125 protein-coding genes, 1 pseudogene and 1 riboswitch (2 of these 127 cut by a window edge) are annotated in these 113623 nt (G+C 45.8%); of the genes and pseudogenes, 92 read left to right on the top strand and 34 right to left on the bottom strand.

What is annotated here, in order from left to right:
* The 11 genes from MHI44_RS07375 to liaR form a co-directional block, all read left to right on the top strand.
* Window positions 1-663: the 3' portion of an ABC transporter substrate-binding protein gene (locus MHI44_RS07375; RefSeq protein WP_339203236.1), read on the top strand. 282 nt of this gene lie to the left of the window's left edge; the window shows 663 of its 945 coding nt (coding positions 283-945); its start codon lies beyond the left edge, outside the window; its stop codon occupies window positions 661-663.
* The gene (locus MHI44_RS07370) at window positions 626-1687 is read left to right on the top strand and encodes an iron ABC transporter permease (protein ID WP_339203234.1); all 1062 of its coding nucleotides are present in this window, start codon (window positions 626-628) and stop codon (window positions 1685-1687) included. Before MHI44_RS07375 ends, MHI44_RS07370 begins: the two co-directional genes overlap by 38 nt.
* Entirely contained in the window at window positions 1687-3015 is a 1329-nt protein-coding gene (locus MHI44_RS07365) for an ATP-binding cassette domain-containing protein (protein ID WP_339203526.1), read from the top strand. The genes MHI44_RS07370 and MHI44_RS07365 overlap by 1 nt, the downstream gene beginning before the upstream one ends.
* A gap of 22 nt (window positions 3016-3037) precedes the next feature.
* Window positions 3038-3619: a cob(I)yrinic acid a,c-diamide adenosyltransferase gene (locus MHI44_RS07360; RefSeq protein WP_339203232.1), complete on the top strand. Its 582-nt coding sequence runs from the start codon at window positions 3038-3040 to the stop codon at window positions 3617-3619.
* A gap of 175 nt (window positions 3620-3794) precedes the next feature.
* Window positions 3795-5063, top strand: a complete 1269-nt coding sequence (locus MHI44_RS07355) for an MFS transporter (protein WP_003228502.1) — start codon at window positions 3795-3797, stop codon at window positions 5061-5063.
* 160 nt (window positions 5064-5223) lie between these two features.
* Window positions 5224-5604, top strand: coding sequence for a cell envelope stress-induced membrane anchor protein LiaI (liaI, locus tag MHI44_RS07350; protein WP_003243447.1), 381 nt, complete (start codon window positions 5224-5226; stop codon window positions 5602-5604).
* A 26-nt stretch (window positions 5605-5630) separates the two neighbouring features.
* Window positions 5631-6308: a PspA/IM30 family protein gene (locus tag MHI44_RS07345; protein WP_015714684.1), complete on the top strand. Its 678-nt coding sequence runs from the start codon at window positions 5631-5633 to the stop codon at window positions 6306-6308.
* Between the two features lie 100 nt (window positions 6309-6408).
* Window positions 6409-7281 (top strand): DUF4097 domain-containing protein, encoded by an 873-nt coding sequence (locus tag MHI44_RS07340; RefSeq protein WP_339203230.1) that lies wholly within the window; start codon window positions 6409-6411, stop codon window positions 7279-7281.
* 33 nt (window positions 7282-7314) lie between these two features.
* Window positions 7315-8040 carry a LiaRS two-component regulatory system accessory protein LiaF gene (liaF, locus tag MHI44_RS07335; RefSeq protein WP_014480832.1) on the top strand — a complete coding sequence of 242 codons (726 nt, stop codon included), beginning with the start codon at window positions 7315-7317 and terminating at the stop codon, window positions 8038-8040.
* The gene (liaS, locus tag MHI44_RS07330) at window positions 8037-9119 is read left to right on the top strand and encodes a two-component system sensor histidine kinase LiaS (RefSeq protein WP_014480831.1); all 1083 of its coding nucleotides are present in this window, start codon (window positions 8037-8039) and stop codon (window positions 9117-9119) included. Before liaF ends, liaS begins: the two co-directional genes overlap by 4 nt.
* Entirely contained in the window at window positions 9097-9732 is a 636-nt protein-coding gene (liaR, locus tag MHI44_RS07325) for a two-component system response regulator LiaR (protein WP_015384608.1), read from the top strand. Before liaS ends, liaR begins: the two co-directional genes overlap by 23 nt.
* 7 nt (window positions 9733-9739) lie before the next feature.
* Here the strand turns inward: liaR and gerAC are convergent, their stop codons facing one another.
* The 3 genes from gerAC to gerAA are packed head-to-tail and all read right to left on the bottom strand — an operon-like array spanning window position 9740 to window position 13372.
* Window positions 9740-10861, bottom strand: coding sequence for a spore germination receptor protein GerAC (gerAC, locus tag MHI44_RS07320; protein WP_029318426.1), 1122 nt, complete (start codon window positions 10859-10861; stop codon window positions 9740-9742).
* Window positions 10858-11955, bottom strand: a complete 1098-nt coding sequence (gene gerAB / locus MHI44_RS07315; protein ID WP_029318427.1) for a spore germination receptor protein GerAB — start codon at window positions 11953-11955, stop codon at window positions 10858-10860. Before gerAB ends, gerAC begins: the two co-directional genes overlap by 4 nt.
* Window positions 11924-13372 carry a spore germination receptor protein GerAA gene (gene gerAA, locus MHI44_RS07310; protein WP_014477941.1) on the bottom strand — a complete coding sequence of 483 codons (1449 nt, stop codon included), beginning with the start codon at window positions 13370-13372 and terminating at the stop codon, window positions 11924-11926. Before gerAA ends, gerAB begins: the two co-directional genes overlap by 32 nt.
* A gap of 117 nt (window positions 13373-13489) precedes the next feature.
* Here gerAA and MHI44_RS07305 point away from each other — a divergent pair, with 117 nt between their 5' ends.
* Both MHI44_RS07305 and fumC read left to right on the top strand, forming a co-directional pair.
* Complete coding sequence (locus tag MHI44_RS07305; RefSeq protein WP_003244599.1) at window positions 13490-13675, top strand: YvzF family protein; 186 nt, start codon at window positions 13490-13492, stop codon at window positions 13673-13675.
* Window positions 13676-13741: 66 nt separating this feature from the next.
* On the top strand, window positions 13742-15130 hold the full coding sequence (gene fumC, locus MHI44_RS07300; RefSeq protein WP_003228523.1) for a class II fumarate hydratase: 1389 nt from the start codon (window positions 13742-13744) through the stop codon (window positions 15128-15130).
* 39 nt (window positions 15131-15169) lie between these two features.
* Here fumC and MHI44_RS07295 read toward each other — a convergent pair whose 3' ends face one another.
* On the bottom strand, window positions 15170-16045 hold the full coding sequence (locus tag MHI44_RS07295) for a TetR/AcrR family transcriptional regulator (protein ID WP_003243192.1): 876 nt from the start codon (window positions 16043-16045) through the stop codon (window positions 15170-15172).
* 167 nt (window positions 16046-16212) lie between these two features.
* Here MHI44_RS07295 and spxO point away from each other — a divergent pair, with 167 nt between their 5' ends.
* The gene (gene spxO / locus MHI44_RS07290; protein ID WP_003221681.1) at window positions 16213-16377 is read left to right on the top strand and encodes an anti-adapter protein SpxO; all 165 of its coding nucleotides are present in this window, start codon (window positions 16213-16215) and stop codon (window positions 16375-16377) included.
* A 27-nt stretch (window positions 16378-16404) separates the two neighbouring features.
* Here the strand turns inward: spxO and cssS are convergent, their stop codons facing one another.
* Together cssS and cssR are read right to left on the bottom strand one after the other, a co-directional pair.
* A complete protein-coding gene (gene cssS, locus MHI44_RS07285; protein WP_003228527.1) occupies window positions 16405-17760 on the bottom strand; it encodes a secretion stress-responsive two-component system sensor histidine kinase CssS in 1356 nt (451 codons plus the stop codon).
* Window positions 17757-18434 carry a secretion stress-responsive two-component system response regulator CssR gene (gene cssR, locus MHI44_RS07280; protein WP_003228529.1) on the bottom strand — a complete coding sequence of 226 codons (678 nt, stop codon included), beginning with the start codon at window positions 18432-18434 and terminating at the stop codon, window positions 17757-17759. The genes cssS and cssR overlap by 4 nt, the downstream gene beginning before the upstream one ends.
* Before the next feature lie 277 nt (window positions 18435-18711).
* Here cssR and htrB point away from each other — a divergent pair, with 277 nt between their 5' ends.
* Entirely contained in the window at window positions 18712-20088 is a 1377-nt protein-coding gene (gene htrB / locus MHI44_RS07275) for a serine protease Do-like protein HtrB (protein WP_124072731.1), read from the top strand.
* Between the two features lie 43 nt (window positions 20089-20131).
* Here htrB and mrgA read toward each other — a convergent pair whose 3' ends face one another.
* Window positions 20132-20593, bottom strand: a complete 462-nt coding sequence (mrgA, locus tag MHI44_RS07270; protein ID WP_339203226.1) for a metalloregulation DNA-binding stress protein MgrA — start codon at window positions 20591-20593, stop codon at window positions 20132-20134.
* Between the two features lie 89 nt (window positions 20594-20682).
* Entirely contained in the window at window positions 20683-21525 is an 843-nt protein-coding gene (locus tag MHI44_RS07265) for an oxidoreductase (RefSeq protein ID WP_339203224.1), read from the bottom strand.
* A 134-nt stretch (window positions 21526-21659) separates the two neighbouring features.
* On the opposite strand from MHI44_RS07265, the gene MHI44_RS07260 reads away from it, so the two are divergent.
* From MHI44_RS07260 to MHI44_RS07245, 4 genes are all read left to right on the top strand, one after another.
* Window positions 21660-23456, top strand: coding sequence for a M3 family oligoendopeptidase (locus MHI44_RS07260; RefSeq protein WP_213385631.1), 1797 nt, complete (start codon window positions 21660-21662; stop codon window positions 23454-23456).
* 109 nt (window positions 23457-23565) lie between these two features.
* The gene (locus tag MHI44_RS07255) at window positions 23566-24003 is read left to right on the top strand and encodes a YusW family protein (RefSeq protein WP_213379895.1); all 438 of its coding nucleotides are present in this window, start codon (window positions 23566-23568) and stop codon (window positions 24001-24003) included.
* A gap of 216 nt (window positions 24004-24219) precedes the next feature.
* Entirely contained in the window at window positions 24220-25047 is an 828-nt protein-coding gene (locus MHI44_RS07250) for an ABC transporter ATP-binding protein (RefSeq protein WP_010886609.1), read from the top strand.
* A 24-nt stretch (window positions 25048-25071) separates the two neighbouring features.
* Window positions 25072-25359: a YusU family protein gene (locus MHI44_RS07245; RefSeq protein WP_021480568.1), complete on the top strand. Its 288-nt coding sequence runs from the start codon at window positions 25072-25074 to the stop codon at window positions 25357-25359.
* A gap of 19 nt (window positions 25360-25378) precedes the next feature.
* Here MHI44_RS07245 and MHI44_RS07240 read toward each other — a convergent pair whose 3' ends face one another.
* Window positions 25379-26266 (bottom strand): LysR family transcriptional regulator, encoded by an 888-nt coding sequence (locus MHI44_RS07240; protein WP_015714676.1) that lies wholly within the window; start codon window positions 26264-26266, stop codon window positions 25379-25381.
* A gap of 133 nt (window positions 26267-26399) precedes the next feature.
* Here MHI44_RS07240 and MHI44_RS07235 point away from each other — a divergent pair, with 133 nt between their 5' ends.
* On the top strand, window positions 26400-27140 hold the full coding sequence (locus MHI44_RS07235) for an SDR family NAD(P)-dependent oxidoreductase (protein ID WP_213379897.1): 741 nt from the start codon (window positions 26400-26402) through the stop codon (window positions 27138-27140).
* Window positions 27141-27158: 18 nt separating this feature from the next.
* Window positions 27159-27542 (top strand): tautomerase family protein, encoded by a 384-nt coding sequence (locus MHI44_RS07230; protein ID WP_015483672.1) that lies wholly within the window; start codon window positions 27159-27161, stop codon window positions 27540-27542.
* 35 nt (window positions 27543-27577) lie between these two features.
* Here the strand turns inward: MHI44_RS07230 and mdtP are convergent, their stop codons facing one another.
* The 4 genes from mdtP to MHI44_RS07210 all read right to left on the bottom strand — a co-directional run bounded on the left by mdtP (window position 27578) and on the right by MHI44_RS07210 (window position 30416).
* Window positions 27578-29203, bottom strand: a complete 1626-nt coding sequence (gene mdtP, locus MHI44_RS07225) for a multidrug efflux MFS transporter MdtP (RefSeq protein ID WP_014480801.1) — start codon at window positions 29201-29203, stop codon at window positions 27578-27580.
* The gene (gene mdtR / locus MHI44_RS07220) at window positions 29200-29667 is read right to left on the bottom strand and encodes a MarR family transcriptional regulator MdtR (protein ID WP_015251263.1); all 468 of its coding nucleotides are present in this window, start codon (window positions 29665-29667) and stop codon (window positions 29200-29202) included. The genes mdtP and mdtR overlap by 4 nt, the downstream gene beginning before the upstream one ends.
* A 158-nt stretch (window positions 29668-29825) precedes the next feature.
* Window positions 29826-30158, bottom strand: coding sequence for a spore coat protein (locus tag MHI44_RS07215; RefSeq protein WP_003228564.1), 333 nt, complete (start codon window positions 30156-30158; stop codon window positions 29826-29828).
* A 12-nt stretch (window positions 30159-30170) separates the two neighbouring features.
* Window positions 30171-30416 (bottom strand): hypothetical protein, encoded by a 246-nt coding sequence (locus tag MHI44_RS07210; protein WP_003228567.1) that lies wholly within the window; start codon window positions 30414-30416, stop codon window positions 30171-30173.
* A 94-nt stretch (window positions 30417-30510) separates the two neighbouring features.
* Here MHI44_RS07210 and MHI44_RS07205 point away from each other — a divergent pair, with 94 nt between their 5' ends.
* Window positions 30511-31419, top strand: a complete 909-nt coding sequence (locus MHI44_RS07205; protein WP_042974694.1) for a proline dehydrogenase — start codon at window positions 30511-30513, stop codon at window positions 31417-31419.
* Between the two features lie 24 nt (window positions 31420-31443).
* Here MHI44_RS07205 and MHI44_RS07200 read toward each other — a convergent pair whose 3' ends face one another.
* On the bottom strand, window positions 31444-31590 hold the full coding sequence (locus MHI44_RS07200) for a YuzL family protein (protein ID WP_003240817.1): 147 nt from the start codon (window positions 31588-31590) through the stop codon (window positions 31444-31446).
* A 174-nt stretch (window positions 31591-31764) separates the two neighbouring features.
* On the opposite strand from MHI44_RS07200, the gene MHI44_RS07195 reads away from it, so the two are divergent.
* The 21 genes from MHI44_RS07195 to glxB all read left to right on the top strand — a co-directional run bounded on the left by MHI44_RS07195 (window position 31765) and on the right by glxB (window position 49608).
* A complete protein-coding gene (locus MHI44_RS07195) occupies window positions 31765-34134 on the top strand; it encodes a 3-hydroxyacyl-CoA dehydrogenase NAD-binding domain-containing protein (RefSeq protein WP_339203216.1) in 2370 nt (789 codons plus the stop codon).
* 10 nt (window positions 34135-34144) lie between these two features.
* Window positions 34145-35320 (top strand): acetyl-CoA C-acyltransferase, encoded by a 1176-nt coding sequence (locus MHI44_RS07190; RefSeq protein ID WP_003228574.1) that lies wholly within the window; start codon window positions 34145-34147, stop codon window positions 35318-35320.
* Window positions 35321-35334: 14 nt separating this feature from the next.
* Window positions 35335-37119, top strand: coding sequence for an acyl-CoA dehydrogenase FadE (fadE, locus tag MHI44_RS07185; protein WP_003244094.1), 1785 nt, complete (start codon window positions 35335-35337; stop codon window positions 37117-37119).
* Window positions 37120-37229: 110 nt separating this feature from the next.
* The gene (locus MHI44_RS07180) at window positions 37230-37586 is read left to right on the top strand and encodes an arsenate reductase family protein (protein WP_339203214.1); all 357 of its coding nucleotides are present in this window, start codon (window positions 37230-37232) and stop codon (window positions 37584-37586) included.
* Between the two features lie 66 nt (window positions 37587-37652).
* Window positions 37653-38036 (top strand): glycine cleavage system protein GcvH, encoded by a 384-nt coding sequence (gene gcvH / locus MHI44_RS07175; RefSeq protein ID WP_003222781.1) that lies wholly within the window; start codon window positions 37653-37655, stop codon window positions 38034-38036.
* A gap of 55 nt (window positions 38037-38091) precedes the next feature.
* Window positions 38092-38328 (top strand): YusG family protein, encoded by a 237-nt coding sequence (locus tag MHI44_RS07170; RefSeq protein WP_003228581.1) that lies wholly within the window; start codon window positions 38092-38094, stop codon window positions 38326-38328.
* Window positions 38329-38405: 77 nt separating this feature from the next.
* Window positions 38406-38768, top strand: coding sequence for a toprim domain-containing protein (locus MHI44_RS07165; protein ID WP_015483668.1), 363 nt, complete (start codon window positions 38406-38408; stop codon window positions 38766-38768).
* 1 nt (window position 38769) lies between these two features.
* The gene (locus tag MHI44_RS07160; RefSeq protein WP_003228585.1) at window positions 38770-39090 is read left to right on the top strand and encodes a thioredoxin family protein; all 321 of its coding nucleotides are present in this window, start codon (window positions 38770-38772) and stop codon (window positions 39088-39090) included.
* A 106-nt stretch (window positions 39091-39196) separates the two neighbouring features.
* Complete coding sequence (locus tag MHI44_RS07155; RefSeq protein ID WP_003228587.1) at window positions 39197-39541, top strand: SCP2 sterol-binding domain-containing protein; 345 nt, start codon at window positions 39197-39199, stop codon at window positions 39539-39541.
* Between the two features lie 114 nt (window positions 39542-39655).
* Window positions 39656-39762: riboswitch (SAM riboswitch) on the top strand.
* Window positions 39763-39867: 105 nt separating this feature from the next.
* Window positions 39868-40893, top strand: a complete 1026-nt coding sequence (gene metN / locus MHI44_RS07150) for a methionine ABC transporter ATP-binding protein MetN (RefSeq protein WP_003242531.1) — start codon at window positions 39868-39870, stop codon at window positions 40891-40893.
* Window positions 40886-41554 carry a methionine ABC transporter permease MetP gene (gene metP / locus MHI44_RS07145; protein ID WP_003228593.1) on the top strand — a complete coding sequence of 223 codons (669 nt, stop codon included), beginning with the start codon at window positions 40886-40888 and terminating at the stop codon, window positions 41552-41554. The genes metN and metP overlap by 8 nt, the downstream gene beginning before the upstream one ends.
* A gap of 13 nt (window positions 41555-41567) precedes the next feature.
* Entirely contained in the window at window positions 41568-42392 is an 825-nt protein-coding gene (metQ, locus tag MHI44_RS07140; protein WP_021480560.1) for a methionine ABC transporter substrate-binding lipoprotein MetQ, read from the top strand.
* 84 nt (window positions 42393-42476) lie between these two features.
* On the top strand, window positions 42477-42854 hold the full coding sequence (locus tag MHI44_RS07135; protein WP_014477920.1) for a carboxymuconolactone decarboxylase family protein: 378 nt from the start codon (window positions 42477-42479) through the stop codon (window positions 42852-42854).
* A gap of 193 nt (window positions 42855-43047) precedes the next feature.
* Window positions 43048-43185, top strand: a complete 138-nt coding sequence (locus tag MHI44_RS07130; protein WP_003228600.1) for a hypothetical protein — start codon at window positions 43048-43050, stop codon at window positions 43183-43185.
* Between the two features lie 193 nt (window positions 43186-43378).
* Window positions 43379-44164 (top strand): Fe-S cluster assembly ATPase SufC, encoded by a 786-nt coding sequence (gene sufC / locus MHI44_RS07125; RefSeq protein ID WP_014477918.1) that lies wholly within the window; start codon window positions 43379-43381, stop codon window positions 44162-44164.
* A gap of 17 nt (window positions 44165-44181) precedes the next feature.
* A complete protein-coding gene (gene sufD, locus MHI44_RS07120) occupies window positions 44182-45495 on the top strand; it encodes a Fe-S cluster assembly protein SufD (RefSeq protein WP_003228602.1) in 1314 nt (437 codons plus the stop codon).
* Window positions 45495-46715, top strand: a complete 1221-nt coding sequence (sufS, locus tag MHI44_RS07115) for a cysteine desulfurase SufS (protein WP_015714668.1) — start codon at window positions 45495-45497, stop codon at window positions 46713-46715. The genes sufD and sufS overlap by 1 nt, the downstream gene beginning before the upstream one ends.
* Window positions 46705-47148, top strand: coding sequence for a Fe-S cluster assembly sulfur transfer protein SufU (gene sufU / locus MHI44_RS07110; RefSeq protein ID WP_003222809.1), 444 nt, complete (start codon window positions 46705-46707; stop codon window positions 47146-47148). Before sufS ends, sufU begins: the two co-directional genes overlap by 11 nt.
* 20 nt (window positions 47149-47168) lie before the next feature.
* On the top strand, window positions 47169-48566 hold the full coding sequence (sufB, locus tag MHI44_RS07105; RefSeq protein ID WP_003228608.1) for a Fe-S cluster assembly protein SufB: 1398 nt from the start codon (window positions 47169-47171) through the stop codon (window positions 48564-48566).
* Between the two features lie 269 nt (window positions 48567-48835).
* Entirely contained in the window at window positions 48836-49114 is a 279-nt protein-coding gene (locus MHI44_RS07100; protein ID WP_015251274.1) for a metalloregulator ArsR/SmtB family transcription factor, read from the top strand.
* A gap of 110 nt (window positions 49115-49224) precedes the next feature.
* Window positions 49225-49608, top strand: coding sequence for a methylglyoxalase (gene glxB / locus MHI44_RS07095; protein ID WP_029725903.1), 384 nt, complete (start codon window positions 49225-49227; stop codon window positions 49606-49608).
* A gap of 64 nt (window positions 49609-49672) precedes the next feature.
* Here glxB and MHI44_RS07090 read toward each other — a convergent pair whose 3' ends face one another.
* Both MHI44_RS07090 and sspG read right to left on the bottom strand, forming a co-directional pair.
* A complete protein-coding gene (locus MHI44_RS07090; RefSeq protein ID WP_003243521.1) occupies window positions 49673-49948 on the bottom strand; it encodes a hypothetical protein in 276 nt (91 codons plus the stop codon).
* A complete protein-coding gene (gene sspG / locus MHI44_RS07085; RefSeq protein ID WP_003228613.1) occupies window positions 49948-50094 on the bottom strand; it encodes an acid-soluble spore protein SspG in 147 nt (48 codons plus the stop codon). Before sspG ends, MHI44_RS07090 begins: the two co-directional genes overlap by 1 nt.
* Window positions 50095-50252: 158 nt before the next feature.
* On the opposite strand from sspG, the gene MHI44_RS07080 reads away from it, so the two are divergent.
* The 7 genes from MHI44_RS07080 to frlD all read left to right on the top strand — a co-directional run bounded on the left by MHI44_RS07080 (window position 50253) and on the right by frlD (window position 57109).
* The gene (locus MHI44_RS07080) at window positions 50253-51371 is read left to right on the top strand and encodes an FAD-binding oxidoreductase (RefSeq protein WP_116315892.1); all 1119 of its coding nucleotides are present in this window, start codon (window positions 50253-50255) and stop codon (window positions 51369-51371) included.
* A 102-nt stretch (window positions 51372-51473) separates the two neighbouring features.
* The gene (locus MHI44_RS07075; RefSeq protein ID WP_003228617.1) at window positions 51474-51848 is read left to right on the top strand and encodes a nucleotide excision repair endonuclease; all 375 of its coding nucleotides are present in this window, start codon (window positions 51474-51476) and stop codon (window positions 51846-51848) included.
* A 215-nt stretch (window positions 51849-52063) separates the two neighbouring features.
* On the top strand, window positions 52064-53050 hold the full coding sequence (gene frlB, locus MHI44_RS07070) for a fructosamine deglycase FrlB (RefSeq protein ID WP_029318445.1): 987 nt from the start codon (window positions 52064-52066) through the stop codon (window positions 53048-53050).
* Between the two features lie 80 nt (window positions 53051-53130).
* Complete coding sequence (locus MHI44_RS07065) at window positions 53131-54399, top strand: ABC transporter substrate-binding protein (RefSeq protein ID WP_339203210.1); 1269 nt, start codon at window positions 53131-53133, stop codon at window positions 54397-54399.
* A 57-nt stretch (window positions 54400-54456) separates the two neighbouring features.
* Window positions 54457-55335 (top strand): sugar ABC transporter permease, encoded by an 879-nt coding sequence (locus MHI44_RS07060; protein WP_014477910.1) that lies wholly within the window; start codon window positions 54457-54459, stop codon window positions 55333-55335.
* Between the two features lie 3 nt (window positions 55336-55338).
* Window positions 55339-56241: a carbohydrate ABC transporter permease gene (locus MHI44_RS07055; protein ID WP_014477909.1), complete on the top strand. Its 903-nt coding sequence runs from the start codon at window positions 55339-55341 to the stop codon at window positions 56239-56241.
* A gap of 13 nt (window positions 56242-56254) precedes the next feature.
* Complete coding sequence (frlD, locus tag MHI44_RS07050; protein WP_003228626.1) at window positions 56255-57109, top strand: fructosamine kinase FrlD; 855 nt, start codon at window positions 56255-56257, stop codon at window positions 57107-57109.
* A 24-nt stretch (window positions 57110-57133) separates the two neighbouring features.
* Here frlD and frlR read toward each other — a convergent pair whose 3' ends face one another.
* Window positions 57134-57862 carry a transcriptional regulator FrlR gene (gene frlR / locus MHI44_RS07045; protein WP_015251281.1) on the bottom strand — a complete coding sequence of 243 codons (729 nt, stop codon included), beginning with the start codon at window positions 57860-57862 and terminating at the stop codon, window positions 57134-57136.
* Between the two features lie 181 nt (window positions 57863-58043).
* On the opposite strand from frlR, the gene ugpC reads away from it, so the two are divergent.
* Entirely contained in the window at window positions 58044-59147 is a 1104-nt protein-coding gene (ugpC, locus tag MHI44_RS07040; protein WP_116315894.1) for a sn-glycerol-3-phosphate ABC transporter ATP-binding protein UgpC, read from the top strand.
* A gap of 33 nt (window positions 59148-59180) precedes the next feature.
* Here ugpC and MHI44_RS07035 read toward each other — a convergent pair whose 3' ends face one another.
* Both MHI44_RS07035 and MHI44_RS07030 read right to left on the bottom strand, forming a co-directional pair.
* Window positions 59181-60047 (bottom strand): endonuclease I family protein, encoded by an 867-nt coding sequence (locus MHI44_RS07035; RefSeq protein ID WP_014480775.1) that lies wholly within the window; start codon window positions 60045-60047, stop codon window positions 59181-59183.
* Window positions 60048-60128: 81 nt separating this feature from the next.
* Window positions 60129-60248, bottom strand: a pseudogene (locus MHI44_RS07030) (hypothetical protein); the annotation flags it as partial.
* A 244-nt stretch (window positions 60249-60492) separates the two neighbouring features.
* Between MHI44_RS07030 and allC the strand changes: the two are divergent.
* From allC to pucE, 7 genes are all read left to right on the top strand, one after another.
* Complete coding sequence (gene allC, locus MHI44_RS07025) at window positions 60493-61731, top strand: allantoate deiminase (RefSeq protein ID WP_339203206.1); 1239 nt, start codon at window positions 60493-60495, stop codon at window positions 61729-61731.
* 16 nt (window positions 61732-61747) lie between these two features.
* Window positions 61748-62998, top strand: a complete 1251-nt coding sequence (gene pucG, locus MHI44_RS07020; protein ID WP_339203204.1) for a (S)-ureidoglycine--glyoxylate transaminase — start codon at window positions 61748-61750, stop codon at window positions 62996-62998.
* Between the two features lie 226 nt (window positions 62999-63224).
* A complete protein-coding gene (locus MHI44_RS07015; RefSeq protein ID WP_339203202.1) occupies window positions 63225-64217 on the top strand; it encodes an XdhC family protein in 993 nt (330 codons plus the stop codon).
* On the top strand, window positions 64214-64831 hold the full coding sequence (gene pucB, locus MHI44_RS07010; RefSeq protein WP_069322880.1) for a xanthine dehydrogenase accessory protein PucB: 618 nt from the start codon (window positions 64214-64216) through the stop codon (window positions 64829-64831). Before MHI44_RS07015 ends, pucB begins: the two co-directional genes overlap by 4 nt.
* Window positions 64828-65661, top strand: coding sequence for a xanthine dehydrogenase subunit C (pucC, locus tag MHI44_RS07005; protein ID WP_339203200.1), 834 nt, complete (start codon window positions 64828-64830; stop codon window positions 65659-65661). The genes pucB and pucC overlap by 4 nt, the downstream gene beginning before the upstream one ends.
* A complete protein-coding gene (pucD, locus tag MHI44_RS07000) occupies window positions 65662-67899 on the top strand; it encodes a xanthine dehydrogenase subunit D (RefSeq protein ID WP_339203198.1) in 2238 nt (745 codons plus the stop codon).
* On the top strand, window positions 67890-68411 hold the full coding sequence (gene pucE / locus MHI44_RS06995; RefSeq protein WP_014480766.1) for a xanthine dehydrogenase subunit E: 522 nt from the start codon (window positions 67890-67892) through the stop codon (window positions 68409-68411). Before pucD ends, pucE begins: the two co-directional genes overlap by 10 nt.
* A gap of 205 nt (window positions 68412-68616) precedes the next feature.
* Here the strand turns inward: pucE and yuzJ are convergent, their stop codons facing one another.
* The 6 genes from yuzJ to pucR form a co-directional block, all read right to left on the bottom strand.
* Window positions 68617-68748 (bottom strand): YhzE/YjcZ family sporulation protein YuzJ, encoded by a 132-nt coding sequence (gene yuzJ / locus MHI44_RS06990; protein WP_009968115.1) that lies wholly within the window; start codon window positions 68746-68748, stop codon window positions 68617-68619.
* 423 nt (window positions 68749-69171) lie between these two features.
* Complete coding sequence (gene uraH / locus MHI44_RS06985; protein ID WP_046160817.1) at window positions 69172-69516, bottom strand: hydroxyisourate hydrolase; 345 nt, start codon at window positions 69514-69516, stop codon at window positions 69172-69174.
* A complete protein-coding gene (gene pucL / locus MHI44_RS06980; protein WP_339203195.1) occupies window positions 69516-71000 on the bottom strand; it encodes a factor-independent urate hydroxylase in 1485 nt (494 codons plus the stop codon). Before pucL ends, uraH begins: the two co-directional genes overlap by 1 nt.
* 12 nt (window positions 71001-71012) lie before the next feature.
* On the bottom strand, window positions 71013-72305 hold the full coding sequence (gene pucK / locus MHI44_RS06975) for a uric acid permease PucK (protein ID WP_339203193.1): 1293 nt from the start codon (window positions 72303-72305) through the stop codon (window positions 71013-71015).
* A gap of 5 nt (window positions 72306-72310) precedes the next feature.
* Complete coding sequence (pucJ, locus tag MHI44_RS06970) at window positions 72311-73660, bottom strand: uric acid permease PucJ (RefSeq protein ID WP_192858460.1); 1350 nt, start codon at window positions 73658-73660, stop codon at window positions 72311-72313.
* A 144-nt stretch (window positions 73661-73804) separates the two neighbouring features.
* Window positions 73805-75400, bottom strand: a complete 1596-nt coding sequence (gene pucR, locus MHI44_RS06965; RefSeq protein ID WP_014477890.1) for a purine catabolism transcriptional regulator PucR — start codon at window positions 75398-75400, stop codon at window positions 73805-73807.
* 174 nt (window positions 75401-75574) lie between these two features.
* On the opposite strand from pucR, the gene MHI44_RS06960 reads away from it, so the two are divergent.
* The 7 genes from MHI44_RS06960 (at window position 75575) to yunB (ending at window position 81699) form a co-directional block, all read left to right on the top strand.
* Complete coding sequence (locus MHI44_RS06960) at window positions 75575-76915, top strand: allantoinase (protein WP_038429567.1); 1341 nt, start codon at window positions 75575-75577, stop codon at window positions 76913-76915.
* A gap of 96 nt (window positions 76916-77011) precedes the next feature.
* Window positions 77012-77359: a hypothetical protein gene (locus MHI44_RS06955; protein ID WP_339203190.1), complete on the top strand. Its 348-nt coding sequence runs from the start codon at window positions 77012-77014 to the stop codon at window positions 77357-77359.
* Window positions 77360-77396: 37 nt separating this feature from the next.
* The gene (locus MHI44_RS06950; protein WP_003243895.1) at window positions 77397-78245 is read left to right on the top strand and encodes a DUF72 domain-containing protein; all 849 of its coding nucleotides are present in this window, start codon (window positions 77397-77399) and stop codon (window positions 78243-78245) included.
* Window positions 78246-78262: 17 nt separating this feature from the next.
* Window positions 78263-79084, top strand: a complete 822-nt coding sequence (locus tag MHI44_RS06945) for a sulfite exporter TauE/SafE family protein (protein ID WP_003228670.1) — start codon at window positions 78263-78265, stop codon at window positions 79082-79084.
* Window positions 79085-79103: 19 nt separating this feature from the next.
* Entirely contained in the window at window positions 79104-80492 is a 1389-nt protein-coding gene (locus tag MHI44_RS06940; RefSeq protein WP_339203188.1) for a bifunctional UDP-sugar hydrolase/5'-nucleotidase, read from the top strand.
* Window positions 80493-80556: 64 nt separating this feature from the next.
* The gene (locus tag MHI44_RS06935; protein ID WP_015251300.1) at window positions 80557-80862 is read left to right on the top strand and encodes a YunC family protein; all 306 of its coding nucleotides are present in this window, start codon (window positions 80557-80559) and stop codon (window positions 80860-80862) included.
* 72 nt (window positions 80863-80934) lie between these two features.
* Window positions 80935-81699 carry a sporulation protein YunB gene (gene yunB, locus MHI44_RS06930; RefSeq protein WP_024573524.1) on the top strand — a complete coding sequence of 255 codons (765 nt, stop codon included), beginning with the start codon at window positions 80935-80937 and terminating at the stop codon, window positions 81697-81699.
* Window positions 81700-81726: 27 nt separating this feature from the next.
* Here yunB and lytH read toward each other — a convergent pair whose 3' ends face one another.
* Window positions 81727-82707, bottom strand: a complete 981-nt coding sequence (lytH, locus tag MHI44_RS06925; protein ID WP_339203186.1) for an L-Ala--D-Glu endopeptidase — start codon at window positions 82705-82707, stop codon at window positions 81727-81729.
* 234 nt (window positions 82708-82941) lie between these two features.
* Between lytH and lipA the strand changes: the two genes are divergently transcribed.
* The gene (gene lipA, locus MHI44_RS06920; RefSeq protein ID WP_003222888.1) at window positions 82942-83838 is read left to right on the top strand and encodes a lipoyl synthase; all 897 of its coding nucleotides are present in this window, start codon (window positions 82942-82944) and stop codon (window positions 83836-83838) included.
* Between the two features lie 15 nt (window positions 83839-83853).
* Here lipA and MHI44_RS06915 read toward each other — a convergent pair whose 3' ends face one another.
* Entirely contained in the window at window positions 83854-84486 is a 633-nt protein-coding gene (locus MHI44_RS06915; protein WP_015251302.1) for a YhcN/YlaJ family sporulation lipoprotein, read from the bottom strand.
* A 113-nt stretch (window positions 84487-84599) separates the two neighbouring features.
* On the opposite strand from MHI44_RS06915, the gene MHI44_RS06910 reads away from it, so the two are divergent.
* Genes MHI44_RS06910 through nucF form a run of 3 tightly spaced genes read left to right on the top strand, consistent with a single transcriptional unit; the run spans window position 84600 to window position 86132 of the window.
* On the top strand, window positions 84600-84875 hold the full coding sequence (locus tag MHI44_RS06910; RefSeq protein WP_003228682.1) for a YutD family protein: 276 nt from the start codon (window positions 84600-84602) through the stop codon (window positions 84873-84875).
* Between the two features lie 23 nt (window positions 84876-84898).
* Window positions 84899-85333 carry a DUF86 domain-containing protein gene (locus MHI44_RS06905; protein WP_003228684.1) on the top strand — a complete coding sequence of 145 codons (435 nt, stop codon included), beginning with the start codon at window positions 84899-84901 and terminating at the stop codon, window positions 85331-85333.
* Window positions 85334-85361: 28 nt separating this feature from the next.
* A complete protein-coding gene (gene nucF, locus MHI44_RS06900) occupies window positions 85362-86132 on the top strand; it encodes a 5' nucleotidase NucF (protein WP_003243196.1) in 771 nt (256 codons plus the stop codon).
* Between the two features lie 26 nt (window positions 86133-86158).
* Here nucF and MHI44_RS06895 read toward each other — a convergent pair whose 3' ends face one another.
* Window positions 86159-86659 carry a phosphatidylglycerophosphatase A gene (locus tag MHI44_RS06895; RefSeq protein WP_003243814.1) on the bottom strand — a complete coding sequence of 167 codons (501 nt, stop codon included), beginning with the start codon at window positions 86657-86659 and terminating at the stop codon, window positions 86159-86161.
* 152 nt (window positions 86660-86811) lie between these two features.
* Here MHI44_RS06895 and cotNH point away from each other — a divergent pair, with 152 nt between their 5' ends.
* The 5 genes from cotNH (at window position 86812) to MHI44_RS06870 (ending at window position 93397) form a co-directional block, all read left to right on the top strand.
* Window positions 86812-87831 carry a spore coat-associated protein CotNH gene (cotNH, locus tag MHI44_RS06890; protein ID WP_014480751.1) on the top strand — a complete coding sequence of 340 codons (1020 nt, stop codon included), beginning with the start codon at window positions 86812-86814 and terminating at the stop codon, window positions 87829-87831.
* Window positions 87832-88031: 200 nt separating this feature from the next.
* Window positions 88032-89333, top strand: coding sequence for a homoserine dehydrogenase (locus tag MHI44_RS06885; protein ID WP_003228694.1), 1302 nt, complete (start codon window positions 88032-88034; stop codon window positions 89331-89333).
* Window positions 89333-90391, top strand: coding sequence for a threonine synthase (gene thrC, locus MHI44_RS06880; RefSeq protein ID WP_003228697.1), 1059 nt, complete (start codon window positions 89333-89335; stop codon window positions 90389-90391). The genes MHI44_RS06885 and thrC overlap by 1 nt, the downstream gene beginning before the upstream one ends.
* Entirely contained in the window at window positions 90388-91317 is a 930-nt protein-coding gene (thrB, locus tag MHI44_RS06875; protein ID WP_003228699.1) for a homoserine kinase, read from the top strand. The genes thrC and thrB overlap by 4 nt, the downstream gene beginning before the upstream one ends.
* A gap of 106 nt (window positions 91318-91423) precedes the next feature.
* Window positions 91424-93397 carry a S9 family peptidase gene (locus MHI44_RS06870; RefSeq protein WP_181217412.1) on the top strand — a complete coding sequence of 658 codons (1974 nt, stop codon included), beginning with the start codon at window positions 91424-91426 and terminating at the stop codon, window positions 93395-93397.
* 41 nt (window positions 93398-93438) lie between these two features.
* Here the strand turns inward: MHI44_RS06870 and MHI44_RS06865 are convergent, their stop codons facing one another.
* The gene (locus tag MHI44_RS06865) at window positions 93439-93774 is read right to left on the bottom strand and encodes a NifU family protein (RefSeq protein WP_010886606.1); all 336 of its coding nucleotides are present in this window, start codon (window positions 93772-93774) and stop codon (window positions 93439-93441) included.
* Window positions 93775-93873: 99 nt separating this feature from the next.
* On the opposite strand from MHI44_RS06865, the gene MHI44_RS06860 reads away from it, so the two are divergent.
* Window positions 93874-94200 carry a YuzD family protein gene (locus MHI44_RS06860; RefSeq protein ID WP_003242597.1) on the top strand — a complete coding sequence of 109 codons (327 nt, stop codon included), beginning with the start codon at window positions 93874-93876 and terminating at the stop codon, window positions 94198-94200.
* A 25-nt stretch (window positions 94201-94225) separates the two neighbouring features.
* On the opposite strand, the gene MHI44_RS06855 is transcribed toward MHI44_RS06860, so the two are convergent.
* Window positions 94226-95293: an NAD(P)/FAD-dependent oxidoreductase gene (locus tag MHI44_RS06855; protein WP_003228707.1), complete on the bottom strand. Its 1068-nt coding sequence runs from the start codon at window positions 95291-95293 to the stop codon at window positions 94226-94228.
* A gap of 262 nt (window positions 95294-95555) precedes the next feature.
* Between MHI44_RS06855 and MHI44_RS06850 the strand changes: the two genes are divergently transcribed.
* The 6 genes from MHI44_RS06850 (at window position 95556) to paiB (ending at window position 100066) form a co-directional block, all read left to right on the top strand.
* Complete coding sequence (locus MHI44_RS06850; RefSeq protein WP_003222913.1) at window positions 95556-95792, top strand: YuzB family protein; 237 nt, start codon at window positions 95556-95558, stop codon at window positions 95790-95792.
* 136 nt (window positions 95793-95928) lie between these two features.
* Window positions 95929-97143 (top strand): NupC/NupG family nucleoside CNT transporter, encoded by a 1215-nt coding sequence (locus MHI44_RS06845; RefSeq protein ID WP_192857952.1) that lies wholly within the window; start codon window positions 95929-95931, stop codon window positions 97141-97143.
* Window positions 97144-97265: 122 nt separating this feature from the next.
* Window positions 97266-98120: a diaminopimelate epimerase gene (gene dapF, locus MHI44_RS06840; protein WP_003243745.1), complete on the top strand. Its 855-nt coding sequence runs from the start codon at window positions 97266-97268 to the stop codon at window positions 98118-98120.
* Between the two features lie 78 nt (window positions 98121-98198).
* Entirely contained in the window at window positions 98199-98561 is a 363-nt protein-coding gene (locus MHI44_RS06835) for an iron-sulfur cluster assembly accessory protein (protein ID WP_003244166.1), read from the top strand.
* Window positions 98562-98900: 339 nt separating this feature from the next.
* Window positions 98901-99419: a spermidine/spermine N(1)-acetyltransferase gene (gene paiA, locus MHI44_RS06830; protein ID WP_192857951.1), complete on the top strand. Its 519-nt coding sequence runs from the start codon at window positions 98901-98903 to the stop codon at window positions 99417-99419.
* Window positions 99420-99442: 23 nt separating this feature from the next.
* Window positions 99443-100066, top strand: coding sequence for a protease synthase/sporulation negative transcriptional regulator PaiB (gene paiB, locus MHI44_RS06825; RefSeq protein WP_014480733.1), 624 nt, complete (start codon window positions 99443-99445; stop codon window positions 100064-100066).
* 73 nt (window positions 100067-100139) lie between these two features.
* Here the strand turns inward: paiB and guaC are convergent, their stop codons facing one another.
* Window positions 100140-101120: a GMP reductase gene (gene guaC, locus MHI44_RS06820; RefSeq protein WP_029725886.1), complete on the bottom strand. Its 981-nt coding sequence runs from the start codon at window positions 101118-101120 to the stop codon at window positions 100140-100142.
* A 278-nt stretch (window positions 101121-101398) separates the two neighbouring features.
* Between guaC and MHI44_RS06815 the strand changes: the two genes are divergently transcribed.
* Window positions 101399-101539 carry a hypothetical protein gene (locus tag MHI44_RS06815; RefSeq protein WP_003228723.1) on the top strand — a complete coding sequence of 47 codons (141 nt, stop codon included), beginning with the start codon at window positions 101399-101401 and terminating at the stop codon, window positions 101537-101539.
* A gap of 38 nt (window positions 101540-101577) precedes the next feature.
* On the opposite strand, the gene yumC is transcribed toward MHI44_RS06815, so the two are convergent.
* Window positions 101578-102576 carry a ferredoxin--NADP reductase 2 gene (yumC, locus tag MHI44_RS06810; protein ID WP_003228725.1) on the bottom strand — a complete coding sequence of 333 codons (999 nt, stop codon included), beginning with the start codon at window positions 102574-102576 and terminating at the stop codon, window positions 101578-101580.
* Window positions 102577-102907: 331 nt separating this feature from the next.
* Between yumC and MHI44_RS06805 the strand changes: the two genes are divergently transcribed.
* From MHI44_RS06805 to spsC, 4 genes are all read left to right on the top strand, one after another.
* Entirely contained in the window at window positions 102908-104128 is a 1221-nt protein-coding gene (locus MHI44_RS06805) for an NAD(P)/FAD-dependent oxidoreductase (RefSeq protein ID WP_033881474.1), read from the top strand.
* Between the two features lie 172 nt (window positions 104129-104300).
* Window positions 104301-104444: a YuiA family protein gene (locus MHI44_RS06800; RefSeq protein WP_003243733.1), complete on the top strand. Its 144-nt coding sequence runs from the start codon at window positions 104301-104303 to the stop codon at window positions 104442-104444.
* Window positions 104445-104497: 53 nt separating this feature from the next.
* Window positions 104498-104818: a YuiB family protein gene (locus MHI44_RS06795; protein WP_003228728.1), complete on the top strand. Its 321-nt coding sequence runs from the start codon at window positions 104498-104500 to the stop codon at window positions 104816-104818.
* A gap of 103 nt (window positions 104819-104921) precedes the next feature.
* Window positions 104922-105578 (top strand): stationary phase survival protein SpsC, encoded by a 657-nt coding sequence (gene spsC, locus MHI44_RS06790; protein WP_072175151.1) that lies wholly within the window; start codon window positions 104922-104924, stop codon window positions 105576-105578.
* Window positions 105579-105607: 29 nt separating this feature from the next.
* Here the strand turns inward: spsC and MHI44_RS06785 are convergent, their stop codons facing one another.
* The gene (locus MHI44_RS06785) at window positions 105608-106084 is read right to left on the bottom strand and encodes a divergent PAP2 family protein (RefSeq protein WP_003228732.1); all 477 of its coding nucleotides are present in this window, start codon (window positions 106082-106084) and stop codon (window positions 105608-105610) included.
* 157 nt (window positions 106085-106241) lie between these two features.
* On the opposite strand from MHI44_RS06785, the gene MHI44_RS06780 reads away from it, so the two are divergent.
* Entirely contained in the window at window positions 106242-107744 is a 1503-nt protein-coding gene (locus MHI44_RS06780) for a leucyl aminopeptidase (RefSeq protein ID WP_015251314.1), read from the top strand.
* A 146-nt stretch (window positions 107745-107890) separates the two neighbouring features.
* Window positions 107891-109219 (top strand): Na+/H+ antiporter family protein, encoded by a 1329-nt coding sequence (locus tag MHI44_RS06775; RefSeq protein ID WP_003228736.1) that lies wholly within the window; start codon window positions 107891-107893, stop codon window positions 109217-109219.
* Between the two features lie 68 nt (window positions 109220-109287).
* Here the strand turns inward: MHI44_RS06775 and MHI44_RS06770 are convergent, their stop codons facing one another.
* The gene (locus MHI44_RS06770; protein WP_339203180.1) at window positions 109288-109890 is read right to left on the bottom strand and encodes a biotin transporter BioY; all 603 of its coding nucleotides are present in this window, start codon (window positions 109888-109890) and stop codon (window positions 109288-109290) included.
* 100 nt (window positions 109891-109990) lie between these two features.
* Between MHI44_RS06770 and MHI44_RS06765 the strand changes: the two genes are divergently transcribed.
* From MHI44_RS06765 to dhbC, 4 genes are all read left to right on the top strand, one after another.
* Window positions 109991-110587 (top strand): sulfite oxidase-like oxidoreductase, encoded by a 597-nt coding sequence (locus MHI44_RS06765; RefSeq protein WP_003228739.1) that lies wholly within the window; start codon window positions 109991-109993, stop codon window positions 110585-110587.
* A gap of 213 nt (window positions 110588-110800) precedes the next feature.
* Entirely contained in the window at window positions 110801-111670 is an 870-nt protein-coding gene (besA, locus tag MHI44_RS06760; RefSeq protein WP_339203178.1) for a ferri-bacillibactin esterase BesA, read from the top strand.
* A 193-nt stretch (window positions 111671-111863) separates the two neighbouring features.
* Window positions 111864-112649 (top strand): 2,3-dihydro-2,3-dihydroxybenzoate dehydrogenase, encoded by a 786-nt coding sequence (locus MHI44_RS06755; protein WP_160244670.1) that lies wholly within the window; start codon window positions 111864-111866, stop codon window positions 112647-112649.
* A gap of 25 nt (window positions 112650-112674) precedes the next feature.
* Window positions 112675-113623, top strand: partial view of an isochorismate synthase DhbC gene (gene dhbC, locus MHI44_RS06750; RefSeq protein WP_049140556.1) — the 5' portion only. 248 nt of this gene lie beyond the right edge of the window; the window shows 949 of its 1197 coding nt (coding positions 1-949); its start codon is at window positions 112675-112677; its stop codon lies off the right edge, out of view.

Genomic DNA, 113623 nt, shown 5'->3' with positions numbered 1-113623 from the left:
AAGGTTGAGAAAGTCGGAGATATGAATGTAAACGTTGAAAAAGTCATTTCTTTAAAACCAGATCTCGTTCTGGCCCATGAGTCTTCCATGTCAGCATCAGCAGATGCCATCAAACAGCTGAAGGACGCGGGCATTACAGTGCTGACTGTCAATGATGCACAATCATTCTCCGAGGTGTACAAATCAATCGAAATGATCGGAGAAGCTGGCGGGGCGGAGAAAAAAGCTGATCAGCTCGTGAAACGCATGAAATCAGATCTAAAGGATATTCAAGAAAAAGCGAAAACCATTTCAAAAGACGAGGAGAAAAGCGTATTTATCGAGGTTTCTCCTGATCCTGACATTTATACAACCGGAAAAGATACATTTATGAATGAAATGCTGAATGTCATCCATGCTAAAAACGCAACTGCGGATCAGACAGGATGGGTGCAAATGACAGACGAGGCGATCGTAAAACTCAATCCTGATGCAATTGTTACAACGGACGGTGTGAAAGCGAAAGCTGTGGAAAAACGCGATGGCTGGAGCGAAATCAATGCTGTGAAACATCATCGTGTATATGATGTGGACCCTGATCTTGTGACACGTTCCGGTCCCCGTCTGATCGAAGGGGTCGAAGAACTTGCGGAAAGCATTTACCCGGATACGTTTAAGGAATAATCGTTATGCCGCATATATCATTGGTTTCTCATTTTTAGCCGTGAGCATCATCTTAGGAATTTCTTGCGGCAGCCTGCATATTCCTATTCCCGCTGTTTTTCGTGTCTTTTGGCATCAAGGTTTCGGGGGCTCTATCGGTTCTGATGATCCGATGTACACTAATATTATGATGAATATCAGACTGCCGAGAGTTGTGCTGGCCGCCCTTGTGGGGGCGGCTCTTTCTATTGCAGGGGCCGCTTTTCAAGGATTATTGAAAAATCCACTTGCTGATCCCTATACGCTAGGTGTGTCATCCGGTGCTTCAGTCGGAGCTGTTGTGACTCTGTTCTTAGGTCTGCACCTTCCTGTCATCGGAGAGTTTACACTCCCGGTTGTGAGTGTTGCCGCGGCACTTGCCACGATGGCGGCGGTCCTTTTCTTCAGCCGCCTCGTTCATGCTTCGATGTCTGTTTCCACCCTCATTTTGACCGGTGTCATCACTAACTCTTTTTTGGGCGCATTTATTTCTCTTATCATCGCTTTGACAGGAGACAACCTGCTTCCGATTGTGCATTGGCTGCTTGGCAGCGTCTCAATGAGGGGCTGGAGCTATGTTATTTTGTTTCTCCCGTTTTTTCTTTTGGGAACCATTTTATTGATTTTAAACGGTAGGGAATTGAACGTGATGACATATGGAGAAGATAAAGCAAAGCTTCTTGGAGTCAGCGTTCAGCAGAGGAAGATGATGATTCTAATAGCCGGATCTCTTTTGACGGGAAGCGCTGTGGCAGTATCGGGTACGATTAGCTTTGTCGGCCTTGTGATTCCGCATATCACAAGGCTTTTGTGGGGAACGGACCATCGGCATTTACTGCCGCTGTCCGCCTTGCTCGGGGCAGGATTTCTCGTTTTAGCCGATCTGCTTTCCAGAACGATCATTGAGCCGATTGAACTGCCGATCGGGATCATTACGTCCTTGGCGGGAGCGCCTGTGTTCGCTCTTATTTTAATTCGGCAGCACCGCGGGAGGAGAAGCTTATGATGAAGGCAGAAGGGCTGTCGGGAGGATACGGTGACAGCCGCCTAATCAACAATGTCAGCTTAACAGTGGAGAAGGGAGAATTTCTCGGAATTCTTGGCCCTAATGGAAGCGGAAAAACCACGCTTTTGCACTTGCTGACAGGCACGCTGCCGGCCAAGGAAGGCAGCGTTTATCTGGCCGGAAAACTGCTGGCGGACTATAAACCGAAGGAACTGGCGCAAATCATGGCCGTCCTGCCGCAAAAAACGGATCAAGCCTTCACCTTTACCGTCGAAGAAACTGTAGCCTTTGGCAGATATCCATTCCAAACGGGGCTGTTCAGACAGCAGACTGAAAAGGATGAAGCCATTGTACAGGAAGCAATGGAGCAAACAGGAGTGGCCGATTTTGCGCAAAAGCCGATTCGCGAACTAAGCGGAGGGGAACAGCAGCGGGTGTATTTGGCACAAGCTTTGGCGCAGCAGCCGCGTATTTTATTTTTGGACGAGCCGACTAATTTTCTCGATCTGGCTTATCAAAAAGACCTGCTTGATCTGATCAAACGCCTGACGAGAGAAAGCGGATTGGCAACTGTCAGTGTTTTTCATGATCTGAACACCGCAAGCCTGTACTGTGATGAGCTCATGTTTATGAAAAACGGTACCGCCGGGCCTAAGCAAAAACCGGAATATGCTGTTACAGAACAAAGCATAAAGGCGGTGTACGATACAGATGTCACCGCCTTGGCTCATCAAAGCTCACCTAAACCGATGATTGTGATTCAGCCTGAAAAAGATAGCGCGAAGCGGCAGTCTATCCTATTTGAAGCATTGCTCCAAGCGGGGCGTGATAACATTCTTCTGCAAACGGAAATCCCGCTTCGAACATTGTCCTCGACGCCTATCGGTGCAGGGTTTTCGTGGAGCAGGACGCTGATCCATAAACGGCTGCCAGATCAGCCAGATCCGATAGAAGGACTTACGGCCTGTCTTTCAGAAAGCGGTTTTCAACTGCAGGAGACGTGTGCGATGGCTTCTTCAGAAAGACTTGACCGTTTCGTGTATCGAACGTATGAAGACAGAGAGTTATCCGTTTTCATATGCGTTCAGACCGGCTTTTCGATTTGGATTTTGATAAACGGCTATGCGGCAGATCAATTCTTCATCAAAGCTCTTATGGCTGCCGAAGCAGAACGGACGAAAGTGCTGGGAGACGGAGGAGGCACAGGTGATATTCTCATCGCCGCGACTCAAACTCAGCAATCCGAAAACATAGAACAGCGGCTGAATCAATTGATAAAGAAAGGGACAGCTGAATGTGTAAAAGAGGCTGCTGAGTTGTTTGAATAAGTCTGTAAAGGAGATTCAGGGTATGAAACTATATACAAAAACAGGCGATAAGGGACAAACGGGCTTAGTCGGGGGCAGAACGGACAAGGACAGCCTACGCGTCGAAAGCTACGGCACGATTGACGAGCTTAACAGCTTTATCGGGCTTACTTTGGCAGAGCTTTCCGGGCAGCCCGGCTTTGAAGATCTGACAGCCGAGCTGCTGACCATCCAGCATGAGCTGTTTGACTGCGGAGGCGATCTGGCAATCGTCACAGAAAGAAAAGACTACAAACTAACGGAAGAATCTGTTTCCTTTTTAGAAACGCGCATTGATGCCTATACAGCAGAAGCGCCGGAACTGAAGAAATTTATTCTTCCAGGCGGATCAAAGGGTGCTTCGCTTCTCCATATCGCCCGCACCATTACAAGGCGGGCAGAACGAAGAGTGGTGGCGCTGATGAAATCGGAGGAGATTCATGAAACAGTGCTGCGTTATCTCAATCGTCTGTCCGATTATTTCTTTGCCGCCGCACGGGTTGTGAATGCAAGAAGCGGTATTGGCGATGTAGAATATGAAAGAAGTGCCATTGTGTTTCGGGACCGAGACAGCAGTGAATCATAAAAAGTGAAAACGAAAGCCGGCGTGTTCAAATACATGCCGGCTTTTTTGTTTTTCACTCTGTCAATTTCCCATTTTACGACAAAAAATGAACCTTATGAATTATTGACTGAAAAATGGAAAAATGAGATATTGTAATAAATAGATGTAAAAAATAGGCAGTGGGGGGCTCTGATGGATGGTGAATTTAATTGAAAGTGATAGCATCTGGAAGAGAAATTTCAATTATCTGTTTTTCTCAAGAATAGTCAAGATATCCGGCGATATGTTCGCATTTAATTCAATATTATGGTTTTTAATTTATGACGGCAAAGGTGCGATCGGCACTGCTTTATTGATTGCTGTCACGTTTTTGCCGGAAGCCGTTCTGGCGCCTGTGACGGGGCCTTTTATGAAACAGACCACGCTGAAATTTTGGATGTACTTTTCAGATCTGACAAGGGCGGCGATTGTTTTGATTATCCCTCTATGTCATTTTGCGGGCTTCTCTCCGCTGTGGTTTGTCATGACGCTTATGATTGTGCATTCAGCTACTGGAGCTGCCTACAATCCCGCCTCTATCGCTTTGATTCCTCAAATCGTCAATGAACAGGGCATTCAAAAAGCAAACGCTGTGCTTCAATCCTCCGCTCAAATTGTCCGGCTTGGGGCTGTCACATTATGCGGCGCTTTTCTTACATTTATCAGTCCTTCTTATACCATGCTTATCGCACTTGTGCTCTATTTGGTGTCAGGTTTTCTCGTTCTTTTTATTAAGTACACTGCGGTTGAATCTCAATCAGAGTCTGCGGTTGTTACACAGAGAGGCACATATATCGGAAGACTGAAACGCGGCTTTAGGCTCGTCAGAAAACACCAGATTTTATATCCGCTCGCCATTTACTGTATCTTTATGAATTTCGCGGCTGCCCCATGGGAAGCGCTCTCTGCCGTATACGTTGCGGAAGATTTAAACGGCCAGCCGATCGTATACTCGCTTTTAAAGGCCACCACCGCCGCGGGCGCGTTTTTATTAGGGTTTGTGCTGGCGAAAGTCAAGGTAAACAGGTACGGCTTGTTATTCGTCACTGCCGGCATTATTGAAGGATTTGCTTTCTTTATTACCGGGATGAATACCTTTTTGCCGCTCGTCTTTTTCGCTGCTTTTACCTTTGGTGCCGCAGTCAGTGCTGTTAATGTTCCTGAGTACACGATTATCCAGACGTCTGTGGATAGTGAGGATCAGCCGCAGGTTTACGCCGTTATACATATGATCTCAAATATTTCGATCCCTGCCGGAGCTGTCATTTGCGGGTATGCCGCTAATGCTTTCGGCTCAGGAACAGTGATTGCTGCCGGCGGGATTGTCGAAATTATTGCGGGTATCGGAATCTTGCTGTTTACAAAACTGGCCAAAGCAGAAAGGTCCGACCTGATTAAAGAAAGGGAAGCAAGTGTTCATCTGTAAAGGGTTTTAAAACGCCATGCCTCGTGCATGGCGTTTTTTGTGCCGATGGGTCCGGTGCCAGATACGACTCCGGTCTTATATAAAAATCAATCTCTGATTCGTTTTGCATATCTTCCAACTTGTATAAGATGAAGACAAGGAAAACGAAAGGAGGATCTGCATGAAGATCAACAAGAAAACAATAGGCGGATTCTTATTAATTGTATTTGGGATCTCTGTCTTTTTTGGAGGAGGAAGCTTCGGCTTTATCATCCCGCTCGCCATCGGGAGCTTGATGACATACGCAGGAATCAAAAGGTTTGCCGCGGGAAAAACCATCACGGGAATCATCGTGGGCGGTATCGGAGCCATTATGCTCATCTGCTCACTTCCGTTTGTCGTCGGAATCGCATTGGCGGCCGCTATGGTGTATTACGGCTGGAAGCTGATGAAAAACGGATCAGCTGATAACGGTGTATCATCTTTTGATCCTGAACCGGCTTCTGCTGCCTACCAATCTCACTTTGATGACGAATGGGAAGAATTTTTGAAGAAAAAATAATATCAATATATTAGGAGGAATTAGGTATGGTATTAAAAAGAATCAGAGACATGTTTGTTGCGTCAGTTCATGAAGGACTTGATAAAATGGAGAATCCAAAGGTGATGCTGAATCAATATGTACGCGATATGGAAAGCGACATCGCAAAAGCAAAGCAAACAATTGTGAAACAGCACACGATTGCCTATCAATTTAAGAAAAAATATGAAGAAGCCGCTGAAGTGGCTGGCAAACGGAAAAATCAGGCACAGCTCGCATTTGACGCAGGTGAAGAAGAACTGGCGAAAAAGGCGCTGACTGAAATGAAGTATTTAGAAGGAAAGGCGGCTGAGCATAAAGCTTCCTATGAACAGGCAAACAGTCAGCTGGCCGATCTGAAAGAGCAGCTGGCTGCACTTGAAACAAAGCTTCAGGACGTAAAGGATAAAAAACAGGCGCTGATTGCGCGGGCAAATGCGGCGAAAGCTAAAGAGCATATGAATACGACATTTGACAAAATTGACAGTGAAAGCGCGTATCGTGAATTTTTGCGTATTGAAAATCGTATTGAAGAAATGGAAATCCGCGCGAATTATTCAAAGTCAGCGGAAGCCGGCGCAGAACTTACACGTAAAGAATTTGCAGACGATGTGGAAGCAGAGATTGAAAAAATGCGGACACTTTCACTGCAAAAATCAGACCAGACACAAGCGGCAAATGAATAAGCGGAACGGGGAAGGATTTGCGGTCAAGTCCTTCCCTTCCGCACGTATCAATTCGCAAGCTTTTCCTTTATAATAGAATGAATGAGAAGGATGAAACCGAATGAAAAAAATGCTTGGCAAACTGTTGATCACTGCCGGTATTCTGGTTTTTTTCGCTGTTGTCGTAAAAGATGTGTTTGCTGCAGGCCTGGGTTTCATAAATGGCACAGAAGCCGATTCAGCCAGCGCATCGCCGCGGGACATTGACAGCATGGTCATTGAGTCGGATAGCAAGGATGTCCGGATTATAGCGGAAGAACGAAGTGACATATCGGCAGGCATTTCAGGAGACTCAGGAAAGTTATTTGTTACTGAAAACAAAAGAAAACTGGAGCTGACCGTAAAGGAAAAAGAATTTCAATTTTTGAATGGGTTTAACCGTTCAACTCTTATCGTCAGGCTTCCGTATGATTATAAAGGTGATCTGGCAGTACGAACCTCAAGCGGTGACGTGTCTGTGGCCGGGAATGACCATCTTGCGCTTTCCGGGCTGAACGCAGTATCTGCGAGCGGAAATACGAGCGTGACGGACGTCCGCCTTCAAGACCTGAAAGTGAAGGCATCATCGGGGGATGTTTCCATTTCAAATACCGTCTCCAAAACAGCCGGCATTGATTTAGCTTCAGGGGACGCAAATCTGGTTCATGTATCAGGCTCTCTTGATGTGAAAATGACTTCAGGAGATTTTAATGCTGTATTGAAAAAGGTAACCGGTCCCGTATCTGTCACGCTGACAAGCGGTGATGCTAATTTAAGCCTTCCCCAAAACGGCAGCTTTGCAGTCAATGCTTTATCAGCAAGCGGTGACGTCAGTTTGCCGTATTCATTTGCTGACAAAGCACATAAAGAACAGCATCACATCACAGGCACGCAAGGAAGCGGCCGGCATCCAATCGACATCAAAACGGACAGCGGGGATCTAACGATACGGTAGCACCAGGCAGAAGAAAGGAGGCGGACACCAGGAATGACAAAAAAACAGCTTCTCGGATTGATCATTGCTTTATTCGGCATCAGTATGTTTTTGCAAATTATCGGAATAGGCGATCTGCTGTTTTGGCCGCTCTTTTTTCTGATTGCCGGCTATTTCCTTAAAAAATATTCCCGTGATTGGCTTGGCTCCGTCATGTATATCTTTGCCGCGTTTCTATTTTTGAAAAACCTCTTCAGCATCACCTTTAATTTATTCGGCTATGCGTTTGCTGCATTTCTGATTTACGCCGGCTACAGGCTTATCAAAGGGAAGCCGATATTTGAACCGAATGAGAAACAGGTCAATCTCAATAAAAAAGAACATCATGATCCGCCAAAAGATGTAAAACATCCCGACATGCGCAGCTTTTTTATCGGTGAGCTGCAAATGATGAAGCAGCCGTTTGACCTGAATGATTTAAATGTCTCTGGTTTTATCGGTGATATCAAAATCGATTTATCTAAAGCGATGATTCCCGAGGGAGAAAGTACAATCGTCATTAGCGGAGTCATTGGTAACGTTGATATTTATGTACCATCGGACCTTGAAGTGGCTGTCAGCTCAGCTGTTTTTATAGGTGACATCAATCTGATCGGCTCGAAGAAAAGCGGATTAAGCACGAAGGTATATGCCGCGTCAACCGATTTCAGCGAGTCAAAGCGCCGTGTCAAAGTGTCCGTTTCCTTATTTATCGGTGATGTGGATGTGAAGTACGTATGAGAAAAAAAATGCTTGCCAGCCTCCAATGGCGCGCCATCCGCATGACAACGGGAATCAGCCTGCTCCTTTTTGCCTGCCTGATTTCCTTTATGATGTTTTACTATCGGCTCGATCCGCTTGTTTTGCTGTCATCAAGCTGGTTCGGAATTCCGTTTATCCTGATTTTGCTTCTAATCAGCGTGACCGTCGGTTTCGCCTCAGGGTATATGTACGGCAACCGGTTGAAGACAAGGATTGATACATTAATTGAATCCATTTTAACCTTTGAAAACGGCAATTTCGCTTATCGGATACCTCCGCTCGGTGATGATGAAATCGGCCTGGCCGCCGATCAGCTGAACGAAATGGCGAAGCGCGTGGAGCTTCAAGTCGCATCCCTGCAGAAACTTTCCAATGAACGTGCGGAATGGCAGGCGCAAATGAAGAAGTCGGTTATCTCAGAAGAACGCCAGCGATTGGCTAGAGATCTTCATGATGCGGTCAGCCAGCAGCTCTTTGCCATATCGATGATGACATCAGCCGTGCTGGAACATGTCAAGGATGCTGATGACAAAACAGTCAAGCGGATCAGGATGGTCGAGCATATGGCAGGCGAAGCCCAAAATGAGATGAGGGCGCTGCTGCTCCATTTACGGCCTGTTACCCTTGAAGGAAAAGGGCTGAAGGAGGGCCTTACGGAGCTTTTGGACGAGTTCCGAAAAAAGCAGCCGATTGATATTGAGTGGGATATACAGGACACAGCGATATCCAAGGGTGTTGAAGACCACTTGTTCAGAATCGTGCAGGAGGCCCTTTCAAACGTATTTAGACATTCAAAAGCGTCAAAAGTAACCGTGATTCTGGGCATAAAGAACAGCCAGCTCCGTCTGAAGGTGATTGATAATGGAAAAGGCTTCAAAATGGACCAGGTGAAAGCATCCTCATACGGATTGAATTCTATGAAAGAACGTGCAAGTGAAATCGGCGGGGTCGCCGAAGTGATTTCAGTAGAAGGAAAAGGCACCCAAATCGAAGTGAAGGTCCCGATTTTCCCGGAAGAAAAAGGAGAGAACGAACGTGATTCGAGTATTATTGATTGATGATCATGAAATGGTCAGAATGGGGCTCGCGGCTTTTTTGGAGGCGCAGCCCGATATTGAAGTCATCGGCGAAGCATCGGACGGCAGCGAAGGTGTTCGGCTTGCTGCGGAACTGTCGCCTGATGTCATTTTAATGGACCTTGTCATGGAGGGCATGGATGGCATTGAAGCTACAAAGCAAATTTGCCGGGAGCTTTCCGACCCGAAAATTATTGTGCTCACTAGCTTCATTGATGATGACAAAGTGTACCCGGTTATTGAAGCTGGCGCGCTCAGCTATCTGTTGAAAACCTCAAAAGCGGCAGAAATCGCCGATGCCATCCGCGCCGCAAGCAAGGGAGAGCCGAAGCTGGAGTCAAAAGTGGCGGGAAAAGTATTATCCAGGCTGCGCCACTCAGGTGAAAACGCGCTCCCTCATGAATCGCTTACGAAACGGGAGCTCGAAATACTCTGCCTGATCGCAGAAGGAAAGACAAACAAAGAAATAGGCGAGGAACTGTTTATTACGATTAAAACAGTCAAAACACATATTACGAATATTTTATCAAAGCTGGATGTCAGTGACCGGACGCAGGCGGCGGTGTACGCACACCGAAATCATCTCGTGAATTAGGCGGCTGTTATTTGTTTGCGCCTTTCGTTCCGAAGTCTCTGACAATCACATTGACCCGGTAGTCTATTTCCGCATTGCTGAAATAATCATCATCCCATTTTCTTGAGATCTTTTTCCACTTTTGAGGATAATGAATTCTGACTTGGTTTCCCAATCCGGTCACATCCGCTTTGATCTCTTTCTGCAGCTTCTCTGTAATAAATGTCGTTACTGTTTTGTGTACTTGTTTTTCGACTGTCTTTTCAATGCTTTTAATATATGAATCCTTAAACGAATCTTCACTAGGATTCCAGTCCTCAGATAGACGACCTTCAATAGTGCGGGTGACGGTGAATTTGAACTTTCCGTCCTTATAGGCCGTCTTGATCTTCCGATTGCTTGAATATACTTCATAAGAAAAGAGATGGCCATCGCGCTTCAAGTCAATGACGCCTCCCTCGACAGTGCCTGAAAATAAGTTGATATTTTGAACCTCAATCGGGGTGAGATCGCCGTGCCATAATTTATTTTTTATGATAGAGGCTCCGTTTATCGCGAGCTTTCCGTTTTCCTTACCGACATGAGGGATGAGGAATGAATCGTCAGAGGTTAAGTGTTCTGAGATCTCCCCCAATGTAACTGGCTCCATCATTCTGATCGTCACCTTATTATTCTCTGTCAGATCATATATCACGTTGGATGCGGGTTCGCCTTCATCATTCATTTTAAATATATCCTTAGTTCGGCAGTTGGTGATAAAGACGTAGGAACTCCTCCTTGTTCCGTTGTCTCTGACAAACTGGTTAATGATCGCGTCCATTCCAATTTGATCCGCAATCACGCTTTTGGAAAGCAGAATGAGACGCAAATGCTGTGAAAACGTAGGATTATGCTTTAATGCAGAGGTTCTCATCATTTGATGGACAGTTTCACCCTTTGTGATAGAAAGCTGTGTCGGATCAGATGAAGAGCCCTCCTTGGCGCTGATTTTTTTCGGCACGAGAATTTGCTGTGTCAGCTCTAAATTTTCATCGTCAGGCTTGTCTAGCCCTACTCCGATCACTAAGCTTAATTCCTCGATATTCTCACTGTCCCAGCATCCGGACAGCAATAGGGTGCATATAAACATACATAAAATCCGGATTTTCATTTTGCTGTAATCCTCCTCTTGAGAGCTACAATGAAAAAGAGAATGAACGGAAGCAGAAACAGGGAGACAAAAATATAGCCAAGATAATCGCTATACATCATGACTTGATTGGCGTCATCCGGCCAGAGAGAAAAATAAAAGACCGTTATGCCGATAATCACCATGCTTGTTTTAGTCGATAATCCAAATGTCTTCTTTAGCCCGTTAGCGGCAAAGTATCCGTAAATGACAAATGTGGTGAAAAACTGGATGATCCAGACCACCAGTAAAAACGATTCAAACCGTTCAATAAATATGCCTTTAAGCTCGAAGGACTGAAAGAGAGAAATAGTCGGCCAAATCAGCGTTTTTACCTCGGGAGCGGTCAAAGCTCCGACAACAATAATATACGTAAGGATATATAAGATAATCGGAATCAGAAATCCTAAAGACGCATATCTGAACGTGTATTTCTTTTTCTTCATATGTTCAGGAAGAAACAGCATCACTTCCATTCCTAAAAAAGAGATGGAAACGACGGTAAGGGAGTTTGCAATGGGTCCAAGGCCTTCGCCTAAAACAGGACGCAAATTATTGATATCAAAAATTTTAAAACTGATCCCGAACACAATCAGCAAAATAATAATGGTTACCGTTAAATAAAAGGGAAACAGCCGCGACACATCACTTAAGCCCCCAACGATTAAATAAATACCGCAGCAAATAAACGTCAAAATAATGACTTGAATTGGGGTTCTCTCCAACAGGAAAAACTTCACCATTTCAGCCATTGCCCGGGTCTCGAAGCTGGCTACGCCGAGGAAATAGCCGCAGATCAAAAGGCCGATGATGCTGCCGATCCATTTCCCAAGCCCTTCCTTCAAATATTCAAAGAGTGAAGGGTATTGATGTTTTTTCTGAATGAGCGTGTTTAAATAAATGAAGAAAATAAAAATGAAACCTTCTAATATCAGCGTGATCCAGCCGTCAGGCGTATTAGCCTTAGTGGTCAGCGCTCGCGGCAATGTTAAAAGTCCGGCCCCAAGCATTGTATTTGCAACAATAGAAATACCTTGAAAGGTATTAAGTTTCAGTGGAGTCTGTTTTTGGCTCATTTGGATTATTCGCCTCTTTTGGTTTGTTTTTAATTGGGAGACGGATAATGGAGTCATCCGTATTTTTCAGGCTAAAGAATCCGTTTGGCGAAAAATACGGAGACCCAAAGCTCGTTTGTCTCGTTAAGTGCGTATAAACGACAAGCATAAATAAAATAATGCCGTACAGCCCTAAAATAGCGGCGGAAAACATCGAAATAAAACGCAGCACCCGGAAAGACAGACCCATTCCGTATTGAGGAACGGTAAAGGATGCCAGGGCAATGACACTGACGACAATGACCATAATCGAACTGACGAGATTCGCTTCTACAGCAGCCTGTCCGATGACTACGCCCCCAACGAGGCCGATCGTCTGTCCGAGCGGATTGGGGAGTCGCAGTCCGGCTTCCCTTAGCAGCTCGATGGTGACTTCCATCAGCAGGGCTTCAAATATCGGAGGGAACGGCACGTTTTCCCTGTTCGCCGAAATCGTGACGGCGAGTGCGGTCGGCAGCAGCCCCTGATGGAAGGAAACGAGTGCAATATAAATCGATGACAAAAACAAGGTGATGAAGATAGACGCAAAGCGCAGCGACCGGATAAGAGATGCTGAAATCCAGCGTTCATAGTAGTCATCCGGGGATTGCATCAGGATGCCGAGAGAAACCGGCACCAGCAGCACAAATGGTGAACTGTCGACCAAAATTGCCACACGGCCGTTAAACAGGGCTGAAGATACTTTGTCAGGTCTTTCCGTATTTTGAATCTGCGGAAATGGTGAATATTTATTATCTTCAATGAGCTCCTCGAGCGTTCCGCTGTCCTGGATATCTTCCAGCTGGATATTTTTAAGCCGCGCCTTCACTTCTTTTATGACGGACTTTTTTGCTTTGCCCTCAATGTACATAATGGCTGCGGGCTTCAGCTTGTTTTCGCCGATCATGATTTTTTTGGTGATCAATTTCGGATGAGAGGTTCTTTGTCTGATCAGAGCGAGATTTGTATCAATATCCTCTACAAACGCAACTTTTGGGCCGCGTACCACTTTTTCAGTTGTCGGCTCTGTCAGGCTTCTTGTTTTTTTCTTTCCTGTGGTCAGAATATAGGCTTTATCCAATCCGTTGATAAACACAGCACAATTGCCGTTGAGAATCGATTCAATCGTTTTTTTTGCGGTTTCAATAGGTCTTGCGTCAAGCTGGTCAAGGCGTTTTTTGACCTGGTCAAGCGTTAAGGTCTCCTCATCTTTAATTAAAGTTTTAATGGCTTCTGACACCTTATTCTCATCAGTCAGTTCACTGAAATAGAGATAGTAAAAAACCAGTCCGTTCGCAAGCATTTTTTTGTTTTTCACCAGATCATCGTTTTCTTTTAATTTTGGCAGCACCAATGCTAAATTATCGTGTATATATTCCTTAAACTCTGTTTGTTCCAATGAGGTCACCTCTTATCCAAAACCTTAGTAGAGGTTATCTTTTCCTGTTAAAAAAATGATATACTGTGTTAGAGTATTTCATGGAGTAAGTTTTTTTATGAAAGCGGAGGAGACGAAGTGGCACAGGTAAGGCTAGCTGGAAAACAAGAAGAAATTGAACAGCTCATTAGATCATTTGAACAGCATTATGATGTCTCTTATACATCAAAGGAGTACGGCAGGACGAATCCAAAATACAAATATTCAAAGGATTCCCGCGTATATCTTGAATTAAAATTAAAATCTGCCAAGATCGAAAAATAAAAAGGATTTTTTGTGTCATTGGCGAATTATGATCTATTGAAGCAACCGTTATGGAGGGATACATAAATGGAATACAGAATTGAACGAGACACCATGGGAGAAGTAAAAGTTCCTGCTGATAAATTTTGGGGCGCCCAAACACAGCGAAGCAAGGAGAACTTTAAGATCGGTTCTGAAAAAATGCCGATGCGTGTTGTGAAGGCGTTTGCAATTTTAAAACGAAGCACTGCTCTAGCTAATAAACGCCTTGGCAATCTTGATGCTGAAAAAGCAGAAGCGATTGCAGCAGTTTGTGATGATGTGCTCAAAGGCAAGTACGATGACAACTTCCCGCTTGTCGTATGGCAGACCGGAAGCGGCACACAAAGCAATATGAACATGAACGAAGTGGTAGCCAACCGTGCGACTGCTTTATTAAAAGAGAAGAACTCTGATCAAACGATTCATCCAAATGATGACGTGAACCGAAGCCAAAGCTCAAACGACACATTCCCGACTGCGATGCATGTTGCCGCTGTTTTGGCTGTTTACGAGCAGCTTGTGCCGGCGCTTGATCAGCTTCGCAATACACTGGATGAAAAAGCAAAAGCATACAATGATATTGTCAAAATCGGACGCACGCATCTTCAGGATGCTACGCCACTGACCCTCGGACAGGAAATCAGCGGATGGGTTCACATGCTGGACCGTTCGAAGGAAATGATTTTGGAAGCGACAGATAAAATGCGTGCGCTTGCAATTGGTGGAACGGCTGTCGGAACGGGTATCAACGCCCACCCAGAGTTTGGAGAGCTTGTCTCAGAAGAGATCACTAAGCTGACCGGCCAAACGTTCAGCAGCTCGCCGAATAAATTCCACGCGCTGACAAGCCATGACGAAATTACTTATGCGCATGGCGCATTAAAAGCGCTTGCTGCTGACTTAATGAAAATCGCGAACGATGTCAGATGGCTCGCAAGCGGACCCCGCTGCGGCATCGGGGAGATCGTCATTCCTGAAAATGAGCCGGGAAGCTCCATTATGCCTGGTAAAGTCAACCCGACACAAAGCGAAGCGTTAACAATGATCGCAGCGCAAATCATGGGGAACGATGCGACAATCGGCTTTGCGGCGAGTCAGGGGAACTTTGAACTGAACGTGTTTAAGCCTGTTATTATTTACAACTTCCTGCAATCTGTGCAGCTGCTCAGTGACGGCATGAATTCATTCCATGATAAATGTGCTGTCGGTATTGAGCCTAATAAAGAAACCATTCAGGAAAACCTGTCAAATTCATTAATGCTTGTTACGGCGCTGAACCCGCATATCGGTTATGAAAACGCGGCGAAAATCGCCAAGCTTGCCCATAAAGAGGGATTGACGCTCAAAGAAGCAGCTTTGAAGCTTGAATTGCTGACAGAGGAGCAATTTAACGAAATGGTTAAGCCGGAAGACATGGTAAAACCAAAGGCGTAATAGAAAGAAAGAACGGCTGCTTTTTAAGCAGCCGTTCTTCTAAATATGTTGCTGTTTTAATAAATATTTAAGCTGTTCCGCATCTTTGGCGAGAGCTTCAGACTCCGTCAGATTATGAATCATTCCTTTTATGATCGCCAGCTTCGGTGTTTTTTTCTTCATTTCTGCTTCAAGTATGTCCAAGCTCTCCGATAATTCAAGAGAGGAGTTTGTGTTTAAGCTGTTAATTTTGTCACGTAGGCTTTTCACAATTGATTCAGTCAGCGGGTCAGGCCGTCCGTGCGTAAGAGGCCCGAATAAAGAGCTCGCCTCTTCCAATGTGATGAAAGGCTTATCGTTTCGTTCAGACATGCCTTTTACCATATCATCAATTCGATTCATAATGATATCAGCTAATTGAGACGGCTTCACAGTGTACCCGAGCAAAATCATGCATTCCAGGTAAATCTGGCTGATGCCCTCTATTAAAAAACAAAGCTCAGCAGTGTAGGGTTCCGCTTTTTTTCCATAGATGTTCAGCAGGCTGTCGATATGAAATTGAAGTGAGGACTGGCGGATTTTTTTTGCGCATTGCTCCACTTCTTCTGTGTAAGGCAGAGAACCCTCCTTCAACTGCATGCTGATAAAATCTTTGTGTTCAAGAATGTTTTCATAGAGGACGGTCAGCTGTTTACGGTAAGCCGTTCTGGGGCTGTCGCCCTTCGTTTTAATATTTAAAATTCGGGTAAACGTTTTATCATAATAGTAGTTCAGCATAGAGAGAAGAAGCGCTTCTTTCGAAGGAAAATAAATATAAAAAGCGCCTTTAGATATTTTGCATTCTTTTGCGATTTCCTGGACTGATGTTGAGTTGTATCCTTTTTGGGCAAATAGTTTTAAGGCTGTTTCAATAATCAGTTTTTCTTTTTCCTTCAATGGTTCCACCCTTTCGGAGCCCGGAGGCCTGCTAGGATATGACCATATAGTCACACCGTCTGTTATAAAATTAACCTTATTGTAACTTGTTTTTTTATCATGTATTATTTATATTATAAATTGAGATGACCGAATGGTCAAAGCTCAAGCGAAAGGGTGAATCTAGAATGAGAGAATTGGACGAAATGATCAGCCGCTTGCGAAACAGAGGAATCAAAGTGGAGAAAGTCAAATATCCGAAGCAGACCTTGTCAGAGAAAAAATGGGTTCATCAATGCAAACAGCCGCTCAAAACAAATTACAGAGATTTTAACGGCTATTCTTTCACATAAAAAAATAGACTGCAAAACATCTACAGTCTATTTTGGTACTGCTATGCGGTATGTTACACCCGTTTTGTCATTTTCAATTGAGATAGATGCCTTATGAAGAGTTAAAATTCGTTTTACGATGCTTAGACCAATGCCGAATTCGCCTTTCTTCCCTTTATTAAAAGGCTCATAGAGGCTGGAGAGCATCTCATCTTCAATATGCGGACCGTCATTTTTAATGGTGATCACGATATTTCGATCATCTTGTTTCATGCTGATTTCTATTTTTGTCTCAGCATAGCGGATTTGATTTTCCAAAATGTTTTCGAGGAGTTTGTTCCATTGCTCCGGATCGCCCGGCATCAAAATATCCTCTTCTACATCAATTTCCCACGATAGTTCTTTCCGCGCCCACTTCAATCGTTCGATGACTTCTTCTGTCACTTCCACAATACTGAACATGTCGTGCTGCACTTTTTGCTTCGCTAAATAATCCAGCTTCGTTAAATATAATAAATCCTTTATTTTTTTCTCCAGCTTAAGAGCTTCGCATTCAATAACATCTACAGTGTTTTCAAGGTCTCCTTTGGGAAAAATCCCGTCTTTAATTGATTGTGTATAGCCTCTGATGACCATGACCGGCGTTTTTAAATCATGAGAGATATTTTGCAATAGAGTTCTTTCTGTTTCATCCTTTTGCACAAGCTTTTGGCGCATCTCTTCGATGGTATGGCCCAATTTGCCGATTTCATCTTTCCGGTCCACTTTTACTGGGTCATCCCAATCCTGTTCAGAAATCCGTTTGACGTGTTTTTCAAATGATACAAGAGGCCTTGATAAATACTTTGCAAGCCAAATAGCCGGAATCCAGCTTAATAAAATGACGACAGCTATAATAAACAGAAGCTGTTTGAACAAGGTATAGGCCAAATCGTCCCGATAAGAATCAAGCGCGTAAGAGAGCATCATCGCTGATTGTCCATTGACGGAAAGTCCCTTTTTAATGACAAAAAACACTTTCTCTCCATTGACGTCGGCGCTGTAACGTTTCTTTTTAGCTTCCTGCTTATCAGCCAGCTTGTACACCTTGTGGATAAATGAAGATGACAGAATGCTTAAATCCTTGTCTGAAGAAGCCTCTTCATTTTCAGGAAGGAGCACGTGCTGGACGGAGCGGACAGTTGTCGGCGCCGTCGCTTCCTCGCTGTAATAGCGCCTTTCAATCGAACCTGGCAGGCGGTACTCTGTCAGAACATGCTGCTCATTTTCAATCGTCGTATACGTTTCATTAGTGAAAAAATCTCGCAGCGTGTTTGAAAATAACACAAGCAGTAAAATCGATATCGCTAACAGGATGCCGGATATGACAACCCATATCTGAAACGCGAGCGGCTTGTTTTTCATGATGACATCATCCTGTAGCCGAAACCGTAAATCGTCTCCACCTTCAATTCAGGCATCTTTCTGCGCAGTCTCCGGACGAGATCATCAACGACCCGGTCTGTTCCGAAGTAGTCATGTCCCCACACTTTTAGGAGGATATCCTCACGAGAGTATGGATGCCCTTTATGATGGATAAATAATAGCAGCAGATCAAATTCCTTTGACGTCAAATTGATGATATTCCCGTTTTCGTCATAGACCTCGCGGGCGTCTTCAGCGACCCGATACGAGGAGACGGCAATTTCATTTTTTTGGACAGGAGGAGCTTCCTTATATACGAGCTGCAGCAGCTTTTGCACACGGATAATCAGCTCCCGCGGCAGAAACGGCTTTGAAATGTAGTCATTGCTGCCAAGCTCTAAGCCAAGCACTCTGTCAATATCCGCATCACGGGCGGAAATAAAAATGACCGGCACGTCAGGATCTTTCGCCTTGATTTCTTTTATTAATGTATAGCCGTCGGTATCCGGCAGCATGATATCGAGAATCCATAGGTGGGGAGACGGTGTCATTTTCTTTCTGGCGTCTTCACCTTTCGTAAAAGATGTAATGTTCCAGCCCTCATTCTCTAAATACTTCGTCAGCAGTTCATTCAGGTTATCCTCATCTTCAACTAGATAAATGGTGTATGACAAGGCTCTTCACATCCTTTCAACGTCATTATAAACTAGTTTTAACATACGGCAGGCAATTTTCATAATTTCACATATTCTTTTCATTTTTATCCCACAATGTTTGTTTATGATATGTATAAGGGAAGAAAGGAAGAGAAAAAGAGCGAGGAAGATGTAGGATGATCAAACATATTCTATTTTGGTGCTTTGCTTTTCTCCTCATTATTGGGACAATTGAACTTGTACATGCGATGAATATGTAACGATAAATGAATAACCGTTAAAGGAGTGTAAGAACATGGATTATCGACGTGATGGCCAAAACGATCAACATCAAACTGAACCTTCACATACAGAACAGCAGAATACAGAAAACCAGAAGCTGATTGGACATTCTGAACAAGAATTGCTTGACGCGCCTGTGTCATATGAAGCGGGACGGCAGGAAACGGCTTCTGCACTAGAAATGGAAAAGCAAGAAACGGCTGTGAAAAAAGAAAAGAAACGGAGAGCCGCATGGCTGAGCCCGATTTTAGGCGGTATTATCGGCGGGGGCCTCATGCTTGGCATCGCGCCTTATCTGCCGTCAGACCAAAATCAGGCGACCGAATCCGCTTCCGCAAATAAACAGGTGCAGTCTGATAATTTTACAACGGCGCCGATAACGAACGCATCAAACATCGCTGATATGGTAGAGGATTTAGAGCCTACGATTGTCGGAATCTCAAATATCCAAACCTCTCAAAATAACACATTCGGCACGGGAGGAGGCTCCAGCTCAGAAAGTGAAAGCGGAACCGGGTCAGGTGTTATTTTCAAAAAAGACAGCGATAAAGCGTATATCATTACAAACAACCATGTCGTTGAAGGCGCGAACAAGCTGACTGTTACGCTATACAACGGAGAAACGGAAACTGCCAAGCTTGTCGGCAGCGATACCATTACTGATTTGGCAGTTTTGGAAATCAGCGGCAAGAATGTAAAAAAAGTGGCGAGCTTTGGTGACTCTTCACAGCTGCGCACTGGCGAAAAGGTAATCGCTATCGGTAACCCGCTCGGACAGCAGTTTTCCGGTACAGTGACACAAGGTATCATTAGCGGACTGAACCGGACAATTGATGTGGATACAACACAGGGGACGGTGGAAATGAACGTGCTGCAAACCGATGCAGCGATCAATCCGGGGAACAGCGGAGGCCCATTAATCAATGCAAGCGGCCAGGTCATCGGCATCAACAGCTTGAAGGTGAGCGAAAGCGGCGTGGAATCACTTGGATTTGCGATCCCAAGCAATGATGTCGAGCCGATTGTTGACCAGCTGCTGCAAAACGGGAAGGTGGACCGTCCGTTTTTAGGCGTGCAGATGATTGACATGTCACAAGTTCCTGAAACCTATCAGGAAAATACGCTCGGCCTGTTTGGAGATCAATTGGGCAAAGGTGTTTATGTAAAAGAAGTTCAAGCAAATTCGCCGGCAGAAAAAGCAGGTATTAAATCTGAGGATGTCATTGTCAAACTAAACGGTAAAGACGTGGAAAGCAGTGCGGATATCCGTCAGATCCTTTACAAAGACTTAAAAGTCGGAGATAAAACAACAATCCAAGTGCTGCGAAAGGGAAAAACGAAAACGTTGAACGCAACACTGACCAAGCAGACAGAAAGCAGTTCAAGCTAAGAAAAAACAAAAAGCTGAACCCGATTAAGGTTCAGCTTTTTTGTTACCCTAAATAAGAGGAAAGCATCCACACTTGTTTTTCAACTTCTTCAATTAATCCGACAAACAAGTCCGCTGTCGCATTGTCTTGATTTTCTTCAGCCAGGCCGATCACGAATTTAGATTCGCTGCTGATTTGTTTGTAGTCGTTTACCAATGCTTGTACCATTTCTGATGCTGATGCTTCGTTTCCGCCGTCTGTGATAGATGCATGCTCAGTGTATTCTTTCACTGTGGCAACAGGCTGTCCGCCAATCGCCAGCAGGCGCTCAGCGATGGTATCCACTGTTTCAGCCGCATGGTCATAAAGTTCTTCAAATTTCTCGTGCAATGTAAAGAAATGAGGCCCTTTCACATACCAATGGAAACGGTGGAGCTTAGAGTATAAAAGAAACCAGTTTGATAATTGTGTGTTCATTGAATTCTCAACTAATGTTTGATTTGTTTTTGCGTTTTCAGTTTTCATAAGATAACGTCCTCCTTGTGATCTGTTGACTTAATTATATCATATACTAAATAAAAATCAATACTAAATTATAATAATTATAATTTAGATCAGCTGTATAGCTTTTTCTTCAGGATAGACTCCCACGCAGACCAAGGAAAAAACGATCGGAACAGCAGGGTGAGCTTGATGCCCTTTCCGATCGGGTATCGCAATTTCTTGATATGCTGTTTTGTTGCCAATTGATAAATGAGGTCGGCAACCTCTTGGGGATCTCCGCTTTCTTCTCCGTTTTTTTCAACGTAGGAAAGGATCTTTTTATAGTATTGATGATAGGCTGAATCGTCAGCAGGCACCGACATAAAATTTGATAATGACGTTGTCCAGATCGATGTCTTATATGAGCCCGGCTCGATCAAAGCGGTTTCGATACCGAACGGAAGCAGCTCGATACGCAGGCTTTCAGAAAAACCTTCCAATGCATGCTTGGAAGAAACATATGGCGACAGCGCTGGGAATCCGGTCAGTCCGCTGATGCTGCTCACGTTTATAATCTTTGCGCCACCATGCTTTCTTATGTAAGGCAGAACGGTTTTTGTCACATGGATCACACCGAAGACATTCGTTTCAAATTGTTGTCTGAAATGTTCCATCGGCACATCCTCGACAAAACCTCCATAAGCCGTTCCGGCGTTGTTAACGAGTAAGTCGATCGGGGCGTAAGCACTAACGGCTTTTCCGAATGAGACTATAGATTGTTCATCGGTGACATCGAGAGCTGTAATGAGAATGGAATCAGACACATTGTGTGCTGCAGCCAATTCCCGAAGCTGTTCCGCTTTTTCAGGCTGTCTTGATGTGGCTATCACGAAAAATGATCGGGCAAGCTTTACAGCTGCCAGCAGACCGAAGCCGCTGGACGCTCCTGTTACGATGGCTATTTTTTTATTCATCCTATACCTCCTATTAAACTGCTATAGCTATTGTACAATCCTGAACAGGAAATGACGTCTGAAAAAAGAAATTTTTATACAACAATTCAGAATTGTTCTATAATAGAACGAAAGAAGGAAAGGGGTTTTGTGATATGGCGCTGCAAGGGGTAGGCCAAAGATGGGATCTTGATTCATTTTTTAAGGGCGGGAGCCAATCGGAAGAATTCAAAGGATATATTGAGAAGCTGTCACAAAGTCTGCGTGCATTTCAAGACAGGACTGATGCGTTTCAGGTGCCTGAATCGCCTGAAGAGGCTGAAGGGCTGACCGCGTTGCTTGATTTATTCGAACAGACATCCGTCAAACTTCAGCAGGCCGGCGCTTTTGTTGCCTGCCTCCAGGCCCAGAATATCAATGATCAAAAGGCTATAGAGCATCAGGCACTCATGAACCGGCTTTCCGCAGATTTTCAATCGTCGCTCGTTACATTAGATCATAAACTAATGGACATTGATCAAGACGTGTGGAATGAATTGTTAACAAAACCGGGATTGCGCGATGTTTCTTACATATTAAATGAAAGAAGACAGAGGGTTGCCGAAAAGCTTAGCCCCGGTAAAGAAAAACTGATCGGGAATCTTGCCGTGGACGGATATCACGCTTGGAGTGACTTATACAATATGGTTGTCGGGAAAATGACGATCCCGTATGAGGAAAACGGTGAAAACAAGCAATTGTCTGTCGGTCAGGCGGAGAATATGATGGACCATCAAGACCGTACTGTCAGAAAAACAGTATATGAACGTTTCCGCCAAGCTTGGGAGAGCAAGCAAGATATTTTCAGCAGCACGCTGAATCATTTGGCGGGATTCCGGCTTGAAACCTATAAAGCGCGCGGCTGGGAGAATGTCCTGAAGGAACCGCTGCAAATTAACAGGATGAAAAAAGAAACACTTGATACGATGTGGCAGGTCATCACTGAAAACAAGCAGCCGTTCGTTCAGTTTTTGAACCGGAAAGCATCCATGCTCGGCCTTGAAAAGCTTAGCTGGTACGATGTTGAGGCGCCGATCGGTTCTAACGGAAAGGCCTATTCGTATGATGAAGCCGCAAATATCATTACCAGCCAGTTTTCAACGTTTGGCAAAAAGCTGTCCTCATTCACTGAAAAAGCGTTTCGGGACGGCTGGATTGAGGCGGAAGACAGGAGTGGAAAAAGAGTCGGCGGCTTTTGCACCAGTTTTCCTGACAGCGGGGAATCCCGGATTTTCATGACATTTTCGGGCAGCGCCTCAAATGTCTCTACTCTTGCGCATGAACTCGGGCACGCGTTCCATCAGGAAGCAATGCTCGACGTCAGGCCGTTAAACCGCTCCTATGCCATGAATGTTGCAGAAACAGCTTCAACGTTTGCAGAGATGATAGTCGCGGACGCGACTGTCCAGCAGGCCGAGACGAGGGAAGAAAAGCTTGTTCTTCTGGAGGATAAAGTGCAAAGAAGTGTTGCGTTCTTCATGAACATTCACGCAAGATTTCTATTTGAAACGAGATTCTACGAGGAACGAAAGCGGGGAGTGGTACCGGCCAGCCGCTTGAATGAGCTGATGGAAGAGGCGCAAAGAGAGGCATACTGCAATGCGTTAGAAGAATATCATCCGCTTTTTTGGGCATCAAAGCTTCATTTTCACATCACGAGGGTGCCGTTTTACAATTTCCCTTATACATTCGGCTACCTGTTTTCTCTTGGCATTTACGCGCTGGCGCTTGAAGAAAAAAATGCATTCGAAGAGAAGTATATGGCGCTATTGCGCGATACGGCTTCTATGACAGTGGAGGATTTGGCGATGAAGCATTTGGGCGCTGACATCACAAAGCGCGATTTCTGGGAGAATGCCATCAAGCTGGCTGTGCGTGACGCCGAAACCTTTTTACAAATGACCGAATCTTAAAGAAAAAGCCGTGGCGTTAAATGCCCCGGCTTTTTCAATTCTTCTCTGAATGAGGATTTCATTCTCTGGATATACCTAAAATAAATGGAATCCTACAGGGGGGAAACATATGCATTTGATCAGAGCAGCCGGGGCTGTATGTCTCGCAGTGGTTCTGATTGCGGGCTGCCGTTTCAATGAAGACCAGCAGCAGGCAGAAGGAGAAAATACAGCCGTCACCCAGCTGAAGTCCGTTCCCTACAGTAATTTTTCGCTTCGTGTGAGCTACGGGGATGGTGAGCATAACCGTTATGAAGGAATCTATACAAAGAACGGGACTCAGGAAAAAGCGGAAATACAGGATAAGCTCTCCGGTGTCGATCAGGAGGGAGAAGAAGCACTGGATGAGATGAAAATGATTTTGAGCGAGCTTTCCGTGACAGACCAAATGGCTGAAACAGAAGTGATACACAGTGTGCTGGCAGCATTTAATCTGGACAGTCATTATGATCATATCGATTTAAAATTGAAACTGAAGGACGGCTCCATCAGAGAAATCAAGAAGTAATCTTGTGATAAAAAACCCATAAACGTCAATTATGTCCATAAAACTAATTGAAAATGATTTTCAAAGTCAGTGTTTTCTGCTACAATGAGGGATATATGACCATATCAAATGGCTGAATATCGGAATCACTTGCATTGATGACAATTGACTTAAAAGCATGTATATAGAAAACGTGCAATACATAGTGCTGCTAAAAGCCAGCAAAAAGGAGCGGTTATGGGTATGAGTGCAATTTCTACAGAAACGCTGAGCTTAGGATACGGGGATGCCGTTATTATTGATGAGTTGAATTTAACAATTCCCAAAGGTGAAATTACCGTATTTATTGGCAGCAATGGCTGCGGAAAATCGACACTTTTACGTTCATTAGCGCGCCTGATGAAGCCGAGAGGCGGTTCAGTGCTGCTGGAAGGAAGAGCCATTGCCAAGCTTCCGACGAAGGAAGTCGCAAAAGAGCTCGCAATCCTGCCCCAAGGTCCTTCGGCTCCAGAGGGGCTGACGGTGCATCAGCTGGTGAAGCAAGGAAGATATCCTTACCAAAACTGGCTGAAGCAGTGGTCAAAAGAGGATGAGGAAGCAGTTGAGAGAGCGCTTAAAGCAACAAAGCTTGAGGACATGGCTGACCGTGCCGTTGATTCTTTGTCAGGCGGACAGCGCCAGCGGGCTTGGATTGCGATGACGCTTGCCCAGGAAACGGATATCATCCTTCTTGACGAGCCGACGACGTATTTAGACATGACGCATCAAATTGAAATTCTTGATTTGCTGTTTGAGCTGAATGAAAAGGAAGACCGGACGATTGTTATGGTTCTCCATGACTTAAACTTGGCGTGCCGCTATGCGCATCATCTTGTGGCCATAAAAGATAAACGGATTTATGCAGAAGGCCGTCCGGAAGAGGTCATCACTTGTGATCTTGTGCAAAATGTGTTTTCTATGAACTGTCAGGTTACACAGGACCCGCTCTTCGGAACGCCTCTTTGCATTCCTCATGGCAGGGGCAGATGCATTGTCCAGGAAGCGGCTTTCACATCACATGGATAAATAACGCAGCGAAGGAGCTTTCAATTGAGAAAGCTCCTTGCTGTTTTTTCGAAAGGAAGATGGCAAATGGAACAAAAACTTCAGGAGCAGCTGGATGGATTGCTGGAGAAGTATACTGAGCTTCTGCTTGGTGAGACAAACGATGAGCTAAAAGAAGAAGTGAAGCAATGGATTTTGTACACGCATATAGCCAAGAGCATGCCACCGCTCGCTAAGCATTGGAATGCGACATACCCCGACGCAAAGCAGGGCATTAAAGAGATCATTCAGCATATTAAGGAATTAAATGAAGCGCATCGAAACAAACAATAGCCAAAAAGCAGTCTGTACATTATAGCAGACTGCTTTTTTGTGATTCAGCCGTTTTATCTGGCGTAAAGGAATCCATAAAGGTTCTCAGCGCGCTGCTGATAAACGAATCTTTTCGAACAATAAACTCTGTTTTCATCTGGCTGAGCGCTTCAGGCAGCGGGTACAATCGAATTGATCCTTCTGCTTCATGTTTCTGCACAACCGTTCTTGGCAGCAACGAGATGCCAAGACCTGCTGTAACCCCGCCGATAATTGCTTCAAGCGTCCCAAATTCCATAATGACCGGCTGTGTGACACCGACGGAGCGCAGCCATTTTTCAAGTGTTTCTCGATACGAACAGCCTGTGCTGTAAACGAGAATCGGCTTTGTGATGGCTTCCTCAACATCGGGCACGGAGGCAGCCGAAACAACTACTGGTTCTTCCTCAAACGCAGGATAGGATTCGAGCTCAGGATGATGGCATTCGCATCCGATAAACGCGCCATCCAATTCATAACGAAGAACTTTATCAAGGAGAAATTGCGTATGTCCTGTTGTTAAAGATAGCTGGACGTTTGGATGTTCTTCATAATAAGATGCCAGGAGCTTTGGAAGCCTTACCGCGGCGGTTGTCTGAGTGGAGCCGATCATAAGCGGCCCGCTTGGTTCTGCGGAGGATGAGAGCGCTTTAGACGCTTCATCAAGCAGGCCGATAATTTTATTTGCGTAGTCCAGCAGCAATTTTCCGCTTGCAGAAAGTGTCATGCCCCGATTATGGCGCAAAAACAGTGTGGTACCCAGCTCAGCTTCCAATTGCTGAATTCTGGCCGTGACATTCGATTGTACATAGCCAAGCTGCAGGGCTGCTTTCGTAATGGTTCCTTCACGAGCTACCATTTGAAACACACGTAAATCTCCGCTTTCCATTTTGAACTCCTCCGTTCGTTTGCTATCAATCTAAGTGATATCTAGTATCTTTAACAATCATTATACGTAACATCAAAGCTGGATTACAATGGAATCAGAAATATACTTTAGTCAACAGCAAGGAGTGGCGGCAATGAATGTCTTGAACAAAATAGCTCTCGTAACGGGGGGCGGCACAGGAATCGGAAAAGCAGCCAGTATGGAATTGGCAAAGCGCGGGGCGATTGTGGCGGTGAATTATTCACGCTCGCAATCAGAAGCGGAGGAAACAGTGGAAAAGATTCGAAAAGCTGGCGGGCAAGCCTTCGCCATCCAAGCAGATGTATCCAAAAACAGCGACGTGCAGGATATGGTTCAAACAATCGTGAAAACATACGGCCCGATTGATGTTTTAGTCAACAATGCCAGCATTACACGGCATATTCTAATGGATAATCTTGAGGCTGCGACAGAAGACATATGGGATGAGCTGTATGCCGTCAATGTGAAAGGGATGTTTTTTTGCGCGAGAGCAGTGGTTCCGTTCATGAAGAAAAGCAAGGCCGGGGCGATCGTAAACGTCGGCAGCATCGCAGGGATAACTGGTGTCGGCTCATCTATGCCTTACGCAGTATCAAAATCAGCGGTGCACGGTTTAACGAAATCATTGGCCCACGCCTTAGCGCCTGAAATCAGAGTGAGCGGTGTAGCACCAGGAGCTGTGGCAACGAGATGGTGGGCCGGACGGGAAGAAAAAATGAAAAGCATGATCGGCTCTTTGCCGCTGCAGTGTATTGCTGAACCAGATGATGTTGCCAAATTGATTTGTTCACTAATTGAACAGGAATCACTCACAGGCCAAATTATCACAATTGACAGCGGACAGACGCTGTAAAGAAAGGGATGCGGGGAGATGCCATTTGTACAGATTCATTTACGGTCGGGAAGAAGCGAAGCGTGGCTTCAAAAACTGAGCAGGACTATCCACCAATCGATGATTGAAGAAATCAATGTGCCGGAAGATGACTATTTCCAAGTCATCAGACAATATGAAAAAAGCGAATTTTTTTATGATCCATTTTATCTCCAAGTCGAGCGTACTGATGAACTGATATACATTCATTTTACACTGAAACAGTCAAGAACAACTGAACAGAAAAAAGCACTTTACCGCTCAATCGCGAGCCGGATTCATTCCGAGCTTGGTGTAAGAAAAGAAGATGTGTTTATCATGCTGGCCGGAAATCAGGCTGAGGATTGGTCTTTCGGAAATGGAAGAGCCCAGATGATTGAATAAAAAACCCCGCGGATTGATACCCGCGGGGTGCTCTATTAATGGGAAGGTGATTCAACGGCTTTTGCCGCCTTCTCTTTTTCTTGTTGGTCTTCCGTTTTCTTATTTGATAGCTTGATAGGTTTTAAGAACAAGGTGAATACGGCTCCGACTGCGATAAAGATCAGGCCCGTATAAAACACGCTGTGGAGCGAATCCATCAACGATGTTTTTAAAATCGGCACAATATGGGATGAGAAAGCCGCAGGGATTTGTTTGACCGCGTCCGGACTGAACAGTGATTGCAGCAGCCCTTGCGGATTTGTATCAATCATACCCTTTAGCTGGGCGGCAAACGAGCTTGCCTGTGCCGGAAGAGAGTCTAAATATGGAACCAATTTATCTGTTAATAGATTTCCTGATCTCGCATTCATTACGGCTCCCAGCATGGTAATGCCGAATGTTCCGCCGATAGAACGGAAGAATTGGCTGGATGAAGTGACAACTCCCAGCTCCTCCTTCGAAAAGCTTTCCTGTAAAGCCAATGTCAGAATCGGCATAACAAGACCCATTCCCAGACCAATAATCGCCATAAAAGATGTAGCGACAAGCTTACTCGTGTCGAGATCCAAGGTCGTTAACAGCAGGAATCCGCCGGCCATAACCAGCATGCCTGCAATGATTTGCGGTTTAATCCCGATTTTATAAACAAGCTGTCCGCCGATGATACTTGTAATAATCATAGAAATCATCATCGGTGTCATAATTGTACCCGATTCAGACGCACTTACACCGACAATTCCCTGCATAAAGAAAGGAACAAACGTAATGGCGCCAAACATACCGATACTCATAAAGAAGCCGATCAAGTTTAGAAATGTAAATGTTCTGTTTTTAAATAAATACATTGGCAGGATTGGCTCTTTTGCTTTTGATTCTACGATGATAAAGCTGACAATGCCGATCAGTGCGAGAGCGAACAACCCAAGAATCTGCCATGAATCCCATGCATAATCTTTTCCGCCAAAGCTTAAGGCGAGCAGGAGGCTGACCACACCGACAATCATTGTGAAAATACCAGCGATATCGAAGTTGATCGGACCAGTCTGCTGGCGTCCCTGTAATCCTCTGGCAATAAAAATAACCGCAATAATTCCGACTGGCAGGTTAATATAGAAAACCCATTTCCAGTTTAACGAGTCTACAATCCAGCCGCCGATTTGCGGCCCAATCACTGAAGCCAGCCCGTAAATTGCGCCAAAGACACCTTGGAATTTAGCACGCTGTTTTCCTGTGAACAAGTCACCGATGACAATCATCGCCATCGGCATCATGATGCCTCCGCCGATGCCCTGCAGTCCACGGAAGATAATCAATTCCGTCATGTTGTTGGCCATTCCGCACAAAGCAGAAGCGGCCATAAAAATAATCAAACCTGATACATAGACAATGCGGCGTCCCAATAAATCAGCCAGTTTACCGGCAATTGGAACAATGGTTGTTGATGTTAACAAATATGCAGTTGTCAGCCAGGTCATCATGCTCAAACCGCCCAGATCACCGACAATTTTCGGCATGGCCGTTCCGACAATGGTACCGTCAAGGGCTGAAAAAAACATGGCAATAATTAAGCCTGTTATTAATAACGTTCGTTTTGATTGTTTGCCTTCTTTACTCATTTTCATCCGTTTCCTCTTTTCATGTTTTGCTTTTCATCCGTTTCTGCTGCTTGTGCGAGCTTTGCTGTAATATGCGCCGCCTGCAGCATCTCCTCCTCCGTCAAAAAGGAAAGATAGCGCGCCATAATGGCCTTTCTGCCTGCCAAAACCTCCTCGAACTTTCTGTCTCCTTCGTCAGTAAGACTGAGATCAATCACTCGCCTGTCTTTTGTGTTGTGTGTTCTGGCGATAAGATTTTTTTGTTCAAGGCGATCTGCCATCAGCGTCACCGCGCTTGGCTTCACCTCCATACGCTCGGCAATTTCAGAAACTTTGAGGCTGCCGTGTTTCTTTAGGCTGGCCAGCACAAACAGCTGCGCTGGGGTGACACCTTGTTTCTCCATGCTTTCCAGCATTTCAGGCTGTATCTTTTGAAAGAGCGCCTGAAGCGATAATTGAATATCGGACATTAACTGATCCGCACTCTTCATATTCATTTCCCCTCTGTTACATACACTGTATATATATTTAAATGACAAAATAGTTAATGCTTATTAAATATAAATAAGCGTAAATGAAAAGTCAACTGATTTTACACAAAAAAAGGATAGATGCCCGAAAGAACATCGTATCCTTTTTACTAATGTTGTTATTGCTGATAAGGAGACTGCTGCTGAATGGTCTGCTGGAATTTTTGATAGGACTGCTGCAGCTTTTGTGAATCCTCCGCTTCAACAGAATACCATCCATATTGGAACATGAGATCATATAGTTTTCTTTGCGCTTTTTGTGACTCATCAAAAATGGATTGAATATCCTGATAAAGAGACTCGTGGCTGAATTCGTGCAAGGCAGTGCAATAAGCTGTTGTCATGTATTTTTCGGTTGTCAGCAATTCGTTGACGAAATCTCTGTCATTCATTTCCGATGTTGTCGGTACAGGTGTCTGCGGGTTGCTGATTTTTTGATTTTGCTGATTCATTCTGGCGCCTCCTTATTGGATGTAGCCGGACTGCTGCTGGCCTGGCTGCAGGTGCTTTAATATTCTTTGATAGTGATCATGATGCATGTGTCCGACGCGGTCGAGTTCTTGCTTTAACGTTTGATCCTGGCACTGCTGCGCCATGAAATGCGCTTTTTTCATCGCGAGCAAATTCCAGTTCAGCATGTCATTGAGATACAAATGATCCTTTGTCGAAATAACGGAAGGCGGCATTTGAGATTGCTGCTGATTATCCATTGTGATCCTCCTTTGGTTTCTGTTCATTTTATAGTTTCCTTCAGACTGGGAGTTATATACAGGTGTTTTGAAGATGACGGCGGGAGGGAGTCGGATGTTGAGACATGTGTTTTTATTCTTATCTCAAAATAAAACACTTACCAAGTTCGCAAAAGCATACGGAACGCGGCTTGGAGCACGAAGGTTTGTCGCAGGGGATACGATTGAATCGGCGGTTAAGACCGTCAAAAGGCTAAACAGATCCGGTTTGTGTGCAACAATTGATTATTTAGGCGAGTATGCAGCTTCGGAAAAAGAAGCAAACCAAGTCGCAGAGGAATGCAAGAAAGCCATTCAAGCCATTGCCGAACATCAATTGAATTCAGAGCTTTCACTTAAGCTGACCTCAATCGGGCTCGATCTTTCAGAAGAACTTGCTCTTACTCATTTGCGCGCCATTCTTTCCGTTGCGAAGCAATATGATGTTGCTGTGACCATTGATATGGAAGACTATTCTCATTATGAACAGACACTTTCTATTTACAGGCAATGCAAACAGGAATTTGAGAAGCTCGGCACGGTCATTCAGGCGTATTTGTACCGGGCGGCAGAAGATATCAGAAAGATGCGGGACTTAAAGCCGAATCTCAGACTTGTAAAAGGCGCTTATAAAGAATCTGCGGCTGTAGCGTTTCCCGACAAAAGAGGCACGGACCTTCATTTTCAGAGCTTAATAAAGCTGCAGTTGTTAAGCGGGAACTACACGGCTGTCGCCACACATGACGATGACATCATTGAATTTACGAAACAGCTCGTCGCCGAACATCAAATCCCCGCGTCGCAATTTGAGTTTCAAATGCTATACGGCATCAGGCCGGAGCGTCAAAAGGAACTCGCCAAGGAAGGCTACAGAATGCGTGTGTATGTCCCATATGGAACGGACTGGTTCAGCTACTTTATGAGAAGAATTGCCGAACGGCCTGCCAATGCAGCGTTTGTGTTAAAAGGAATTTTGAAAAAGTGAAAGCAGCCGCGGGAAGCAGCTGCATTATGATTGTTCCATGTTATGTTTTTTATACTGCTGATTTTGACTTGTCCGTTTTCCGCCACCGTAATGCTGAGTCGGACCGGCATCTCCCTTTACGCTCGCCGCGCTGACTGCCGCTGAAGACGGATTTTTTTTCTCTCGTACCATTCCCTTCACCTCCAGGCTTAAGTTGCCCGACTTTTATAGGCTTCATACAAAAAAATAACAAATTAGCTATTGAAGTCGAACCGGAAATCTTTTAAGATGAAAGAAGAAACGGGTTTCATTTTTTTTAGCCAAAAAATGAATGACTATTCATTCAATGTTCAAGGAGGATATCTCATGCACAAACACATTCGGAAGGCAGCCGTTTTAGGATCGGGGGTAATGGGTTCCGGGATAGCGGCGCATTTGGCTAACATCGGAATTCCTGTCCTGCTGCTAGATATTGTGCCGAACGATTTGACAAAGGAAGAGGAAAAAAAGGGGCTGACGAAGGACAGTCCGGAGGTGCGCAGCAGGCTGAGCCGGCAGGCGATGAAAAAACTGCTGAAACAAAAGCCCGCTCCCCTCACATCAGCGAAAAATACCTCCTATATTACACCTGGCAATCTGGAGGATGATGCAGAAAAACTGAAAGAAGCAGATTGGATTATTGAGGTCGTTGTCGAAAACCTTGAAGTCAAAAAGAAAATTTTCGCTCTTGTGGATGAACATCGAAAGACTGGAAGCATCGTCTCAAGCAACACATCCGGCATATCAGTGCAGGAAATGGCTGAAGGCCGGTCGGATGATTTTAAAGCCCATTTTCTCGGAACGCATTTTTTTAATCCCGCACGCTATTTAAAGCTGCTGGAGATCATTCCGATTAAGGAAACGGATCCTGATATTTTAAAGTTTATGACAGCTTTCGGAGAAAATGTCCTCGGGAAAGGCGTTGTTACAGCAAAGGACACACCGAACTTTATCGCAAACCGCATCGGGACTTACGGGCTTCTCGTGACAGTCCAAGAAATGCTGAAAGGCGGCTATCAGGTCGGGGAGGTTGATTCGATCACAGGACCGCTGATCGGCAGGCCGAAAAGCGCTACCTTTAGAACGCTTGATGTGGTCGGTCTCGATACATTCGCCCACGTTGCCCGAAATGTGTATGACAAAGCTGATGGCGATGAAAAAGAAGTGTTTCGCCTTCCAAGCTTCATGAACGATATGCTGGAAAAAGGGTGGATCGGAAGTAAGGCCGGCCAAGGCTTTTATAAAAAAGAAGGAAAAACGATTTATGAGCTTGACCCAGTGACGCTTACTTACGGCGAGCGGACAAAAATGAAAACACCGGCACTTGAAGCGGCAAAACAGGCAAAAGGGACAAAAGCCAAAATGAAAGCGCTTATTTATTCGGATGACAGAGCCGGCCGATTGCTGTGGAATATCACATCTCAAACCCTGCTTTACTCAGCCGAGCTGCTTGGCGAGATTGCCGATGATATTCATGCGATTGACCAAGCCATGAAGTGGGGATTCGGCTGGGAACTGGGACCTTTTGAGATGTGGGACGCCATCGGCCTCAAGCAGTCAGCGGAAAAGCTTGAGCAGCTTGGAGCAGATATGCCTGGCTGGATAAAAGAGATGCTGGACAAAGGAAATGAAACCTTCTACATCAAAGAGAACGGAACGGTATTTTATTATGACCGCGGCGAATACAGAGCCGTGAAAGAAAACAAAAAACGAATTCATTTACAAGCACTTAAAGAAACAAAAGGCGTGATTGCGAAAAACAGCGGAGCAAGCTTAATTGACCTTGGAGATGATGTGGCCCTTCTTGAATTTCATTCGAAAAGCAATGCGATCGGCCTTGATATCATTCAAATGATCCACAAAGGATTAGAGGAAACAGAACGGAATTACAAGGGGCTTGTCATCGGCAATCAAGGGAAAAATTTCTGCGTCGGCGCGAATCTCGCCATGATCTTAATGGAAGTCCAAGATGACAACTTTTTGGAAGTTGATTTTGTGATCCGCCGTTTTCAGGAGACGATGATGAAGATCAAATACAGTGCGAAACCGGTCGTCGCCGCGCCTTTTGGCATGACGCTCGGCGGAGGAACGGAAGCATGCCTGCCGGCGGCGCGCATTCAAGCGGCAAGCGAAGCCTATATGGGACTTGTGGAATCCGGTGTCGGCCTCATCCCTGGCGGAGGAGGTAACAAAGAGCTGTACATCAACCATCTTCGCCGCGGCCATGATCCGATGAATGCGGCAATGAAAACATTTGAAACAATCGCGATGGCGAAAGTGTCCGCTTCCGCTCAAGAGGCTCGTGAGATGAACATCTTAAAAGAAACGGATCAGATCAGCGTGAATCAAGACCACCTGTTATACGATGCGAAGCAGCTGGCCGCATCTTTATACGATACCGGCTGGCGGCCGCCTGTAAAAGAAAAGGTCAAGGTGCCGGGAGAAACCGGTTATGCGGCACTCTTGCTTGGCGCTGAGCAGATGAAGCTGTCCGGCTATATATCTGAGCATGATTTCAAGATCGCGAAAAAACTCGCTTTTGTCATTGCGGGCGGAAAAGTGCCGTTCGGTACAGAGGTTGATGAAGAGTATTTATTGGAGATCGAAAGAGAAGCGTTTTTGAGTTTGGCGGGAGAGGCAAAATCTCAAGCGAGAATGCAGCATATGCTTGTGAAAGGTAAACCTTTACGGAATTAGGAGGGAGCTTATGAAAGAGGCAGTCATTGTGTCAGGTGCAAGAACACCGGTTGGAAAAGCAAAAAAAGGATCGTTGGCCACCGTTCGCCCGGATGATTTGGGAGCGATTTGTGTAAAAGAGACACTGAAACGGGCAGGCGGCTACGAAGGCAATATTGACGATTTGATTATTGGCTGTGCAACGCCTGAAGCGGAGCAGGGGCTTAATATGGCGAGAAATATCGGTGCGCTCGCGGGCCTGCCGTACACGGTTCCGGCGATTACAGTTAACCGTTATTGCTCTTCAGGCCTTCAGTCTATTGCATATGCAGCAGAAAAAATTATGCTGGGCGCCTACGATACAGCGATCGCCGGCGGAGCAGAATCCATGTCGCAAGTTCCGATGATGGGGCATGTTACCCGTCCGAACCTTGCTTTGGCAGAAAAGGCACCGGAATATTATATGAGCATGGGCCACACAGCCGAGCAAGTCGCGAAAAAATACGGCGTCTCCCGTGAGGATCAAGACGCGTTTGCCGTTCGCAGCCACCAAAACGCTGCTAAAGCCCTTGCAGAAGGAAAATTTAAAGATGAAATTGTACCCGTAGAAGTGACGGTGACAGAAATCGGAGAAGACCATAAGCCTATGGAAAAACAGTTTGTGTTTTCTCAGGATGAAGGTGTTCGCCCGCAAACGACTGCAGACATCTTATCGACATTGCGCCCGGCCTTTTCCGTTGACGGGACGGTGACTGCGGGCAATTCCTCGCAGACAAGTGACGGAGCGGCGGCTGTCATGCTGATGGACCGGGAAAAAGCCGATGCTCTTGGCCTGGCCCCGCTTGTGAAATTCCGTTCCTTTGCAGTAGGCGGCGTGCCGCCGGAAGTCATGGGAATCGGACCGGTGGAAGCGATTCCGCGCGCTTTGAAGCTTGCCGGACTTCAGCTGCAGGACATCGGCTTGTTTGAACTGAATGAAGCTTTTGCCTCACAGGCCATTCAAGTAATCAGGGAATTGGGAATTGATGAAGAAAAAGTGAATGTCAACGGGGGCGCAATCGCGCTTGGACACCCGCTTGGCTGTACGGGCACAAAGCTTACACTCTCACTCATCCATGAAATGAAACGGAGAAACGAGCAATTTGGAGTCGTGACCATGTGTATCGGCGGCGGAATGGGAGCGGCCGGTGTATTTGAATTATGCTAAAGGGGGAAAAACAAATGGCAAAAAAAGCGGCTGACGTACAAAAAGGCGGCGGATTTTTAATCGAGGATGTCACATACGATCAAATGTATACACCGGAGGATTTCACTGACGAGCATAAAATGATTGCGAAAACAACAGAGGATTACATCGAGCAAGATGTTCTCCCTCATATAGATGATATCGAAAACCATCAATTCGAGCATTCTGTCAGACTGTTGAAGAAAGCGGGCGAACTAGGGCTGCTTGGCGCCGATGTGCCGGAAGAATACGGCGGGCTCGGCCTTGATAAAATCAGCTCGGCACTCATCACTGAGAAATTTTCGCGTGCGGGAAGCTTTTCTCTTTCTTATGGCGCGCATGTCGGTATCGGTTCCTTGCCGATCGTCTTTTTCGGGTCAGAAGAACAAAAGAAAAAATATTTGCCTGGACTCGCTTCAGGCGAAAAGATCGCCGCTTATGCTCTGACTGAGCCTGGCTCTGGGTCTGATGCACTTGGAGCAAAAACAACAGCTGTGCTGAATGAAGCAGGAACCCATTATGTATTAACAGGGGAAAAACAGTGGATTACCAACTCTGCTTTTGCCGATGTATTTGTGGTTTACGCCAAGGTAGACGGCGACAAGTTTTCAGCCTTTATTGTAGAAAAAGAGTTCCCGGGTGTCTCCACGGGACCGGAAGAAAAGAAAATGGGAATCAAGGGATCATCGACAAGAACCCTCATTCTGGATCAAGCTGAAGTGCCAAAGGAAAACCTGCTCGGAGAAATCGGCAAAGGGCATGTCATCGCCTTTAATATTTTAAACATCGGCCGTTACAAACTGGCGGTTGGCACAATCGGCGCATCTAAACGCGTCATCGAGCTGTCTGCGGCATACGCAAATCAGCGCCGCCAATTTAAAACGCCGATTGCTGGTTTTTCATTGACACAGGAAAAAATCGGGACAATGGCCTCCAGGCTGTATGCGATGGAAAGCTCTGTATACAGAACCGTCGGGCTGTTTGAAGACAATATGAGCCAGTTCACGGCCGAAGATCTCAAGGACGGCCGGCAAATCGCCAAATCGATTGCGGAATACGCCATCGAATGCTCTCTGAATAAGGTATTCGGCTCTGAAACGCTTGATTATATCGTTGATGAAGGCGTGCAGATTCATGGAGGCTACGGTTTTATGCAGGAGTACGAAGTAGAAAGGGCCTATAGGGATTCAAGGATCAATCGGATTTTTGAAGGCACAAACGAAATCAACCGGTTAATCGTGCCAAGCACCTTCCTGAAAAAAGCGCTTAAAGGCGAGCTGCCTTTATTCGAAAAAGCGCAGTCGCTGCAGGAAGAACTCATGATGCTTATGCCTGAAGAGCCTGGAAGCGGCGTCTTAGAGCAGGAGAAATATATCGTCAAGCAAGCCAAAAAAATTGCGTTGTTTGCTGCCGGCCTAGCCGCGCAAAAATACGGAAAAGCGATCGATCGTGAGCAAGAAATTCTCGTGAACGTAGCGGATATCGTCAGCAATGTATACGCAATGGAATCAGCCGTGCTCAGAACGGAAAAGGCCATTGCAGCACAAGGCGCTGAAAAAGCCGCGCAAAAGGTGCTGTACACAGAAATTTTCGTTCAAGAGGCCTTTAACGAAATTGAAGCGCATGCGAAGGAATCCCTTATCGCAATGGAAGAAGGAGATTCACTCCGCATGATGCTTTCCGCTCTGCGCAAGCTGACACGCGTAACGCCTAAAAACGTGATTCAGAAAAAACGCGAGGCGGCGGCAGGCATTTTTGAGGCTGAGAAATATACTGTCTGATTGGCCATGAGCTCCGCATGCGCGGAGCTCTTTTTTAAGAAGCACTGTTTTAGGTTTTTAAAACAAACTGTGTTAAAATAACCTCGATTATTTTATTGAGGGGGAAGAAGATGTCGTTAACTTTTTACTGGTACCCTAAATGCGGAACGTGCCGCAAAGCAAAGAAGTGGCTTGAAGAGAATGGGAAAGAAATAAACGAAATACATATTGCTGAGCAGCCGCCAAGCAAAGAAGAATTAAAAGCGCTTTATGAAAAAAGCGGGCTGGATCTCAAGAAATTTTTCAACACGAGCGGCATGAAATACCGCGAGCTCAATCTCAAGGAAAAGCTGTATCACATGTCAGAGGACGAACAGCTCGAACTGCTGGCTTCAGATGGTATGCTAATTAAACGCCCGCTTACAACAGACGGCGAAAAAGTGACTGTCGGATTTAAAGAAGACCAATTTGAAGAAAACTGGGCTTAATGTAAATTTTTTTTGAAAAGTGTGGTATCTTCTTATTGTAGTGCTGTAAAAAATGGAGGGATTCAATTGAGCATACCAAAAGATTTGCGTTACTCAGGAGAACACGAGTGGGTAAAAGTTGAAGGAGAAAAAGCCAGAATCGGAATTACGCATTTTGCCCAGTCCGAACTAGGCGACATCGTGTTTGTCGAACTTCCTGAAGTGGGCGCTGAAATCAAAGCGGACGAGCCATTCGGCAGTGTTGAATCCGTTAAAACGGTATCTGAGCTTTATGCACCGATTAACGGAACGGTTGTGGAAGTAAACGAAGATCTTGATGACAGTCCGGAATTCGTCAACGAATCTCCGTACGAAAAAGCATGGATGATCGTCGTTGAGCCATCTGACGCTTCTGAAATTGAAAAACTGATGACAGCAGAGCAATACGAAGAGATGACACAAGAAGACTAAAACAGGATAGCCGTAAAAGCAATTGGACACGCTAACGTTATGGGAGGTGTCCAATATGGCTTTCGACAAACAAAAGCTCGATGTCACCAATGACGTGACAGGCCGCTTTCAAAATGGCCGGCTCTCGTTATATCATGATAATGAGATGATCGGCCAAATGACAAGCATGAATGAATATGAGCTTAAGTCCGGTTATTCCTTTGAAAATGAGAAATTTTATAAGACAGCCGATGTGGTCTCTGGAGACGACGCAAAATATGTAGATTGTGACTACGAAAACGGCTGGTGTTAATGTTGGCGGTGAATTTCACTGCCTTCTTTTACAATCTGAACGTTTCAAATTTGACGCGGCAGGTGAACAAGATGAAGATGGATGAGCTGGAAAAGGTTATGATTGTCGAGGGGAAATCAGATAAAGAGAAAATCGAAAGCGTCCTGAATGAACCGGTGCGCATTATCTGCACAAACGGAACAATCAGCCAGCTGAGGCTCGAGGAATTGGCTGACGAGCTTTATGATAAAGACGTCTATATATTAGTTGATGCTGATGAATCAGGTGAGAAATTGAGAAAACAGCTGAAGCGTGAATTTAATGAAGCCTGCCATCTCCATATCGACAGAGCCTATAAGGAAGTAGCGGCTGCGCCCAGGCACCATGTCGCTTCTGTATTACTGCGTGCGAATCTGAATGTCCATACTATTTTTCTTGAAAGAAAGTCCCGAGGTGTATAGCATGAAAGAACTCCAAGAACACGAACTTGATCACATTGAAGATGATGTGTACCTTCTATATTTATATACTCCGTTTTGCGGCACCTGCCAGCTTGCAAGCAAAATGCTGACAGTGGTGAAAGAAATGCTGCCGGATGTCGCCTTCTATCAAAACAATGTCAATTACTCTCCGACATTCGCAAAAGCGTATCAAATTGAAAGCGTCCCTTGTTTTCTGCTGTTTAAAGGCGGAAAGATGGTCGAAAGAGGATATGCATTTCATTCCGTTTCTTATTTATATGAGCTGATCAAACAAAAATCATCTTCCGCATCCCATTTATGACATATTTCTCAGCATATCCAATGAAATTGTCGTTCGTTTTATAAAGGGGTTCTTGCGACAAAGAGAGAAATGTGTATGTATGACCAACAAATAGGAGGTTGTACATATGGAGAAAGCGGAAGTTTTAGAGGATGAGTATCAGCATCTGTTTTTAAAACCCCTTTTGAATGCCTCAACATTGCTCATTACCTTCCAAGGAGAAGCAGAAGCCTTAACCGTCTCAATAAACGAACAGGGAGAAATGAAAAAAGTTTCTCCGCCCCAAACGTCCAACCTGACCTTTTACGGAAACCAAACGGAAATTATTGATTTATTGCACGGAGACATTTCCCTTCAGCACCTTATTCAGAGCGGAAGCCTCAAAGTAAAGGGGTCATTCAGGGCCCTGTTAAAGCTGGAAGCCATTCTCTGGCTGACAAATGGATTTTTTCAGAGGATTTTAAAAAATTAAAAAATAATAAATTATTATAATAGTAAAAGTTGACATCATTTATTTTATTGACATTTAATCATTCGCCGTGCTATTCTACATTAAGAATTTCCGGACGAAAAAGACTATATATTTCTCTTATCAAGAGAGGTGGAGGGAAGTGCCCTATGAAGCCCGGCAACCATCAACACTGTTGAAATGGTGCCAATTCACACGAAGCGTTCAGCTTTGAAAGATGAGAGAAAGGCATTTTATATAAGCCTTTCTGCTCAAGTGTGCAGAAAGGCTTTTCTTTTGCAGAAAAAACCGGAAGATTTCTTAGAATAGTGTTAAGGCAGGTGATTGCTTTGATCAATCTTCAGGATGTTTCAAAAGTTTACAAGTCGAAACATGGAGATGTCAATGCTGTCCAAAACGTCTCGCTTTCCATTAAAAAAGGTGAGATTTTTGGAATTATAGGATATAGCGGAGCTGGTAAGAGTTCCTTAATCCGTCTGCTGAACGGCCTTGAGAAACCAACCTCAGGAACCGTGGAAGTGGCGGGAACCAAGATTAATGAAGTAAATGGACGCGGTTTAAGAAAAGCACGCCATGAGATCAGTATGATTTTCCAGCATTTCAATTTGCTTTGGTCGCGGACTGTCAGAGATAATATCATGTTTCCTTTAGAAATTGCCGGAGTGAAAAAGAGCGAGCGGATCAAGCGCGCCAATGAACTGATTAAACTGGTAGGTTTAGAAGGAAAAGAAAAATCATATCCGTCTCAGCTGAGCGGCGGGCAGAAGCAGCGTGTCGGAATTGCCAGAGCGCTTGCAAACAATCCGAAGGTTCTTCTTTGTGACGAAGCGACATCAGCATTAGATCCGCAAACGACAGATTCAATTCTGGATCTATTGTCCGATATTAATGAAAGACTCGGTTTGACGATTGTGCTGATTACGCACGAAATGCATGTCATCCGCAAAATCTGCAACAGAGTCGCCGTCATGGAAAACGGCAAGGTGGTCGAAGAAGGCGAGGTTCTCGATGTCTTCAAAAATCCAAAGGAACAAATGACAAAACGATTTGTTCAGCAGGTGACAGAGCCGGAAGAAACGAAAGAGACGCTTCAGCACCTTCTTGATGATACAGCATCAGGAAAAATGGTTCAGCTCACATTTGTCGGTGAGTCAGCTGAACAGCCTCTGATTACAGAGATGATCAGAAACTTCAATGTCAGCGTCAATATTCTGCAAGGGAAAATTTCGCAGACGAAGGATGGGGCTTACGGTTCACTGTTCATCCACATTGACGGGGACGAGGAAGAAGTGCAAAACGTGATCCGATTCATTAATGACAAACAGGTGAAAGCAGAGGTGATCACGAATGTTTGAAAAATACTTCCCGAACGTTGATTTAACTGAATTATGGAACGCGACATATGAAACACTTTATATGACGCTGATTTCTTTACTGTTTGCTTTTGTCATCGGGGTCATCCTCGGCTTGCTGCTCTTTCTGACGAGCAAAGGAAGCCTCTGGCAGAATAAAGCGGTCAACTCTGTGATTGCGGCCGTTGTTAACATATTCAGATCGATTCCGTTCCTTATTTTAATTATTTTACTATTAGGTTTTACGAAATTTTTAGTCGGCACGATCTTAGGGCCAAACGCCGCATTGCCGGCGCTGGTAATCGGCTCGGCACCATTTTACGCGCGCCTTGTTGAAATCGCGCTGCGTGAGGTGGATAAAGGTGTGATTGAAGCCGCTAAATCAATGGGCGCGAAAACGTCTACGATTATTTTCAAAGTGCTGATTCCGGAATCAATGCCTGCTCTTATTTCTGGCATTACGGTTACTGCCATCGCTTTGATCGGCTCAACGGCAATTGCCGGAGCCATTGGTTCAGGAGGCCTTGGAAACCTTGCGTACGTAGAAGGATATCAGTCTAATAACGCTGATGTTACCTTCGTTGCTACTGTGTTTATTTTAATCATCGTGTTTATTATTCAAATCATCGGTGATCTAATAACAAATATTATAGACAAACGATAAGGGAGGATTTACATTGAAAAAGCTATTTTTGGGTGCATTACTGCTTGTATTTGCAGGAGTTATGGCTGCCTGCGGTTCGAATAACGGCGCTGAATCTGGCAAGAAAGAAATTGTCGTTGCGGCAACAAAAACACCGCATGCGGAAATTTTAAAAGAAGCTGAACCATTGCTGAAAGAAAAAGGCTATACGCTGAAAGTGAAAGTGCTTAGTGATTACAAAATGTACAATAAAGCTTTAGCTGATAAAGAAGTGGACGCGAACTACTTCCAGCACATTCCTTACCTTGAGCAAGAAATGAAAGAAAACACAGATTACAAACTTGTGAATGCCGGCGCTGTTCACTTAGAGCCATTCGGTATTTACTCTAAAACATACAAATCACTGAAAGACCTTCCAGACGGTGCGACAATCATTCTGACAAACAACGTTGCTGAACAAGGACGTATGCTTGCAATGCTTGAAAACGCTGGATTAATCACTCTTGATTCTAAGGTAGAAACAATTGACGCAACATTGAAAGACATTAAGAAAAACCCGAAAAACCTTGAATTCAAAAAAGTGGCGCCTGAATTAACGGCAAAAGCATATGAAAACAAAGAAGGAGACGCGGCCTTCATCAATGTAAACTATGCGATCCAAAATAAATTAAATCCTAAAAAAGATGCAATTGAAGTAGAATCAACGAAAAACAACCCATACGCTAACATCATCGCAGTAAGAAAAGGCGAAGAAGATTCTGCAAAAATCAAAGCGCTGATGGAAGTTCTTCACTCTAAAAAGATCAAAGACTTCATCGAGAAAAAATACGACGGAGCTGTGCTTCCTGTATCTGAATAAGACTGAAACCCCGGATGAGAAATCCGGGGTTTTTTTCGCGTATTTTCCTAAAAGCTGTTCATAATAAAAAGGAATGTTAAACAGATGGAGGGATTTTCTTTGAATCAAGACAGAGGAAGCATGCAGGACGCGTTAAAACAATATAAACATGGTTTAGGTACATTTGAACAAAAGATGCCGCTGATGGGAAGAAAATTTAACGAATTTACTGAACAGTGCTTTGCCGGGAATTCTCTGACTGAAAGAGAAAAACAGCTGATCGCCCTCGGAATTGCCATCAATGCTCAGGACGAATATTGCATGATCTATCATACAAAAGGCTGTCTCGATCAGGGAGCGACAGAAGAAAACATTCTCGAAGCCGTCAGTGTGGCAGCGGCATTTGGAGGCGGCGCAGCTTTCAGCCAAGGCGTGACAGTCGTTCAACAGTGCATTGAGGAATTCGGAAACACCACGCATTAAGAGAAGGAATATTCCGAAAAACCATTCTCATTTGTTCTGAAAGGATGCTTTCGTCTCATCTGCCGCTATTTCACGCCAAATCGTTTTTGCGGCATCCAACGCAGCACTGGTACAATAAAAAGCAAATATATGAAGGGATTGGTTCATTATTTGCAGCAGCCAGGACAGACTGAACCTCGATTATACGTCAGAAATGGAAAAAGCGATGCAGCTGTCACACGGAATTGGATACGAGGAATATGGACGCCGGCTGGAAACAAGAATGAAAGTAGAGCGGCAGAGAGAGCTTGATTACGAAAAAAGCAAGCGGATTTCTGCGGGAGCTTATTGAGAAAATCAATCTTTTAAAAAAGGGTGGGAATCCACTCTTTTTCTTTTTCAATCGCTTTAATAAAGTGCTGATCTTTGTTAAACTTGAGGAATGTGCTAGGCACGATAAAAAGTTGTATTTACTTTTCATTTGTTATAAAATTAGAATGAGAATAAAATGAGAATAATGATTATATATTTTTGGAGGTATAGATATGGCTGCTTCAACATTAACGATCAAAGATCTTCACGTTGAAATCGAAGGGAAAGAGATCTTAAAGGGTGTAAACCTTGAAATAAAAGGTGGAGAATTCCACGCAGTAATGGGCCCGAACGGAACTGGTAAATCCACTTTATCAGCTGCTATTATGGGGCATCCTAAATATGAAGTAACAAAAGGCAGCATCACGCTTGACGGCAAAGATGTACTGGAGATGGAAGTGGACGAGCGTGCGCAGGCAGGCTTATTCCTTGCAATGCAGTACCCAAGTGAAATCAGCGGTGTGACAAATGCCGACTTCCTTCGCTCAGCAATCAACGCGCGCAGAGAAGAAGGCGATGAAATTTCTCTCATGAAATTCATCCGCAAAATGGACGAAAACATGGAGTTCCTTGAAATGGACCCTGAAATGGCTCAGCGCTATCTTAACGAAGGCTTCTCAGGCGGGGAGAAAAAACGCAACGAAATCCTTCAATTAATGATGATTGAACCGAAAATCGCCATCCTTGATGAAATTGACTCAGGTCTTGATATTGACGCTTTGAAAGTTGTATCAAAAGGGATCAACAAAATGCGCAGCGAAAGCTTCGGCTGCCTGATGATCACTCACTATCAGCGCCTGTTAAACTACATCACTCCGGATGTTGTTCACGTTATGATGCAAGGCCGCGTTGTAAAATCCGGCGGTGCAGAGCTTGCACAGCGTCTTGAAGCAGAAGGTTATGACTGGATCAAACAAGAACTTGGCATTGAAGACGAAACTGTTGGCCAAGAAGCGTAAGCGTTAGGGGGATTAATATGACACTAGGTACAAAACTATCCGTAGATCAGGAGTATCTCAAAAGCTTTTCCGAAAAGCACCAAGAACCTGCCTGGCTGAAGAACCTGCGCTTACAGGCTCTTGAACAAGCTGAGGATCTGCCGATGCCGAAACCTGACAAAACAAAAATCACAAACTGGAACTTCACGAATTTCGCGAAGCATACAGTGGATAACGAACCGCTTTCTTCATTAGAAGATTTGACTGATGAAGTAAAAGCGCTGATCGACATTGAAAACGAAGATAAAACATTATACGTACAGCGTGACCAGACGCCGGCACATCTTTCTCTTTCTCAAGAATTGAAAGACAAAGGCGTCATCTTCACTGATATTCTGACTGCTGCACGTGAGCACAGCGACTTGGTGGAGAAATACTTTATGAAGGACGGCGTGAAAGTTGACGAACATAAGTTAACTGCACTTCACGCGGCTCTTGTTAACGGAGGAGCATTCCTTTATGTTCCGAAAAATGTTCAGGTGGAGACGCCGGTTCAGGCTGTTTATGTCCACGAAAGCAATGATACAGCTCTATTCAACCACGTGCTGATTGTGGCTGAAGACCACAGTTCTGTAACATATGTAGAAAACTACATCAGCACTGTAAACCCGAAAGACGCTGTCTTCAATATTATCAGTGAGGTCATCACAGGTGATAATGCCAGCGTAACATACGGTGCGGTGGATAATCTGTCAAGCGGTGTGACAACTTATGTGAACCGCCGCGGTGCTGCGCGCGGACGCGACAGCAAAATCGAGTGGGCTCTTGGCCTGATGAACGACGGCGACACGATTTCCGAAAATACAACAAACCTTTACGGTGACGGCACATACGGCGATACGAAAACGGTTGTTGTCGGAAGAGGAGAGCAAACAGAAAACTTCACAACACAAATCATCCATTTCGGTAAAGCTTCTGAAGGCTATATCTTGAAGCACGGTGTGATGAAGGATTCCGCTTCTTCTATCTTTAACGGAATCGGCAAAATCGAACATGGCGCTTCTAAAGCGAATGCGGAGCAAGAATCACGCGTGCTGATGCTTAGCGAAAAAGCACGCGGAGACGCAAACCCTATTCTTTTAATTGACGAAGACGATGTAACTGCAGGACATGCGGCATCTGTCGGCCGTGTGGACCCTATTCAGCTTTACTACCTGATGAGCCGCGGAATTCCGAAAGAAGAAGCAGAACGCTTAGTCATTTACGGATTCCTTGCACCGGTAGTAAATGAACTTCCGATTGAAGGCGTTAAGAAACAATTAGTTTCTGTTATCGAAAGGAAAGTGAAGTAATGAATATCACAGATATTCGTGAACAGTTCCCGATCCTTCATCAGCAAGTGAACGGACATGATCTCGTTTATCTCGACAGCGCGGCGACTTCCCAGAAGCCGCGTGCTGTCATTGAAACACTGGATAAGTATTATAACCAATACAATTCCAATGTTCACCGGGGCGTCCATACACTTGGAACCAGAGCGACAGATGGTTATGAAGGAGCGCGTGAAAAAGTCCGCAAGTTTATTAACGCGAAGTCAATGGCTGAGATTATTTTCACAAAAGGCACGACCACATCACTGAATATGGTGGCGTTAAGCTATGCACGCGCCAACCTGGAACCTGGTGATGAAGTGGTCATCACCTACATGGAGCATCATGCGAATATCATTCCGTGGCAGCAGGCTGTAAAAGCAACTGGCGCCACATTAAAATATATTCCGCTGCAGGAAGACGGAACGATTTCTTTAGAAGACGTCAGAGAAACGGTCACAAGCAACACAAAAATTGTTGCGGTGTCTCATGTATCTAATGTTCTCGGCACGGTCAACCCGATTAAAGAAATGGCGAAAATCGCTCATGACAATGGGGCTGTCATTGTGGTGGACGGTGCACAAAGCACGCCTCACATGAAAATTGACGTGCAGGATCTCGATTGCGACTTCTTTGCGCTTTCTTCCCATAAAATGTGCGGACCTACCGGTGTTGGTGTGCTGTACGGAAAGAAAGCCCTGCTGGAAAACATGGAGCCTGCCGAATTCGGCGGTGAAATGATCGACTTTGTCGGGCTTTATGAATCAACTTGGAAAGAGCTTCCGTGGAAATTCGAAGCGGGTACGCCGATTATTGCAGGAGCAATCGGCCTCGGTGCCGCCATTGATTTTCTCGAAGAAATCGGTCTTGATGAGATTTCCCGCCATGAGCACAAGCTTGCAGCTTATGCGCTTGAACGCTTCCGCCAGCTTGACGGCGTAACGGTTTACGGGCCGGAAGAGCGTGCCGGGCTTGTCACATTTAACCTTGATGATGTTCATCCGCACGATGTGGCGACTGTGCTTGATGCGGAGGGAATTGCAGTCAGAGCCGGCCACCATTGTGCGCAGCCGCTGATGAAATGGCTGGATGTAACTGCTACTGCAAGAGCAAGCTTTTATCTGTATAATACAGAGGAAGAGATTGATAAGCTTGTGGAAGCTCTTCAAAAGACAAAGGAGTATTTTACAAATGTCTTTTAATGCAAACTTAGATACATTGTACAGACAGGTGATTATGGATCATTACAAAAACCCGCGAAATAAAGGGGTTTTAAATGACAGCATTGTCGTGGATATGAACAATCCGACATGCGGCGACCGCATCAGACTGACAATGAAGCTTGACGGAGACATCGTGGAAGATGCGAAGTTTGAAGGGGAAGGCTGTTCCATTTCAATGGCATCCGCTTCGATGATGACTCAGGCGATTAAAGGGAAAGATATTGAAACTGCCCTTTCCATGTCTAAGATTTTCTCGGATATGATGCAAGGGAAAGAGTATGATGATTCTATAGATCTCGGGGATATTGAAGCCCTTCAAGGCGTTTCAAAATTCCCTGCCCGTATCAAATGTGCAACCCTGTCATGGAAAGCACTTGAAAAAGGAGTCGCGAAAGAAGAAGGCGGCAATTAAAAGGATTGGAGTGAAAATGGATGGCTAAAAAAATGCCTGATATTGGTGAATACAAGTATGGTTTTCACGACAAGGACGTTTCCATTTTCCGTTCAGAGCGCGGATTGACAAAAGAAATCGTAGAAGAAATTTCTCGCATGAAAGAAGAGCCTCAATGGATGCTTGACTTCCGCTTGAAATCACTTGAGCATTTCTACAATATGCCGATGCCTCAATGGGGCGGAGATTTAAACTCACTGAACTTTGACGAAATTACGTACTACGTAAAACCGTCTGAGCGTTCAGAGCGTTCTTGGGATGAAGTTCCTGAAGAAATTAAACAAACATTCGACAAGCTCGGTATTCCTGAAGCTGAACAAAAATACCTTGCGGGTGTTTCTGCTCAGTACGAATCTGAGGTTGTATACCACAACATGAAAGAAGATCTTGAAGCACAAGGCATCGTCTTTAAAGACACTGACAGCGCGCTGAAAGAGAATGAAGATATTTTCCGTGAGCACTGGGCAAAAGTAATCCCGCCGACTGATAACAAGTTTGCGGCGCTTAACTCAGCTGTTTGGTCCGGCGGTTCTTTCATCTACGTGCCTAAAGGCGTGAAGGTTGAAACACCGCTACAAGCTTACTTCCGTATCAACTCTGAGAACATGGGTCAGTTCGAACGTACACTGATCATTGTTGACGAAGAAGCAAGCGTTCATTATGTTGAAGGCTGTACTGCGCCTGTTTACACAACAAACTCACTTCACAGTGCGGTCGTTGAGATCATCGTGAAAAAAGGCGGCTACTGCCGTTATACAACGATCCAAAACTGGGCGAACAACGTTTACAACCTTGTAACAAAGCGTACAGTCTGTGAAGAAAACGCAACAATGGAATGGATCGACGGCAACATCGGTTCTAAGCTGACAATGAAATATCCGGCTTGTATCCTAAAAGGCGAAGGCGCGCGCGGTATGACGCTTTCTATCGCTCTTGCGGGTAAAGGCCAGCATCAGGATGCAGGTGCGAAAATGATTCACCTTGCACCAAACACATCATCTACAATCGTATCAAAATCGATTTCAAAACAGGGCGGAAAAGTAACGTACCGCGGAATCGTCCACTTCGGACGCAAAGCGGAAGGCGCCCGCTCTAACATCGAGTGCGATACGCTCATTATGGATAACAAATCAACTTCAGACACAATTCCTTACAATGAAATCTTAAATGATAACATTTCATTGGAGCACGAAGCGAAAGTGTCTAAAGTATCTGAAGAGCAGCTCTTCTACTTGATGAGCCGCGGTATTTCTGAAGAAGAAGCAACTGAAATGATCGTAATGGGCTTCATCGAGCCATTCACAAAAGAGCTTCCAATGGAATACGCAGTTGAAATGAACCGTTTGATTAAGTTCGAAATGGAAGGTTCTATCGGTTAATGATGAAAACCCCTTTGTTTATCAAGGGGTTTAGAGATAGTTATTAATTTTAAAATGGCCGGCGTGCCGAATTTGATTGTAGAAGACGAACTTTTGAAGTTCGTCTTCTTTTATTTTTCAGAGACATATCCACTGTTATTTTGATGGTTTTAAGTCCTTATCGATTAGAATATTTCAGACCTGCGTCGGATAGGTTCAGTTCCTATATCACGCAACCATACAGTTGCTTATACTTGACATGCAACTAATGAGTTGCTTATACTCAATATATGAATTGGAACAAAGACGCTATATTCAAAGCACTCGGCGATTCGACTCGTCGGCTTATATTAGACGAATTATCTGAACGCAACGAGCTGACGTTGTATGAACTTACGATACGTCTTATTACAAAGTACGACCTTTCTATTACGCGACAGGCGATAGCTAAACATCTTTCTGTACTGGAGGATGCAGGACTCGTAACATCAAAACGAAAGGGAAAATATCGAGTACTTATATTCAACAACGAACCGCTTAAAAATTTGCTCAAAGGATGGATAGAATAATTTTATAAAATCAGAACAGGGCCTCTGATAAATGTGTGGGTTGTTTTGCTTGTAGCCAGATTGTTAGCATAGTACCATGCTTCATTCATATCGAAGGAGGGAAAAACAGTATGAAAATCGTTGTTACCAGTATATTTGTACAAGATCAAGACAAGGCACTGAAGTTCTATACAGAAAAACTGGGGTTTGTAAAAAAGGAGGATGTTCCCATGGGGAAATTCAGGTGGATAACGCTTGTTTCTCCAGATGATCAAGACGGAACCGAGCTTTTACTCGAACCGAATGAACATCCTGCCGCCAAGGAGTATCAAAAGAAGATATTCTCCGAAGGCCTCCCGGCCACAATGTTTGGCGTTGCAGATATTCAAAAAGAGTACAACCGATTAAAGGAAAAAGGCGTGATGTTTACGACGGAACCGACAAAAATGGGCGAAGTCACAATAGCTGTCTTCGACGATACAAGCGGTAACCTTATTCAAATTGTACAGAAGTAACCGATTCAGTCGCGTCCTTTTTGTATGCAGAAGAAAAACCGCTGGCCACAGGGGCCGCGGTTTTTTACTCTTCTTCTGTCTCCTGATTGATAATTTGCTTTACAGATGATCTGCTGTTATTTTCTCTGTTCATCTCTCGCAATTGAGTATAAGCCATATCGAATTCCTCTTTTGTCATCTGCTTTGCGGCTAATGCAGAGCATAATATAGCAAAAGCAATTGGCATTGTATCAATGTGAATGTCGATATGGACCTCTGAGTTGCCGCTGTTTTTGATAACAGATTCAGTAGTGGGTATCTCTTGAGTATGTCTGTTGAGAGGAATGATGTTTTCGTTCATTAGTCTTCTCCGTCTTGTGACTGCGCCTGTGCCTGATCCTGATCTGTATTCACGCTGACCACGACTTTTGCATTACCGCTGTTTTGGACTTTTGCGACTGCCGCATCGCGTCTGTTTTCTTCATTTTCATGACGATTTTCGCTCATGGTATCATCCTTTCTCTATTGATAGTGACAGGATATTCGATAGGAGAGTAAAGAGATTGGACGAACTTCGCGGTTTTTCCACATTAGGGCAAAAGGTCGAAGGAAAGCATTCTATTTGGTAAAATGAATAGACATTATAATAGAAAAGGTGTTTGCATATGAAATCGTACATCATCGTCGGCGCAGGGATTCTGGGCGCGTCGACGGCTTATCATCTCGCAAAATCAGGCGCTCGCGTTACTGTCATTGATCGGAAAGAGCCGGGACAAGCGACTGATGCGGCGGCGGGGATCGTCTGTCCATGGCTCTCGCAACGCCGTAATCAGGATTGGTACCAGCTTGCTAAGGGGGGAGCGCGGTACTATAAGGATTTAATCCATCAATTGGAAAAAGACGGTGAATCGGATACAGGATACAAACGTGTCGGTGCCATCAGCATTCATACTGACGCGTCTAAACTCGATAAAATGGAGGAAAGGGCGTATAAGAGACGGGAGGATGCGCCGGAAATCGGCGACATTACCCGCTTGTCTGCAAGTGAAACGAAAAAGCTGTTTCCGATTTTAGCTGACGGCTATGAATCGGTTCATATCAGCGGTGCCGCCCGTGTGAACGGAAGAGCGCTGTGCCGGTCGCTTTTAAGCGCTGCAGAGAAACGCGGCGCAACGGTCATCAAAGGAAATGCGTCCTTGCTTTTTGAAAACGGAACAGTCACCGGCGTGCAAACAGATACAAAGCAGTTTGCGGCTGACGCGGTCATTGTGACGGCGGGAGCATGGGCCAATGAGATATTGAAGCCTCTTGGCATTCATTTTCAAGTGTCATTTCAAAAAGCGCAGATTATGCATTTTGAAATGACAGATGCAGATATAGGATCGTGGCCGGTTGTAATGCCGCCGAGTGATCAGTACATTCTGTCGTTTGATAACGGCAGAATTGTAGCCGGCGCCACACACGAAAACGATGCCGGTCTTGATGATCTTCGTGTGACAGCCGGAGGCCAGCACGAAGTATTGAGCAAAGCGTTAGCCGTTGCACCGGGTCTTGCTGATGCGGCTGCTGTTGAAACAAGAGTGGGCTTCAGGCCGTTTACACCGGGTTTTCTGCCGGTCATAGGGGCAGTGCCGAATGTTCAAGGCCTGTACGCTGCTAACGGTTTGGGCGCTTCTGGACTGACGATGGGGCCGTTCTTAGGTGCAGAGCTCGCAAAGCTAGTTCTCGGAAAGCAGACAGAATTAGACCTTAGTCCTTATGATCCAGCCGGAGCACTTGCATAATAAGCAAGAGCATAACAAACAAATATAATAAAGCTGTTCTAGCTTTTCTTTTCTGTATGTGTTAGCATTTATCTTTAATGAAAAAGAGGACGTGAACTGATTTTGATAAAAATTGATATACCCGCACCGAATGTCACCATCACTGAACGACAGCAGTCAGCTAATGATAACGAGCCGAAGATAAAACCGATTCACGGATTCATCGACTTTCACCAGATCCCAAGGGACAAAGGCGGCATTTTTATGTTTTACAACATTCATGACGAGCTGCTGTTTGTCGGTAAAGCCAGAAAGTTAAGACAGAGAATTAAGAAGCATTTCGAAGACACTGTTTCACCGATCAAACATCACAGAGATGAAGTCTATAAAATCGAGGTATGTGTAGTTGATGATCCAATGGAAAGAGAGATTTACGAAACATATATCATCAATACACAGCACTCAAAGTACAATATAGACAAGGTATTTTTTAAATAAGACGTCAGTCTGCGGATTGAACAGCGAAGCCAGAGCTTAAGTCAAGTTCTGGCTTTTGATTTGGGCATTTTTTCGCATATAGACCATTTGTCTGTCATTCGAATAAATTATTGAGAAATTTCAGAAAATAATATTGACAATCCTACCCGCGGACTTTAATATAACAATATATAATGTTATATAACGTTATATAATAAAAACGGGGAGTGAAGGATTTGAGTCAGGCCACAGCAAAAGTAAATCGTGAGGTTCAAGCTTTCTTGCAGGATTTGAAAGGGAAAACCATTGATCATGTATTCTTTGTCGCATGCGGAGGGTCTTCTGCCATTATGTATCCGAGTAAGTATGTGTTTGACAGAGAGTCAAAATCAATAAACTCCGACCTCTACAGCGCCAACGAATTTATTCAGCGCAACCCTGTTCAGCTTGGTGAAAAGTCTCTTGTTATTTTGTGCTCGCATTCGGGAAATACCCCGGAGACAGTCAAAGCTGCTGCGTTTGCAAGGGGCAAGGGTGCACTTACGATTGCGATGACATTTAAACCGGAGTCTCCTTTAGCGCAGGAAGCGCAATATGTTGCCCAGTACGATTGGGGTGATGAGGCGCTTGCGATCAATACAAACTATGGCGTTTTGTATCAAATCGTTTTTGGCACCCTGCAAGTATTAGAAAACAATACGAAATTTGAGCAAGCAATTGAAGGCTTAGATCAATTGCAGGCTGTATATGAAAAAGCCCTTAAGCAGGAAGCTGACAACGCCAAGCAATTTGCAAAAGCCCATGAAAAAGAAAGCATTATTTATACCATGGCAAGCGGTGCAAACTACGGTGTCGCTTACTCCTACAGCATCTGCATTCTCATGGAAATGCAATGGATTCATTCCCACGCCATTCATGCCGGAGAATATTTTCACGGACCGTTTGAAATTATTGATGAATCCGTGCCGTTTATCATCCTGCTCGGTTTAGATGAAACAAGACCTCTTGAAGAGCGGGCGCTTACCTTCTCGAAAAAGTATGGCAAAAAGCTCACTGTGCTTGATGCTGCATCTTACGACTTCACTGCAATTGACGATTCAGTTAAAGGCTATCTTGCTCCGCTCGTTCTCAATCGTGTGCTGAGAAGCTATGCAGACGAGCTGGCAGAGGCGAGAAATCATCCTTTATCTCATAGAAGATACATGTGGAAAGTTGAGTATTGATCTGAAAATGAGGAACCATTATGCATTAGACTATAATGTTATATAACATTATAGTCTAATGTCCAGAGGAGGCCAACCCTTTGAAGAAAATGTTGTTGTTCTTGATCATTGCAGCTGTCAGTATGCTCACCATTGCAGGCTGTTCGAGCCAAAGCAGTTCAGCGGACGGAAAGGTGACATTGAAATTTTTCCACAGATGGCCGAAGGAGCCGGAAAAAAGTTATTTTGAAGAGGTTGTTAAGGGATTTGAAAAAGAACACCCAGATATCGATATTCAAATTGAAGCCGTTTTAAATGACTCCTATAAAGATAAAATTAAGGTCATGCTGGGAACCACCAGCCCTCCTGACATTTACTTCTCTTGGAGCGATGAGTTTGCTTTTAAATTTATCAGAGGCAATAAAGCACTTGATCTCTCGTCCTACTACAAAAATGACACCGATTGGTCATCACAGCTCGTTCAATCGCAAATTACACCATTTACTTATGAAAACAAGCAATATGGCGTGCCGTGGCAAATGGACGCTAAATCATTCTTCTATAATAAAGACATTTTCCAAAAGCTGAATCTTGATCCCCCGAAGACGTGGGATGAATTAATCGATGTGTCAAAAAAGCTGAAAGAACATGGCTACACACCGATCAGCTTCGGAACAAAGGCGACTTGGACAATCTCGCACTATATCGGCACGCTTAATCAGCGGATGGTCGATGAAAAAACGCGAGACAAGGACTATAACGCCAAAACGGGTGAATTTACTGATGAAGGCTACGTAAAAGCACTTGAAAAGCTTCAAGAGCTGATGCCTTACTTTAATAAACATGTAAACTCCGTCGACCACGAATATGTGAGACAGCAATTTAAGAGCGGAAAGTCGGCGATGATATATGCGGAAACAGCGGAAATCAAGCTGGTTGAACCGGTTAATCTCGGGATGTTCCCATTTCCTGAAATCAGCGGGCAGAAAGGATCTTCAGAAGCGTTAACGGGAGCGCCGGAAGGATTCATGATTTCCTCAAGAACAAAACATCCGAAGGAAGCAATGGAATTTTTGCAGTTCTTGACGTCGAAAAAAATGGGCGAAAAGCTCGTGAAAGATGTCGGGAAATACAGTGCAGTGCAAGGTACGGCTACTGAAGAAAATGCAACAGCTATTCAGCGTGAAGCCGTTCAGCATATTGTTGATGCCAAATCAATGGTTCCATGGTTTGATATGGATGTCGATGTTGAAGTCGCAGATGCGTACCTAACAGGCGTCCAGCAAATGCTTGGCGGCGACATGACACCGCAGCAGGTGATGAAAGCCGTTCAAAAGGCAGCAAAGCAGGTGAGGGCGTCAGCTGAATAAATCAAAGAAAAGGTGAAGCTTCGCACCTTTTCTTTTTATAAAGGAGATGAGATACCCTTGGTCAATCAGAATAAAATAATCCCCTATTTGTTTTTGGTGCCCGCTCTCGTTTTTTTACTTTTCGTTTATATCCCGATTTTTGAGAATGTATTCCTCAGCCTGTTTCAGTGGAGCTCATTTTCTCCGGAAAAAACGTTTATCGGCTTAAAAAACTATGTTGAATTATTTCATGATCCTGTCTTCTATCAGGCACTTACCAATAATGTGCTTTATGCAGTGATCTCAATTGTATGCCAGGTATTTGGCGGTTTGATTTTGGCGGCGGTGCTTGAGGATAAGCTGGTCAGAAAATGGTCGCCGTTTTTTCGTACCGTTTTCTTTTTGCCGGTTGTCATCTCAATGACGGTGATCGCGCTTTTGTTTGATTTTATTTACAATCCGGAGACAGGGCTTTTGAATCAGCTGCTTCAGGCCATCGGTCTTGATCAGCTGACGAGGGCCTGGCTCGGGGATGACAGCACAGCTATGCTTTCTGTCATTTTTGTGTCCCAGTGGCAATCTGTCGGTTATATTGCGATGCTGTACATCGTGTCGATTCAAAAAATACCGGATGAACTGTATGAAGCGGCCCGGCTTGACGGCGCGGGTAAAATTCAGCAGTTTTTTCATATTACTGTTCCCCAGACGAAAGAGATGTCTTTTGTTGCGGTGGTCATGACGCTGACCGGGGCCTTTACGGTCTTTAATGAGCCGTACATTTTGACAGGCGGCGGGCCGGGAAACGCGTCAGAAGTCTTGAGCACGTTTTTATATAAAAGCGCCTTTACAAAGGATATGATGGGCTACGCCTCAGCGATTGCCACTGTCGTGTTAATCATTACGCTTGCATTATCGCTCATGCAAATGAAGTTCTTTAAAACCGGAAAGGAGGAGTAACTGATGCTGCCTCAGAAGAAGACAGATTCGTTCAGATTGGAGCCGGTGCCTGACCAGCACATTGAGGTGAAAAGAAAGCCTAGACGAAAATGGTATATCGGAGAAACGTCTGTGTGGGTTTTTCTGTTTCTTTATCTGATTGCGATTGCCTATCCGCTTCTCTGGATGGTGATGAGCGCCTTTAAAAACTCTGACGATATTTTTGAGCACAGCTGGTCGCTGCCGTCTTCGTGGCATCCGGAAAATTTTGTTTCCGCCTGGAATCAGGGGATTTCTTCTTATTTTATGAACAGTGTCATCGTTACGGCGCTGACGTGTGTGATCACTGTCTTTATCAGTGCATGGGCAGCGTATGGCCTTTCCCGGTTTGAGTTTAAAGGAAAAGGATTCTTTTTGGTGCTATGTCTTGGCGGATTGATGCTGACGCCGCAGGTCAGTCTTGTGCCGCTTTATTCTATTATTCAGTCGCTGGGCCTGTACAATACGTATTGGGCGTTAATCCTGCCGTATGCGGCTTATCGGATCCCATTCACCATCATTTTGATCCGCTCTTATTTTCTTTCTATTTCAAAAGAATTGGAGGAGGCGGCCTATTTGGATGGGTGTACAAGTTTTGGAGTATTTTTCAGAATTTTCTTACCAATGAGCGTGCCGATTTTGGTGACATCCGGCATTTTGACGGCTTACCATACATGGAATGAGTTTATGTTTGCGATTATTTTCATAGATGATGAGAATTTACGGACCATTCCAGCCGGGCTGATGCAGTTCAGAGACGCGCTGCAGACAGACTGGGGCGTCCTGCTGGCGGGGTTAACGATTTCAGCCGCGCCGATTATTATTCTATTTTTATTGATGCAGAAATATTTTGTCCGCGGAATTGCAAGCGGCAGTGTAAAAGGATAAAGGAGGAAGCGCTATGAAATTGATTGCGGTTGGAGATAATGTTGTAGATTATTACCAGGATCAAGAAACATTCTACCCGGGAGGAAATGCCTTAAACGTTGCTGTGCTTGCCAAGCGGCTCGGGCATGAGTCTTCCTATATCGGAATCGTCGGCAATGACGAAGCCGCGGCACATCTGTTGAACGTTCTCAAGCTGGAGCAGGTCAATGCAGATTATATCCGCCAGGCGCACGGAGAAAACGGGATGGCGATTGTCACCCTTGATGAACAGGGGGACCGCATTTTTGTCAGATCAAATAAAGGCGGCATTCAGTCCCGGCTTCGCCTCGCGTTTCAGGAGAAAGATGTATCTTTTATCAGCGGGCATGATCTGCTGCATACGAGCGTGTACAGCAGGCTTGAGAACGATCTTCCGCAGCTGTGCGGGCTGGTCCCTGTCTCATTTGATTTTTCAACCAATCGGGAGGATGATTATTTGAGGAGGGTCTGTCCTTATGTGACGTATGCGTTTTTTTCAGGAAGCGATTTGAGTGAGTCGGAATGCGGTGAGCTTGCCAAAACAGCTCATGGGTACGGAGCCAAAATGGTTTGTATGACCCGAGGGGGCCAAGGAGCAATCCTGTCTGCGGGTGATCGAGTCTATCATCAGCCGATTGTGGAAGCTGATATAATAGATACACTTGGAGCGGGAGATTCTTTTATAGCAGGCTTTTTGACTGCCTTTTGCGTGAAGCAGGATATAACGTATGCTTTGCGCCAGGCTGCTGAAACGGCTGCGAAAACATGCGGTGTGTATGGAGCTTTCGGCTATGGCTATCCTTATCGCTTGGAGGACGGGGGAAGCAGTGAAAAAACGAGAATACTATAAGCAGTGTCTCGTTTTTTATGCCTGTTATGTGTAGGGGCTGTTGATGGTAAAAGTGACACGGTTTGTGTGCATCAAAAACAATGAGCAATAGATTGGCTGGTCGTTTGATGTAAAAGCCGTTTTATCAATTTCAAACAGCGCATCCCCGATATCACAATCCAGGTATTTGCTTTCCTCCAGTTGGGCATATACAACGTTTAATAGCTTCGTATTGTGCGTGGGTACAACTTTGTATTGCTGTTTCAAAATATCATGCATGGATACGCCGTCAGCAATAAAGGTATCAATGCCGGGAAACAAATCAAGCGGATAATGCGTCACTTCAAAGGTGAGAGGCTGATCATCATTATATAAAATCCGTTTTAATTCAACCACAGGGCTCTCGGGTTGGATTTGAAGCTTTTCGGCGATGGGTTTTGACGCTGGAATGATGTCATGGGACAGCACATGATGCTTCGGTTTTTTGCCGGTTGATTCCATAAATTCCGAGTAGCCGTTTACAGCGATCAGCTCTCGTTTTAATTTAGGGCTTTTAACGAACGTTCCCTTTCCCTGCTGCCTGATCAGATAGCCTTCTTCGACTAAATCGAGAATGGCTTTCCTGACGGTGATGCGGCTGACGTTATACTTGGTGCAAAGCTCGTTTTCGGTAGGCAGCTTGGCGGTTGGGGAATACACGCCCTTTTTGATGTCATCAGTGATGATTTGTTTTAGCTGAATGTATAAAGGTGTAGAACTTCCGTTGTTTAACAAAGGGTAGCCTCCTTTTAACCTATTATTTATATTATAATGTATTATGACGTTATAATACAAATTTACATTTTTTATTTTAGAAATATAGCAAAAATGGGAATCGATTACTCTAAAAATAACAGAAAGACCAAGTTGTTTCCAGTGACGAAATAACGGGTCAAAAGATAGGGGGACTTTTCTGATGGCTTCATTAACATTTGAACACGTCAAAAAATCATATCACTCACAATTAACCGTGAAGGACTTTGATTTAGATGTAAAGGATAAGGAGCTTTTGGTGCTGGTGGGGCCGTCAGGATGCGGAAAATCAACAACGCTGCGGATGGTGGCTGGATTAGAAAGCATTTCTGAAGGAAATCTTCTTATTGATGGGGAGCGGGTCAATGATCTTCCGCCGAAAGAACGTGATATTGCGATGGTATTCCAAAACTATGCGCTTTATCCGCATATGACGGTTTTTGATAATATGGCGTTTGGATTAAAGCTCAGAAAGATGGCGAAACAGGAAATTGCCGAGCGGGTTCATGCGGCAGCCAGAATTTTAGAAATTGAACATTTGCTGAAGAGAAAACCGAAGGCGCTCTCCGGCGGGCAGCGGCAAAGGGTGGCGCTTGGCAGGTCGATTGTGAGGGAGCCGAAGGTCTTTTTAATGGACGAGCCGCTTTCTAATCTGGATGCAAAACTAAGAGTGACGATGCGGACAGAAATCAGCAAGCTGCACCAGCGATTAGAGGCAACGATCATTTATGTCACGCATGACCAGACCGAAGCAATGACTATGGGAGATCGGATTGTCGTCATGAATGAAGGGGAAATCCAGCAAGTGGCGAAACCTCATGACATTTATCATTACCCGGCCAATTTGTTTGTCGCAGGCTTCATTGGCTCTCCTGGGATGAACTTTTTGAAAGGCATCATAGAACAGCAGCATGGCGAGCTGTTTTTCACAAATTCTTCGATCCGGCTTCATATTCCTGAAGAAAAAGCAAAGCGGCTGAAGGAAAAGGGATATACCGGAGAACAGATGATTGCCGGTGTACGGCCGGAGCACATCACACAAATGACAGGAAATGACCAGTTGTTTGATTCAGTGTTTCAAGCGAAGGTGGAAGTGAATGAAAATCTGGGCTCGGAGCTCATAGTGCATGTCATGGCTGGGGACGAGCGGCTCAAGGTCCGCCTGGACGGAAACACGCGAATCGATGCAGGCGATTCAATCCAGCTTTCAGTGAAAATGGACCACGTCGTCTTTTTCGATGCGGAAACGGAAGAGGCTGTGTATTAGAAAAAGGTGCTCCTCAAAAGGAGCACCTTTTTCTTACGGCCAAATCTCATCCGCCCATTCAGGGTGGTCGATAAATGGATTGCGGTTGTGCTGATATTTTTCATAAATGATTTCATTTCTTTTCCGCTCGCGGTCGTCAACCGGATCCTGCTTATTCCATTCGAGCAGGACAGATTGTTTGCCATGATAAGGAGCTGAGCCGTTGCCTGTCTTATCATTAAGCTCAAGATCAGGATAGCCGTCATCACCCTCGTAACGGACAGCCATGTAAAACAGCATGCGGGCAACATCGCCTTTCACATCATCGCGGGGCTCCCATGAATCGCCGTCATAATAATTTCCGGGTGCCTTCGCATATTCAGTGCCGCCATTGTCAAAATCCATATTTCCTCTTGCGCTGTTAACTTGAACATCAGCCGGGCGCAAATGATGAATATCAGTACCAGGTCCCTTGCTCGTACCAAAATCGCCATGGGATTTCGCCCAGACATGCTCGCGGTTCCAATCGCCGACATTGCCGCCGTTCAGGTTTTTGGACCGCGATTCATTCGTATAGAGCAGGATGACGTTATTCGGATTTCTCGGATCTTCATCCGTTTCTTTCAGCGCGTTCCACACTTCGCTGTAGGACAGCATCGTGTGTCCGCTAATAATACGGTGCAGGGTGCTTTTTAGCGAGTCTCCTGTTTTACCTTCAGCCCCTTCATAATAGGTATCTGTGTCAGCATAGGGTGCAGCGGGGGCGGCTAATGAGAGAAGGCTTCCTGTTCCTGAAGGGGAAGACGCCAATCGGTCATTGAGGCTTAATGCGGTTTGCGCGCTTGCTGAAGCTGCCGGCGCAAGCCATCCGGAAATCAGTAATACACAGACGAGCGGCAGAAACCATGCTTTTTTTGTCATCACTTGCCCTCCTTTTATCAGATCATGTCTATTATCTAAAATTCAAATAAAGGATAGAAGTGTCATTTTGTATATTTTTCATTAAAATTGTAAATTAGTCCCTTTGGAGGAGGCGGAAATCTTCTGTTCCCATATCTTTAGGTCCTGTTTTTGCGAGCTGCCGGCATTTCCGTTTTCATCCGTTCCGCAAACATCGCCTCTCTGGCAAGCTGAGCTTGTTCATATGAAAGGCATTTTGACCCTCTCTTTCACTCTTGCTGGCTCTCTTCCTTACCGTGTTTTCTTTTGACCTTTACACTAAAATAGTTGTGACATGTAGGGTGAATCTGGTTGCTGGATAGATACTGTGACTAAAAAATAAACGTTTTTTTGGTTAATCTGTCAATGAACTATCATGTTCCTCCTTCTATAATGAAGTCACCATAGCGGCCAGAGGGGGGAGTACATGGAAAAGCAGAAGCTTTCAGTAAAAAACAGCATCACAGATTATATTGAATGGCTCGCCCAATACGGTGCGTCTGCGGATGGCGGCGTAACGAGGCTTTTATACACAAAAGAGTGGATGGACGCACAGCTTGCTGTGAAAACGGAAATGTCTTCTTTCGGGCTTGACACAAGATTCGACGATGTCGGCAATGTGTTTGGAAGGCTTTCGGGCACCCAGTCTCCGGATGAAGTCATTGTAACCGGTTCACATATCGATACTGTCATCAATGGGGGAAAATACGACGGCGCCTATGGTATTCTGGCGGCAATGCTTGCGATAAAGAGGCTCAAAGAGACATATGGAGCGCCGAAAAAAACACTCGAGGCGGTATCCTTATGTGAGGAGGAGGGCAGCCGTTTTCCAATGACCTATTGGGGATCAGGGAATATGACGGGTGTTTTTTCATTACAGGATGGAGCAGAGCCAAGAGACGAATCAGGAGTCTCGCTGCAACATGCGATGCATGAGAACGGTTTTGGCAAAGGTGTGTTTCAGGCAGCATATCGGACAGATATCAGCGCTTTTGTTGAGCTCCATATTGAACAGGGACAGACATTGGAAATGTCAGGACGGGATCTCGGGATTGTGACAAGCATTGCGGGGCAGAGGCGATATCTCGTCACGCTGGAGGGGGAATGCAATCATGCGGGAACCACCTCCATGAAATGGCGCAAGGACCCGCTCGCAGCCAGCAGCCGTATCATTCATGAGCTGTTACTGCGGTCGGAGGAGCTGCCGGATGAGCTCCGTCTGACATGCGGAAAAATAACGGCAGAGCCCAATGTAGCCAATGTCATACCGGGCCGCGTCCAGTTTTCAATCGATATTCGCCATCAGCATCAGCATGTGCTGGAGCAGTTTCATCAAGACATGGTTGCTTTGATCAACGGCATTTGCCTACAAAAAGGAATTCGCGCCGTGATTGATGAATATATGCGGATAGAGCCTGTGCCGATGGACGAAAGGCTGAAGGCTGCGGCTTTTGAAACAGCATTAGAAAACGGCTTCAGCTGTGAGGAAATGGTGAGCGGAGCAGGGCATGACGCGCAAATGATCGGAAGGCGCTATCCTGCTTGTATGCTGTTTGTGCCGAGCCGAGGCGGCGTCAGCCACTCACCGAAGGAATATACGTCAGCCAGACAGCTCGAGATCGGCGTCCGCGCACTGACTGATTTATTATACAAACTGGCTTACTGATAAAGGAGGAATGGCTGTGTCAGGCAGAAGAGAATTATGCACCCCGTTAAGAACGATTATGACGCCGGGGCCTGTTGAGGTTGATCCGCGTGTATTAAGAGTAATGAGCACCCCGGTTGTCGGCCAATTTGATCCGGCGTTTACAGGCATTATGAATGAAACGATGGAGATGCTTCGGGAGCTGTTCCAAACAAAAAACCGCTGGGCATACCCGATTGACGGCACTTCACGGGCGGGAATTGAAGCAGTGCTGGCTAGTGTGATAGAGCCGGAAGATGATGTGCTCATTCCCATTTACGGCCGTTTCGGTTATTTGCTGACTGAAATCGCCGAGCGGTACGGGGCAAATGTTCATATGCTGGAGTGCGAATGGGGAACGGTTTTTGACCCGGAGGACATCATACGGGAGATAAAAAAAGTGAAGCCGAAAATTGTGGCCATGGTGCATGGAGAAACATCGACAGGACGGATTCACCCGCTGAAAGCCATCGGCGAAGCCTGCCGCACCGAGGATGCATTGTTTATCGTCGATGCAGTCGCAACGATTGGGGGCTGCGAGGTTAAAGTCGATGAATGGAAGATTGATGCTGCCATCGGCGGAACGCAAAAGTGTTTGTCTGTGCCCTCAGGAATGGCGCCGATTACATATAATGAGCGGGTGGCGGACGTGATTGCAGCTCGTAAAAAGGTGGAGCGGGGGATTGCGTCACAAGCTGACAGGGAAGCGCTTTCGGGAAATCGGCCAATCACAAGCAACTACTTTGATTTGAGCCAGCTTGAGGATTATTGGAGCGAAAGACGGCTCAATCATCATACAGAAGCGACGACGATGCTGTACGCCTTACGTGAGGGAGTCAGACTGGTGCTTGAAGAAGGCCTTGAGGCGCGTTTTGAGCGGCATCGGCACCATGAAGCCGCATTAGCAGCAGGGATAAAGGCAATGGGGCTAAGATTGTTTGGAGATGACAGCTGCAAAATGCCTGTTGTCACCTGTGTCGAAATTCCCGGCGGCATTGACGGCGAGTCTGTCCGTGGCATGCTGCTGGCACAATTCGGCATTGAAATCGCCAGCTCATTCGGCCCGCTCGCAGGGAAGATCTGGAGAATCGGCACGATGGGGTACAGCTGCAGAAAAGAAAACGTGCTATTCGTGCTTGCCGGGTTAGAGGCTGTGCTTCTCAGACATAACGCAGGAATCGAAGCAGGAAAAGCGCCCCAAGCAGCGCTGGATGTGTATGAAAACGCTGGCCGCCAGGCAGCGGTGTAAAGAAAAGCTTGCGGAACTCCGCAAGCTTTTTAGATATGATTTCGTGTTTTCTCCAATCTGATTTTCTTCGTTTGACTCTTTTTACAAATCCTCTTTCTATGTGTTTCATTTTCTGACAAATCATGAGTCATTTTTTCTTCCATCGTCTATTCTTTATACAAGTTACCTATAAAATCATGCTGAACTAGTTGTTTCTCACGGCAATTTTCGAGAGGAGGATGCAGCATTGGGGAATTTTCACAAGATGTTAGATGCGCTCCTGGAAGACCAGGAGGAGGCTGTACTGGCGACAATTGTTCAAGTGGAAGGCTCCGCGTATCGAAAAGCAGGCGCCTCTATGCTCTTTAAGAAAAATGGCAGACGGATTGGCTTGCTGAGCGGCGGGTGTGTGGAAGAAGATGTATTCCAAAGAATCAGTGCGCTGGGCGATCAGCTCACACCGACGCTGATTCCCTACGACATGAGGTCAGAGGACGATCTTTCTTGGGGCATGGGAGCCGGGTGCAATGGCATTATTCATGTTCATGTGGAGCGAATCACTCAGGAAAAAAGGCGGCACTATGAGAAAGTGAGGGACTGCCTTCATTCAGGCAAAGCTGTCACTTCTGTTATAAAGATTGGATCCTCACATTATTTATTTCTGACGGAGAACGGGCATTTTGGCAACTGGCCGGACGCCCCTCTGCAAGCTATTCAACGTACTGTTTCAACGCTTCATTTACCGCATTTCGATCCACCCACTAACATGTTTATTCAGCGAATTGAACCGAAGCCGCGCCTCATTCTGTTTGGGGCGGGACCGGATACTGTACCGCTGGCCAATTTGGCGGCTGACACAGGGTTTTCTGTTATCGTGACGGATTGGCGGCCCGCTTATTGTACATCCTCTCTTTTTCCAAAAGCGGATCAGCTGATCACCGCTTTTCCGGAACAAATGCTTAGCGAATTTCAATTTTTTCCGCATGATGCAGCTGTTGTGGCAACCCATCATTATCAGCACGATCAAACGATCATCAACTTCTTATTTTCTCAAAACCTCCATTATATTGGACTGTTGGGTTCAGCAAACCGCACGAAACGGCTGCTGAACGGAAAGCATCCTCCGTCTCACTTTTACAGTCCGGTCGGGCTGAAAATCGGTGCGGAAGGTCCCGAGGAAATTGCGGTAAGTGTAGTTGCAGAAATTATTCAAACAAGAAAACGGCTGGCGGTTGTATGAGAAACCCCTATCTGATCGGCGTGTTTCTCGCTGCCGGCAAAAGCAGAAGAATGGGTCAAAACAAGCTGGCTTTGCCGCTAAAAGGAGAAAACATAGGCTCACTTTCCTTGAAAACTGCTCTGTCGTCCCGCCTTGATCACGTGCTGGTCGTCGAGCGGACAGAACATGCTTCCCTTGAGTGGATAGGGGCGCCGTATCACGCTCCGCCTTTTCAAAAACGCTGGAGCCTGCACGTTTGCCAAGACGCAGAAAAGGGTCAGGGGCATTCAGTCAGCAGCGGGGTGAGAAAAGCAGAAAGCATGGGGGCGGACGGCGTTGTCATTTTGTTAGCCGACCAGCCTCAGCTTTCCGTCGATCATCTCAATGCCCTTGTGGCACTGGCCCCTGAGTCATTTGCCGTGTCATCGTTTTTAGGGGCGTTCACCCCGCCAATCTACTTCTCGTCGGCTTGTTTTCCTTATGTAAAGGGATTAACGGGAGATGAAGGGGCTCGCAGGCTCCTGAAAAGCGGACAGCTTGGAGCAGGAGCGGTTTTGGAGGCAAAGGATAGCGGTGAGTTGGACGATATTGATACACCCGAGGAATATGACATGGTAAGGAGGGCGATGTCTTGAACGGCCAAGTGACAAAAGCAAGGATGAATATTCAATTATGGAGACCGACAGCGCTTGATGAGGCCTATTCGCTTTTAGAGAAGATTGCTCCGGATGTGTATGCCGCATCGGGAAGCACGCTGCTTCAGCTTCAGTGGGACAAAGGAACTCTACCGAAACAGCACCTTGTCAGCCTTGAAGGGATTGACGAGATGCGAGGGATCAGCGCCAGTGACACCCACGTGTCGATCGGGGCGCTCACATCACTGAATGAATGCAGAAAGAACCCTTTGATCAAGAGCGCGCTTGGCTGTTTCAGTGACGCTGCTTCCGCTGTCGCTGCACCGGGGATTCGCAGCCGTGCCACGATTGGCGGCAACATAGCGAGTAAAATCGGTGATTTCATTCCGCTTCTGCTTGTGCTTGGTGCTGAGCTTATCGTATATCAAAAGGAGCTAATCAGGCTGCCGCTTGGCGCTTGGCTCAGTGAGGAAGACTTTAGAACGGCTATCGTCACGCGTGTCATCATCCCGCGGGCGGAGGGAGAGCGTGTATTTTATCACAAGCTTGGAAGGCGCCAGGCTTTTACCGGAGCGGCTGCTGTTGCAGCTGGACGTTTTTTGAAAGACGGCGGCATTCGCCTCGCCGCTGGCCATGCCGATATCACTCCTAGGAGATTATTGGACAGCGAAGCGAAATGGATGGCACCAGGAGGGGACTCGCATGAGCTGTACAAAACACTTATCCATGAGCTGCCGTTTTCCTCAGATGCTTTTATGTCAGCGGCATACAGAAAAAAAGCCGCTGCCAACGTCATCATGGCAGAGCTGATGGCTGAGGGAGGGGAATAAATGATCATCAACAAACCGTCAAGAGTCAGGCCGGATGGAAGGGGTAAGGTCACAGGGGAATTGAAATATATGACCGATCTCAGCTTTCCAGGAATGCTGTATGGCAAGGTGCTGAGAAGTGCTTATCCTCATGCAGAGATTGTGTCGATTTGCACCATAAAAGCTGAGAAAATGGAAGGCGTACAAGCCGTCGTCACACATAAAGACGTTCCCGGCTTAAACCGATTTGGCATTGTCATCCCTGATCAGCCGGTTTTATGTGAGGACAGGGTGCGGTATGTTGGGGATGCGATCGCCGCAGTTGCTGCGGAAACGGAGGAAATCGCGGAAGCGGCGCTGGAGCTGATTCGAGTTGAGTATAAAGAGCTGGAAGTCATGGATTCACCAGAAAAAGCGCTTCGGCCAAATGCGCAAAGACTGCATGAGGACGGGAATATCCTGCACCGCGCGTTTTTTTCAAACGGCGATGTGGAAGAAGGGTTTCAAGCATCTGACACAGTCCTTGAAGAAACCTATGAGCTGCCGCGGCAGATGCATACGTATATGGAAACGGAGGGAGGCGTAGCCGTTCCAGAAGACGACGGGGGTTTTACGATGTATGCAGGAACCCAGCACGGCTATAAAGACCGTTTCCAGCTTGCCCGTATTTTTGATATTCCTGAAGAGAAGATCAGAATTGTGTCAAGTCCGATGGGCGGCTCGTTCGGAGGGAAGGATGAGCTGAATATTCAGCCGTATGCCGCGCTTTTGTCACTGAAAAGCGGACGTCCTGTCAAAATCCATCAGACACGAAAGGAATCTGTACGTTCTGGCATTAAGCGCCATCCGATGAAGATTACGATAAAAACGGGTGCGGATCATTCGGGAAATCTATTGGCGCATGACGTGAAAATTGTGGCGGACACAGGCGCATATGCTACGCTCGGACCGGCTGTTCTTGATTTTTCTGTCGAGCATGCCGCGGGGCCGTACCGTATTCCGAATATCCGGACTGAAGGAATATCAGTATTTACGAACAACGGGGTGGCGGGAGAATTTCGTGGCTTTGGCGGCAACCAAATCACATTTGCACTCGAAACCCATCTCGATCGTCTCAGCGGCATGCTCGGCATCGACCCGCTCGAGCTGAGAAGAAAAAATATCAGAAAACCGCATGACTTGGGGCCACTTGAGCATCGAATTGCACCAACTGACGGAGCGGCACAGGTGTTGAATGCCATATCTAAATCTCCCATTCTTACAAGAACCAGCCGGAACTGTGGGTATCTGCAAAGAGGCACGGGAGCGGCAATTACAATGCACGGCGGCGGGCTGGGGTTTGGCCGAATGGATGCGGCAGGAGGCCGTTTGTCCCTTTCGAGTGAAGGCAAAATCACTGCTTCGTTTGGATTTGAAGAATGCGGACAGGGGATTCTAGCAGCGATTGAACAGATTGTCATGGAGGAGTTAGGTTGTGCCGCAGAGGATATTTCCATTGTTATTGGGGATACCGCAAAAGTGCCGAAGTCAGGCTCCTCCACAGCATCCCGCGGCACAAGCATGGTGTGGCACGCGATCCAGCGTTTGAAGAAGCCGTTTCTAGCTCAGTTGAAAAAACGGGCGGCAGAATGGAGCGGCTGTTCAGCGGAAAATCTTATTCCCGGCGCTGCAGGCTTGCGTGACAAAAACACAAAGGCGCTCGTGGTGACGTATAAGGAGCTGGCTGAAAAAGGCCCTTTGGCAGAGGAAACGGCATTTGACTTTCCAACAACGCCTGATCCTGTGGTGGGCGGCCATTTCCTCTACTCATTTGGAGCGGCTGCCGTTGAGGTGGAGGTAGATCTGTTAACAGGCGATGTCAAATTGATAGATTGTGAGCACGCTATTGCGGCAGGTCCGGTTATCAGTCCGCAGGGATATCGAGGTCAAATTGAAGGCGGCGCTGCCATGGCACTCGGCTACACACTGATGGAGGAAGCGAAAATGACGGATGGCCGTTATGCTGCGGAAAATCTCGATCACTATTTGATTCCCGGAATCAAAGATGTTCCTGACATGAAGGTGATTGCAATAGAAGACTTAATGAAGGGAGACGTATATGGACCGCGCGGTGTTGGCGAAATCGGAACAATCGCCATCACTCCGGCGATTGTAAAGGCAGTACATGATGCGGTCGGATGCTGGATAAACAAGCTGCCAATTTCAAGAGAAGAGCTGCTTGAAGCGATCGACAGAAAGGGGCTGAAGCAATGGACGTAAAAGAGGCCGGGCCATTTCCTGTAAAAAAGGAACAGTTCCGGATGACCGTGAATGGGCAGGAGTGGGAGGTTGCTGCCGTTCCTACGACACATCTGAGTGACCTGCTTAGAAAGGAATTTCAGCTGACCGGGACAAAGGTGTCCTGCGGAATCGGCCGCTGCGGAGCCTGCTCTATTTTAATCGACGGAAAGCTGGCCAATGCGTGTATGACGATGGCTTATCAAGTGGACGGCCATTCCATTACAACAATCGAGGGCGTACAACAAGAGGAACTGGATATCTGCCAAACCGCTTTTCTGGAAGAAGGAGGCTTCCAATGCGGCTACTGTACCCCAGGAATGATAATTGCGCTTAAAGCACTGTTTCGGGAAACCCCTCAACCTTCTGACGAAGATATAGAAGAAGGGCTGGCGGGGAATTTGTGCCGGTGTACCGGGTACGGCGGGATTATGCGGTCAGCTTGCAGGATTAGAAGAGAGTTGAACGGAGGGAGACGGGAGTCCGGCTTTTAAAAGCCGGACTTTTTTAGCCTCAGTCAGACAGCGCGATCAAGACGCAGAAGCGTTGTGGGAAAACACACGATAAATCTCGTAGAACTTGACAGCTTCTGAATTACAAAAAGATTAGTGAGCACATAGCAAAGACGCCATAAAAACTTCTTATGGCGTCTGTCGGACAGGGAGGTGTTGGATACGGCGGAGGCAAGGAAAGTTAAACTTAATAATTAAAGATAGCTGCTCCAACAATGATCAACAAAATGAATAGCACCACGATCAAAGCGAAGGAGCTCCCGAAACCGTTTGAGTAACCAGAGTTTCCACTGTATCCACCAGAATTGTAGAATCCCATAATGTCACCTCCTTTAGTGGAGATAGTATAAGATATGCCAACGATCATTTTCGACATAGATTTAAGTCTAAAAAAGAAAAAATGAATATTTTGTCTAAAGGTGTAAGAGAGAACGCGTTATCAAAACTATTAAAAACGCAGCAATTGTCTTCAGAGTATTTTTTCGAGAAAAAACGCGGTCTGTTTATAGGATTGGAGAAGGGAGCTCGGCTGCTAAGAGCTGACTTATTAGTTTGAAACCTCGATTTATAAATGAAAGGACTACAGGATATTTTTCTCATAGGCAATTATCCTGAAAAATATAGGTGAATGTTTATTCTAGCTGTTGTTTCACTAAGTGTGGGGATCACTTCAAGTACTGTCCTAGGATCAAAAGTTTATTGAAGTGCAAAAAGAAGCCCGCCGGTGAGGCGGGCTTCCTTCTTAACTCCCCCTATACACCTGATAACCAAACGGCGACAGCAAGAGCGGGATATGATAATGTGCATCTGGATCTGCAAGCTGAAAACGGACGGTGACGATGGTTAAAAACGGCTGGTCGATCGTATTCACGTTTTTATTCGCAAAATAGTCTCCTGCATGAAATTCCATCACATACTCTCCGGACACCAGCTCTTCACCAGCCAGCAGAGGGACATTGGCTCTGCCGTCATTGTTAGTGTAAACCTCTTTCAAAATACTTTCGCCCAGCCGCTTCAATTCAATTTTTACGTTCGCCGCTGGTTTGCCGCTGGTTAAATCTAAAATATGGGTTGTCAGTTTTCCCATCAGGCTTTCAGGCTCCGACATTTTTCAGCGGCTTTCTGTTTTTCTTTCTCGGCGTCTTCTCTTGTCACGGTAAAATGTTGGAAACCGTATGGCGGGCGCGGTTCGGTGTAGACTTTTCCTTTTGAGCCCGGGATTTCTTCGACAACCGTATCCCACGTGTGATTTTGAGATTGGAAGCTGACATCAGTGAGCTGCGGGAACCTCGCTAATATTCTGCAGCCGATATGATAGATTAGGTTTTGGATTGAAGGGGTTTCGAGCTCGTGAAAAACGGTGCTCGCCAAGTCGCGGACTTGTTCAGCCGCAACGTAGCGGGCTGGATCAGAAGCGTATGCGTCATTTGTATTTTCATATTGCCAGCTGATGTTTAAATAGACAAACAGCGGGCGGTTGCCGTCTTCGGGGAGAGTCGTATATTCGTCCCGGATGAAGCCGACGAAGGAGTTGCCGCTCACCTTGACGAGCTGAAGATCCATGATTTCGCTGTATTGCTCTGTAATCGTTATGGTATTCCCGCTTCGTTCTGCTTTCAGCACAGAGCGGCTTCGTTCATTACGCGATCTTCTGAAGACGAGGCGGCTTGTGCTGAGCTCTTTCTCCTCGTATGCAGGCATTGCTTCAAACGGAATGTCTTCGCCAGTCAGAGTGATCTTGTCCATATGAGAATAGGTATCTAAAAATCGGTGAGCTACATAGTGTAGGAACCCCTCGGTTGTCGTTCCTTCATAGGATGCGAGATGGCGCTGGATAAAGTTTTTCATTGAATCCGTTGCCACGATGAGAGTGTTGTCTCCGTCTGTAAATGATGGCAGGAAGGCTTCTCCGCCAATTTCGCATGTCACATCAACGCCGACAACGGTATTGCTTCTCCCGGCAAAAGATGATTCTGGGATTTGCTTCACTCCAGTGAGCGGTTTTAAAAACGTTCGGTATGCAAATACATTTCCTTTGCCATAAGACATGGTTCTTTTCATTTGCGTCTCTCCTTTTTCAGTAATGATGTCAGCCAGACGAAAGCGGGCAATTCGGTAAATTTCTATAAGGGCCTGCTGGAACTCCGTTTCTCGTTCGCTCTCAAGCCTTGCCAGCAGGGCTTGGTGAATGTCCTGTTTCGTCTTTCCCTTCACCGCTAAAATAAAAGGAAAGCCGAAGCGATCATAATAGTGTTCATTCAGCATGAGAAACTCCTCGTATTCCTGCTGTTCTAATTTGCTGAGCCCCGCGTTCTGCTGCTCTCTTACCGAGTCACTGCTCATTGTTTTCTTTGTTCCAAGCCGAGGGTGCTTTTTGATTAAATCAAGCTGTGTCTCGCGGTCCGCGGCTTTTACAATGCCAGTCATTTTGCGGTGAAGATCAGAAAGGGACGAAAACGGCCGTAGTGCTGCGGATCTCTCCGCAATCCATGAAGAGTGTTCAAAAATAGAGCCAAGTGTGTCTGTCAGTGTTTGTGTGTCCATTTGGTTCAGGTCATCCATTGTGAACATTGGCATCTTCCTTTACGTTTTTATGTCTGCGCTATTCGGCTGTTTGGTTTGAAAACAAGCGTGCAGTGCAATGGCCGTCAAACTGCCGATCACAATTCCGCTTCCTGCCAAGACAGAGGCCGCGCCCGAAAGAGATGAAAACAACGCGGGAACTGTTGTAGCGCCAAGCCCCAAGCTGACGGAAGAGGCGATAATCAGCAGGTTGCCTTGCGAATCAAGGTCAACGCTGGATAGCATTTTGATCCCGTAAGAAATGACTATGCCGAACATGACGATCATTGCGCCGCCGAGAACTGGATTAGGGATTACTGTTGTCAGTGCTGCGGCTTTTGGAACAAGCCCGATCGCCATCAGCATGATTCCTGTAATGGCGATGACGTTGACACTTTTCATCTTTGAGAGCTGAACGATGCCGACATTCTGCGAGAAAGCTGTATAGGGAAACGCGTTAAATAAGCCGCCCAGCAAAATCGCAAGGCCTTCTGCCCGGTAGCCCTTTTCCAGATCCTTCTCCGATAGCCTGCGGTTTGTGATATCGGCAAGCGCAAAGTAAACACCTGTCGATTCAACGAGGCTGACAATCACAACGAGAAGCATCGTGACAACAGCCGGCAGCTCAAAGGTTGGCGGTCCGAAATAAAACAGAGATGGAACATGAAGCCAAGACGCCTCCAAGACCTCAGAAAAATCGACCTTTCCCATGAAATATGCAGCCGCTGTTCCTGCGATAAGACCGAGCAAAATCGCTATGGAGCGGATAAAGCCTTTAAAGAAATAAAACAGCAATAAGATAAAAGCTGTGACGCCAAACCCGAGGAGCACGTTGTCGAGTGAGCCGAATTCTTTGCTTCCTTCACCTCCGGCCAGGTTATTCATTGCCGTTGGAATCAGGCTGATGCCGATGATCATGACGACTGATCCGGTTACGACAGGCGGAAAAAAACGGACAAGCTTCCCGAAGAAGCCCGCGGCTAAGACGACAATCAGTCCTGCGGCGATAATGGCACCATATATCGCTGGGACACCGTAAGTGCTTCCGATGGAAATCATCGGGCCGACTGCGGTAAACGTGCATCCGAGCACAACGGGAAGGCCGATGCCGAAATATCGGTTTCTCCAGAGCTGCAAAAGAGTTGCCGCCCCGCACATAAACAAATCAATCGCGATTAAATACGTCAGCTGCCCCGCATTCAGCCCGATCGCTGCTCCGACGATCAACGGAACGAGAATGGCTCCCGCATACATGGCAAGCATGTGCTGAAGCCCCAGCATCATTAGCTGTAAGGCATTGTGCTGTTCCTTCATCTTTTTTACACCTCTTTTTCTAATGCGAGTGTATGTTCTAATACCGGAAGTTCTGTTTGCTGTGCTGTTAATTCTTTTTTGTCGCGCAAGCTGAAAAATAGATTCAAAAAGATGGCGGTCAGGCTGCCAGTGATGGTGCCGTCACTGACCAGAATTCTAATCGGAGCGGGGAATTCAGCAAAAATCCCGGGGGCCGTGCTGGCGCCGATGCCGAGTGCGATTGAGCATGCGATGGTCAGGAGGTGGTATTGATTTTTGAGATCCGCTGTGCTGAGCATTTTGACGCCGGAGGCAATCACCATGCCGAACATGACGACGGTCGCGCCGCCAAGTACAGCAGCAGGAACGGCAGATGCAAGGGCGGCAATCTTCGGAATCAGTCCGAGACAGACAAGGATACAGCCTGCGGTAACGACGATGTTTCTTGTTTTCACTTTGGTCAGCTGCAATAAGCCGGCGTTTTGCGCAAAGGTATTATAAGGAAAGGCATTGAACAGCCCGCCGATGAGAATGGCGATTCCTTCCGCTCGATAGCCTTTGACGAGATCTTTTTCAGTTAAAGGTCTGCCGCATATCTTTCCGATTGCGTAAAAAACGCCGGTTGATTCCACAATAATGACGATTCCGACGATCAGCATCGTTAAGATCGGACCGATTTCAAACGTGGGGGCTCCGAAGTAAAAAGGCTTCGGGATTTGGAAGAACGGTGCTTCTGTAACAGAAGAAAAGCTGACTTTGCCCATGATCGCTGCTGCCGCTGTTCCGGCGGCGATGCCGATCAGAACGGACAGTGTTCGGGCAAATCCTTTGAGAAAGCGGTTGAGGACTAAGATCAGAACAAGGACACCGACAGAGAGAAGAAGGTTTTCGAGCGAACCGTATTCGGGGTTGGCGCTGCCGTTTATTTTTTCGCCGCCAGCCATATTTTTCACACCTGTCGGAACAAGTGAAAGGCCGATCAAGGTCACAACGGTACCTGTTACGACAGGAGGAAATAACACAGTCAGCTTGCCGAAAAAACGCGCAAACAAAAAGATGAACACACCGGCCGCGATGATGGAACCGTAAATTGCGTGAATGCCGTAATTGCTGCCGATTGCAATCATCGGGGTGACGGCCACAAATGAACTGCCAAGCATGACGGGAAGCCCGATGCCGATGTATGCTCCGCGCAAGGTTTGCAAAAGCGTCGCGACGCCGCACGTTAACAGGTCAATCGCCAATAGGTAGGACAGCTGTACAGTTGTTACATTCAGCGCCCTGCCGACAAGCAGGGGCACCAAAATCGCACCTGCATACATGGCGAGCACATGCTGCAGGCCAAGCGTAAACACCTTAAACGATCTTTTTTTCACCATAGTCCCTCCCTGTATGTGAACTTTAGTAACATGATATCGTGCCGGCCGAGGGGTGTCATTGGATACAGTAGCTGAAAAAGGCAGGTGTGATTGCTGAAAGTGACGAAAAATGATTCATTTTGTAAGAAAATGTGACAAACGTTAGCTGATCAGCCGCTGCATACGTAAGGCAAGCCGCAAACGCATCGTTGTTTCAGGATCTTTTAAGCTTTTACCCAGAAGCTCTTCGCATTTTTCAAGGCGGTATATGACCGTATTGCGATGAACGTACAGACGCTTTGCCGTCTCTGAAATTTGGCAGTGTGTCTCTAAATAGACGGAAAGCGTATGAAGCAGGCTTTGATCCTCCTGCTGTTTTTCAGCGAGGCTCTGAAGCGTGGAGTTGTAAAATTTCTTCAAATCCTCAACCGGGAGCAAGCGCAGAAGCTCAGGCACATCTTTGGCGTGATACACCTGGATAAATGCGGTGCTTCTCGACAAATGCCCCGATTGCAGAGCATCAGAAGCTTCTGTGAAAGCGTCGGGAACATCAATGAGCTTTTGGCAGATATTGCTGATGCCAAAGGACACGGTTCGTTTAAATTGAGCGCTGACCTGTGTTTGGAACTGTTCTAAAAAGCTGATCACCGAGGCGTGCATTTCACTCCAGCTGTCTGTCGCCTCGATTAGAATAATGCCGACATTTCCTTTCATAAAGAAGTGAGGCGGAAACGGGAAGGCTGATAATTCACCTTCAAGAAATTCGAATACGCTGTCGGAAGCGAGCTGATTTTCTGTAAAGCTGATTGATTCGTCATTGCGATCGAGTTTGCCGGCAATGCACATGTATTTTTGATCCCAGCGCAGCTTGAATTCTTTCGCCCGGTTTTTGATTTCGTCATCTGAAGAAAAGGACCGCTCAATAAAATTGTTGAAAAACTCATTGCGAGCCCGCCGGCTGAACTGCTTCAGCGCATTTTCCTTCAGCAGTTCAAAGGAAATGACGTTGGCCGCTTGTTCAATCGTGAGGATCAATCCTTTATCGCCGGCCTGCACCATGTCCGGTATCAGCAGGTAGCCGCAGTTTTTTTCGTGATTATAAATAGGCAGGACAGAATATGTTTTCTGATCTGAGATTGTAGAGAAACAAGTGAAAAATGGCCCGGATACGGTATTCAGGGTGCCTTTCAGCTTTTCGGTCTCAACTGAAATCTGATGAGACGCAGACAGCATTTTGGCATGCTGGTCAAGCAGCAGCACGGGAAGCTGAAGGAGGTCTGACACCTTTTTGAGGAGGGATTGCAGCCCCTTGCCGCTCATAATGTGGTTTGTGAATTTTTTGTGCGCGTAAATGGCTTGCTGCAGCTCGTTAGAACGCATATCGAGAATATGGCTGAGTGTGGCATTCACAATATCGCCGAGTCGGATGTGTTCCGGAAGCTCAATGATCGGAAACGCATATGAATCGGCCAGTTCGATGATTTCCTTCGGGATATCTTCCAGATAGCGCTTTGTTTTAATGCCGAGGCCCGCGCAGCCGCGTTTTGCCATTTGCCGAATCAGTTCAGATAATTGATGCGGGTGATCCTTCAGGTGATAGGCGGTGGTGACGAGCAATTCATTCTTATGCAAAAAGTCTGCGATATCCGGAGCGTCCATCATATTGACATGCTGAACCTCTCTTTCCCCTCCTGCTTTTCCAGCGATTAAATTGGCGTTTTCAAAAGCCGGTATTTTCATCACATCAAAAATATTCATAGCGCATTCTCCTTTTCTATAAAAACATTGGTTAAGGTGAATAATTTTCAATAGGAATTCTAGCGGTTTTGCTGATGTAATACGATCATAGTAGCAGTAAACTGTTGAAAATAGAACTGGTTGTGTTACATAAACTGACATGAAAAATCGTCATCCTTACATGGGGGGATCAATATGGCTTACGATATGGTGATAAAAGGTGCGAAGGCAGTTACGCCAGATGGCGTTATAGAAGCTGATATTGCAGTTCAAAACGGTGTCATTGCCGAGATAGGTTCTGACATTGAAGCAAGCGGGACGGAAATCATCCAGGCAGACGGGAAATACGTGTTTCCTGGTGTGATAGATTGCCATGTTCATTTTAATGAACCGGGCAGGGAGGATTGGGAGGGGTTTGAAACAGGTTCTCAAATGATGGCCGCAGGCGGTTGCACCACCTATTTTGATATGCCGCTCAACTGTATTCCATCAACCGTGACGGCAGAGCATCTTCTCGCAAAAGCTGAGCTAGGCAGGCAAAAATCTGCCGTGGATTTTGCGCTATGGGGCGGCCTTGTGCCAGGCCATATCGAGGACATCCGTCCGATGGCTGAAGCGGGAGCGATCGGGTTTAAAGCGTTTTTATCAAAGTCAGGCACTGATGAGTTCCGCTCTGTTGATGAACGGACATTGCTCAAAGGCATGGCAGAAATCGCGGCTGCAGGAAAAATCCTCGCTCTCCACGCGGAAAGCGATGCGATCACAAGCTACTTGCAGATGGTTTTGGCCAATAAAGGAAAGGTGGACGCGGATGCGTACGCCGCCTCCCGCCCGGAGGAAGCAGAAGTTGAAGCGGTGTATCGCACGATTCAGTATGCGAAGGTGACAGGCTGTCCGGTTCATTTTGTCCATATCAGCACGGCGAAAGCGGTCCGGCTGATCAGAGAGGCGAAACAGGAAGGTCTTGATGTTTCGGTCGAGACATGCCCGCATTATGTCTTGTTCAGCCATGACGATTTACGGCAAAGGGGCTCTGTCGCAAAATGCGCGCCTCCGCTCCGGTCGCTGCAATCAAAAGAGACGCTGATCGAAACGCTCATTGCCGGGGACATTGACATGGTTTCCTCAGACCATTCCCCCTGCCGTCCATCCTTGAAGCGGGAGGATAACATGTTTTTATCATGGGGCGGAATCAGCGGCGGGCAGTTCACTTTATTAGGAATGCTGGAACTGGCGCTTGAGCATCAGATTCCGTTTGAAACCATCGCAGAATGGACAGCGGCGGCCCCTGCAAAACGATTCGGCCTTCAGAAAAAAGGGCGGCTTGAGGCGGGGTGTGATGCAGATTTCGTGCTCGTCAGCATGGAGCCGTACACTGTTACAAGAGAATCGATGTTTGCAAAGCATAAAAAAAGCATTTACGAAGGACATACATTTCCCTGCAGCATTTGGGCCACTTACAGCAAAGGCCGATGCGTGTACAATGATGGGGAAAAGGTCACTGAAATTGACGGAGCTCTGGTCGTTCCTTCGTAAGCCCGGCGGATTTTACCGCCGGGTTTTTTGATTTCCTCCGTTCTAGTTTTTAAAATCTCATCAACGTGGTATCTTTTTTTAAAGGAGGCGGAGGCAATGGAGCATGTCAAATACATACTTAAGCAATCCTGGTCGCGCCATTCGAGCTCTAAATGGACGGAAGAATGCCCGTCATGCGGCCAATGCGGCGTGACGGCATTGGTGATTCAAGACCATTTCGGCGGCACGATTTTCAAAACAAAAGTCGGTGAGAGCTGGTATTTTTACAACAGCATCAATGGTGTGATGTACGATTTTACGAGTGAGCAGTTTCAGGCGCCTATTGAATATCAGCATATTCCTTCCTCAAGAGAAGAGGCGTTTTTAGATACGAATGAGGAACAATATCAGCATCTTCGTTCTGCATTTTCCCGCCATATGAACAGCATTTCCGAGGAAACCTGAAAACACGTGTGATAAACTGGAAGAGAGGTGAATGAGTGTGATTTATATCGGACTGACGGGGTGGGGGGATCATGACAGCATCTATCCGCCGAAAACGGCCAGCCAGAAAAAATTGCAGGCCTATTCCTCCCATTTTCCGATCGTGGAATTAGACGCGAGCTTTTACGCGATTCAGCCGGCGCGCAATAATGAAAAGTGGGTGAAGGAAACGCCCGAAACCTTCCAATTTATCGTGAAAGCATATCAGGGCATGACAGGGCATCAGCGCGGCGAAATTCCCTTTGACTCAAAAGAGGAGATGTTTGATGCGTTTAAGGTGTCTCTAACGCCATATTTACATAGCAATAAGCTCGCCATGGTGCTGTTTCAATTTCCGCCGTGGTTTGACTGCAAGAAGGAGAATGTCGCCTATTTGAGATGGTGCAAGCACCAAATGGGAGATATTCCTTGCGCGCTTGAATTCAGAAACCGTTCCTGGTTCTCGCCGCCATTTTATGAGCAGACGCTTTCATTTATGAAAGCGGAAGGCTGGATTCACAGTGTCTGTGATGAACCGCAAATCGGAGAAGGCAGCGTTCCTACTGTGCTGCGCGCGACCGATGAAAACAAAACGCTCGTCAGGTTTCACGGACGCAACAAGCAGGGCTGGATGAAGCCTGATGGCGGGAAAAACTGGCGGGAGGTCAGGTACTTATACCGCTACAACCAACAGGAGCTGGAGGATTGGAAAAAGCACCTGAATGAATTGCAGCAGCAATGTAAGGATGTTTTTGTTCTGTTCAACAACAATTCCGGCGGTGACGCTGCGGATAATGGCAAGCAGATGCTTGAACTGCTTGATATCGAGTACAGCGGACTTGCTCCGAGACAGCTCGATTTATTTTAGAAAAGAGGTTTTTATTGATGTCGTTTGTGATTTTGGTCGTACTGGGATTAATCGCAGGTACGGTAGGAAGTCTGATCGGGCTTGGCGGCGGAATTGTCATTGTGCCGTCTCTGATGTTTTTAAGCACAGTGACGCAGCTGTTTCAGGATGTGACGCCGCAGGTTGCGATTGGAACTTCGCTTTTGGTCATTATTTTTACGGGCCTTTCTTCAACTTTGGCTTATATTAAATATAAAACAGTTGATTATAAGAGCGGACTCATTTTCTTTATCGGTTCGGGTCCCGGCAGCATGATCGGGGCTTACGTGTCAAAGCTGTTCAATTCAAACTCGTTTTCCGTTTGGTTTGGCATTTTTATGATTCTGATTTCATTATCCTTAATGCTGAAAGCGAAAGCCCGGCCAATCAACAAAGCGCACAAAGGAATTATCCGGACATTTCAGGATGATGCCGGTGAGCCTTATACGTACTCATATCAGGCCTCTGTCGGTATTGCCATTGCCTTTGTTGTCGGTTTTTTAGGCGGACTTTTCGGTATAGGCGGCGGATCACTGATGGTTCCGGCGATGATGCTGTTATTTCTGTTTCCGCCGAAGGTTGCGGTGGCAACGTCCATGTTTATTATTTTCCTGTCTTCTATGACAGGGTCTGTTTCACATATGATTTCCGGGCACGTCAATTGGCTGTACGCCCTCGCGCTTGTGCCCGGCGCTTGGTTCGGCGGAAAGCTTGGCGCCGCCATCAACAGAAAAATGCAGACGAAAACGATCGTTATGATCATGCGGATCGTATTGATTTTGATCGGCTGCCAGCTCATTTATGAAGGCATTTTCAGCTGAACGATTAGGGAGAGATATTATGAAGGAGAAGCTCCGCTTATATCATACAAATGATTTGCACAGCCATTTTGAAAACTGGCCGAAAATTGTAGATTATATCGAGCAGAAAAGAAAAGAGCATCAGTCAGACGGCGAAGAGACGCTCGTTTTTGATATTGGCGATCATCTTGATCGTTTTCAATTCGTGACAGAGGCAACATTCGGAAAAGCGAATGTCGATCTCTTAAACCGCCTTCACATTGATGGAGCGGCGATCGGAAATAACGAAGGGATTACGCTTCCGCATGAAGAGCTTGCTGCCTTATATGATCATGCTGAATTTCCTGTCATCGTCTCTAATCTGTTTGATAAAAATGGAAACCGTCCGTCCTGGGCGGTGCCTTACCATATCAAATCATTGAAAAACGATATGTCCATCGCTTTCTTAGGTGTAACTGTGCCGTATTATCCTGTATATGACAAGCTGGGATGGACAGTAACGGATGCTCTTGAAAGCATAAAGGAAACCATTCGGGAAGTGAAAGGGCAGGCTGATATTATCGTTCTGCTGTCACATTTAGGCATTCTTGATGATCAGGCAGTGGCTGAAGCGGTGCCTGAGATTGATGTAATCCTCGAATCACATACCCATCATTTGCTTGAAGATGGACAAGTGGTGAATGGGGTACTGCTGGCCAGCGCCGAGAAATACGGGCATTATGTCGGCTGTGTAGAAATCACGGTGGACAGCGTACAGCAAAGCATCATCAGCAAAACGGCTTCTGTGCAGAACATGGCGGAATGGACAGGAGAATCCGCAGAAACAAAAGCGTTTCTCAATGAAAAAGAACGTGAAGCCGAGGAGAAACTGTCCGATGCCGTTGCAGAGCTTGCACAAGATGCTGAGGTGAAGTGGTTTGAAGAATCAGAGCTGCCTTTGCTTTTGGCATACGCCTTAAAGGAATGGTGCGAGACGGACATCAGTATGGTCAATTCAGGTGTCATTCTCGGTCCGCTAAAAGCAGGTCCTGTGACAAAGCTGGATCTGCACCGCATCTGTCCGCATCCGATCAACCCGGTGGCTGTCCGCCTGACGGGAGAAGAATTGAAGGAAACCATTGTCCATGCCGCTTCCGAACAAATGGAGCAGCTCCGGATCAAAGGACTTGGCTTCCGCGGAGAAGTGATGGGGAAAATGGTGTATGCCGGCGTGGAGGTAGAAACGAAACGGCTCGATGACGGGATCACCCACGTCACCCGGATCACACTGAACGGGGAAGATATTAAAAAACATAAACAATACTCCGTTGCGGTGCTTGATATGTTTACGCTCGGCAAACTGTTTCCGTTGATTCGCGACGCTGCAGAAAAAGAATATTTTATGCCGGAATTTTTGCGGGATCTGCTTGCTTGGAAGCTTGCGCAATAAGGCAGTCAGCCCACAACAAGCTGTGCCCTTCATCATAAAGTGATGAATGAAGGGAGTGGTTGACGTGGTAAACCTGACACCGATCATGATAGAAGGACAGCCTTTTACAGCTGTGACAGTAAAGCTTCCCAAAACGAATTTTATGGCCGTCGCCAATGATCACGGATATATTATGTGCGGTGCGCTGGATGTGGCGCTGCTGAATGAAAAATTAAAGGAGCGCGGCATTGTGGCGGGACGCGCAGTTGGTGTCCGCACCATTGACCAGCTGTTAGACGCACCTTTAGAATCCGTCACGTACGCCGCGGAAGATCTTGGCATTCAAGTCGGCATGAGCGGCAGAGAAGCGCTTTTAAAAATGGTGAAATAAAATAAATTGGCCCCGGCTATTACTATGTCCCCTCTTACAAGCATACATTGTGATATGTAAGGGGGGATTTTCTTGCCAAGATATCGCGGCCCTTTTCGCAAGAGAGGACCTTTGCCTTTCCGTTACGTGATGCTCCTGTCCGTTGTCTTTTTTATCCTGTCAACAACGGTCAGCCTTTGGATGATCAATGGCTCGATCAAACCTGTTTTAATGGACATCGGCGAGATGGAAACGAAGCGTATAGCGACAGAGGTGATCCAGGATTCGATTGAGGACTATATGTCTGACAGTGAAAATATGAAAGATATGTTTCAAATGAATTCTGATGAAAACGGAAACTTAACGACAATCGATTTTAATACACAGGTTGTAAACAGTGTGAAAACAAAAGTGACAAAGCAGCTTCAGGCTCATTTGAAAGAGATGGAAACCCATACCGGACACAGCGGCGCCAGTGAAAACATTATGATCAACATTCCGCTGGGACAGGTAACCGGCAACAGCCTTCTTGGAAACCTCGGGCCGAAAATCCCGGTCCGGTTCAATTTAATCGGTGACGCTTTTACAGATGTCAAAACCAAAATCAAGCCGTATGGCATAAATAACGCACTTATTGATATCAGCATCTTTGTCGAAATTAAAGTGAAGGTCATCATTCCATTTGCCAGCAAAACCGCTGTCGTCACAAATAATGTTCCTGTATCGATTAAAGCAGTGCAGGGCGAAGTGCCGCAGTTTTATAATGGAAGCGGCGGCTCGGGTGTCACGCCTTCTGTCCAGCTTCCGAGCAGCAAAGAAGACGGTGCCGATTCAAAAAAAGAAAAAAGCAGCAAATAAGCCGCCTGTTGAAGAGGCGGCTTTTTGTTACTTCTTTTTTTGGTATTCATATCGCTCCCACGCCCTCAAATGCGGGTATGGATCAAATGACCATTCGGTTCTTCCGTTATCTTTGTACATGCCATAGTGCAAATGCGGCGGGAACTTCCCGGCGGTTCCCGGCGGGCCGTATCCGGAGCTGCCGACTGATCCGATCACTTGGCCAGGCTCAACGATTTGTCCTGTTTTAATCCCTTTGGCAAACCCATTGAGATGGGCAAAATAATGATACGTATTGTTAATGTCCCTGATGCCGATTCTCCATCCTCCGAAGCGGTTCCAGCCCTTCATTTCAACTACGCCGTAACATGTGGATTTGACAGGAAGGCCGTAATGGGCAAAGATATCCGTACCTTCATGAATCCGCCTTCCACCGAAGCCGCGGGCATCTCCCCACGTGCTTCGGTAGCTGTAATCGGTTCTGATCGGAAGCGGGAATGCATGCTCGCCCAGATCAATATGGCCGTAGGCTTTAAACAGCTTCATGAATTCAGATATGATCCCCACTGTCTGATCACGCCGGTAATAATTCCAAAGCCCGATCCGGATGTTGTCTTCATCTGTGCCATACGACAGTAGGTATTGGCTGAACGTATACAAAATATCTTCATCGTTGCTGACCTCGGCTTTCCCGTCTCCATCGCCATCCATTCCGATTCCGTCAAACACTTTAATGCTTAACGGCGCATCATCTTTCGGATTCGGGTTTTCAGGCCCGCTCCAGATATCATCGGGTATATAGATGCTGATGATTCCCGCCTTGTCAGGCAGATCTTTCCGGTTGCTCCGCACGTTTTCTTCGTATTGATCAACAGCGGCGAGCGCATACCAAGGGATCTGCGTCACAGCTTCGATTTTATGATATAATTCCATCCGTTTCGACAGCACTGGATCTGAAAGTTTTTTTCCAGACGCAGAAGGCTCAAATGCAAACAAAAGGAGAAGAATAGCGGATAACAAAACTTTCACAAAATAATCTCCTTTCATATTGAATACACATAGTTTGCGGCAACCCGGCTTAAAAATGTCAGTAATCATCTTCCCTTGTCGAGAAATTTTTCCTATGTTAAAGTGTCTAAAGAAAAGACTTTCTTTAGTTAGAAAAACATTATTTTTGTTGCAGAACTAAAATCTGCACCTTTCTCGTTTTCAGAATGTTTCGTGTCAGAAATTGAGTATATTGGATATTGGAGATGATGGGAATTGGCAAAGAAAGACGAACACCTCAGAAAGCCCGAATGGCTTAAAATTAAATTAAATACAAATGAAAACTATACAGGGCTCAAAAAACTCATGCGGGAAAACAACCTTCATACCGTATGTGAAGAAGCAAAATGTCCGAATATTCATGAATGCTGGGCTGTCAGACGTACAGCGACATTTATGATTTTAGGTTCTGTTTGTACAAGAGCATGCCGTTTCTGTGCTGTCAAAACAGGCCTTCCAACTGAGCTTGACCTGCAAGAGCCGGAACGCGTAGCGGATTCAGTCGCGCTTATGAATCTGAAGCACGCGGTTATTACGGCTGTTGCGCGTGACGATCAGAAAGATGGAGGGGCAGGCATTTTCGCGGAAACTGTCCGTGCGATCCGCAGAAAAAGCCCGTTCACAACAATTGAGGTGCTGCCGTCTGATATGGGCGGAAACTACGATAACCTAAAAACCTTAATGGATACACGCCCAGACATCCTGAATCACAATATCGAAACGGTTCGCCGCCTGACGCCAAGAGTCCGTGCGCGTGCGACGTACGACCGTTCATTGGAATTTTTGCGCCGTGCGAAGGAAATGCAGCCTGACATTCCGACAAAATCAAGTATCATGATCGGGCTCGGCGAAACAAAAGAAGAGATTATTGAAGTAATGGACGACCTCTTGGCGAACAACGTGGATATTATGGCAATCGGCCAATATCTGCAGCCGACGAAGAAACACTTGAAAGTCCAAAAATACTACCATCCTGATGAATTTGCAGAATTAAAAGAAATCGCGATGCAAAAAGGCTTCAGCCATTGTGAAGCCGGTCCGCTTGTCCGTTCCTCTTACCATGCGGATGAACAAGTAAACGAAGCATCTAAAAAGCGTCAAGCACAAGCATAATGCCAAAACGCCAGATTATCTGGCGTTTTTGTCATTCCTATCGATTTTCATGTCCTGACGCGTTTCTCCATTGGCATTTTCATTCTCTGAGACAGGGCTTCCTTGCGGGGAGGTTTTCATTTCTTGAATCGTCCCCGACATGATCTCTCTGATATCCCTTGAACCAGAGCCGAGATTGCTGTAATTTTCGACGGATTGCATATGGTTTGGATTATCGGAAATATACACGTGATAGTATCGCGGTATCACGGAGGCCGCTGTTTTTTTCACCTGATCGGCGGTCAGCTCCCGGTTTTTAGAATCGGTTTTGTATACGACAAGCGCTTCTCGGTCAGTCACCAATGTCGCAGCATCTTGAATATGGGGGAGCTGAACCGTTAAACTTGATATCATGTGAGCGGTTTCTTCCCGGTTCATCACCGGCGTTTTCTGCTGGTCTCCGTCAAATTGTTCTCTTTGATAGCGGACATAGCCAAATTGTTCGTTCTCATTATGCCTGTTAAAAGCCTCGTTGCGGTCCGACACATGAATGGGTTTGGTTTGATTCTGCGTCTGATTCCGGACATTTTGGGCATTATCCAATCCTGCGCCTCCGCACCCGGATAATAGTCCGGTTAGCAGGAAGAGGCTGACAGCGGTTCGTTTCATTTATCAATCCCTCCTCATGTGTAGGGTAGCCAAATCGCATGATTTATTCTTTAGCAATTGATGGGGACGGGGCAATGAATTATGATAGGAATGAGTGAAAAAGAGGTGAGATCATGATTCTTATTCAAAATGCCGAATTTGAATTGGTGCACAATTTCAAAGACGGCTTCAACGAAGAGGCTTTTAAAGCCCGCTACTCCGATATATTAAATAAATACGATTATATTGTGGGAGACTGGGGATACGGTCAGTTAAGGCTCAAGGGCTTCTTTGACGACCAGAATCAAAAGGCAACCTTCGAAACGAAAATCAGCACATTAGATGAATATATTTACGAATACTGCAATTTCGGCTGTGCGTATTTTGTCTTGAAACGGATCAGAAAATAAATATACACAAAGGGGATGCTGTCATGTATTTTGTTGACAGAAGCAAAATCGAGAAAACACTAGGGTTCTTCGAGCACCAGCTGGCGCTATTTGACTCACAAACAGACTGGCAGTCTGAAATCGGGGAATTGGCACTTCAGCGTATAGGCCATCTGTTAATCGAATGCATTTTGGATACAGGCAATGACATGATTGACGGCTTTATTATGCGGGACCCGGGCAGCTATGACGACATTATGGATATACTTGTTGATGAGAAAGTTGTCACGGAAAAAGAGGGTGATGAGCTCAAAAAATTGATCGCCTACCGCAAAACGTTGGTTCAACAGTATCTGCTCGCTGACAGCGGCGAGCTTTACAGGCTGATCAAGGCGCATCAAACAGCTCTTCAGGACTTCCCGAAACGGATCAGAAGCTATTTGGAAACAGAGCTAGGACCTGTTTCCGCGTTTAAATAACAACTGGAAAGCCACAGGAGTGTTGGATATGAAAACATATAAAGGGTATTTAATTGATTTAGACGGAACAATGTACAATGGCACGGAAAAAATCGAGGAGGCGTGTGAATTTGTCAGAACGCTGAAAGATCGCGGCGTTCCTTATCTTTTCGTGACAAACAACTCTTCGCGCACACCGAAGCAGGTAGCGGACAAGCTCGTGTCTTTTGATATTCCGGCAACAGAAGAGCAGGTCTTCACGACCAGCATGGCAACTGCCCAGCACATTGCACAGCAGAAAAAAGACGCGTCTGTGTATGTGATTGGGGAGGAAGGAATCCGCCAGGCGATTGAAGAAAACGGCCTGACATTTGGCGGAGAAAACGCGGATTTTGTCGTTGTTGGCATCGACCGTTCCATTACATACGAAAAATTTGCTGTCGGCTGCCTGGCAATCAGAAATGGCGCCCGCTTTATTTCCACTAACGGAGATATTGCGATTCCGACTGAAAGAGGGCTCCTGCCGGGAAACGGCTCACTGACATCGGTGTTAACCGTATCTACAGGTGTACAGCCTGTATTTATCGGCAAGCCGGAATCAATTATTATGGAGCAGGCGATGCGCGTTCTCGGCACAGATGTGTCTGAAACACTCATGGTCGGCGACAACTACGCCACTGATATTATGGCCGGCATTAATGCGGGTATGGATACGCTGCTCGTTCACACAGGCGTAACGAAAAGAGAACATATGACAGACGATATGGAAAAACCGACTCACGCCATTGACTCTCTGACTGAATGGATTCCATACATTTGAAAAAAGGGCGCCCTAAAAGGGTGCCCTTATTCTGTATGCCGCGCGCGGTGAGCAAGTCTGCTTGAAGCCGCGGCGGAAATCGCTCCGACGATGTCATCTAAAAAGGTATGGCATTCACCGGTTGATTTATCATTCAATCGTTTAAGGATTCCGGGTTTTTCTTTGTCGATGTAACCGTAGTTCGTAAACCCGATCGATCCGTAAATGTTCACAATGGAAAATGCCAGAACTTCATCTACTCCATATAGGCTTTCATCTATTTCCAGCATCGTTTGCAGCGGTTCAGACAGTTTTTTCTGCTCAGCAAGAACATCCAATTCAATGCCCGTTAAAATCGCGTTTTGCACCTCGCGTTTTGCGAGAACACGATTGACGTTCAGCGTGCATTCATCAATGGTTAAATCCGGATGATATTTTTTCTGCAGAAAAAAGACAAGCTCGGCAATGTCTGATACCTCAACGCCGCGCTCCTTCATCCGTGCTCTTGCTTTAGCTTCCATCTGACTGAATTGTTCGTTTTCTGACATCAGCTTCACCCAATCTTTTTTACTAGTTTATACAAAATGCTTGAGAAGTTTACGACTTTTTCTTGCGCCTTCTTCGGATTAAAATATGTATTCATAATTCCGGCTGTGTATGACTACGATGTGATGAGCCCTAATTCAACAGGCAGGTGATCATGGTGAAAGGTACAATAAAAGAAAAATACGGCATTCACATCAGGCAGCTTTCCATGTACCAGCACACATATCAATGCTTTCAGACGCCTAATTCATACTTTCTGATTGTCCCCGTTTCCCAATTCTCAGAAACAGAGCTGGCGGAGCTTTATTACATGAGTCAGTATTTACAAGAACAAAGTGACCCATACGTTTCGGTTTTTATCTTTACAAAAGAAGGTGAACTGACATTTGAACATGAGGGAAAAACGTACGCTCTGCTGAAGGCGGCCCCCCCTTATTCAAACAGGGCGTTCTCCATTGGAGCGGAGCTTGCGGAATTTCACCGAAAAGGCCGAGGATATCCATATGAGGTGAAGGCGGCCGGAAGAATCGGCCAGTGGAAGGATCTGTGGGGAAAACGAATTGATCAGCTGGAAGCATTTTGGCAGAGAAAGGTTCAGACCCCTCCGCATGAGCCATTCGATAAAAAAATGATCGAATCATTTCCATATTATTTAGGACTGTCAGAAAACGCGATACAATATTTAGTGGACACTGAGCTGGATGACAAGCCCCAAGCCGCTGATTCAGGAACGATATGCCATCAGCGGATGGAAAGGCATACATGGTCACCGGAATCATTGATCAGGATTCCGGCGGATTGGGTGTTTGACCACGCTTCCCGTGATTTGGCTGAATATATGAGGCATACGTTTTTGCATCACAGACAAGATTTTAATCAGCAGGGCTTTCTCTTTTTACAGGAATACGAGCAAGTCACACCGCTGTCTTCATTTTCGAAACGCCTTTTATACAGCCGTCTGCTTTTCCCGCTTCATTATTTTGAAATCGTAGAAAGCTATTACATGTCATCAGAATCAGAAAAGCATTATTTTGAAGAACAGCTTAACTTCATTCTTAATGACTGTGGGCGTTATGAACAATTTCTCAATACAGCGCAGGAATTCATGAATATGCGGGCGCAGAAGCTGTTTGTTCCACGCGTCAGCTGGCTCGGCAAAGGCAGCTCAGGGTGAGGAGAAAATCTGACAAAAATAATTAGAAAATAAAGAATCTTGTCATATCAATGCGTTAAGCGTTTACATTCGCAAAATTCAGCCTAATGCTGTCTTGTCAAAACAGGTGCGGGCTTATATAATGTTTGTAACTTATATGTCTGTGTTGAGTTAACAATTGTCTTTTTCAAGAGGACAATCAAAAGAAAGGTGGAGTTTTTTTGAAAGCGATTCGTGTAGGGCTTTTAGGTTTAGGTACCGTCGGAAGCGGTGTCGTTAAAATTATTCAAGACCATCAGGATAAGCTTATGCATCAGGTCGGCTGTCCGGTTACGATAAAAAAAGTGCTTGTAAAAGATTTAGAGAAAAAGAGAGAAGTAGATTTGCCGAAGGAAGTGCTCACGACAGAAGTGTATGATGTCATTGATGATCCAGATGTTGATGTCGTCATCGAGGTGATCGGCGGCGTTGAACAGACAAAACAATATTTGGTCGACGCGCTGAGATCGAAAAAGCATGTTGTCACAGCAAACAAGGACTTAATGGCTGTGTACGGCTCCGAGCTGCTTGCCGAAGCGAAGGAAAATGGATGCGATATCTACTTTGAAGCCAGTGTTGCCGGCGGGATTCCGATTCTGCGCACGTTAGAGGAAGGCCTCTCATCAGATCGAATTACAAAAATGATGGGAATTGTGAACGGCACAACAAACTTTATCTTAACCAAAATGATCAAAGAGAAAAGCCCATACGAGGAAGTGCTCAAGGAAGCGCAGGATCTCGGTTTTGCCGAAGCTGATCCGACTTCTGACGTGGAAGGGCTTGACGCCGCACGGAAAATGGCGATATTGGCGCGCCTCGGCTTCTCGATGAACGTGGATCTGGAAGACGTCAAAGTAAAGGGGATCTCCCAAATTACAGACGAGGACATCAGCTTCAGCAAACGCCTCGGCTATACAATGAAGCTGATCGGGATTGCTCAGCGTGACGGCAGCAAAATCGAGGTCAGCGTACAGCCGACACTGCTTCCTGACCATCATCCGCTTTCTGCTGTTCATAATGAGTTTAACGCTGTTTATGTATACGGCGAGGCTGTCGGTGAGACGATGTTCTACGGGCCGGGAGCCGGAAGCATGCCGACAGCGACATCCGTTGTTTCTGACCTCGTCGCTGTCATGAAAAATATGCGCCTAGGTGTAACCGGCAACAGCTTTGTCGGACCGCAATATGAGAAAAACATGAAATCGCCGTCTGACATTTATGCACAGCAGTTTTTAAGAATTCATGTAAAAGATGAGGTTGGTTCATTCTCGAAAATTACATCTGTGTTCTCAGAGCGGGGCGTGAGCTTTGAAAAAATCCTTCAGCTGCCAATTAAAGGCCATGATGAGTTAGCTGAAATCGTAATTGTCACACATCATACATCAGAAGCTGATTTCAGTGATATCCTGCAAAACCTAAATGATTTGGAAGTCGTTCAAGAAGTCAAAAGCACATATCGTGTAGAAGGGAACGGTTGGAGCTAATGTGGAAAGGACTTATCCATCAATATAAAGAATTTTTACCTGTAACAGATCAAACACCAGCGCTAACTTTACATGAAGGAAACACACCTCTTATTCACCTGCCGAAGCTGTCTGAGCAGCTCGGAATTGAGCTTCATGTCAAAACGGAAGGCGTCAATCCTACGGGATCATTTAAAGATCGCGGAATGGTTATGGCTGTGGCAAAGGCAAAAGAAGAAGGCAATGACACGATTATGTGCGCGTCAACAGGTAACACTTCCGCTGCTGCGGCAGCATATGCAGCCCGTGCTAACATGAAATGCATTGTCATCATCCCGAACGGAAAAATTGCATTTGGAAAACTCGCTCAAGCTGTCATGTACGGAGCCGAGATTATCGCAATTGACGGAAACTTTGACGATGCGCTTAAAATTGTCCGTTCCATCTGTGAGAAATCACCGATTGCCCTTGTCAACTCAGTCAATCCTTACCGCATTGAAGGCCAAAAAACTGCTGCCTTCGAAGTGTGCGAACAGCTGGGGGAAGCGCCTGATGTTTTAGCGATCCCGGTCGGAAATGCTGGAAACATCACTGCGTACTGGAAGGGCTTCAAGGAATATCATGAGAAAAACGGCACAGGCCTTCCGAAAATGCGCGGCTTTGAAGCTGAGGGTGCGGCGGCAATCGTGCGCAATGAAGTGATTGAAAATCCGGAAACAATAGCGACAGCCATTCGTATCGGAAACCCGGCAAGCTGGGACAAAGCTGTAAAGGCAGCCGAGGAATCCAATGGGAAAATTGACGAAGTCACTGATGATGAAATCCTTCACGCATATCAGCTGATCGCCCGTGTAGAAGGCGTGTTTGCAGAACCAGGTTCTTGCGCGTCTATCGCAGGAGTGCTGAAACAGGTGAAATCCGGAGAAATTCCGAAAGGCAGCAAGGTCGTAGCTGTGTTAACAGGAAACGGACTGAAAGATCCGAACACAGCGGTCGACATTTCAGAAATCAAGCCTGTCACATTGCCGACTGATGAAGACAGCATCCTTGAATATGTAAAAGGAGCGGCCCGTGTATGAACGAAGCCGACATGCTGTTCTCTGTCACTGTTCCCGGAAGCACAGCTAACCTAGGCCCCGGCTTTGATTCAGTCGGAATGGCGCTCAGCAGATATTTGAAGCTGACCGTCTTTGAAAGCGACAAATGGTCTTTTGAGGCTGAAACAGAAACAGTCGCCGGAATTCCGGCGGGTACAGATAACCTGATCTATCAAGTGGCTAAACGGACCGCAGATTTGTACGGAAAAGAAATGCCTCCTGTCCATGTGAAGGTGTGGAGCGACATCCCGCTTGCACGCGGCCTTGGCAGCAGCGCCGCGGCGATTGTAGCGGCCATTGAACTGGCTGATGAATTATGCGGCTTAAAGCTGTCTGAAGCGGACAAGCTGCATTTAGCCAGTCTAGAAGAAGGACACCCGGACAATGCTGGCGCTTCTCTCGTCGGCGGACTTGTGATCGGCCTGCATGAGGATGACGAGACCCAAATGATCCGCGTCCCGAATGCTGACATTGACGTAGTCGTTGTCATTCCTTTTTACGAAGTGCTGACAAGAGACGCGAGAGACGTGCTTCCGAAGGAGTTTCCATATGCCGACGCCGTAAAAGCAAGTGCTGTCAGCAATATACTCATTGCTGCGATCATGTCCAAGGATTGGCCGCTTGTCGGGAAAATCATGAAGAAGGATATGTTCCATCAGCCGTACCGGGCGATGCTTGTGCCTGAGCTGTCAAAAGTAGAGCACGTCGCCGAGATGAAGGGCGCATATGGAACGGCTCTCAGCGGAGCAGGCCCGACGATTCTCGTCATGACCGAAAAAGGAAAGGGAGAAGAGCTAAAAGAACAGCTCGCGCTTCATTTCCCTCATTGTGAAGTAGACGCTTTGACCGTCCCGAAAGAGGGAAGTATAATAGAGCGAAATCCTTTATATCAAGTAAAAAGTGTATAGATCATGCCAAGCGTTCCTCAGCGTCAGCGGAGGGCGCTTTTTTTGCTGGAGATAAAGGAGTTTTTATTTAGAAAAACGAAATACATGTAAAAAGGAGGAGATGAATATGAAAAAGCTGATAACCGCAGACGACATCACAGCGATTGTCTCTGTGACCGATCCTCAATACGCCCCAGACGGCACCCGTGCCGCATATGTAAAATCACAAGTGAATCAAGAGAAAGATTCGTATACATCAAATATATGGATCTATGAAACGAAAACGGGCGGGTCTGTTCCTTGGACACATGGAGAAAAGCGAAGCACCGACCCAAGATGGTCTCCGGACGGGTGCACGCTTGCCTTTATTTCTGATCGAGAAGGCGATGCGGCACAGCTGTATATGATGAGCGCTGAAGGCGGAGAAGCGAGAAAACTGACTGATATCCCGTATGGCGTGTCAAAGCCAATATGGTCCCCGGATGGCGAATCGATTCTGGTCACTGTCAGTTTGGGAGAGGGAGAAAACATTGATGACCGAGAAAAAACAGAGCAGGACAGCTATGAACCTGTTGAAGTGCAAGGCCTCTCCTACAAACGGGACGGCAAAGGGCTGACGAGAGGTGCGTATGCCCAGCTTGTGCTTGTCAGCGTAAAGTCGGGTGAGATGAAAGAGCTGACAAGTCACAAAGCTGATCATGGTGATCCTGCTTTTTCTCCTGACGGCAAATGGCTTGTTTTCTCAGCTAATTTAACTGAAACAGATGATGCCAGCAAGCCGCATGATGTTTACATAATGTCACTGGAGTCTGGAGATCTTAAGCAGGTTACACCTCATCGCGGCTCATTCGGATCAAGCTCATTTTCACCAGACGGAAGGTATCTTGCTTTGCTTGGAAATGAAAAGGAATATAAGAATGCTACGCTCTCAAAGGCGTGGCTCTATGATATCGAACAAGGCCGCCTCACATGTCTTACTGAGATGCTGGACGTTCATTTAGCGGATGCGCTGATTGGAGATTCATTGATCGGTGGTGCTGAACAGCGCCCGATTTGGACAAAGGACAGCCAAGGGTTTTATGTCATCGGCACAGATCAAGGCAGTACGGGCATCTATTATATTTCGATTGAAGGCCTTGTGTATCCGATTCGTCTGGAAAAAGAGTACATCAATAGCTTTTCTCTTTCACCTGATGAACAGCACTTTATTGCCAGTGTGACAAAGCCGGACAGACCGAGTGAGCTTTACAGTATCCCGCTTGGACAGGAAGAGAAACAGCTGACTGGCGCGAATGACAAGTTTGTCAGGGAGCATACGATATCAATACCTGAAGAGATTCAATATGCTACAGAAGACGGCGTGATGGTGAACGGCTGGCTGATGAGGCCTGCACAAATGGAAGGTGAGACAACATATCCACTTATTCTTAACATACACGGCGGTCCGCATATGATGTACGGACATACATATTTTCATGAGTTTCAGGTGCTGGCGGCGAAAGGATACGCGGTCGTTTATATCAATCCGAGAGGAAGCCACGGCTACGGGCAGGAATTTGTGAATGCGGTCAGAGGAGATTATGGGGGAAAGGATTATGACGATGTGATGCAGGCTGTGGATGAGGCTATCAAACGAGATCCGCATATTGATCCTAAGCGGCTCGGTGTCACGGGCGGAAGCTACGGAGGTTTTATGACCAACTGGATCGTCGGGCAGACGAACCGCTTTAAAGCTGCCGTCACCCAGCGCTCGATTTCAAACTGGATCAGCTTTCACGGCGTCAGTGATATCGGCTATTTCTTTACAGACTGGCAGCTTGAGCATGACATGTTTGAGGACACAGAAAAGCTCTGGGACCGGTCTCCTTTAAAATACGCAGCAAACGTGGAGACACCGCTTTTGATTCTGCATGGCGAGCGGGATGACCGATGCCCGATCGAGCAGGCGGAGCAGCTGTTTATCGCTCTGAAAAAAATGGGCAAGGAAACCAAGCTTGTCCGTTTTCCGAATGCATCGCACAATTTATCACGCACCGGACACCCAAGACAGCGGATCAAGCGCCTGAATTATATCAGCTCATGGTTTGATCAACATCTCTAATAAAAAAGCCAGGCTGATCAAATATCAGCCTGGCTGCTTTATTAAAAGACTTGTTCTACTTCAACGACACCCGGCACTTCTTCAAGAAGAGCGCGCTCAATTCCGGCTTTCAACGTAATTGTTGAACTTGGGCAGCTGCCGCATGCGCCTAGAAGACGAAGCTTAACGATACCTTCATCTACGTCTACAAGCTCACAGTCACCGCCGTCACGAAGTAAAAACGGACGAAGTTTGTCCAGTACTTCCTGCACCTGTTCTTTCATTTCAACTTCAGTCATGACATTCGCTCCTTTCGTCGTCATAAAACCATTATATTCAGTGTAACAATAAAAATCTATTGTTTGGTTTGCAAAGTTGCTTTCCCTATTATAGCACATTCAGACTTCAACACAAAAACGGTTTTTTTCTATAAAAACGCCCTTAGGCTCTGTATACTTAAAAGAAAGGACTTACATAGGAGAAGGGGGCGTCTACAAGTGATGAAACCAGTCATGCTAAGCGTGTACGGGGCAGAAAACGTTTGTGCGAGCTGTGTAAATATGCCGACAGCCAAGGATACATACGAGTGGCTTGAGGCTGCGCTGAAAAGAAAATATCCAAATCAGCCTTTTGAGATGCAGTACATCGATATTCATGAGCCGCCTGACAATGAACATGCGAAAGAGCTTGCGGAAAAAATCAGAAATGACGAGTATTTTTATCCGCTTGTGCTTGTAGAAGACAAAATTGTCGGTGAAGGCAATCCAAAATTAAAAGACGTTTATGAGGAAATGGAGAAGCATGGGTATACAGAAAACCGCTGACTTGATCAGCGGTTCTTCTCTATCATTAACCGTTATGGTGTTTATACATCCACAGCAAGCCGGATTTCAGCATACGCGGAACACGGCCGATCAGCGGACGGTCAGCAACAAGCCCGAAGCCGGCTTTTTTTCCGAGTGAACCGAGGACGCCTTTCAGCTTAAACTGCGGCATTGATTCAGGCAGGGCTTCTCCATTCCAGCGTTTTTGCAAGATTTGGACAATCTGCTCTGCTTGAGCCTCTGCCAGCTGGGCGCTCGGTGCATGAGGAAGGCTGGCGCAATCGCCGACAACGTACAGATGTTCATCACCTGGAAGATTATGATGAGGCGTTAATACAATACGCCCTTGTGCGTCCTTCTCCACATCCAAGTCTCTGACGACTTTGTTTGGCTGGATGCCGGCTGTCCACACGATGGCGTCTGCAGAAATCGGATCATCGTGGTTATACACAACGCCTTCTTCTACTTTTGTGATATTTGCCCTGTTAATAATGCGGACACCGTGCTCTTCGAACCATTTTTGCACATATTTGCTTAAACGCTCGGGAAAGCTTGATAAAATGAGATTACCGCGGTCGAACAAAATAATGTTCAGGTCATCACGGCTTTCTCTCAATTCACTTGCAAGCTCAACGCCGCTTAAGCCCGCTCCGACAATGGCGACGGTGGCATTAGCGCTCAGATTATTCAGCTTTTGGTAGGTTTCGCGGGACTGATCGATGGTTTGAATACTGTAGGTGAATTCAGGCGCTCCCGGCACGTTGTGATATTTATCCTCACAGCCGAGCCCGATTACGGCGTCATCGTAAGAAATCGGTTCACGATCTTGGAACAGCACTTGTTTTTGTACAATATCAATTGATGTGATATCACCGTATTGGACATCCAGGCGAGGGTGCTCTGGGAATGACACTCTGATATGATGGTCAGAAATTGTGCCTGCGGCAAGGGCATAATATTCTGTTTTCAAGCAGTGATAAGGATTTCTGTCAATTAACGTGATTGAAACATCATCAGGCAGCTGGTTTGGCAATAAGCGATGAAGAACGCGCATGTTCCCGTAACCTCCGCCGATCAAGACCAATTTTTTCATTTGAATTCCCCTTTAATCCGAAGAGTATGATAGATACATTGAAGAAAATACGAACTATGTAAAATAACATCTAGAATTATATCGAATTTGATCTAAAATCACAATAATAGTTTCAAAATAACCTACAATTTAGCCTGAAAACACAAATTAGTAAAACGTTATTTGAGAAATAATATGTTACGATAATAAATTTTGAATCATCCGTTGTCTTTGACGAATAGTGAAAAATTCGCGATAATGGACATATGTGAGGTGAAACCGCATGAATCCAATGATTGAATTTTGTGTCAGCAATCTGGCTCACGGCTCTCAGGAAGCCCGGGCGATTTTGGAGAAGGATCCCAACCTTGATGTCCTTGAATATGGCTGCTTAAGCTACTGCGGGACATGCATGGAATCGCTTTTCGCTCTGGTAAACGGAGAAGTCGTCATGGGTGAAACGCCTGCTGAGCTTGTTGAGAATATATATACCTTTATTGAAGAAAATCCAATGTTTTAAAGAAAAGGGCCTGGACAGGCCCTTTTTTATTTTGCCGTACAAAAGAACTAAAAAAATGTGTAGACATCAAAAAATATTATTGTTATCGTATAAAAGATATTTTTTTAAATAAAATTTAAGAGGTGTACGAGTATTCATGAATGTTCTGTGGGGGCTGCTGGGCGCAGTTGCGATCATTGCTATCGCGTTTTTATTTTCAGAAAAGAAAAGCAATATTAAGATAAGAACCGTCATCGTTGGTGTATGCACACAGGTGGCGTTTGGATACATCGTGTTGAAATGGGAAGCGGGACGCGCTGTTTTTTTATGGTTTTCAAGCCGTGTACAGCTTCTGATTGACTATGCGAATGAAGGCATCAGTTTTATTTTTGGACCGCTTCTAAAGGTCGGAGACAGTCCGGCATTTGCATTAAGTGTACTGCCCGTTATCATTTTCTTCTCAGCACTGATTGCAGTTTTATATCATTTGAAAATCATGCAGCTCGTTTTCCGTGTCATTGGCGGCGGATTGTCGAAGCTCCTTGGAACAAGCAAAACGGAATCTCTGGCGGCTGCTGCCAATATTTTTGTAGGACAATCAGAATCTCCGTTAGTGATCAAACCCCTGATTGCCGGGCTGACGCGCTCTGAGTTGTTTACGATTATGACGAGCGGTCTATCGGCAGTAGCGGGATCTACCTTGTTTGGGTACGCGCTTCTCGGTATTCCGATTGAGTACTTGCTGGCGGCCAGCTTTATGGCTGCTCCAGCTGGACTAGTCTTTGGTAAATTGATTATACCCGAAACGGAAAAAACGCAAACCGTAAAAAGCGATTTCAAAATGGATGAAGGCGAAGGCGCAGCCAATGTCATTGACGCAGCTGCAAAGGGAGCGTCAACAGGACTGCAAATTGCGTTAAATGTTGGGGCGATGCTGCTTGCGTTTGTTGCGTTAATCGCTGTAGTAAACGGTATTCTCGGCGGGGCTTTCGGCTTGTTCGGTTTAAAAGGCGTAACATTAGAATCCATTCTCGGCTATGTGTTTTCTCCTATCGCCTTTTTGATTGGCGTGCCTTGGCATGAAGCATTGCAGGCGGGAAGCTATATCGGCCAGAAATTGGTGCTGAATGAGTTTGTCGCTTATTCTAACTTCGGTCCGCACATCGGCGAGTTTTCTAAGAAAACTGCTACCATTATCAGTTTCGCGTTATGCGGATTCGCCAATTTTTCATCAATTGCGATTATGCTTGGTACGCTTGGCGGTTTAGCGCCCAGCCGCCGTTCAGATATCGCACGTCTCGGCCTGAAGGCTGTTCTTGCAGGAACATTAGCCAATCTGCTCAGCGCAGCCATTGCCGGCATGTTTATATAAACGATAAAAGCTCCTTGCGTCAGTGCAAGGAGCTTTTATGTATGAAAAACGGGGGATAATTGTATTGTGTCCGCTTATAATAGCTTTTATACTAAGAAAAAGAAAAAAAGTTGGAGGCACCTATGAACTCATTTCGATTTACCAAAATGCACGGCCTGGGAAACAGTTATATTTATGTGAATCAATTTGAAGAACAGCTTCCAGAAGAAAAACTGTCAGAGATTGCAATTCAGGTTTCTTCTGTTTATACAGGGATCGGATCCGACGGAATGATCCTGATATGCCCATCAGACCAAGCGCCTGTTAAAATGCGGATTTTTAATAATGACGGGTCTGAAGGGAAAAACTGCGGCAACGGCCTGCGCTGCGTCGCAAAATACGCATATGAGCATAAGCTGGTTGAGGAAACATCTTTTCTGATTGAAACTCTTTCCGGGCTTGTGAAAGCGGAGGTTCAAGTCGAAAACGGAAAAGTGAATGTGGTCACTGTCGATATGGGCGAACCTCGCTTGACAAAATCCGAGCTCCCGATGCTTGACGGCGGGGAAGAGCACACAATCAATGAAACGATGGCATTTGGTGAAGTAGAACTAACAGGCACTGCCGTTTCAATGGGAAATCCGCATATCGTTTTTCCGATCGCAGACATTGAACAGGCACCCTTAACGACACTGGGGCCGGTGATTGAGAAAGATCCGAGATTTCCGGAAGGCATCAATGTGGAATTCGTTGAAACCGTGAATGAACAAGAATTGCATTTCCGCGTCTGGGAACGGGGATCAGGGATTACTCAGGCATGCGGGACAGGAGCATGTGCAGCGGCGGTCGCATCTGTATTAAACGGCGTATCAAAGCGAAATCAAGACATCACGGTGCATTTAGCAGGCGGGGATTTGGTGATAAACTGGAAAGATAACGGCCATGTAATGATGACAGGGCCGGCTGAAACCGTTTGTGAGGGTGTCTATTTCTTGTAAAACACCTTGTTTGAGAATTGGAACGATCATGTTTATAATAAAAGACAGCAACCGGTTTTTAAAAGGAGGTTCACAATGATGAGCAACCCGGTAACAATTACAGAAGCAGCAGCTTTGCATATAAAAGATATGATGAAAGAGCATGAAGAAGAAAACGCGTTTCTGCGTGTAGGCGTCAAAGGCGGCGGCTGCAGCGGACTTTCTTACGGCATGGGCTTTGAGCATGAAAAGAGTGAATCAGACAGTGTGTTTGATCAGCACGGCATCACTGTTCTAGTTGACAAAGAAAGCCTTGACATCATGAACGGCACCGTGATTGATTATAAACAATCCATGCTCGGCGGCGGCTTCACCATCGACAATCCAAACGCCATCGCTTCATGCGGCTGCGGTTCTTCGTTCAGAACAGCAACGAATGCAGGCAAGCCTGAAGAGTGCTAAGCACTAAAAACGGATAGCAACTATTACTGACGCTTTTCTTAGCGATAAATCATCGTTAAGGGAGGCGTTTTTATTATGGGGAAATGATGCAGAGAGTTCCGGGGACTTTGGCAAGAGAAACGCTGCATTGTTGTTTGATTTTTGTTGTAAATACAGCAAAGTTACGCTATATTTAATGCGGAGTATATTTTATTGCATTTACAACAAAATCACGATAGGGGGTTGATGATGAAGAAGATTTTTGGAATGGTAACAAGGTCAGTACCTGTTCCGTGTTTAAATATATTAAAAAGGGACACAAGACAATTGAATTTTAAATAAAGGGGCTGAATCCGAACAATGAGTGTAAAAATGAAAAAATGCAGCCGGGAAGATTTACAAACACTTCAACAATTGAGTATTGAAACATTCAATGACACTTTTAAAGAACAGAACTCACCTGAAAATATGAAAGCCTATTTAGAAAGCGCATTTAACACTGAGCAGCTGGAAAAAGAGTTATCCAATATGTCTTCGCAATTCTTTTTTATTTACTTTGATCATGAAATCGCTGGATATATAAAGGTCAATATCGATGATGCTCAGTCTGAAGAAATGGGTGCTGAATCACTTGAAATCGAGAGAATTTATATAAAGAACAGCTTTCAAAAACATGGGCTTGGCAAACATCTGTTGAATAAAGCGATAGAAATTGCGCTGGAACGTAATAAAACGAACATTTGGCTAGGTGTGTGGGAAAAAAATGAAAATGCCATTGCCTTTTATAAGAAAATGGGGTTTGTTCAGACCGGCGCCCACTCTTTTTATATGGGTGATGAAGAACAAACGGATTTAATCATGGCTAAAACACTCATATAATATTTTTCGAAGGGTGGATGATGATGTATATTCCAAAATATTTTAAAGTCACAAATGCTGAAGAAATTTGGAATTTTGTACAAGAAAACTCCTTTGGTACGGTTGTCACAACAGAACAAGGAAAACCAATTGCCACACATTTGCCGTTAGGATTCAATAAAAAAGATGATCATTACTATATTACGGGGCATTTCGCTTATGGAAATCCTCAGTGGAGAACGTTTGAAGCCTGTGAAGATGTGCTTGTGATGTTTCAGGGACCGCACGCTTATATTTCTTCTTCCTGGTATTCGCGCGAAAATGTTCCGACGTGGAATTATCAGGCTGTCCACATGTATGGAAAAGCAAGTATGTTAGAGAAAGATGAATTAGCAGAAGAATTAACAATCATGCTGGAGAAATACGAAAAACATCGTGACAATCCTGTTTTATGGGATAAGCTTTCTCCAAAACTCTTAGAACGTGAATTGAAAGGTATCGTTGGATTTAAGATTAAGGTGGAAGACATTCAAGCGGCATATAAATTAAGCCAGAACCGAAATGAAACGGATTATATGAACATCATTGAACAGTTGCAAAATGAAGAAAATCCAAATGCAAAACAAATGGCAGAACTGATGGAAAATAAATTCAAAAAGCAAATATAAGCTTACTTTGCTGAAGAAGTAGCAGAAAACGCCAACTCAAGCGGAGAACCGCTGACTTGGCGTTTTTTTATAATTAATATTTATCCCCATTAAAAATGGAATTCTTCACGATCACATAATCCACATTGCGGATGGCGTCAAGCTTTGTTCCGCCTGCATAAGAAATAGAAGATTGAAGATCCTGCTCCATTTCAATCAGTGTATCCTTGATTGAGCCTTTATGCGCCACGTGCATTTTTTTGCCTTCGACATTTTTCTTTTCGCCTTTTTGGAATTCAGAGGCTGAGCCGAAGTACTCCTTGTAAAGCTTTCCGTCTTTTTCGATCGTTTGGCCTGGCGATTCTTCGTGTCCGGCAAATAGTGAACCGATCATGACCATCGTTGCGCCGAATCTGATTGATTTTGCAATGTCGCCATGGGTGCGGATGCCGCCATCCGCGATAATCGGTTTGCTGGCAGCCTTGGCACACCAGCGCAGCGCTGCTAATTGCCAGCCGCCTGTGCCGAAGCCGGTTTTGATTTTCGTAATACATACTTTTCCCGGTCCGATGCCGACTTTAGTGGCATCCGCTCCCGCATTTTCAAGCTCTCTGACTGCTTCTGGCGTTCCGACGTTGCCAGCAATAACAAAGCTGTCCGGCAAATGTTTTTTAAGGTGCTGGATCATTTCAATGACAGCATTTGAGTGCCCGTGAGCAATGTCAATTGTCACGTATTCAGGAGTCAGGTTTTCTTCTGCCAGCTGGCGGACAAATTCATACTCCTCATCTTTGACGCCCACGCTGATAGAAGAGAATAACCCGCGTGCGTTCATATCTTTAATAAAATCAATTCGTGTCTCAGGCTCAAATCGGTGCATGACATAAAAGTAGCCATTTTCGGCTAATTGAATCGCTAGCTTCTCATCTATAATCGTCTGCATATTGGCAGGAACGACGGGTAATTTAAATGTACGTCCGCCTAAACGTACGGATGTATCACATTCTGAACGGCTATTTACAATGCATTTTGCAGGAATTAGCTGAATATCTTCGTAATCAAATACGTTTTCCATGGTTTTCACTCCTAAAAACGAATATTTAAAAGTATAATATATGAAATGTTCGCCTTCTATAATGTACTCTGTTTTATTTAGGATGTCAAACATTATGATTTGCTGGCAGGTGTGGTGCAAGTGCCGAAGCTTGTCATGCAGGGTGAGTTTAGGTATCATAGTTTTAACGAATGGTCTTAGAGAGCGGATCAAAACGCGAATGATATACGTTCAGCAAAGCTTGGTCGTTCAGCACCAGGCTTTCTTTATGGCATGGACATGGGAAAGGAGCGAATAAGATGGCCCAAAACGAAGAAAAAACACCGAAGTCCCAAAAGATTCAGGACCGCATTATTATGGCAATGATCTGGGTAGTCGCAGCCCTTGTGATTGCGCTGGTTGTAGGAACTGCATTGAATTATATAAATATCTTCAAATAAAAAAGGAGCTGTGTCGCAGACACAAGCTCCTTTTTTTATTATTTATTTTCAAAAAGACTTGTTGAGTGAAGAGGCTGTACGCGGGCTTTCGGGTCCATGTAAGCCTTGGCGTTGTTCACTGCTGTCGGTGCCTCGCCGAAGCCGCTGGCAATCAGGTTGACTTTTCCTTCGTATGTACAAATGTCACCTGCTGCAAAGAAGCCTTCGATATTTGTTTCCATTGTTGATTTTACGACAATGGAATTTTTCTCGATGTCCAGGCCCCAGTTTTTGATCGGTCCAAGAGATGAAACGAAACCGTAGTTGACGATTAAGTCATCAATTTCTAAAATCTCTTTGCGGTCGCCTTTCACTTCTTCAAGCACTAGCTGTTCGATTTTGCCTTCGCCGATCAGCTCCGCAGGTACGAATGGTGTCAGGACATTAACCTTCGACGCATGAAGGTTTTCCACACTGTGCTCGTGCGCACGGAACTTGTCGCGGCGGTGAATGATCGATACTTCTTTTGCGATTGGCTCAAGCATAAGCGCCCAGTCAACCGCGGAATCTCCACCGCCAAGGATCGCAACGCGTCTGCCGGCGAATTTTTGCAGATCATCAACGAAGTAATGGAGGTTTTTGCCTTCATACTGCTCGGCATTTTCAAGTTCCAGCTTTCTCGGTTTGAATGCGCCGTTTCCTGCAGTGATGATGACCGTTTTAGAGTAGTGGGTTTCTTCATTTGTTACAAGCTTAAACACGCCGTCCGCTTGTTTCTCAACAGATTCAACCGCTTGCTCCAGACAAATGGTTTGGTCGAATTTTGCCATTTGCTCTTTTAGGTTATTGATAAGCTCTTGGGCGCGGATTTTCGGGAATCCCGCTACATCATATATATACTTCTCAGGGTATAGGGCGCTAAGCTGTCCGCCGAGCTGAGGCAGGCTTTCGATAATTTTGACGCTTGCCTGTCTCATCCCGCCGTAAAAAGCGGTGAATAAGCCGACCGGTCCCCCGCCTATAATTGTAATATCATAAACCTTTGTATCCTCTCGCATACGAAAATTGCCTCCTAAATGAAAATTGTTATTAATTATACCATATTGCCGTTCAAATTGACGAGTCAGCAGAAAAAATCGTAAGGATCTAACGTGCCCATCCGTTCTTGAAAATATTTCCGCAGGCCGCTACGATAATAACCAAATGAAATGATCTTTTTCTGAATGTTTCTTGGGCCAGCCGGATAAACATGATAATAGTGCTACGGGTAAGGACTTCACAAAAAACTTTTCAATATATTTCATAAAATCCCGCCAATAAGCTGAAGCTAACACAAATGATGATTTTATTATGGGTCTAACAAAAGCAAAAAAAGAGAAGGTGGATGTGATGGCATTGAATAAGCCCAAAATCGTGATTTTAGGTGCAGGATATGGCGGATTGATGACGGTGACAAGGCTGACGAAGTATGTCGGGCCGAATGATGCTGACATTACGCTTGTAAATAAACACAATTATCATTATGAAACGACATGGATGCATGAAGCGAGCGCGGGTACGCTCCATCATGACCGCTGCCGTTATCAGATAAAAGATGTAATCAACCAGTCACGGGTGAATTTTGTACAGGATACCGTAAAGGCAATCAAAATTGATGATAAAAAAGTTGTGCTTGCGAATGGAGAACTGCAGTACGATTATTTAGTCATCGGGCTCGGCGCCGTGCCTGAAACGTTCGGCATTAAAGGCTTAAAAGAATATGCGTTTCCGATTGCCAACATCAACACGTCGCGCCTGCTGCGGGAACATATTGAGCTGCAGTTTGCGACTTACAATACGGAAGCGGAAAAACGGCCGGACAGGTTAACGATCGTTGTTGGCGGTGCCGGATTTACGGGAATTGAATTTCTTGGCGAACTGGCTGCTCGCGTGCCGGAGCTCTGTAAGGAATATGACGTTGACAGAAGCCTTGTCCGCATCATTTGTGTGGAAGCAGCGCCGACCGTTTTGCCGGGCTTTGATCCGGAACTTGTTGATTACGCCGTACATTATCTTGAGGAAAACGGAGTTGAGTTCAAGATCGGAACGGCTGTACAAGAATGTACACCAGAAGGAGTCAGAGTCGGCAAAAAAGATGAAGAACCAGAGCAGATCAAATCGCAAACCGTTGTATGGGCGGCAGGTGTCCGCGGCCATCCGATTGTGGAGGAAGCCGGTTTTGAGAATATGCGCGGCCGAGTCAAAGTCAACCCTGATCTCCGCGCCCCGGGACATGACAATGTCTTTATTCTCGGCGACAGCTCGCTGTTTATGAATGAAGATACAGAGCGCCCGTATCCGCCGACTGCGCAAATTGCAATGCAGCAGGGCATAACGGTCGCTAAAAACCTTGGCAGGCTTATTAAAGGCGGAGAGCTTGAGGAATTCAAGCCGGACATTAAGGGAACAGTGGCTTCTCTTGGCGAGCATAACGCGGTTGGGGTTGTTTATGGCAGAAAGCTGAAAGGCACGCCGGCTTCGTTTATGAAAAAAGTCATTGATAACCGCTCGCTGTTTATGATTGGCGGACTCGGATTGACACTGAAAAAAGGCAAGTTCAAGTTTTTCTAAAAACCCGCGGAAGCGGGTTTTCTTTATTAAAAAACGCCAAAATAAAAAGAGAATGAGAGGAAAATAAGTATGTTTCCGCTTACATCAAAAGATTTGTCACATGATCTGACTTTATTGTTGACAGCTTGATATGGTATATTATCAGAAAATTAAGAAAAAGGGTGATGATTAGATGAAAACTGCAACGACAACCGCTTCACATGCATGCCCATTTTGTTCAGGGAAAGGATATTTTCAATTGATTCTCGGCGGTTCAGAGACTTGTCCGTCTTGCCAGGGGACAGGAAAAGACAGTCATTCTTTTTCCAGCCGTTGACTTTATTTCAGCCCCCGCGTTACACTAAAAACAACGCAGGGGGGTGGAATAGGTTGATTAGTCTGCCAGTCGTAATCATCTCAATTGTTTTATTTTTTGTCTTGTTTTTTGGAATCGGTTTCTTATTAAACATGCTGCTGAGAATGTCTTGGATTATGGCTGTGATTTATCCGATTGTATGCCTTTTCATTATCAGCAAAGAAAAGCTGATCAGCTATGTCCAGTCGCCGGGAGAATCCTTTGCCAGCCTGTTTCATCGTGTCTTATCATTAGCGGCTGCCGATGTGCTGATTTTAGCCAGCGGTTTGGCCGGCGCCATCGTGTCCGGTATAGCGATCAACATGCTCAGAAAAAGAGGATATCAAATGTTTTAAATGCCGCTTTCTTCTAAAGAAAGCTTTTTTTATGCGTTCAGCTCATTCATCATTTTGAATAATGCTCTCTCCACTTGGGAACAATGATTCGGAGGAGAGGTGAATGATGTTGAATATGATCAGACGTTTGCTGATGACCTGTTTATTTCTGCTTGCATTTGGCACGACATTTTTATCAGTGTCAGGAATTGAAGCGAAGGACTTGTCAAAATGGGTGCAGGAACATCAGGAAAAGCACTTGAAGCATGCAGGACTGACATTAAAAGCATTGCAGCAGAAACAAACACAAACCACGTCCGCGGCTGAGGATAAAACAAAACCGTTAGAAGAGGCATTTGATTGGGATGAATATCCAGTCCAAAGAGTAACAGCAACAGGCTACACAGCAGGAGCTGAGTCGACGGGCAAAAATCCCGGTGATCCATTATACGGGCTTACATATTCAGGTGTGAAAGTGAAACGGGATTTATATTCCACGGTTGCTGCTGACCCGTCCGTTTTCCCGATCGGAACAATTTTATTCATTCCGAACTACGGTCTCGGAGTTGTGGCCGACACAGGATCAGCTATTAAGGGAAACCGCCTTGATCTGTACTTTGAGACAGTCAAAGATGTATACAATGAATGGGGCAAAAAAACCCTTGATGTATATGTGATTAAAAAGGGAACGGGAAAGATTACCGAGGATGAGCTTGAGAAGCTCAATGAAACAAAATCCTTGCAAGTGTTCAGAAATCAATATAAAACTGTGAAAGAATAAAACGCTCCAGCGAAAGCAGGAGCGTTTTTTTACATGAAAAAGTAAGCGAGTGCCAATGTCAGTAAAATACCTGTTAATCCTCCGAAAAAGACTTCGATCGGCTGATGTCCGAGAAGCTCTTTCAGCTTTTTTTGCTTTTCTTTCTCTGCAGCCTTAGGGAAGTCCTTCGCTTCATTTACGAAACGGTTAAAATCAATAACAAGCTTATTAATGACTGTTGCCTGCTCACCGGCGTGACGTCTGACGCCAGTGGCGTCAAACATGGTTATGACGGCGAAAATGGCAGAAACCGCAAAGAGTGAGGAGTCTAATCCATGCTCCAAGGCTACGCCTGTAGAAAGCGCAGTGACCGCTGCGGAGTGAGAGCTGGGCATGCCGCCTGTGCTTGTGACCAGCGACCAGTCCAGTTTTCTGGACACGATAAACTGTATGGGCACTTTGATGACCTGAGCAAAAATAATTGCGGCCAGGCTTGATAATAAAGGAAAATTCGTTAAAAGTTCCATCGGCGACATCCTTTCTATTTGAAAAATCCTTCGTGTTTCAAAAGAAAAAAGCAAGTCTTAGACTGTTGTTTGTTAAAATAAGTATAGTGGAAAGAATGTTTTTCCTATTATACCATTGTTCATTACAAATACCCATTACGTTAGGAGTGTAAGCCTCATGTTTTATGCGGTTCAACAATCAGAGCATACAGAAACCCTTGTGGTCGGGCTTTTTCAAAAAAGCCAGCTGACAGGAAAAGCGTTGGAAATTGATGAAATGCTCGAAGGCCATCTGACACAGCTTTTAAAAGAGGGTGATGTCTCTGCGAAACCGAATCAAGTATCAAAAGTATTCCCTCCATCTTCTGCGGGTATGAAACGGATTTATTTCGTTGGTCTGGGGAGAGAAGCTAATTATTCGTTTGAACAGGCGAAGGAACGTTTTGCTCATGTTTTTCAAGCCATTCATAAAGATCGAAAACAAGAAACTGCTGTCCTGCTTGATACGTTTATTTCGGAAGACGTGCCTCCAGCCGATGCCGCTCATGCTTTAGCTGAGAGCTGCCTGCTTGCTTCCTATGAGGTGCAGGATTATAAGCACAAATCAAATGAGCCTGACAAACAAATTGAAGCCGTGTATGTTGTAACAGATGAAGATACACAGGAAGTGCAGGCCGGGCTTCGCGTCGGCCAGGCATACGGACAAGGGACAAATTCGGCTAGAACGCTTGTGAATATGCCGGGAAACATGCTGACAGCGACTGACCTCGCTTCGTATGCTGAAGAGCTTGCGGCGAAATATGATTTTGAGTGTGAGATATTGGAGAAATCAGAGATGGAAGAGCTCGGTATGGGCGGAATACTTGCGGTAAACCAAGGCTCCACCGAACCGCCGAAAATGATTGTGTTGAAATATCAGGGCAAAAAGGAATGGGAAGACGTCGTCGGACTAGTCGGGAAAGGAATTACCTTTGACACAGGCGGCTACTCCATTAAAACGAAATCTGGAATTGTTGGCATGAAATCAGATATGGGAGGAGCAGCTGCGGTTCTCGGGGCTATGGAAACGATCGGAGAGCTTCGTCCTGAACAAAACGTGCTGTGCGTTATTCCATCAACCGATAATATGATCTCCGGCGGGGCCATGAAGCCGGATGACGTGATCGTATCTTTAAGCGGAAAAACAATAGAAATCCTTAATACGGATGCTGAAGGAAGGCTAGTGCTTGCAGATGGCATTACATACGCGAAACAGCATGGCGCATCAGTTCTTGTCGATGTAGCTACGCTTACCGGCGGCGTCGTTGTGGCATTAGGAACAGAAACAACCGGTGCAATGACAAATGATCAAAGCTTTTACCAGCAGGTAGCTGATGCTGCACAAGAGTGCGGCGAGGCGATCTGGCAGCTGCCGATAACAGAGAAGGATAAAAAACGCGTGAAAAGCAGCCAAATGGCGGATCTCAACAATTCACCGGGACGCGAGGGACATGCGATTATGGCAGGAACGTTTCTTGGTGAATTCGCTGAGTCAACACCTTGGGTTCACCTTGATATTGCAGGAACAGCGACTGCCAATAAAGCAACCTGCTTCGGGCCGGCCGGGGCTACTGGCGTTATGGCAAGAACACTAGCTACACTTGCGGAGCGATTTACATTGGAAGAAGATAAAAACGAGTAATGAAAAATCCCTGCTGTATGATGCGGCAGGGATTTTTTCTTCCGAAATCTTTAGTTGACTAAAGTGGATCGGTTATGATACGATACGTTCGTACTTTATTTATCTACTACATTAGCAAACTAAAGGATTTTTGGAGGGGTATCATCATGAATGCAGTCGTCATCGCAGTCCTGCTTATGCTTGTATTAAGCCTGCTGCGTGTCAATATTGTTATCGCATTAATTATAGGCGCCTTGGCCGGCGGGTTAACAGGCGGGCTCGGTCTTGGCGAAACGGTTAAAGCTTTCACAGACGGTCTCGGCGGAAATGCCACCGTTGCAGTTAGCTATGCCATGCTTGGCGCGTTTGCCGCCGCTTTGACGAAAACGGGTCTTCCGGACGCAATGGTGGAAGCCTCCGTTAAATTAATCGGAAATAAAGAAGATTCTCGAAAAAAAGCACTGTCTAAGGTGCTGATTGTGCTGATTATTTTAATTGTATCTTGTTTTTCGCAAAACGTCGTTCCGGTTCACATCGCGTTTATCCCGGTGCTGATTCCGCCGCTTTTGAAAATCTTTAATGAACTTGAAATGGACCGCCGTCTGATCGCGTGTGTAATTACATTTGGCTTAACGGCTCCTTATATTTTGCTTCCGGTCGGTTTCGGCCAAATCTTCCAAGGCATGCTGAAGGACAATATGGCGGATGCCGGGTTAAACGTTCCGCTTGCTGATATTCCGTACGCACTGATTATTCCAGTTGCAGGTATGGTTGTCGGCCTTATTTTATCAGTGATCGTATACCGTAAACCGAAACAATATGAAACAAAAGACATTTCAGGTGCAGAAGCATCGCCATATACGAGAAAAAGTATTGGTATCGCGGTTCTAGCCATTGTTGTGTCACTCGGCGTCCAGCTTTACTTATCTCAGACTTTGGGAGTAGAAGGAATGATTATGGGGGCGCTCGCTGGTCTGATTGTTCTGTTTGTCAGCGGTGTGATGAAGCGTGATGAAGCGGACTCACTGATTACTGATGGAATGGTTTTAATGGCCTTTATCGGCTTTGTCATGCTTGTTGCAGCCGGGTTTTCAAACGTATTGACGAAAACCGGAGATGTCGAGTCACTGGTCAAAACGTCAGCTGGTTTTATCGGACACAGTCAGTCCTTGGGCGCATTGCTGATGCTCATTGTCGGCTTATTAATTACAATGGGGATCGGATCTTCTTTTGCGACGATTCCTGTTATCACAACCATTTTCGTGCCTCTATGCATGCAGCTTGGATTCAGCCCGATGGCAACGATTGCGATTATCGGGGCTGCTGCTGCGCTTGGCGATGCCGGTTCACCTGCCAGTGACAGTACGCTTGGGCCGACTTCAGGTTTGAGTGCGGACGGCCAGCATCACCACATTTGGGATACTTGTGTGCCGACATTTATATTTTATAATATTCCGCTTGTCATCTTTGGCTGGATTGCAGCGCTTGTTTTATAGGAAAAAGGCTCCCCTTTACTGGGGAGCCTTTTCTCGTTATGATAAAAAAACCGTCCAATAGAACGGTTTTACATGGACGATATGTGATTTCTGTTAAAGCCGGTTGCTTTATGAATAGAGCGGTAGATTGCTGGTGCGATAAACGACAGTATCACAGCCAGCGCTGTATCTTTTACCATAAACCAAATCATAAAGCCCCAAGCCGTGCCGTAGCTCACTGGCGTATGAATCCACAGCTTCAGTGCAAGATACATATAGGTAGTGCCGATGAGATACATGATCGCCGTTCCGATAAGTGAAGCAATGAGAAATCGAATTTTACTTGGCTGAATGTTTCGTTCTAAAAACCAACCCGCTGCAAATGCTGCCGGGATGTATGAGATAATAAACCCGCCGCTTTTCCCTGCAAACGGTGCGAAGCCTGCTGAAAATTGAGCAAACACAGGCGCTCCGGCCAATCCGACAAGTACATATACAATCATGGCAATCGCTGCCCGTTTGCTGCCAAGAAGCAAAGCTGCCAAGAGACAGAAAAACGGCTGCATCGAAAGCGGAATGCCGGCTACTTGTAAAAAGGGTGCTACTGATGTAATGTTGGCCCCGACAGCCATAAGTGCGGTGAACATGCCAATCAGCGCCATATCTCCCGCACGAAGTTTACGTTGTTTCATCGTTGTTCCCCCTTAGGTTGACATACACAATCATAGAGTAATAAAGAACAAAAAGATTGTCAACATGATTTTAATTTAGGTTAACAAAAAGGAGGCCCATATGTATTTCGGAAAAACAAGACAGTCCGATCAATCTGGAAGAGTGCCGCCAAATCAAAACGTCACCACTTCATTTCCTGTGCTTCATACCGGAGATGTCCCATATTACGAAGATATGACGAAATGGAATCTTCAAGTATACGGTTTGGTTGACCATCCGATGCTGCTAAGCTTTGAAGATGTCAAAGCCTTTCCAAGGTATGAATCGAAAAACGACATTCATTGCGTCACGGGATGGTCAAGGCTTGATAATGTGTGGCAAGGCGTGCGGGCTTGTGATATAGCGGAAAAAGCGGGTGTAAAAGAAGAAGCGGGCTACGTCATTTTACATGCTGAAGAGGGCTGGACGACCAATCTGCCGCTTGATGATTTCTTAGCGGAAACTTCCCTTCTGGCTTATGCGCATAATGGCGAACCTTTAACCCCTGAACACGGCTTTCCGCTGCGGGGTGTATTTCCGCATCTGTATTTTTGGAAAAGCGCCAAGTGGCTGCGCGGCATCCAATTTACGAAAGAAAATCACCCTGGCTTTTGGGAGCGGAATGGCTATCACATGAGAGGCGATCCTTGGCAAAATCAAAGGTTTACATGGGATTAAGGTTCTATTTCAAATAGGACAATCCGCATCTTTATTGGGTTTTTACTTCCATATTGATAGTCTGCAGGTACCTTATTTGATCAAGGTGCCTTTTTTATTCGGGAAAAAGTTGACTTTCTTTGGAAGAAAACCTATTATTTGAGGTGTCTAGTTGATAGTGAAAATCATTATCATACATTGCGGTTTAGTTTAAGGAGAGGAATGTCGTACTGCATGAAAGAGCAAACAACAGACCGGACAAATGGCGGGACATCAAACGCATTTACGATTCCTGGTACGGAAGTGCGTATGATGTCTTCACGCAATGAAAACCGTACCTATCACATTTTTATCTCGAAACCTAGTACGCCGCCGCCACCCGCTGGTTATCCTGTGATTTATCTGCTGGATGCCAATTCTGTCTTCGGAACGATGACGGAAGCCGTTCGAATACAGGGACGCCGACCCGAAAAAACCGGGGTGATCCCTGCAGTGATCGTCGGCATTGGCTATGAGACAGCGGAGCCGTTCTCCTCAGCACGCCACCGGGATTTTACAATGCCAACAGCCCAATCGAAGCTGCCGGAAAGGCCCGACGGCAGAGAATGGCCGGAGCATGGCGGAGCGGAGGGCTTTTTCAGATTTATTGAAGAGGATTTAAAACCGGAGATAGAACGAGATTACCAGATTGATAAAAAAAGACAAACAATCTTTGGCCATTCGCTCGGAGGGCTTTTCGTGCTGCAGATGCTGCTAACAAAGCCCGATGCGTTTCAAACGTATATCGCAGGAAGTCCGTCAATTCATTGGAATAAACCGTTTATTCTCGAGAAAACGGACCATTTCGTCTCTCTCACCAAGAAAAACAATCAGCCTATCAATATCCTGCTTGCCGCAGGAGAATTAGAGCAGCATCATAAAAGCCGGATGAATGATAATGCAAGGGAGCTTTATGAGCGGCTGGCCGTTTTATCTGAACAAGGCATACGGGCAGAATTTTGCGAGTTTTCAGGAGAAGGACATATTTCAGTTCTTCCTGTTTTGGTCAGCCGGGCGCTGCGTTTTGCGCTTCACCCTGACGGACCGCATCTTTCAATGGGCTGAGACATACTCAGCCTTGCCTTTAAAAAAATATTTGTCACTGAAATTATATTTGACTGTCACATGACATTTGGATATGATTATTTTTATAATTGATAATGATAATCATTATCAATAGATTGCGTTTTTCAAGGCGCAGCAGTCTTTTTCGCTGGATGTCTGTTCGGCATTTAGAGCGAAGAAAGGAATTGATGATATGAATGCAAAGAGTATAGAGGGAAACATTGCTTTTATAACAGGGGCTGCCCAAGGAATAGGCGAAGCTGTTGCGCGGACGCTTGCCAGTCAAGGCGCACATATTGCGGCAGTTGATTATAATCCTGAAAAGCTGGAAAAGGTTGTGAGCAGCCTCAAAGCAGAAGGCCGCCATGCAGAAGCTTTTCCTGCGGATGTGAGAGACAGCGCGGCGATTGATGAGATCACGGCGCGCATCGAACGTGAAATGGGGCCGATTGATATTTTAGTGAATGTAGCGGGTGTCCTTCGCCCGGGACTGATCCATTCGCTTAGCGATGAGGAATGGGAGGCGACGTTCTCAGTGAATTCGACTGGCGTATTTAACGCCTCGCGTTCAGTAAGCAAATATATGATGGACCGAAGATCGGGTTCGATTGTAACAGTCGGATCGAATGCTGCCGGTGTACCAAGAACATCTATGGCGGCATATGCGTCTTCAAAGGCTGCGGCTGTGATGTTTACGAAATGCCTTGGCCTTGAGCTTGCAGAATACAATATTCGCTGCAACATTGTATCTCCCGGATCAACGGAAACAGACATGCAGTGGTCATTATGGGCCGACGAGAATGGAGCGGAGCAAGTCATAAAAGGATCACTTGAGACATTTAAAACAGGGATTCCGCTCAAAAAACTAGCCAAGCCTTCGGATATTGCGGATGCGGTGCTCTTTTTGGTTTCTGGCCAGGCAGGGCATATTACGATGCATAACTTATGCGTAGATGGCGGCGCGACCTTAGGCGTGTAACTGAATTTAAAGGAGGTTCATGAGAATGTTGGATCAAAACGTTATAACAGAAACAAAAGCGGAGCATTTGCTTCATGAATATCAGCCGGGCGCCTTTTTCTTAGCGTCTCCTCATCGTGTACTGTTAGCGAAAGGCATATGTGAAATCGTACCGAAGGCAGACGGGCAAAACCAAATGGAAACCCTTTCTGGCCGAATTGCAGAGGCGTTACGTCAGGCAAAACAATCAGGGCAAAGCCGGCCGCTTGTTGTCGGGGCCGTTCCTTTTGATCAAGTAAAAGCAGCGCGGCTCGTTGTACCTGAAGAAGTGCGCTGGTCAGGACCGCTTCAATTTGATCATGAGGAAAAGGAACAGCAGGCTGGGCATACATACCACATAAAGCCTGTTCCTGAACCTGAGGATTATAAAAATGGTGTTGAACAAGGGCTGACACGCATTGCCGATGGAACACTCAGCAAAATCGTCCTGTCCAGATCGCTGCATTTGACATCGCCTGAACCGATTCAGACGGATGAATTGCTTCGCCATCTGGCTCAGCATAACTCGCATGGCTACACGTTTGCCGCAGACGTGTCCAGTCAGGAGGAAACGTCTCCCCGCCGAACATTGCTCGGAGCAAGTCCGGAGCTTCTCGTTTCAAGGATGGGAACACAGGTCGTTTCCAACCCATTAGCCGGCTCAAGGCCGCGCAGTAATGATCCTGTTGAAGACCAGCGCCGGGCAGCTGAATTGCTTTCTTCCGCAAAGGATCTTCATGAGCACGCGGTTGTCGCTGACGCGGTTGCGGCAGCGCTGAGACCTTTCTGCCGGACGCTGGAGGTTCCGGAGAAGCCTTCACTGATCAAAACGGAAACGATGTGGCACCTGTCCAGCGTGATTAAGGGAGAGCTTTCCGACCCGTCTGTAACCGCACTTGAATTGGCGGCGGCTCTCCACCCGACGCCAGCAGTCTGCGGAACACCGACTGATCTTG

This window comes from Bacillus sp. FSL K6-1366 (genome assembly GCF_037976695.1).
Taxonomy (GTDB): domain Bacteria; phylum Bacillota; class Bacilli; order Bacillales; family Bacillaceae; genus Bacillus; species Bacillus subtilis.
Note: the sequence above shows the minus strand (reverse complement) of the source record. Positions and strands in the feature narration are given on the sequence as shown.

What these genes read in the sequence shown, in the direction of transcription:
- MHI44_RS07365 (WP_339203526.1), top strand. Translation starts at nt 1,687, where the DNA reads ATGAAGGCAGAAGGGCTGTCGGGAGGATACGGTGACAGCCGCCTAATC.
- MHI44_RS07360 (WP_339203232.1), top strand. Translation starts at nt 3,038, where the DNA reads ATGAAACTATATACAAAAACAGGCGATAAGGGACAAACGGGCTTAGTC.
- MHI44_RS07355 (WP_003228502.1), top strand. Translation starts at nt 3,795, where the DNA reads ATGGTGAATTTAATTGAAAGTGATAGCATCTGGAAGAGAAATTTCAAT.
- liaI (WP_003243447.1), top strand. Translation starts at nt 5,224, where the DNA reads ATGAAGATCAACAAGAAAACAATAGGCGGATTCTTATTAATTGTATTT.
- MHI44_RS07345 (WP_015714684.1), top strand. Translation starts at nt 5,631, where the DNA reads ATGGTATTAAAAAGAATCAGAGACATGTTTGTTGCGTCAGTTCATGAA.
- MHI44_RS07340 (WP_339203230.1), top strand. Translation starts at nt 6,409, where the DNA reads ATGAAAAAAATGCTTGGCAAACTGTTGATCACTGCCGGTATTCTGGTT.
- liaF (WP_014480832.1), top strand. Translation starts at nt 7,315, where the DNA reads ATGACAAAAAAACAGCTTCTCGGATTGATCATTGCTTTATTCGGCATC.
- liaS (WP_014480831.1), top strand. Translation starts at nt 8,037, where the DNA reads ATGAGAAAAAAAATGCTTGCCAGCCTCCAATGGCGCGCCATCCGCATG.
- gerAC (WP_029318426.1), bottom strand. Translation starts at nt 10,861, where the DNA reads ATGAAAATCCGGATTTTATGTATGTTTATATGCACCCTATTGCTGTCC.
- gerAB (WP_029318427.1), bottom strand. Translation starts at nt 11,955, where the DNA reads ATGAGCCAAAAACAGACTCCACTGAAACTTAATACCTTTCAAGGTATT.
- fumC (WP_003228523.1), top strand. Translation starts at nt 13,742, where the DNA reads ATGGAATACAGAATTGAACGAGACACCATGGGAGAAGTAAAAGTTCCT.
- spxO (WP_003221681.1), top strand. Translation starts at nt 16,213, where the DNA reads ATGAGAGAATTGGACGAAATGATCAGCCGCTTGCGAAACAGAGGAATC.
- cssS (WP_003228527.1), bottom strand. Translation starts at nt 17,760, where the DNA reads ATGAAAAACAAGCCGCTCGCGTTTCAGATATGGGTTGTCATATCCGGC.
- htrB (WP_124072731.1), top strand. Translation starts at nt 18,712, where the DNA reads ATGGATTATCGACGTGATGGCCAAAACGATCAACATCAAACTGAACCT.
- mrgA (WP_339203226.1), bottom strand. Translation starts at nt 20,593, where the DNA reads ATGAAAACTGAAAACGCAAAAACAAATCAAACATTAGTTGAGAATTCA.
- MHI44_RS07265 (WP_339203224.1), bottom strand. Translation starts at nt 21,525, where the DNA reads ATGAATAAAAAAATAGCCATCGTAACAGGAGCGTCCAGCGGCTTCGGT.
- MHI44_RS07260 (WP_213385631.1), top strand. Translation starts at nt 21,660, where the DNA reads ATGGCGCTGCAAGGGGTAGGCCAAAGATGGGATCTTGATTCATTTTTT.
- MHI44_RS07255 (WP_213379895.1), top strand. Translation starts at nt 23,566, where the DNA reads ATGCATTTGATCAGAGCAGCCGGGGCTGTATGTCTCGCAGTGGTTCTG.
- MHI44_RS07250 (WP_010886609.1), top strand. Translation starts at nt 24,220, where the DNA reads ATGGGTATGAGTGCAATTTCTACAGAAACGCTGAGCTTAGGATACGGG.
- MHI44_RS07240 (WP_015714676.1), bottom strand. Translation starts at nt 26,266, where the DNA reads ATGGAAAGCGGAGATTTACGTGTGTTTCAAATGGTAGCTCGTGAAGGA.
- MHI44_RS07235 (WP_213379897.1), top strand. Translation starts at nt 26,400, where the DNA reads ATGAATGTCTTGAACAAAATAGCTCTCGTAACGGGGGGCGGCACAGGA.
- MHI44_RS07230 (WP_015483672.1), top strand. Translation starts at nt 27,159, where the DNA reads ATGCCATTTGTACAGATTCATTTACGGTCGGGAAGAAGCGAAGCGTGG.
- mdtP (WP_014480801.1), bottom strand. Translation starts at nt 29,203, where the DNA reads ATGAAAATGAGTAAAGAAGGCAAACAATCAAAACGAACGTTATTAATA.
- mdtR (WP_015251263.1), bottom strand. Translation starts at nt 29,667, where the DNA reads ATGAAGAGTGCGGATCAGTTAATGTCCGATATTCAATTATCGCTTCAG.
- MHI44_RS07215 (WP_003228564.1), bottom strand. Translation starts at nt 30,158, where the DNA reads ATGAATCAGCAAAATCAAAAAATCAGCAACCCGCAGACACCTGTACCG.
- MHI44_RS07210 (WP_003228567.1), bottom strand. Translation starts at nt 30,416, where the DNA reads ATGGATAATCAGCAGCAATCTCAAATGCCGCCTTCCGTTATTTCGACA.
- MHI44_RS07205 (WP_042974694.1), top strand. Translation starts at nt 30,511, where the DNA reads ATGTTGAGACATGTGTTTTTATTCTTATCTCAAAATAAAACACTTACC.
- MHI44_RS07200 (WP_003240817.1), bottom strand. Translation starts at nt 31,590, where the DNA reads ATGGTACGAGAGAAAAAAAATCCGTCTTCAGCGGCAGTCAGCGCGGCG.
- MHI44_RS07195 (WP_339203216.1), top strand. Translation starts at nt 31,765, where the DNA reads ATGCACAAACACATTCGGAAGGCAGCCGTTTTAGGATCGGGGGTAATG.
- MHI44_RS07190 (WP_003228574.1), top strand. Translation starts at nt 34,145, where the DNA reads ATGAAAGAGGCAGTCATTGTGTCAGGTGCAAGAACACCGGTTGGAAAA.
- fadE (WP_003244094.1), top strand. Translation starts at nt 35,335, where the DNA reads ATGGCAAAAAAAGCGGCTGACGTACAAAAAGGCGGCGGATTTTTAATC.
- MHI44_RS07180 (WP_339203214.1), top strand. Translation starts at nt 37,230, where the DNA reads ATGTCGTTAACTTTTTACTGGTACCCTAAATGCGGAACGTGCCGCAAA.
- MHI44_RS07170 (WP_003228581.1), top strand. Translation starts at nt 38,092, where the DNA reads ATGGCTTTCGACAAACAAAAGCTCGATGTCACCAATGACGTGACAGGC.
- MHI44_RS07165 (WP_015483668.1), top strand. Translation starts at nt 38,406, where the DNA reads ATGGATGAGCTGGAAAAGGTTATGATTGTCGAGGGGAAATCAGATAAA.
- MHI44_RS07160 (WP_003228585.1), top strand. Translation starts at nt 38,770, where the DNA reads ATGAAAGAACTCCAAGAACACGAACTTGATCACATTGAAGATGATGTG.
- MHI44_RS07155 (WP_003228587.1), top strand. Translation starts at nt 39,197, where the DNA reads ATGGAGAAAGCGGAAGTTTTAGAGGATGAGTATCAGCATCTGTTTTTA.
- metP (WP_003228593.1), top strand. Translation starts at nt 40,886, where the DNA reads ATGTTTGAAAAATACTTCCCGAACGTTGATTTAACTGAATTATGGAAC.
- MHI44_RS07135 (WP_014477920.1), top strand. Translation starts at nt 42,477, where the DNA reads ATGGAGGGATTTTCTTTGAATCAAGACAGAGGAAGCATGCAGGACGCG.
- MHI44_RS07130 (WP_003228600.1), top strand. Translation starts at nt 43,048, where the DNA reads ATGGAAAAAGCGATGCAGCTGTCACACGGAATTGGATACGAGGAATAT.
- sufC (WP_014477918.1), top strand. Translation starts at nt 43,379, where the DNA reads ATGGCTGCTTCAACATTAACGATCAAAGATCTTCACGTTGAAATCGAA.
- sufD (WP_003228602.1), top strand. Translation starts at nt 44,182, where the DNA reads ATGACACTAGGTACAAAACTATCCGTAGATCAGGAGTATCTCAAAAGC.
- sufS (WP_015714668.1), top strand. Translation starts at nt 45,495, where the DNA reads ATGAATATCACAGATATTCGTGAACAGTTCCCGATCCTTCATCAGCAA.
- sufU (WP_003222809.1), top strand. Translation starts at nt 46,705, where the DNA reads ATGTCTTTTAATGCAAACTTAGATACATTGTACAGACAGGTGATTATG.
- sufB (WP_003228608.1), top strand. Translation starts at nt 47,169, where the DNA reads ATGGCTAAAAAAATGCCTGATATTGGTGAATACAAGTATGGTTTTCAC.
- MHI44_RS07100 (WP_015251274.1), top strand. Translation starts at nt 48,836, where the DNA reads ATGAATTGGAACAAAGACGCTATATTCAAAGCACTCGGCGATTCGACT.
- glxB (WP_029725903.1), top strand. Translation starts at nt 49,225, where the DNA reads ATGAAAATCGTTGTTACCAGTATATTTGTACAAGATCAAGACAAGGCA.
- MHI44_RS07090 (WP_003243521.1), bottom strand. Translation starts at nt 49,948, where the DNA reads ATGAACGAAAACATCATTCCTCTCAACAGACATACTCAAGAGATACCC.
- sspG (WP_003228613.1), bottom strand. Translation starts at nt 50,094, where the DNA reads ATGAGCGAAAATCGTCATGAAAATGAAGAAAACAGACGCGATGCGGCA.
- MHI44_RS07080 (WP_116315892.1), top strand. Translation starts at nt 50,253, where the DNA reads ATGAAATCGTACATCATCGTCGGCGCAGGGATTCTGGGCGCGTCGACG.
- MHI44_RS07055 (WP_014477909.1), top strand. Translation starts at nt 55,339, where the DNA reads ATGCTGCCTCAGAAGAAGACAGATTCGTTCAGATTGGAGCCGGTGCCT.
- frlD (WP_003228626.1), top strand. Translation starts at nt 56,255, where the DNA reads ATGAAATTGATTGCGGTTGGAGATAATGTTGTAGATTATTACCAGGAT.
- ugpC (WP_116315894.1), top strand. Translation starts at nt 58,044, where the DNA reads ATGGCTTCATTAACATTTGAACACGTCAAAAAATCATATCACTCACAA.
- MHI44_RS07035 (WP_014480775.1), bottom strand. Translation starts at nt 60,047, where the DNA reads ATGACAAAAAAAGCATGGTTTCTGCCGCTCGTCTGTGTATTACTGATT.
- allC (WP_339203206.1), top strand. Translation starts at nt 60,493, where the DNA reads ATGGAAAAGCAGAAGCTTTCAGTAAAAAACAGCATCACAGATTATATT.
- pucB (WP_069322880.1), top strand. Translation starts at nt 64,214, where the DNA reads ATGAGAAACCCCTATCTGATCGGCGTGTTTCTCGCTGCCGGCAAAAGC.
- pucD (WP_339203198.1), top strand. Translation starts at nt 65,662, where the DNA reads ATGATCATCAACAAACCGTCAAGAGTCAGGCCGGATGGAAGGGGTAAG.
- pucE (WP_014480766.1), top strand. Translation starts at nt 67,890, where the DNA reads ATGGACGTAAAAGAGGCCGGGCCATTTCCTGTAAAAAAGGAACAGTTC.
- yuzJ (WP_009968115.1), bottom strand. Translation starts at nt 68,748, where the DNA reads ATGGGATTCTACAATTCTGGTGGATACAGTGGAAACTCTGGTTACTCA.
- uraH (WP_046160817.1), bottom strand. Translation starts at nt 69,516, where the DNA reads ATGGGAAAACTGACAACCCATATTTTAGATTTAACCAGCGGCAAACCA.
- pucL (WP_339203195.1), bottom strand. Translation starts at nt 71,000, where the DNA reads ATGTTCACAATGGATGACCTGAACCAAATGGACACACAAACACTGACA.
- pucK (WP_339203193.1), bottom strand. Translation starts at nt 72,305, where the DNA reads ATGAAGGAACAGCACAATGCCTTACAGCTAATGATGCTGGGGCTTCAG.
- pucR (WP_014477890.1), bottom strand. Translation starts at nt 75,400, where the DNA reads ATGAATATTTTTGATGTGATGAAAATACCGGCTTTTGAAAACGCCAAT.
- MHI44_RS06960 (WP_038429567.1), top strand. Translation starts at nt 75,575, where the DNA reads ATGGCTTACGATATGGTGATAAAAGGTGCGAAGGCAGTTACGCCAGAT.
- MHI44_RS06955 (WP_339203190.1), top strand. Translation starts at nt 77,012, where the DNA reads ATGGAGCATGTCAAATACATACTTAAGCAATCCTGGTCGCGCCATTCG.
- MHI44_RS06945 (WP_003228670.1), top strand. Translation starts at nt 78,263, where the DNA reads ATGTCGTTTGTGATTTTGGTCGTACTGGGATTAATCGCAGGTACGGTA.
- MHI44_RS06940 (WP_339203188.1), top strand. Translation starts at nt 79,104, where the DNA reads ATGAAGGAGAAGCTCCGCTTATATCATACAAATGATTTGCACAGCCAT.
- MHI44_RS06915 (WP_015251302.1), bottom strand. Translation starts at nt 84,486, where the DNA reads ATGAAACGAACCGCTGTCAGCCTCTTCCTGCTAACCGGACTATTATCC.
- MHI44_RS06910 (WP_003228682.1), top strand. Translation starts at nt 84,600, where the DNA reads ATGATTCTTATTCAAAATGCCGAATTTGAATTGGTGCACAATTTCAAA.
- MHI44_RS06905 (WP_003228684.1), top strand. Translation starts at nt 84,899, where the DNA reads ATGTATTTTGTTGACAGAAGCAAAATCGAGAAAACACTAGGGTTCTTC.
- nucF (WP_003243196.1), top strand. Translation starts at nt 85,362, where the DNA reads ATGAAAACATATAAAGGGTATTTAATTGATTTAGACGGAACAATGTAC.
- MHI44_RS06895 (WP_003243814.1), bottom strand. Translation starts at nt 86,659, where the DNA reads ATGTCAGAAAACGAACAATTCAGTCAGATGGAAGCTAAAGCAAGAGCA.
- cotNH (WP_014480751.1), top strand. Translation starts at nt 86,812, where the DNA reads ATGGTGAAAGGTACAATAAAAGAAAAATACGGCATTCACATCAGGCAG.
- thrC (WP_003228697.1), top strand. Translation starts at nt 89,333, where the DNA reads ATGTGGAAAGGACTTATCCATCAATATAAAGAATTTTTACCTGTAACA.
- thrB (WP_003228699.1), top strand. Translation starts at nt 90,388, where the DNA reads ATGAACGAAGCCGACATGCTGTTCTCTGTCACTGTTCCCGGAAGCACA.
- MHI44_RS06870 (WP_181217412.1), top strand. Translation starts at nt 91,424, where the DNA reads ATGAAAAAGCTGATAACCGCAGACGACATCACAGCGATTGTCTCTGTG.
- MHI44_RS06865 (WP_010886606.1), bottom strand. Translation starts at nt 93,774, where the DNA reads ATGTGCTATAATAGGGAAAGCAACTTTGCAAACCAAACAATAGATTTT.
- MHI44_RS06855 (WP_003228707.1), bottom strand. Translation starts at nt 95,293, where the DNA reads ATGAAAAAATTGGTCTTGATCGGCGGAGGTTACGGGAACATGCGCGTT.
- MHI44_RS06850 (WP_003222913.1), top strand. Translation starts at nt 95,556, where the DNA reads ATGAATCCAATGATTGAATTTTGTGTCAGCAATCTGGCTCACGGCTCT.
- MHI44_RS06845 (WP_192857952.1), top strand. Translation starts at nt 95,929, where the DNA reads ATGAATGTTCTGTGGGGGCTGCTGGGCGCAGTTGCGATCATTGCTATC.
- dapF (WP_003243745.1), top strand. Translation starts at nt 97,266, where the DNA reads ATGAACTCATTTCGATTTACCAAAATGCACGGCCTGGGAAACAGTTAT.
- MHI44_RS06835 (WP_003244166.1), top strand. Translation starts at nt 98,199, where the DNA reads ATGAGCAACCCGGTAACAATTACAGAAGCAGCAGCTTTGCATATAAAA.
- paiA (WP_192857951.1), top strand. Translation starts at nt 98,901, where the DNA reads ATGAGTGTAAAAATGAAAAAATGCAGCCGGGAAGATTTACAAACACTT.
- paiB (WP_014480733.1), top strand. Translation starts at nt 99,443, where the DNA reads ATGTATATTCCAAAATATTTTAAAGTCACAAATGCTGAAGAAATTTGG.
- guaC (WP_029725886.1), bottom strand. Translation starts at nt 101,120, where the DNA reads ATGGAAAACGTATTTGATTACGAAGATATTCAGCTAATTCCTGCAAAA.
- MHI44_RS06815 (WP_003228723.1), top strand. Translation starts at nt 101,399, where the DNA reads ATGGCCCAAAACGAAGAAAAAACACCGAAGTCCCAAAAGATTCAGGAC.
- yumC (WP_003228725.1), bottom strand. Translation starts at nt 102,576, where the DNA reads ATGCGAGAGGATACAAAGGTTTATGATATTACAATTATAGGCGGGGGA.
- MHI44_RS06805 (WP_033881474.1), top strand. Translation starts at nt 102,908, where the DNA reads ATGGCATTGAATAAGCCCAAAATCGTGATTTTAGGTGCAGGATATGGC.
- MHI44_RS06800 (WP_003243733.1), top strand. Translation starts at nt 104,301, where the DNA reads ATGAAAACTGCAACGACAACCGCTTCACATGCATGCCCATTTTGTTCA.
- spsC (WP_072175151.1), top strand. Translation starts at nt 104,922, where the DNA reads ATGATGTTGAATATGATCAGACGTTTGCTGATGACCTGTTTATTTCTG.
- MHI44_RS06785 (WP_003228732.1), bottom strand. Translation starts at nt 106,084, where the DNA reads ATGGAACTTTTAACGAATTTTCCTTTATTATCAAGCCTGGCCGCAATT.
- MHI44_RS06780 (WP_015251314.1), top strand. Translation starts at nt 106,242, where the DNA reads ATGTTTTATGCGGTTCAACAATCAGAGCATACAGAAACCCTTGTGGTC.
- MHI44_RS06775 (WP_003228736.1), top strand. Translation starts at nt 107,891, where the DNA reads ATGAATGCAGTCGTCATCGCAGTCCTGCTTATGCTTGTATTAAGCCTG.
- MHI44_RS06770 (WP_339203180.1), bottom strand. Translation starts at nt 109,890, where the DNA reads ATGAAACAACGTAAACTTCGTGCGGGAGATATGGCGCTGATTGGCATG.
- MHI44_RS06765 (WP_003228739.1), top strand. Translation starts at nt 109,991, where the DNA reads ATGTATTTCGGAAAAACAAGACAGTCCGATCAATCTGGAAGAGTGCCG.
- besA (WP_339203178.1), top strand. Translation starts at nt 110,801, where the DNA reads ATGAAAGAGCAAACAACAGACCGGACAAATGGCGGGACATCAAACGCA.
- MHI44_RS06755 (WP_160244670.1), top strand. Translation starts at nt 111,864, where the DNA reads ATGAATGCAAAGAGTATAGAGGGAAACATTGCTTTTATAACAGGGGCT.